This is a genomic window from Streptomyces sp. HUAS TT7, assembly GCF_051550175.1.
Lineage (GTDB): Bacteria > Actinomycetota > Actinomycetes > Streptomycetales > Streptomycetaceae > Streptomyces.
The window spans coordinates 3963248-4074978 of the sequence record NZ_CP196175.1; the positions used below are offsets into that span (position 1 = coordinate 3963248).

Here is a 111731-nt window from a genome sequence, read left to right on the forward strand (position 1 = left end):
TACGCGTGTTTGAGGGGTTGCGGGGCGGGCTAGGTTCCGCAACATGGTCACCGCGCACGCCACCCCCAGGGCCCAGGTACTCGTCGCGTCGAATCGCGGCCCCGTCTCGTACGCGCTGAAGGAGGACGGGTCCCTCGAATCCAGGCGGGGCGGGGGCGGGCTCGTCTCCGGGCTGAGCGCGATCGGCTCCGACGTGGAGTCGGTGTGGGTGTGCGCGGCGCTCGGCGACGGTGACCGCGAGGCGGTGCGGCGCGGCGTGGGTGAGACGGGCGCCCGGATGCTGGACATCGACCCGGCCGTCTTCTCCGACGCGTACAACGGCATCGCGAACTCGGTGCTGTGGTTCGTCCAGCACATGCTGTACCAGACGCCGTTCGAGCCGGTCTTCGACGCGGAGTTCCGGCGGCAGTGGGCGTCGTACGAGGCGTACAACCGCGCCTTCGCCGAGGCGCTGGCGGCGGAGGCGGCGGACGGGGCGCGCGTCCTGGTGCAGGACTACCACCTGGCCCTGGTGCCGGGGATGCTCCGCTCGCTCCGCCCCGATCTGCGCATCGCCCACTTCTCGCACACGCCGTGGGCGCCGGTGGACTACTTCCGGATGCTCCCGGACGACATCGCGCGGCAGTTGCTGCGGGGGATGCTGGGGGCGGACCGGCTGGGGTTCCTCACCTGGCGGTGGGCCTCCGCGTTCGCGGGGTCGGTCTCGGGGGTGCTGGGGGCGGAGGAGGGGGAGGTGGTCGGCTCGCCCGGCGGGGAGGGGCGGGTTTTCTTCCGGCATGGGGCGAGTGGGGAACGCGCTGCCCGCGAGACCGACCTCGCCGTGCATCCGCTCGGCGCGGACGGCGACTTCCTGCGGCGGCGTGCGCACGAGGCCGATGTCGAGGAGCGCATGGCCGCTCTGCGCGAGCAGGTCGGGGAGGGCCGCCGGACCATCGTGCGGGTCGACCGCACCGAGCTGTCCAAGAACATCGTGCGGGGGCTCCTCGCGTACCGGCATCTGCTGGACACGCACCCGGAGTGGCGGGAGCGGGTCGTGCACGTGGCCTTCGCGTATCCCTCTCGGCAGGATCTGGCGGTGTACCGGGAGTACACGGAGGAGGTGGGGCGGGTGGCCGATGAGATCAACTCCGTTTACGCGGTGCCGGGTTGGACTCCTGTCGTCCTTCACGTCCAGGACGACTTCGCCCGGTCGCTCGCCGCGTACCGGCTCGCGGACGTCGCCCTCGTCAACCCCGTCCGGGACGGCATGAACCTCGTCGCCAAGGAGGTTCCGGTGGTGTCCGACTCGGGGTGCGTGCTGGTCCTTTCGCGGGAGGCGGGGGCGGTTGCGGAGCTCGGGGAGGACGCGATTGTCGTGAACCCGTACGACATCACGGGGACGGCTGCCGCGTTGCACGCGGGGCTGAGCATGGCGGAGGGGGAGCGGGCCGAGCGGACCAAGCGGTTGGCCGCGGCGGGGACTGCGGTGCCGCCTCGGCGGTGGTTTTTGGGGCAGTTGGAGGGGTTGGGGGTTGAGGGGGGGTAAGGGGGGCGTTTTCCCACCCACCCCCGGAGGGTCCAAGGGAGGAGCCTCCCGGGGTCTGGGGCGCAGCCCCAGCGCACCCTGCCGGCCCCGGGCAGGGCTACATGTGGGTGGCCAGAGCGGTCAGGAAATTCGTCACCGACTCGGGGCCGGTCAGCAGCAGGTCTGCTCTCTCCGCCAGTTCGGCTATTACCGTGTCCGCCGCCACCAGCAGCCCCGGCATGCCGTCCGAGCGGAGTTTTTCCACGGCGGCGAACGCCGGGAGGTCGCCCAGGTCGTCGCCCGCGTACAGGACCGACTCCGCGCCCACCTCGCGTATGTACGCGGCGAGCGCCACCCCCTTGTCCATGCCGGGGGGCCTCAACTCCAGTACCAGGCGGCCGGGTTCGAGGACCAGGCCGTGGTGGGCGGCCAGGTCGGCGAGGGGCGTGCGGAGGGCCTCGAAGGCGGCCTGCGGGTCCTGGGCCCGGCGGGTGTGGACCGCGACGGCCTGGCCCTTCTCCTCGATCCAGGTGCCGCGCCAGGCGCCGTGCGCGTCGAGAACTCCGGGGAGTTCCGCGCGCGCGGCGGCCACGCCGGGGTGGGGGGCGGGGGTGTGGACGGTGCCGGTGACCGCGTCCCAGCGCTCGGCACCGTAGTGGCCCAGGACCACGAGGTGCTCCAGGCCTGCTACGCCCGCGAAGCCCCCGTACCGGACCGCGACCCCGGCCGGCCGGCCGGTGACGACTGCGACGGATGCGACGTGCGGGGCCAGCGCGGCCAGTGCGGGTACGGCGTCGGGGTGGGCCCGGGCCTGCTCGGGGTCGGCGACGATCTCGGCAAGCGTGCCGTCGAAGTCGATCGCGACGACGGCCCGCTCCGGGCGCGCCAGGATCGCGGCGAGGCCCTCGCGGCCGAGCTGGGTGGCAGGGGTCGGCAGGGGTTGCGGTTGGCTTCCCATGCGGCCGACCCTATCGGGGTCCGGGCGGGTGGGGGCGGGTGCACGTATGGCGCAACGGCGCGTGCGGTCAGCGGCGGTCGCGCTGTTCGTCCCTGGCTCGGCGCAGGCGGTTGACGGTTACGGGGGCGTGGGCGAGGGCGCGGGTGTCGTCCAGGAGGGCGTTGAGGAGCTGGTAGTAGCGCGTGGGTGAGACCCCGAGCTCCTCCCGGATGGCCCGTTCCTTGGCCCCGGGGGTGGGCCAGTCCCGGCCCTCCATCCGAAGCACGGCCCTTGCCCGGTCGTCCAGCTCTTCTGCCATGCGGTCCACGGTAGCCCTGGCGGGGGGGGGGGCGGAGTGCCGGGTGCCGGGTGCCGGGCGGAGTGCGGGTTCGGCGGAGTGCGGGTTCGGCGGGGTGCGCTGGGGCTCCGCCCCAGACCCCGGTTGGCCCCTCCCCGCCCCTTCCCTAGACCCTCCGGGGGTGGGTGGGTTCGGCTCCGGCCGGTGACGGGTGGTGCTTTCGGCTGCAGGCCGTGGGTGGCTGGTCGCGCAGTTCCCCGCGCCCCTAGCAGGGTTGACCTTGGCAAGGTGCATCCCCGGCCCGTCCGGTGATCACGGACACCAGCCCACCCCAGCCTGTCATGGGGGTCCCCCCTGGCCCTTAAGGCCTTGGGGGAGTTTGAGGACGAGCGCCGTTCAGGCGCGAACGGGGTCCGGGGGCAGAGCCCCCGAAGCAGGGGCGCAGGGGACGAAGTCCCCGCAGGGGGTCTGGGGCACAGCCCCAGGGCTCAACCTCTCAATCCCCTGCACGGGGGGGGAGGGCGGGCCAGCGCCCCGGGGGCGCAGGGGGCAGAGCCCCCGCAAAGGGGGTCTGGGGGCGCAGCCCCTAGAAGCCGAACCATCCAACCCCCTGCACGGGCGGGCGGGTGGGCCAACTCCCCGGGGGTCTGGGGCGCAGCCCCAGGAAGCCCGGGCCATTCCACCCCGCGCAACGGGTGGGCGGGTGGGCCCCCAAGCAGCCCAGAACTATTCCGCGTTCTCCGCGTCCATCGCCACCTTCGCGATGTCCTGGAGGACCGCCTTCGGCGAACCCCCCGGCGCCACAGCCGTACCGATCTTCTTCTTCACCGTCTCGCTCACCTTCGGCCACGACGTCTTGCCGACCGGGGGCAGCTCGGACGTCGGCAGGGCGTCCAGGAACGGCTTCAGCTCCTTGTGCTTGGGGTCCACCGCCATCGCCGAGGACGCCGACACCGTGGACGGCAGCAGGTCGTACTGGTCGGCGAACTGCAGGACGTTCTGGTCCGAGAACGTGAAGTCCAGGAACTTGCCGATCTGCGCCCGGTGCCCGCCCTGCTTGAAGCCCATGATCCAGTCGGCGACGCCCATCGACGCCTTGGCCTTGCCGCTCGGCCCGGGCAGCGGCACCATGCCGAACTTGATGCCCTTCTTCTTCGCCTGCTCCATCAGCGAGGGATGGCCGTTGAGCATGCCGACCTCACCCTTCGCGAACGCGTCGAACGCGTCCTGCCGGTTGAGCTTGGCGGGCGCGACCGGGCCGGTCAGCTCGGGCTCGACCAGGTTGGTCTTCAGCCAGTCGAAGGTCTGGACGTTCTCGGGCGAGTCGATGTCGTAGCCGTCGACGGTGTTGGTGTAGCCGCCGTTGCCGCTGAGCATCCACATCATGGTCTCGGCCTGCGACTCCTCGCTGCCGAGCGGCAGCGCGAAGGGGGTCTTCACACCCTTGGACTTGAGCACCTTGGCGTCGGTGGCGAGCTCGGCCCAGGTGTTCGGCGGCCTGATGTGGGCCTGGTCGAACAGCGTCTGGTTGTAGAAGAGCAGTCGCGTGGAGGCCACGAACGGCATGCCGTACTGGACGCGCTTGACGTTGCCCGCGTCCGCCAGCGGCGCCAGGAAGTTGGCCTCGGTGGGGATGGAGAGCAGCTGGTCGACGCTGTAGAGCTTGCCGCTCGCCGCGTAGTCGGAGTACGCGCCGATCTGTGCGATGTCGGGGGCGTTGCCCGCCTTGACCATCTCGGCGACCTTGGCGTCGACGACGTCCCAGGAGAAGATCTGGACGTCGACCTTGATGCCGGGGTTCTTCTTCTCGAACGCGTCGACAACGTTGTGCCAGTACGTCTTCGTACTGCCGCCGCCGGATATGTCGTAGTCGGCCGCCACCAGCTTGAGAGTGACGTCGCCGGAACCGCTCTGCCCGCCGCATCCCGAGAGCACTGCCGTCATGCCGAATGCGGCCACCGCCGCGGTCAAGCCCAAGAAGCGCCTGCGCACGCGCTATCCCACCCTCGTTGTGATCCTGGCGGATCCAGTCGGTCCCCCGTGACGTCCTGTATTTGAGCTGCGATTTTCCCTCATACGGGGGTATGAGGTCTACACCAGTCGCATATCGCTTCCGCAACGCCCGATGCAAGAGTACATTGGGAGACTTTGCGAGCAGAAAGCGCTTTCTACTTCATTCGGCGAGTGGACTAGACCTTTCATGGGTGTTGGCGCGAGACTGTCCCCCGTGAGACACGTCATCGCCCTGGATGTGGGCGGCACCGGGATGAAGGCTGCCCTCGTAGGGGCGCACGGCACGCTCCTCCACGAGGCGCGCAGGCCCACCGGCAGAGAGCGCGGGCCCGACGCCGTGGTCGAGTCGATCCTCGCGTTCGCCGCGGATCTGCGGGCGTACGGCGAGGAGCACTTCGGCGAGAGCGCGGTCGCGGCCGGCGTCGCCGTGCCCGGCATCGTGGACGCCGAGAACGGGATCGCCGCGTACGCCGCCAACCTGGGCTGGCGCGACGTACCCATGCGGCGGCTGCTCAGCGAGCGCCTGCGCGGGGTGCCGGTCGCGCTCGGCCACGACGTGCGCACCGGCGGCCTCGCCGAGGGCCGGATCGGCGCGGGCAAGGGCGCCGACCGCTTCCTGTTCATCCCGCTCGGCACCGGCATCGCGGGTGCCATCGGCATCGACGGCCGGGTCGAGCCGGGCGCGCACGGCTTCGCCGGGGAGATCGGCCACATCGTCGTACGGCCCGGAGGCACCGCCTGCCCCTGCGGCCAGCGCGGCTGCCTGGAGCGCCTCGCCTCGGCCTCCGCGGTGACGCTGGCCTGGGCCGGGGCGAGCGGCGATCCTGACGCGGACGCCGCCGACTGCGCCAAGGCCGTCGAGTCCGGCGACCCCCGCGCGCTCGCCGTCTGGCAGAACGCGGTCGACGCGCTCGCGGACGGTCTGGTCACGGCGCTCACCCTGCTCGACCCCCGCGTGCTGATCATCGGTGGCGGACTCGCCGAAGCCGGGGAAACCTTGTTCGTACCGCTGAGGGCCGCCGTCGAGGAGCGCGTGACGTTCCAGAAGCTGCCCGAGATCGTCCCCGCGGCCCTCGGGGACACCGCCGGCTGCCTGGGCGCGGGCCTGCTCGCCTGGGACCTCGTCGCTGGGACCGCCGACTCCCACCCCCACTCCGACCCCGACTTCAGTGAGGTAACCGCCTGATGGCCGCATCGCTTGTTCTCTCCGGCGCCCGCGTCGTCCTCCCGACCGGGGTCGTCGAGAACGGACGCGTGATCGTCGACGGCACCACGATCGCCGGGGCCGCCCCCGCCGACGCGCCCTCGCTCGACCTCGCGGGCCACTGGGTCGTGCCCGGCTTCGTCGACATGCACAACCACGGCGGCGGCGGCGCCTCCTTCACCAACGGCACGGTCGAGGACGTCCTCAAGGGCGTCCACACCCACCGGCTGCACGGCAGCACCACCGTGGTCGCCTCCACGGTGACCGGCGAGATGGACGTCCTCGCCCAGCGCGCGGGACTCCTCTCCGAGCTGGTCGAGCAGGGCGACCTGGCCGGCATCCACTTCGAGGGCCCGTTCATCTCACCGTGCCGCAAGGGCGCGCACAGCGAGGGCCTGCTTCGCCACCCGGACCCGGCCGAGGTCCGCAAGCTGATGGACGCCGCGCGCGGCACCGCGAAGATGTTCACCCTGGCCACCGAGCTGCCCGGCGGCCTCGACTCCGTACGGCTGCTCGCCGAGCACGGTGTGATCGCGGCGATCGGCCACACCGACGCCTCGTACGAGCAGACCGTCGAGGCGATCGACGCGGGCGCCACCGTCGCGACCCACCTCTTCAACGCGATGCCCCCGCTCGGCCACCGCGAGCCGGGCCCGATCGCGGCCCTTCTGGAGGACGAGCGGATCACCGTCGAGCTCATCAACGACGGTACGCACCTGCACCCCGCGGCCCTCGAACTCGCCTTCCGCCACAAGGGCGCGGGCCGGGTCGCCTTCATCACCGACGCCATGGACGCGGCCGGGTTCGGCGACGGCCTCTACCACCTGGGCCCGCTGGAGGTCGAGGTCAAGGAGGGCGTGGCGCGGCTCGTCGAGGGCGGTTCGATCGCGGGCTCCACGCTCACCCTGGACCGCGCGTTCAAGCGCTCGGTGACGGTCGACGGCATCTCGGTCGAGGACACCGTACGGGCACTTTCGGCCAACCCGGCGCGGCTGCTCGGCCTCGACGACAAGGTGGGCTCGCTTGAGCCCGGCAAGGACGCCGACCTGGTGGTCCTGGACGCCGACTTCGCCGTCAAGGGCGTTCTGCGCAAGGGCGATTGGGTGGTCGAGCCGCAGCTCGGCTGAGTGCCGCCGGCGGTGATATCCGGTACGGCGGCCGGTCCGGGGTCTGGGCCTGCCGCCGTCCGTTTGACATGATCACCCCCGTGATTCTGACCGTCACGCTGAACACCGCACTCGACATCACCTACCGCGTCCCCGCCCTCGTACCGCACGCGAGCCATCGCGTGGAGGAGGTCGCGGAGCGCCCCGGCGGCAAGGGCCTCAACGTCGCCCGGGTGCTCGCCGCGCTCGGGCACGAGGCGGTGGTGACGGGATTCGCGGGCGGCCCGAGCGGCGAGGTGCTGCGTGCGCTGCTCGCCGAGCTCGCGCCCGTCGACGAGCTCGTCCCCATCGCGGGCGCCACCCGCCGCACGATCGCCGTGGTGGACGCGGTGTCGGGCGACACCACCCAGCTCAACGAGCCGGGCCCGCTCGTCTCGCCCGCCGAGTGGGACGCGTTCGTGGCCACGTACGGACGGCTGCTGGACGGTGCCGAAGCGGTGGCGCTGTGCGGGAGCCTGCCGCCCGGGCTGCCGGTCGGGGCGTATGCGCAGCTGGTGCGCCAGGCCCGCACCGCGAAGGTGCCGGTGCTCCTGGACACCAGCGGCGAGGCGCTGCGGCGCGGCATCGCGGCCCGGCCCGACCTGGTCAAGCCCAACGCCGACGAGCTGGCCCGGCTCACCGGTTCGCGCGAGCCGCTGCGGGCGGCCCGGGACGCGCGCCGCCGCGGGGCCCACACGGTGGTCGCCTCGCTCGGCGCGGAGGGCATGCTCGCCGCCTCCCCCGACGGCCTGTGGCAGGCGGCCCCGCCGGCCGCGGTGCGCGGCAATCCGACGGGCGCGGGCGACTCGGCGGTGGCCGGTCTGCTTTCGGGCCTGGTCGAGGGCCTGGACTGGCCGGGCCGTCTGACCCGCGCGGTGGCCCTGTCCGCGGCGACCGTACTGGCGCCCGCGGCGGGCGAGTTCGACGTGGAGGCGTACGAGAAAATGCTCGGCTCGGTGCGCGTGACCGAGCACGCGCACTGAGCCGAGCAGGACTTCTTGCCGAGGTCTGCTAGCCCGGGGTCAGCCAGAACTGGTCGAGGTTGGCGTTGCACTGGTTGCCCTGCTCGCAGGACAGCTTGATCTCGTTGACGCCCTTGTTGAGCTGCACTATGGCGTACGTTTTCTGCCAGCCCTTGGCCCAGTCCCCTGCCGGGGAGCCCGCGAAGTTCTTCATGTTCATCGCGCGGGACTCGGCCTTGCCGTTGATCGTTATCGTCGCGTTCGCGTCCACGCCGGGGATGCCGTACTGCAGGTTCAGCTTGTACTGGCCGGCCTTCGGGACGTTGGGCTTCCAGGTGACCGAGGCGCCCACGTTGTTGAAGTTGCCGACGAACGCGCCGCCCGTTCCCTTGGCGCCCGGCACATTGGTGCCGACCTGCGCCGAGCCGCCGAGGGTCAGCGTCGCGGCATCGTCCTTGGGGAGCTCGGCCGGGGCGGAGGCCGACGCCGACGGGTCGGCGCTCGGCTGCTGCGAAGGCTGGCCGGAAGAGGACTTGCCAGGGTTGGCGGTGTCGTCCTTCTTGTCCTTGTCGCCGCTGTTGCTGGCCAGTGCCACGGCGATGCCTATGACGACGGCCGCGACCACGGCGACCGCGCCGATCAAAAGGCCCTTGGTGTTGGGTCCGCGGCCGCCGCCACCGGTCTGCTGCGGGGGCGGTCCCTGCCGGGGCGGGGCGCCGCCGGGGTAGGTCTCGGGCGCCGCGTACTGGGCGGTCGGCTGCCCGTACTGCTGCTGCGGCGAGGGGCCCTGCTGCTGCGGAGGCCCCTGGTACTGCTGCTGCGGGATCTGTCCGTACTGGCGCTGACCGACCGTGCGCACCTGGTTGTACGACGTCCTGGGGACTCCGGGCTGCTGCTGCCCCACCGTCGGACCCGGGTAGCCGTAGCCGCCACCCGCGCGGGGCGGGTTGGCGCCCGCGGCCTGCCCGTCCTCGTAGAGGTAGCCGAACGGATCGTCGTCCTCGGGGGTGTTCGCGCCGTTGTTGCCGGGCGTCGTCATCCGGGGTCACTCCTCACTGTCCGCCAGCCGTCGCCGACCGGCCGAGCCTACCCCGAACGGACCACTGCCCGGTCTGGCGCCGACCACACGTGATCGTTGTCCGGATTTGGTCATCCCGCCCGGCGGTGGACCTTGGACCGGGAGCGCTTCTCGATGTACATCCGCTGGTCGGCGGAGCGCAGCACCTCTTCGACGGACATTCCGCAGCTGGCCCAGCCGATGCCGAAACTGGCCCCGACGCGGACCGCCCGGCCGTCCACCCGGATGGGCGGGATGATCGCGTTGCGGAGACGTACGGCCAGGTCGGCGGCGTCCTCGGCGCCGAGCCCGTCCGCGAGGACGACGAATTCGTCACCCCCGAGCCGGGCCACGGTGTCGCCGTCGCGCACCCCCGTGGTGAGCCGGCGGGCGACCTCGATGAGGACCGCGTCGCCGGTGTGGTGGCCGAACCTGTCGTTGATCGACTTGAAGCCGTCGAGGTCGCAGAAGAGCACCGCGAGCCCCTTCGTGCCGTCGTCGACCTCACTGTCGGGGGCCACGGTGTGGACGTGGTGGTCGTACGGTCCGCCGCCCGGCAGCGCGTCGAAGTCGAAGCCGTCGGCGCGGAACGCGTGCCCGTGCGCCTCCGGCTCGCCCGCGGCCGGGAGCTGGCCGTAGGCCGCGTCCAGGGTCTCGGCCGCACTCGCCGGGCCGACCGAGTGCGGCCGGGGGCAGAGCCGCGCCGACAGCCTCGCGCGCAGCTCGGCGCTGTTGGGCAGGCCGGTGAGGGCGTCGTGGGAGGCGCGGTGGGCGAGCTGCAGCTCGTGCCGCTTGCGGTCCTCGATGTCCTCGACGTGGGTCAGCAGGAAGCGCGGCCCGTCGGCGGTGTCGGCCACCACGGAGTTGCGCAGCGACACCCACACATACGTGCCGTCGCGCCGCCCGAGCCGCAGCTCGGCCCGGCCGCCCTCGGCGGAGGTGCGCAGGAGTGTCCCTATGTCCTCGGGGTGCACGAGGTCGGCGAAGGAGTAGCGCCGCATGACGGAGGCGGGCCGCCCGAGCAGCCGGCACAGCGCGTCGTTCGTACGGAGCAGCCGCCCGTGCTGGTCGCCGCCCATCTCTGCGATGGCCATGCCGGAGGGCGCGTACTCGAAGGCCTGGCGGAAGCTTTCCTCGCTGGCGCGCAGCGCCTGCTGCTCGCGCTCCAGGCGGACCAGCGCCCGCTGCATGTTTGCGCGGAGCCGGGCGTTGCTGATCGCAATCGCGGACTGCGATGCATACATCTGGAGCGCTTCCCGCCCCCAGGCGCCGGGCTTGCGGCCGTTGCGGGGTTTGTCGACGGAGATGACGCCCAGGAGTTCCTGCGTGCCGCCGGCGGAGTACATCGGGGCGTAGAGCCGGTCCTGCGGATGCCACTCGTCCTCGAACCGCGGGTCGGGGCCCTCCGTGTACCACTGGGGTACGTCGTCCTCCAGGAGCACCCAGCCCTCGGTGTGCGGGATGAAGCGCAGGCCGTCCCAGTCCTCGCCCATCGAAAGGCGGCGCTCCCAGGAGCCGCGGGATCCGACCCGGCCGGTGATCAGGGCTTCCGCGGCGGCGTTGCCGGCGAAGGCGGCGACGACCAGGTCACCGTCGGGGCGTACGAGATTGACGCAGGCCAGCTCGTAGCCGAGTCCCGCGATGACGCCGTCCGCAACGGTCTGCAGCGTGTCCGCGAGGCTGCGGGCCGTATTGAGCTCCCCGACCACCTGGTGCAGCTGCCGCAGGGTCGCAAGACGGACGTAGGGCTCCGACTCGGTCTCCATTGCTCGCTCTCCCCGAGACCTCGACAGCAACTCCTGGCTTCAGATCGACATTCCTTTTGCACTGTCCGCCACTGAATCACAGCGAGCTGCCTAGCCGGTACACAGGGTCAACAAATAGTGCCTTCTGTGACTCAAGTCACAGCAGATGATGGGGGGTTGGCCGTTCTTTCCGTCTTTGCCCCCTACCTTTCCTGAACGCAAACTGAGAACGGACTGGGAACTTCGCCGAACCCGTTGACACGAGGGTGCGGCTCGGCCGCGAGACCTAGGTCCCGGCTGGTCCCCGCGCCCGATGTGGTCCGCGGTGGCAGGAGACTAGCGTTCCGGTTGTGTTGCAGACACCCCTTACCGCCGCCCTTTCCACACTTGCCCCAACGACCCCTCATCCTGTGGGGGTGAGCAATGACGAGTTCCGCGCCGCGATGTCCCGGCTGGCCGCGGGCGTGGTCCTGGTGACCGCGCACGACAGCGACGACGGCCCGCGCGGCGAGGACGTCGGCATGACCGCGACGGCCTTCATGTCGGTCTCCCTCGACCCGCCCCTCGTCCTGGTCTCGCTGCGCAACGGCTCGCGGATGGACGACCTCCTCGCGGAGCAGCCCCTGTGGGCGGTGTCCCTGCTCTCCGAGAGCCAGCGGCACGTCGCGGGCCGGTTCGCGATGAAGGGCCGGATCAGCGACCGCCTCCTGTTCGAGGACATCCCGTACACCAGGGGCGAGGCGAGCGGCGCCCCCCTGGTCGGCGGCGCGCTGGCAACCCTGGAGTGCCGCACCGAACAGCGCGTGGTGGCGGGCGACCACACCCTGGCCATCGGCCGCGTCCTGACGGCGAACCTGCCGAGCGCGGAGGGCGGACCGCTGACGTACTTCCGGGGGCGGTACCGGCAGTTGGGGTGACCCCTCCACTTCGGGTCGGTACGGGCAGTTGGAGCGACTCCCTCCACTTCGGGGCGAACCGGACGTCATGCGTCCGTTCCCCCTTGTGACACGGCTGTCACACAAGCCCCTTTTCCCCCTCATCTCCCCCTACATAAGCTCCCTTTACATACCGGGCACACAGACTTCGCTGCCCGGACACATTCCGCGTACGTCATCCACGTACGCCCATGTCCTGGGGGGGGACCATGCGCAACACCCTTACGTCCGGCCGCGCTCGCCGCATCGCGGCCTGCACGGCGATCGCCGTCGCGGCGGGGACGCTGCTCAGCACTCCGGCGCTGGCCGACACGAAGGGGCCGGGGGCGCCGAAGGCTGCCGCCACCACCAAGGCCAAGCCGCGGTTCGACTGGGACCGGGACGGGCTCGGGGAAATCGTCCGCAACGGCTCGGTCGGCTACCCGAGCAGCTACCTCCTCAGCGACTCGGCCAAGGAATCGGGCCGGCTCGGGCCCTTCCTCGTGGACGCGGACCTCGTCGGCGCCCGGGACCTGGTCACCCCCGGCGACCTGGACGGCAACGGCATGTCGGAGCTCATCACCGTGTCGTCCGACGGCACGCTCAAGCTCTTCGCCAACGTCAACCAGGACCCGTACGCCGCGACTTGGACCAGCACCGGCTGGAACGTCTACAACAAGATCGCCGCGGCGGGTGACCTGACTGGCGACGGCAAGAACGACCTGCTCGCCCGCACGTACGACGGCGACCTCTACCTGTTCCCGGGCACCGGCGACCTGAAGGCGCCGTTCGGTGCGCGGATCAAGGTGCCCGGCAACTGGAGCGACTTCGACCAGATCGTCGGGGTGAGCGACGCCGACGGCGACGGCATCGGCGACGTCTACGCCCGCAACAGGACCGACGACCTCCTCTTCTTCGCCGGAACCGGCAAGGCCGAGCAGCCGTTCAAGCCGGGCGTCGAACTGGGCGCCGGCTGGCACGCGTACAACCAGCTCCTGAGCGCCGACGACCGGGACGGCGACGGCCTCTCCGACCTCCTCGCCCGCAACCTGGACGGCGACCTCTACCTGTACCGCTCCATCGGCGGGGGCCGGTTCGCGGACCCGGTGAAGTACCGGTCCGGCTGGAACGATGCCCAGGTGATCGCAGGTGTCGGCGGGCGAGCCGCCTTCGGCAAGTCGGGCCTCTCCGGGCGCGACGCCAACGGCCGGGTCTCCAGCCGCCGCGCCCTGAACAACGGGCAGTTCTCGGCCCCGTCCGCCGGCGCCCCGGACAAGGACTACATCGGCAGCGCCTTCTCACTCGACGGAACCGGCTTCGACACCTCGCTGCGCCTGACCGGCGGCCACCTCGTCACCTCCGGCTACCAGAGCGGCGGGGACCTCGGTGCCGGCTGGGACACCTACACCTCCATCACCGGTCCCGGCGACCTGAACGGTGACGGCCACGCCGACCTGCTCGCCCGCGACAGGACCGGCGACCTGTGGCTCTACCCGGGCGACGGCTCGGCCAGGAAGTTCGGCGATCGCATCCGGGTCGGTGACGACTGGAAGGCGTACAACAAGATCCTCGGCTCCGGCGACGTCAACGGGGACGGCCGCGCCGATGTGCTGGCCCGCGCCGACGACGGTCACCTCTACCTCTTCCCGGGCACGGGCAACGGCAGCGCCCCGTTCGGCCCGCGCCAAGATCTCGGCGGCGGCTGGAACGGCTACACCATGCTGGCCACCGTCGCAGACGCGAGCGGCGACGGCACCACCGACCTGATCGCGGTCGACGCGTCCGGGCAGGGCTACCGGTACGACGGGCAAGGCGCCTACGGCGGCAAGTTCAAGCCGCGTGCCTCGCTCGGCGGCGGCTGGAACACCTACAACGAGCTGTTCTGACCCGGTTTGGGTGACGCAGGGGCGGCCGGGGCGGGACGGGGTCACCAGTCCCGCCCCGACCGCCCCTTCTTCGTCTGGGCCCGCTGCTTCTTCTCGCGGAGGCGGCGCTCGTTGATGCCGCGCGGGATCTTCGTCGCGCGGCGCGGCTTGGGCGGCGGGGCGGTGGCCTCGGCGAGGAGGGAGGCCAGGCGGACCGCCGCGGTTTCGCGGTTACGCCACTGCGAGCGGTGCTCGGAGGCGCGTACGGAGATGACGCCGCCCACCAGACGGCTCGCGAGCCGGTCCAGCGCGCGGGACTTCCAGACCTCCGGCAGCGCCTCGGTCCTCGCCAGGTCGAAGCGGAGCTCCACCTGGGAGTCGCTGGTGTTGACGTGCTGGCCGCCGGGCCCTGACGACCTGGAGAAACGCCAGATCAGCTCGGCCTCCGGGAGGGAGACGGAGCCGCGGATGAGATAGGGCCCGGACATGACATCCATGGTGACGGGTGCATGGCACCGCGTCACCCGCTTTTCCTCACGCTTCTCTTACGGGCGGCAGCGTCCGCCCCTCTCGTCGGCCTCTTGGCAAAGAAAGCAAAGCGGGATGGAACCTCACGGTCCCCTGCCGACGTTATGGGGGATGACGGTAGCTTCGGGACGGCTCGAAGCCCGCACATCACGAAGAAGGGGACATCCCATGGCTGTAAGCCTGTCCAAGGGCGGCAACATCTCGCTCACCAAGGAGGCCCCGGGCCTGACCGCCGTCACGGTCGGCCTCGGCTGGGACGTCCGTACCACCACCGGCACCGACTTCGACCTCGACGCCTCGGCCATCGCGGTGAACGCGACGGGCAAGGTGTACTCGGACGGCCACTTCGTCTTCTTCAACAACAAGTCGACGCCGGACCAGACCATCGTCCACACCGGTGACAACACCACCGGCCAGGGCGAGGGCGACGACGAGGCGATCAACGTCAACCTGGCGGGCCTGCCGGCCGACGTCGACAAGATCGTCTTCCCGGTCTCCATCTACGACGCCGAGGCCCGCTCCCAGAACTTCGGCCAGGTGCGGAACGCCTACATCCGCATCGTCAACCAGGCCGGCGGCGCCGAGATCGCCCGCTACGACCTGAGCGAGGACGCCGCGACCGAGACCGCGATGGTCTTCGGCGAGCTGTACCGCAACGGCGCCGAGTGGAAGTTCCGCGCCGTGGGCCAGGGCTACGCCTCGGGCCTGGTCGGCATCGCGCAGGACTTCGGCGTGAACGTCTGACGCGCCCGCTGACGCGTGTGAGGTGCCCCCGGCGTTCACGCCGGGGGCACCTTCTCGTTCACCCCCGGAGCCACCTCATACGCATCCGTGGCCTCAACTCCCCCTAGCACGGCTTGAATTAGTCGGTCAGCGGACACCAACGACCCAGATTCGGACACGATCAAGCCAAATATTTGTCGGGTCTCTGTCAAGAAGTAGTCATTAGCTGGCAGTCTCCAACTCGCCCCCACGGAACGAGTGAAGGAGACCACCGAGTGCGAACCACTCTGCGTGCCGCCGCTCTTGCTGCATCCGCCGCCATGGTCGTCGTCGGCGTACAAGCCGGCTCGACCGCCGGCGCCACCGACCGCGCCGCCGGTGCCACCGCCATGGACCTCAGCACCGCTCAGCGTGCCGACGCCCTGCGCACGGCCCAGGAAGCCGCCCCCGCCACTGCCCAGCAACTCGGGCTCGGCGCCAAGGAAAAGCTCGTCGTCCGCGATGTGATCAAGGACGCCGACGGTACGGTCCACACCCGCTACGAGCGCACCCTGGACGGCCTGCCCGTCCTCGGCGGCGACCTCGTCGTGCACACCGCGAAGAACGGCACCCTCAAGGGCGTCGACAAGGCGACCGACGCGAAGATAGCCGTCGCCACCACCACCGCGCTCAAGGCCGCCCCCACCGGCTCGCGCAAGGTCGTCTGGGCCGCGGACGGCAAGCCCGTCCTCGCCTACGAGCGCACCGTCACCGGCACCCAGCCGGACGGCACGCCGAGCCGCCGCGACATCGTCACGGACGCCACCACCGGCGCCCAGCTCTACTCCCACGAGGAGATCGAGACCGGCACGGGCACCAGCGAGTACTCCGGCAAGGTCACGCTCGGCACCACCAAGAGCGGCTCGACCTACAGCCTGACCGACGCCGCGCGCGGCGGTCACAAGACGTACGACCTGAAGGGCGGCAGCTCCGGCACCGGCACGCTCTTCACGAAGTCCACCGACACGTGGGGCGACGGCACGCCGTCCAACCGCGAGACCGCCGCCGTCGACGCCCACTACGGTGCGGCCGAGACCTGGGACTTCTACAAGACCGAGCTCAACCGCAACGGCATCGCGGGCAACGGCAAGGCCGCCTACTCGCGGGTCCACTACGGCAACGCGTACGTCAACGCGTTCTGGGACGACAGCTGCTTCTGCATGACGTACGGCGACGGCGAGGGCAACAAGAAGCCGCTCACCGCGCTGGACGTGGCCGGGCACGAGATGAGCCACGGCCTGACCGCCGCCACCGCCAAGCTGAACTACAGCGGGGAGTCCGGCGGCCTCAACGAGGCGACCAGCGACATGTTCGGGACGTCGGTCGAGTTCTACGCCAACAACGCCTCCGACAAGGGCGACTACCTCATCGGCGAGAAGATCGACATCAACGGCAACGGCACGCCGCTGCGCTACATGGACAAGCCCAGCAAGGACGGCGCGTCGGCCGACTACTGGTCGAGCGGGGTCGGCAACAAGGACGTGCACTACTCGTCCGGCGTCGGCAACCACTTCTTCTACCTGCTGTCCGAGGGCAGCGGCGCGAAGACGATCAACGGCGTGAACTACAACTCGCCGACCGCCGACGGCTCCAAGGTCACCGGGATCGGCCGGGTCAAGGCGTACAAGATCTGGTACAAGGCGCTCTCCACGTACATGACGTCGACCACCAACTACAAGGCCGCGCGCGCCGCGACCCTCAAGGCGGCGGGCGACCTGTACGGCACGACCAGCACCGAGTACAAGACGGTGGCGGCCGCCTGGACCGCCGTCAACGTGAAGTGACCGATGTGAAGTAGCGGATCAACCCACCTGGTTCTACGGGGAGTCGGGCTTCCCGTCCCCGTAGAGCCAGGTGTCCCACACCGCCGAGAGCTTGTGCCCCGCCGCGTCGTCCACGAAGCGGGTGAAATCCTCGGTCGAGGCGTTGGCGTGCCGGTGGGTGCGCACCCAGTCCTGTACGAGCGTGTAGAACTTCTCGTCGCCGACGGCCTCCCGGATCTTGTGGACGACCATGGCGCCGCGCACGTACACCGGCCGCCCGGACACATCGGCGGCGGTCGGCGGCTCGGCCGGCGGGAAGGCCCAGATCTCGTCGCCGTCGCCCTTGGCGTACTCCTCCTCGAACTGCTGCTGCGCGCTCGGCCCGCCGTGGTCCTCGGCCCACAGCCACTCCGAGTACTGCGCGAAGCCCTCGTTCAGCCACATGTCGCGCCACGCGGCCGGGGTGACGGAATCGCCGAACCACTGGTGGGCGAGCTCGTGCACGAGGGTGCTCAGATCGAAGTGGTCCAGCGGTATCACCGGCCGGTTCTGCGTCTCCAGGGCGTAGCCCGAGGCCTTCTCCGGCGCCACGATCACGCCGGTGGACGCGAACGGGTAGGGCCCGAAGTTGTGTTCCTCCCAGGCGATGATGTCCGGGAGTTGAGCGACGACGCCGGCGGTCTGCTTCTTCACACCCGGGTCGACGGCGTTGTAGATCGGGATGCCGGACTTGGTCAGCCCCTTGTCGTCGATCTCGTACGGCCCGATGGCGACGGTCGCGAGATAGGTGGCCATGGGCTCCTTGACCCGCCAACTGAACGCCGTACGCCCGCCCTTGCTGACCTTGGACACCAACTCGCCGTTGGACACGGCCTGTTGACCGTCCGGCACGGTCACCTTGATGTCGTACGTGGCCTTGTCGCTCGGGTGGTTGTTGGACGGGAACCAGGCCATCGAGCCGGTCGGTTCGCCGAGCGCGAGCACGCCCCCGTTCGGCGACTTCAGCCAGCCCTCCTCGGAGCCGTCGAGGTCCGTGATGGTCTTCGGGCTGCCCGAGTAGCGCACGTACGCGGTGAACGTCTCGCCCCGGGTGAGGTCCGTACGGGGGCGCAGCGTCAGCTCGTCGCCGGCCCGGTTGACGGCGGCGGGCTCGTCGTCGACGGTGGCCCCTTCGACGTCCATCCCGGCGAAGTCGAGGGAGAAGGCGCTGAGGTTCTTGGTGGCCCGCGCGACGATCGTGGCCCCGCCCTTGAGGTGCCCGCTCGCCGGGTCGTAGTCGAGGTCCAGGCTGTAGTGCTGGACGTCGTAGCCGTCGCTGCCGAGCTTGGGGAAGAGCGCGTCGCGCGTGCCGGAGGAGCCCGGAGTGCCGGTCACTCCGCCGGTGCAGGAGGTGACGGCGAGGGCGGTGAGCAGTGCGACGGTGGCGAGGCGGGTGCGGCGGGCGTTGCTCGCGCGGTTGGCCCCGCGCCCTGTCGACGCTGCCCGCCTCTCCGGTCGTTTTTCCACGCCTGTGATCCTACGGGCGGTGGCCGCTGCTCACTTGTCGAGGGTGGCGACGCCCGCCCGGGCGAACTTCTCGTCGAGGTCGCCGCTCGGGGCACCGGCCACGCCGATACCCGCGACCGGCGCGCCCTTCGCCTGGACGGGGGCACCGCCCGCGAGGAACAGGGTGCCGGGGATGTCCTTGAGGTTCGGGGCCTGGGCGAGGCGCTTGGCCAGCTCGGAGGTGGGCGCGTTCCAGGAGACGGCGGTGTACGCCTTGCGCACGGCCGACTCGGGCGACTGCGGCCCGGCACCGTCGCCGCGCAGGGTGACGAGGGTGTTGCCGTTGCGGTCGACGACGGCGACGGACACCTTCTGGTTCTCCTTGCCCGCGGCGTCGAGCGCGGCCTGGGCGGCCTTGGTGGCGGCGGCGACGGTGAGGTGGGTGGAGGTGGTGAGGTTGCCGCTGGCGGCGCTGCTGGTGGTGCTCTGCGCGGCCGGGCCCGCGGCACTGGCGGAGACGGCACCGAAGGTTCCGGCGGCGGCGATGGCAAGGGCGGTGGCGCCGAGGGCGAGCCGCTTGGTCCTGGTGTTCTGCGTGCTGTTGAGGTTCATGCTTCGATCCTGGGGGCGGCAGGGGCCGCGTGCGGTCGGCGTTCCGGCTGCCCGCGGAACCCGGACCGGCTGACCTTCCCGTCAGCCGATCGGCTGATGCGAGGGTGACCGGATCGGGTCACGATGAGTGCGGATGAGTACGTATGCGCAGGTGAGGAGGGTGGATGAGCGACGATCCGGCTGACACCGGGGGCGGGGCGGAGGATGGCGGGGAGCCGCTCGGCACCGGGGGCGGGGCGGAGGGGGTTGCCGTGCCGGCCGGTACGGAGGCCGGGGCGGGCCGTGTTGGCGCCCGGACCCGCAGCGGCATCGACGGGGCGCGGGACCCTGTCGCCCCGGCCGGCACCGACGACGGAGCGGCAGGCGCTGATGTGCGGGCGAGTGGCAGTGCCCCCGAGGCGCGGGAAGACATAAACCCACCCGACACCGACCACGGGACGCGGCACACTGACACCCGGACCGACAACAGCGACAACGCCACGGCAAGCGCTGATGTGCGGGCGGGTGGCGGCGCCCCCGGGGCGCGGGGCAGCGTCGACCCGGCCGGCACCGAGCGCTGGCTGCCCGTTGTCATGCATGCCGCGTTCTTTCTGCTGCTCGGGGCCTCGCTCGCGCGGTTTCTGATCCGGCATCCCGGGGAGCCGCGCACGCCCTGGATCATCGCGCTGTCGGCCGCGCTGGCCGTGCTGTACGTGCTCGGCCCGGCGCTGGGTTCGCGGCCGACACCGCGGCGGCTCGCGTGGCTGGGCGGGGTGGTGGCCACCTGGATGGTCCTGGTCGTGCTCGCACCGAGCTTCGCGTGGTGCGCGGTGCCGCTGTTCTACACGGGCCTGCGCACGCTGCGACCGCGCGCGGCGCTGGTGCTCGTCGGGGTGCTTACGGCGTTCGTCGTCACGGCCCAGGTCGAGCTGTCCTCCGACGGCTTCGACCCGAACCTCGTCCTCGCGCCGCCCGCCGTCGCCGCGATCGCGACGGCGGTGTTCGTCCAGATGCAGCGCCAGGCCGACCGGCAGCACCAACTGGCCGACCAGCAGCGGGAGTTGATCGACGACCTCCTGCGCACCCGGCGCGAGCTCGCCGCCACCGAACGCCGCGAGGGCACGCTCGCCGAGCGGCAGCGGCTCTCCATGGAGATCCACGACACCCTCGCGCAGGGCCTGTCCAGCCAGCAGATGCTGCTCCAGGCGGCGGACCGGGTGTGGGCCGCGGACCCGGACGCGGCGCGCCGTCATGTCCGTACGGCGGAATCCATCGCGGAGCGCAACCTCGCGGAGGCACGCCGCTTCGTCCACGACCTGGCCCCGGCGGACCTGGCGGAGGGCGGCGGCCTGGACGAGGCGCTGCGCACGCTGGCGGCGCGGGAGTCGGTGGAGTCGGGATCGGGGCCGGTCGAGGTGCGCTGCCACATCGACGGGGCGCCGAACGCCCCGCTGCCCGACCGCGTCGAGTCCGCCCTGTTGCGCATCGCCCAGGGCGCCCTGGCGAACGTACGCGAGCACGCGGGGGCCACGACGGCGGCGCTGACTCTCACTTATCTGGGCGACCAGGTGGTCCTCGACATCGCGGACGACGGGCGGGGTTTCGGCCCGGGGGCTCTTGATGTGCGGGGGGACTCGGGGGGCGGGGCCGCCCAGGGGCCTGTCGTACGGGTGGACCCCGCCTCCGCCTCCAGCCTCGCCTCCACCCCGGGGGTGGACCCGCCCCCCGGGTCCGGGCCCGCCCCAGCTGCCTCGGCGGACGCCGGCCCCCTTTCTTCGCAGCCCCCCGGCGTACGGGGCTACGGCCTGCCCGCCATGTACGCGCGGGTGCGGCAGCTCGGCGGGAGCCTGACCGTGGAGTCGGCCCCCGGCGAGGGCACCGTCCTGTCCGCCGCGATCCCCCTGGAGCCCCGGCCATGACCGACCCCGTACGGATTCTGCTCTGCGACGACCACGCGGTGGTACGCGCGGGCCTGCTCGCGCTGATCGGCAGCGAGCCGGACATCGAGGTGGCCGGGGAGGCCGGCAGCGGCGAGGAGGCGGTGGCCGCGGCGGCCAAGCTGAAGCCGGACGTGGTGCTGATGGACCTCCAGCTGGGCCCAGGCATCGACGGCGTGGAGGCGACCCGGCGCATCGCGGCGACCGGAGTGCACGTCCTGGTTCTCACCACGTACGACACGGACGCGGACATCACGCGGGCGATCGCGGCGGGAGCGACCGGCTACCTCCTCAAGGCCGAACGCCCCGAGGAGCTCTTCGCCGCGATCCGGGCGGCCGCCGAGGGGCGCACCACGCTGTCCCCGCCGGTGGCCAGCCGCGTCATGAACCAGCTCCGCGGTGCCTCCCGCCCCACCCTCACCCCTCGCGAACTCGACATCCTGGCGCAGTTGGCGAACGGTCTGGGCAACCGGGAGATTGCCCGGGCGCTGTTCATCAGCGAGGCGACGGTGAAGACGCATCTGGGGCGGATCTACGAGAAGCTGGGCGTTGACACGCGGGCGGGGGCGGTTTCTGTGGCCAAGGAGCGGAGGCTCTTGCCGTAGGCCGGGCGGAGTGCGGGTGGCCCCGCCGGGGCCCGGGGTGGCTCCCCGGGCGGGGCGTGCGGCTCCGCCGCGTGGCTCTGGGGGCTGCAACCCCCGGCAGGCTGCACTGGGGCTCCGCCCCAGACCCCGGATGCCCCCACCCCGCCCCTTCCCTAGACCCGCCGGGGGTTGGAAAGGGTGAAGCCGGTTTCCTGGGGCTCCGCCCCAGACCCCGTTCGCGCCTGAAGGGCGCTCGTCCTCAAACGCCGGACAGGCTGAAATGCCCCGGTGCGGGCCAGCACCAATGCAGCTAGGGCGCGGGGCTGTGACATGTGCGGCTCCGCCGCGATGGGGTCCCCCTTGTTCGAGCGAAGCCGAGAACTTGGGGGAGCAAGCAGCTACCCACGGCCCGCGGTCGAAGGAATCTTTAGGGGCGCGGGGAACTGCGCGACCAGCCACGCACGGCTCGCAGCCGAAGGATCACTCAGTCACCCCCTCCGGCGTTTGAGGAGCAGGCCCGGGGCCGGAGCCCCCGAGAAGGTACGGCGGCGAAGCCTCCGGGGGGCAGGGCGCAGCCCAGCACGGACACCCCCCCCGGGTTCAAGGGCGCGCCCCAGCGCAGAGCCCCCGGGTCAGGGCGCAGCCCAGCGCGGACAGCCCGGGGTTCGGGGCGGAGCCCCGTGAGAGGGCTGCGGAAGGGGTGCCCACCCCAGACATGACACCATCGACCCGTGCTCGACATCGGCTACTCCCTATCCCGCCGCTTCCCCGACCCCACCCACATCGACTACAGCCGCGCAGACGTCCACACCCTGCGCCACGACCTGTTCTGCGGAGACGTCTACCTCGCCGACACCAAGGCGGACCGCGAGGTATCCACAGCCTGGGGATGGGTGCCGGTGCTGGACTTCGCGTGGGCGCTGTGCGACACCGTGGAGCGCCTGGACCGCGACCCGCTCGGCTCGCGCGCCGCGCGGCCCCAGTACGCCGAGATCGACTTCACCGAGTCGACGGACCGGATGCTCTTCGAGCGCCGATTCGGCTGGGTGGACGTGGAGGCCGACTGGATGCCCGCCGACGAGGAGCCCCTCACCTTCGCGCACACCGAACTCCGCCGCGAGACAAGGGACTTCCTGCACGACCTGATCGCGGATCTGACCGACATGCACGAGGGCCTCGGCGACAACCCGATCGTCTGGGACCTCCAGGCCCGCTTCCCCAGAATGGCCTGACCGGGGGAATGGCCTGACGGGCCCGGCGGCCAACCGGGCCGGGCGGCGGCGAATCCCCTCGCCCGAACCCCCGCCCTCAGCGGACCCTCACGCCTCCACCCTCACCCCCACCTGCGCCGCGAACGCCGGTGCCAGGTCGAGGAGTTGGGTCGGGCTGATGACCGCGCCCGCGAGTCGTTCCACCCCGCGTGCGATGTCGAGCAGGGTCGCGCCGCGCAGGTCGACGTCCTTCATCCGGGCGCCCGTGAAGTCGGCCCGGCGCAGTTCGCAGCCGCGGAACTCGACGCGCACCAGCGTGGCCCCGCCGAAGTCCGGCTCGGACAGGACGCAGCCGTCGAAGACGACGTCACGCAGCTCGGCCTCGCGCAGGTTCAGGTAGTCGATCTTTCCGCCCTTGATCAGCACGCGTTCGAGCACCGAGCCGTGCAGCTGCACTCCGCCCATCCGGACGTCTCGCACCTCCACGTCACGCAGGCTCGCCCGCGCCAGATCCGTACCGACACCGCGGATTCCCGAAAGCACCGAGTCGATGAAGCGGGCCCCGGTCAGCCGCGTATCGTCCAGGCCGCATCCGTAGATCCCGCAGTCGAGGAAGCGCGCGCTGTGCGCCTGCTGTCCCGCCAGATCGAGGTCCCTGAACTCCAGCCCGTCATAGTCACCCTCCGGCTCCAGCTCACCCGCGCCGAACGGCGCCAGTGGTGGCAGTCGCACCTCCGCCCTGCGGGCACCCGCCGTAGCCGCCGTCTTCTTCGCACTCCGTGCCGCTGCCATGTCCCCATGCTGGACCATGGCACTGACAATCACCCCTGCTCGCGCAGGGGGGAACCCCCAGCTCCGTAAATTCGCAGCCCGGACATGTCACATTCCGGCCCCCCGCCCCGTCCAGTCTCCGTACGCCGTGCGCATCGCGAATGGAGACAGCAATGTCAGCATTGTCGGCAAGGGCAGCGGGGACGAACCGGGACCGCACCGGCCGGATCACCGTCATTGGCGGCGGCTTCGCCGGACTGACCGCCGCGATCACCGCCGCCGAGTCCGGCGCGTCGGTCACCCTGTACGAGGCGCACGGCGGCCTGGGCGGCCGGGCCCGTACGGCCGCCGCCCCGTACCGGACGAACGAGGGTCCGCACGCCCTCTACAGCGGCGGCCCGCACTGGGCCTGGCTCAAGCAGCGCGGACTGCTCGGCCCGGTCGCGTCCGTACGGCCTGCGGAGGCGATACGGTTCCGCTTCCTCCGGCGCGGAACCCTGCACCGAACCCCGCCGCTCGCCCTGCTCCGCCTGGCCCGCAAACGCCCCGAACTGGCCCCGGTGGACGTCGACTTCACGACCTGGGCCACTAAGCACATAGGCAGTCAGGGCGCCCGCGCGACCGCGCACTACATAGCCGTCGCCCTCTTCCACCACGACCCCGGTTCGCTGTCCGCCCGCTTCGTACAGGAGCGCCTGCACCGCGCGGCGGCCCTGCCGCCCGAGGCGCACTACCCGGTCGGCGGCTGGGGCGCGCTCATCGAGCGGATGGCGTCGCGCGCCTGGGACCTGGGCGTACGCATCGAGACGGACGCCCGGGTCGCCGAACTCCCCGGCACCACCGAAGGCCCCGTCGTGGTGGCGACCTCCCTGGACGCAGCCCGCCGCCTCCTCGGCGACTCCAGCCTCACCTGGCCCAGCGGCCGCTCCGTCCTGCTCGACCTGGCGCTGGCCGCCCGCCGGGGCGACCCGTTCGTGGTCTCCGACCTGGACACCCCCGGCTGGCTGGAACGCTTCACCGGCAACGACCCGGGCCTCGCCCCGCCCGGCGAGCACCTGTACCAGGGCCACTTCCCCATCGCCCCGGACGCATCGAAGGCCGCCGGAGTCGAGCACGCGGAACGCCTGCTGGACGCGGGGTTCCCAAGCTGGCGCGACCGCACGGCCTGGCGCCGCGAGGCCGTCGCGACAGGCCGCACGGGCGCGGTCGACCCACCCGGCACAACATGGCGCGACCGCCCCGCAATCGCCCGGGGCCAGAGCGTGTACCTGGCAGGCGACCAGGTGGCGGCCCCGGGAATCCTCTCGGAGGTGGCCTTCAACAGCGCAATGGAGGCGGCGTCTCTGGCACTGAAGGACCTCAGGCTGGCCCGGCTGGACGACCGACGTGCTTGAAACAGATGTCCCGCCATCGGCCGGCCAGGGCCTCGCGGGCAGCCCGGACGCTCGATCAGGAATGCGGGGGCACGAAGCGGGACCGGCCTTCGTCAGATGTCGTACTCGGCTACGCCCCGAGGGCGGTCAACGCCTCATCCGTGAGCCGGTACACCGTCCACTCGTCCTGCGGCCGCGCCCCCAGCGACTCGTAGAACGCGATCGACGGGGTGTTCCAGTTCAGGACCGACCACTCCAGGCGCTCGTACCCCCGCGCCACGCAGATGCGGGCCAGTTCCGTCAGGAGGGCCTTGCCGTGGCCGCCGCCCCTGGCCTCGGGGCGTACGTACAGGTCCTCCAGGTAGATGCCGTGCACCCCGCGCCACGTCGAGAAGTTCAGGAACCAGAGCGAGAAGCCCACCGGCTCGCCCGACTCGTCCTGCGCGATGTGCGCGAACGCGGCCGGGTGCTCGCCGAACAGGGCCTCGCGGAGCTGCTCCTCCGTGGCGCGTGCCTCGTCCAGGCACTTCTCGTACTCGGCCAGCTCCCGGACCATCTGGTGGATCACCGGGATGTCGGAAGGGGTGGCCTTGCGGATCATGGGTGTTGTCATGGGCGTCGTCGTCATGGGCGCAGGGTAGGTCGCCTCCCTGTCGCCCGCTCTGCCATTTCGCCCTGCGGACCTCGATCCCATGGCACGGCCAGTTCGGCAGGCCCCATGCAACGGCCCCATCTCGCAGACCTACGGCAGGACGAAGCCGATCGCCGGGAGGCTCGGGACGCCCAGGAAGCGGGTCGCCGCCAGGACCGGGGAGTTGAGCGCCGCCTGCGGGCGCGTCAGGGCGAAGGACTTCGCCGTCCGCGGCTTCACCCGGTTCTCGGCCGGCAGGGTGTTCGCCGCGCCGGGGAGCTGGACGATGACGGCGCCGGCGGTCACGGAGACCGCGACCCACTCGGCCCGGTCGTTCCGTACGTGGACCCTGACCCTCTTCCGCGGTGGCGGCGGCACGGGTGCCAGAGCGGGGTACGGGTTCCGTGCGGGTGTCTGGGGGTTCAGCGGGAAGCCCGTGAACCGCTGACGGTTGCCCGGGAACCCCGCATCCGGCCGGGGGTTCCGCGGGAACAGCGTCGACGCCTGGGGGTTGCGCGGGAACCTCCCCAGCAGCGGGGGGTCGGGATTCGGGCGCGCCGGCCTCGGGGGGTCGTCGGCGACGGGCGGGAGTTCTTCCACCCGCACCTCCACCCCCGCACACACGACCGGATGGCCGTACTGCACACGGACGGCGAGGCGTGCCCCGGCTGTGGGCGGCCTTCCCGGCGCCGAAGGCAGAATCGGCTTCCCCGCCTTGGCGGGCTGCTCGCCGTACCTCTTGCAGAGGTACAGCACATCGGCGTACGACTTGGTCGGCAGCGTCGTCCCGTACAGCATCTCCTTCTCCAGGATCTGCCGGGCCGCCCCGATCGTCTTCTTCACGTCGGGCAGCGAGGGCACCCACAGCCAGCAGCCGGCGATGGCCACATCCGCCACCGCCTGGCGCTCCGGGGACTTCATGTGCTCGGCGATCCCGAAGGCGTGTACGAACTCGCGGCGGGCGTCCCGGATCAGTTCGCGGCGGTCCCTCTCGCTCCGCCACACATCGGGCAGATCCCGTACGTATCTGCGCCCGGCGGCCATGTACTCCTCGAACTCGCGCCCCGGGATGTCGCGCACCTGCCGGCCGACGAGGTCGACCTTCTGCCCCAACTCGTTGAATTTCCCGCCGAGTTGCTGCAGATCCGACTCCTGCCGGGTCGATGTGGCGACCAGGACGTCCACCACCTGGGTCGCCACCCCGGCCCAGTCCGCGCTGTCCATGGGCCGGCCCTGGATCAGCTGGGCGACGGCCGCCCGTGTCGCAATGAGACCCAGCGCGATCGCCAGATCAATGGCCATGGCCCACCCCCCGAGACAGCCCGACACCCTCAACTCTAGGGATATTTCCGCCAGTTGACCTGTTCGCGTACGAAACCGTCACCTCTGCGGGAGTGATCCCGGACCACCGCACATCAAGCCAGGGCCCGCACGACCCGAATGTCGGTCCTCCCGCCCGCCCCGCCCCCGTGCGTGAATCGGGGCATGAGGCGATTTCCGACCGGCGTACGCGCCATCCGGGGCTACATCCGCAGCGCCCCCGGCACCTACCTCTGGCTGGCGGCGCTCTTCGTCACCACCATCGCCATGCACCACATGTCACCCGAGTTCGAGTCGGAGTTCCTGCGGCAGCGGTCCACCAACATCCACGAGCTGTCGACCAACCCCCGCCGGGTCCTGATCGCGAGCGCCTTCTGGATCGACGGCGGGGGCTGGCTCCCGTACGCCGTGCTCTACTCCGTCTTCCACGCCCAGGCCGAACGCCGGCTCGGCACCCTGCGCTGGCTGACCGTCGCCTTCGGTACGCACGTGGCCGCCACCTTCATCAGCGAGGGCGCCCTGCTGTGGGCGATCCGGCACGACTACGCACCCCACTCGGCCGTCAACACCCTTGATGTGGGCGTGAGTTACGCCCTCGCCGGTGTCGTCGCCGTGCTCGCGTACCGGATCGCGCGGCCCTATCGGTACCTGTACCTCGGCGCGGTTCTCGTCATCTACGGCGCGCCTCTCCTCAGCGGGCGCACCTTCACCGACCTCGGGCACTTCGCATCCGTGCTCATCGGGCTCGCCTGCTACCCGCTCACGCGCGGGCGGGGCGGCGCCCCCTGGAACCCGGCCGACACGCTGCGTTCGGTCGGCCGGGAGATGGGGTTCTCGGGGGCGCGTGCCAAGGACCGCACTGCCTAGGAGATGCCCGCGTCCGCCAGCACCTTCTTGAACGCCTCCTCGTTGAAGATCGCCCGGCCGTCGCCCGCCGGCTTCTTCCCGTCGATCAGGATCACGGGGCTGCTGTTGACGCCCGAGCTCTCGAACGCCCCCTCCGCCGCCTTCACGAAGTCCTTGTACGTGTTCTCCCGTACGGCCTTGTCGAAGGCAGGGCTTCGCAGGCCGGGCACCTTGTCGGCGATCTTCAGGAGGTTGTCGGCGGTGAAGGCGTCGTCCGTCTCCTTCTCCGGCTGGCTCGCGAACACGGCCGCGTGGAACTCCGGGAACTTGCCCTGCTCGACCGAGGCCCGCATCGCGTTCACGGCTCGCTTCGAGCTGTCCCCGCCGAAGTTGGCGTCGAGGAACGAGGCGATCGTGTAGCGGATCTTGACCTTCTTCTCGGCGGCGAGCTTGGCGACCGCCGCCGCTCCGCCGCCCTCGTAGTGCATGCAGAACGGGCAGCGCGGGTCCTCGTACACCGTCACGGTGTGGGGCGCGTTCGGGTCGCCGACGACGATTTCCGCACCCTCGACCTTCGCGGGCAGCTTCGCGAGCGTGGCGGCGTCCGGAGAGGTCTTCGCGGTCAGCTCCGCCTGCGAGGATGCGCCCGAGCCGGAGTCCGAGGAGCAGGCCGCCGCCGACAGGCCGAGGGCCGTGGCCGCCACCACCGCGACGGCGGCACGACGGAAACTGCGAACACCCATGAAGATTCAACCTTTCGGCACAAAACAGAGCAAAAATCCTAACCTTCGACACTAAACACCCCACCGCACCACCCCGGCCGCCAAAGGTCCCGCCCCACGCCGCCATTGGTCCCACGGATTCCGCAACGGGCCTGCCACCTGCGGATTCCGTAGGTTCCACAGGATTGCCCGAGGGTCGTCCGAGGGTGGACAGCCCGATGGGCCCGGTGTACGAACATGCCCATGAGCACGATCAACGGCGGAATCTCCTTCTGGTACGCGACCGACGGCATACCCACGCCCCGCGAGCCGCTGCCCGGCGACGCGACCGCCGACGTGGTGATCGTCGGCGGCGGATACACCGGCCTGTGGACGGCGTACTACCTGAAGAAGGCGGCGCCCTTCCTCAACATCACCGTCCTGGAGTCCCGCTTCTGCGGCTACGGCGCCTCGGGCCGCAACGGCGGCTGGCTGTACAACGGCATCGCAGGCCGCGACCGGTACGCGAAGCTGCACGGCCAGGAGAGCGCGGTACGCCTGCAACAGGCGATGAACGACACGGTGGACGAGGTGGTGCGGATCGCCGGGGAGGAGTCGATCGACGCCGACATCCACCGGGGCGGTGTCCTGGAAGTCGCCTACACACCAGCCCAGTTGGGGCGGCTGAAGGCTTTCCACGCCGCCGAGACCGCCTTCGGCGAGAAGGACCGCATACTGCTCGGGGCGCGCGAGACGGCGGAACGCATCCGGGTCAGCGGGGCGGTCGGGTCCACCTGGACTCCGCACGGGGCGCGCATCCACCCGGTGAAGCTGCTCAAGGGGCTCGCGGCGGCGGTCGAGGCGCTGGGGGTCACGGTGTACGAGTCGACGCCGGTCACCGAGATCCGGCCCGGGCACGCCGTCACCCCGTACGGAACGGTCCGCGCGCCCTACATCCTGCGCTGCACCGAGGGGTTCACGGCCTCGCTCAAGGGGCAGCGGCGGGCCTGGCTGCCCATGAACTCCTCCATGATCGCGACGGAGCCGCTCGGGCCGGAGGTGTGGGAGGCGATCGGCTGGGCGGGGCGCGAGACGCTGGGGGACATGGCGCACGCGTACATGTACGCGCAGCGCACGGCGGACGACCGGATCGCGCTGGGCGGCCGGGGCGTGCCGTACCGCTTCGGCTCGCGGACGGACAACGACGGCCGCACCCAGGCCGCGACGGTGGAGGCGCTACGGGAAATCCTGGTGCGCTTCTTCCCCCAACTGGCCGGGGTGCGCGTGAGCCACGCCTGGTCGGGGGTGCTCGGCGTGCCGCGCGACTGGTGCGCCTCGGTCACGCTCGACCGCACGACGGGGCTCGGCTGGGCGGGCGGCTACGTAGGCTCGGGCGTGGCCACGGCGAACCTGGCGGCACGTACGTTGCGGGATCTGGTGCGGCAGGACTCGGGGCAGGCGGGGGGTACCTCGCTGACGGCTCTGCCGTGGGTGAACCACGAGGTACGACGCTGGGAGCCGGAGCCGCTGCGCTGGCTCGGGGTGCAGGGCATGTACGCGGCTTACCGGGCCGCGGACCGGCGGGAGCTGTCGCGCCACGGTGCCGCGACGGACCGGATCGCGACCCTGGCCGACCGCATCGCAGGCCGCCACTGACCCACCAACCCTGGGCTGCGCCCAGCCCCCTGGACGTCGTGGCTCCGCCTCGTCATTCCGCCACGGCCGGTGGACGGCCGGTCGCGCAGTTCCCCGCGCCCCTAACGGCGTCGACCCCAGCCAGCATCGGCATCTTCAGCCCGTCATGGGGGTCCCCCCTGGCCCTTAAGGCCTTGGGGGAATTTGAGGACGAGCGCCCTTAAGGCGCGATACGGGGTCCGGGGCGGAGCCCCAGGAGTCCAGCTCAGCACACCCACAACCCCCGGAGGCCACGCGGCGGAGCCGCAGAGTGTCACAGCGGGAAGGGGCGGGGTGGGAGACACCCCTCAGGCCACCACCACCCCGTACTCCCCCACCAACTCCCCCAACCCGCCCCGATACCCCTTCCCGCCCGGGACGAAGTCCCAGTCACCCCCCGCCCGCCGCCGGAAGGAACCAAGCACCAGCGCCGTCTCCCCCGGACGCCCGTCCGCGACAGGGAGCCGGTCCAGCTCACGCCCCGCCGCATCCCGCAGGCAGATCGCCGCCGAGGTGAACTCGCCCAGATCCCCGGCGGGGTTCACCTCCGGATCCACCGCGGCCACGAGCACCAGCCGGTCCGCCCCCGGCGGCAGCGCGTCGAAGACCACCCGCACCGCCGCCCGGTCACCCCCCGCACCCGGCACCATCCGTACCGAACTCCCCGGATTCTCCGGGTTGTTGAAGAACACGAAGTGTTCCTCGGCAAGCACCCGAGACCCCCGGCACACCAGCGCGCACACGTCGAGCGAGACCGCCCCGGTCCACGTCATGCCGAGGATGTTGAAGTCCTCGGAAGACGGCTCCGCCGCCGGACGCTGGGCCGGCACGGCCCCCTCCGCAGAAGCCGCAGCGCCCGCCCCGAGCCGCCCCCGCAACCCGTGCTGATGCAGCAGATCCACCAGCTCCGCCCCCGAAACCAGCGTCAGCGGCTTCCCCTCCGCGAAGCCGTACGACCCGGGCCCGAAGCCCGAAGTCGTCACCAGTACGCCCTTGTTGGCGCCGGCCCCCTGAACCGTCCCGTACAGATCGCGCACCGCCGTCGGCGGAACGGTATTGCGGTAGCGCTTGACCTGGACGATGATCCGGCCGCCGCTGATCGGGTCCGGATCGAGCGCCTCGACGTCGACTCCGCCGTCGTTGGAACGCTGGGTGGTGAGCGCCTGCATGCCGCGCGCCCGGAACAGCTCGGCGACCAGGCCCTCGAACTCGATGGGGTCCATCGTGAACAGGTCGGGCTCCTCGCCGCCCCCGTGCGACACCACACCCGTACCGACATCGGCGGGCCGCCGCCCAGGACGTACGGCGGTGCGCTGGTCGGGGCGCGCGGACAACTGGCCGCGCAGCGCCTCCACCAGGCAGTCGACCGCGCTGACCTGCCCGAGGTTCAGCTGCCCGAACGCGGCGCGCGGCACGCTCACGGTCGCGAGGAAGATCTCGGCCCGGCGCCCGGTGGCAGGGTCCACGTCATCGACGAAGCCATTGACCGCGACCGACTCCAGGACGTCGAACTCATCGGCCGCGAACACCTCACGCAGCACGAGCAGCATGCACTGCGCGAGCGCGTCCCGGTACAGCGCCCGCCGCTGGGTGACGGGCCGCGCCGACTCCTTCTCCTGGTCCGAACTCGCCACGTAGCGAACGGACTTGACCTCGGGCACCACCTCGACCCCGGGCAGCTCCCAGTCGAGGACGAGCTGTCGGGCACCCCGGTCGAAGGCGGCCGACACCTGACGCGGGAACCCCTCCGGCCAGGCACCCGACGCGTACAGCGCGGCGGAGAAGTAGTCGACCGCCGCGCCCGGCTCCCCGGCCCGCAGCGCGTCCACGAGCTGGGCGAGCCCCGCGTTGTGCGTGCGCACCTCGGCGAGCTGCTCGGCGGCCCAGGCGTCGTACTGCGCCCGGTACGCGGTGAGCTGCTGCACGCGGTGCGCCTCGGCGGCCTGCGCGGCCTGCCAGTCGTGCTGGTACCTGGCCTGTGCCTCCTGCTGCGCCTGCGCCCGCCGCCCGGCCGTCCAGCCGCCCTGTGCCTGATACCCCGCAGGATCGGGCATGGCCACGGGCTGGGCGAGCTGCCCGGGCTCGAACGGCGCGACCTGCTCGGGCCGGGTCAGCGACGCGACCCGGAACGGCGCCGCGCGGCACCCGTCCGCCAACAGACCGCCCAGAGCGGCGACTTGCTCCTCCAGCTCCTGCGTACGCTGCCGGGCGTCCGCGTCCCGCCCCTGCCGGTACGCCGCCTGCTGCTCCCGCTGCATCCGCGCGAGATCACGCTCGTACGTCCGCTGCTGCCGCTGCTGCTGGACCACCGCCCGCTGCTGCGCCTCCCGCTGGCGCTGCTGCTGCCGCTGCGCCTCGGCCCAGACCCCGACCAGCCCACTGGAACGCCGGCTCATCCGCTGACTGCCTCTCTCCCCACACCCCGACCCCCCAAGTGTCCCGGACCTGGTCGAATCCCCGCACGCCGCACCCACGCCCCCACAGAACCGTGCCGCTCCACCGCGTCGGCGCCCGGCACCGGGGAAGAGGGCGGCACGGTCGACGGCGAAGGCCCCCGGCCAAGATCGGCCGGGGGCCTTCGCCCTACGAGCCCCCTGTCGGGTTCGAACCGACGACCCCCGCTTTACAAGAGCGGTGCTCTGGCCAGCTGAGCTAAGGAGGCAACCCGTGAAGTGTAACCAACGCTCGCGCGGGCGCGGCCGGAAATTTTGTGGGGGCTCAGCTGCTGACAGCGCGCGGATCGCCGGGTAGCGTCCTGACCCAGTCCACTCAGGTGGACTAAACCACTTCTCCCTCTACTCGGATCGTCCGGCACGTTCCTGCCGGTGAAGGGACACATCAGTCATGGCCACTGTCACGTTCGACAAGGCGACCCGGATCTACCCGGGCTCCACCAAGCCCGCGGTCGACGGTCTGGAGATCGAGATCGAGGACGGCGAGTTCCTCGTGCTCGTCGGCCCCTCCGGCTGCGGAAAGTCCACCTCGCTGCGCATGCTCGCGGGCCTGGAGGACGTCAACGGCGGAGCGATCCGCATCGGCGAGCGTGACGTCACGCACCTGCCGCCCAAGGACCGGGACATCGCGATGGTGTTCCAGAACTACGCGCTGTACCCGCACATGACCGTCGCCGACAACATGGGCTTCGCCCTCAAGATCGCCGGCGTGAACAAGGCGGAGATCCGGAAGAAGGTGGAGGAGGCGGCCAAGATCCTCGACCTCACCGAGTACCTGGACCGCAAGCCGAAGGCCCTCTCCGGCGGCCAGCGCCAGCGCGTCGCCATGGGCCGCGCCATCGTCCGCGAGCCGCAGGTCTTCCTCATGGACGAGCCGCTGTCGAACCTCGACGCCAAGCTCCGCGTCTCCACCCGTACGCAGATCGCCTCCCTCCAGCGCCGGCTCGGCATCACCACCGTGTACGTCACGCACGACCAGGTCGAGGCCATGACGATGGGCGACCGCGTCGCCGTCCTCAAGGACGGTCTGCTCCAGCAGATCGACTCGCCGCGCAACATGTACGACCGCCCGGCCAACCTGTTCGTCGCCGGCTTCATCGGCTCGCCCGCCATGAACCTGGTCGAGGTGCCGATCACCGACGGCGGCGTGAAGTTCGGCAACAGCGTGGTGCCGGTCAGCCGCGAGGCGCTGTCCGCCGCCGCCGACAAGGGCGACCGCACGGTCACCGTCGGCGTCCGCCCCGAGCACTTCGACATCGTCGAGCAGAACGGCGGCGCCGCGAAGACGCTCACCAAGGAGTCCGCGGACGCCCCGGCCGGTCTCGCCGTCACCGTCAACGTCGTCGAGGAGCTCGGCGCCGACGGCTATGTGTACGGTTCCGCCGAGGTCGGCGGCGAAGTGAAGGACCTCGTGGTCCGCGTGAACGGCCGCGCCGTCCCGGACAAGGGCACTCAGCTGCACGTCGTCCCGCGTCCGGGTGAGACCCACGTGTTCTCCACTTCGACGGGCGAGCGCCTCACCGACTGAGTACGCTACGAAGGCCCCACCAGGGGGGTCTACGATTTCGGCGGCTCCGCATGCGAGTGCGGGGCCGCAGCCCGTTGTCGACAAATACCCCGGCACACCGGCCATTTCGAATCCCGTTCGTCAACACACGATTCGAAAAGCGGCGTCGAACCATCCCCCGACAGAGTGACTAAATGTCGCCAAATCATCACTCCCCGCTACGCTCGCCTCCGTGACGCACACAGCCCGCCGAATCGGCCGAACTCTCGCCCTCGTCCTGCCCGTCGTCCTCGTGCTCTCCGGGACGCTCGCGGTCACCCGGGTGAACTGGGCCGGCAACGAATCGCAGATCCTGACCGCCTCTTCCGAGAACGTCTCCGTACGCGCCAAGTCCCGTGCCCCGCAGGACGTCCTGCGCGACGCGCTCCTGACCGAGCTCCAGGAGAAGGACCCCGGCACCGCGCTGACCCACCTCCAGCGCGAAGTTGAGCACCGCCCCTCGCTCGCCCAGCACTGCATGTCGATCGCCCGCGCGCTCGGCAGGGCCGCCGTCGAGCACTACGGCCCCGTGAAGGCCCAGTCGTACTCCCGCCCCGTCTGCGACACCTCCTTCGCCTCCGGCGTGGCCCAGGAGCGGTGACGTCCCGCTACGGGGACGCCTATCGTTCACCGCATGACTGCGAGCACAACTGCGACGTTTCCGACGCAGGCCGTGGTCCTGGCGGGCGGCCAGGGCTCACGACTTCGTCCGTACACCGACGACCGCCCCAAGCCGATGGTCGAGATCCCGGGCACCGGGGTCCCGATCATCGGCCATCAGCTCGCCTGGCTGGCCGCCGAGGGCGTCACTGACGCCGTCGTCTCCTGCGGCCACCTCGCCGACGTCCTGAAGGGCTGGCTGGCGAAGGCCGATCTTCCGCTGCGTGTCACCACGGTCGTCGAGGACGAGCCGCTGGGCCGGGGCGGCGGCCTCAAGTACGCGGCGGCCTCCCTGCCGCACCCCGACCGGCCCTGGTACGCCACCAACGGCGACATCTGGACGCGCTTCTCGCTCCGCGAGATGGCCTCCTTCCACGGCGAGCGCGACGCGACCGCCACCCTGGCCCTGGCCCGCCCCCGCATCCCGTGGGGTGCCGTCGAGACCGACGCCTTCGGCCACATCACCGACTTCATCGAGTCGCCGCCCTCGCCGTACCTCATCAACGCGGGCGTGTACGTCTTCTCCGCTGCCTTCACCGCGATGCTGCCGGACATCGGCGACCACGAGCGCACCACGTTCCCCCGGCTCGCCCGGGAGCGCCGCCTGGCCGGGTTCCCGCTGCCCCACGGGGCGTACTGGCGGGCCATCGACACGGCGAAGGACCTCACGGAGGCGGCCAAGGAGCTTGCGACTCAGCAGGGTTGAGCCCTGGTGCGATGCACGCCGAAGGGGGGCCGGAATGTTCCGGCCCCCCTTCGTTTGCCCAATCGGCCCTAGCCCAGCAGCCCCCCAATGGGGTTGTGGTTGCTGCTTGAGCCCGTGGTGCCCGTGCTGCCCGACGACGTCGGGCCCACGCTCGTGGACGGAGGGGTCTGCGGGGTGGTGCGGTGGCGGGACGAGGGCTGGCCGCCGGTGCCGGCGGAGTGGCTCGGCGTGCCGGTGGTGCCCGCCGTGACGGTCTGGTGGGCCTTCGGCTTCTTGGACGGCTTCGCCGACGGGCTCGCCGAAGTCTTGGCCTTGGCCGACGGCTTGGCGCTCATGGAGGGCGTACGCGGCGCGAGCGCGGGACCGGTCTCGCTCGGCAGCGGGGTGCCGGGCAGGTAGTTGGTCGGGTCGTCGTCGGGGCCCGGCACGGTCACCACGGTGGTGGAGCGGACCGCGCCGCCGAGGAGCGCGCCTGTCATCAGCGTGAGGCCGACCACGACGGTCGTCATGACCAGGCCGCGCCGCAGCACCCGCCGCCGCAGTTCCCACAGTTCGGAGCGCGGCCCGAGCTTGCGCCAGGCCTCGCCCGCGAGCCGGGCGTCCAGCGAGTACACCGGGGCGCCCGCGATGATCAGCGGGGACCAGGCGGCGAGGTAGATGATGTCCGGCGCGTCGTAGGCGCGTACGGTCTGCCAGCTCACCGTCACCAGGAGGGCCGCCGACAGCATCGCGCCGAACACGGCCGCCACCCGCTGCCACAGGCCGAGCATCGTCAGTACGCCGACGACGACTTGGAGGAACGCGACGGTCAGGCCCGCACCCACGGGGTGCTGGAGTGCGAAGTCGCGCAGGGGCTCGGCGAGCGCCCAAGGGTGCAGCGAATTCAGCCACTTGACCATCGAGCCGCGTTCGCCGCCGTCGAAGTACACGGGGTCGCACAGCTTGCCCATGCCTGCGTACACGGAGATGAAACCGAGGAAGACGCGCAGCGGGAGCAGCACGACGCCGAGGTTCATCCGGCGGCCCGGGTAATAGGCGTGCCGGACCGGTTCGGCACCGCGCCGCTTGGCGGCCGAGCCGTCGTCCCCGTCGCCGTCGAGCTCGTCGAAGTCCTCGAACTCCTCCGGCGCGTACGGCTGTTGATGACTGTAGGGAGTACGCATCTGCGGGAGCAGTGCGGTCTCGGGGCCGACGCCGGGTCTGGGGATCAGCGGCGTCGACATCGTGTCGTCGACGGTGATGCGCGGGATGACCTGCGTCGAGCCGGAGGCGTAGTGCTCGCCCCCGCCGCCGGCGACGGAGGTGGCGCGGACCGCCTGCAGCAGTCCGCTCGCCCCCGGCGCCGACTTCCCGCTCCACACCACGGGCGCCCTGCGGCGCACCGCGGTGCTCGAAATGAGGGGCTTCGGCAGCGACTTGGGCGCAAGCTGCACCCGGAAGCTCGCGTGGTTGACGATGACCTGCGCAGGGTCGCAGTCCACCTTGACCATGCTCAGGGCAGGCTGGTCGTCGAACCCGGGCCGGGGCGTTCTGGTGTCCACACTCATCTAACCGAGTGATGGGGGTTTAGGACACTGCTTGACGGGCCCGAATCTGTCCGAGACCCGTCAAGATCACCCAGGTCAGGCGCGTCGGCGGGCCGCCTCGTAGAGCACGATGCCCGCCGCCACACCGGCGTTGAGGGACTCGGCGCCGCCCGGCATCGAGATCCGCACGCGGTAGTCGCAGGTCTCGCCGACGAGCCGGCCAAGTCCCTTGCCCTCGCTGCCGATCACGATGACGACGGGGCCGCCGATCTGCTCCAGGTCCTCGACCGTGTGCTCGCCGTCGGCGGCCAGGCCGACGATCGTGAGGCCTTCCTTCTTGTACGCCTCAAGAGCGCGCGTCAGGTTGGTGACACGGGAGACCGGCGTACGGGCCGCGGTGCCCGCCGACGACTTCCACGCGCCCGCCGTCATCCCGGCCGCGCGCCGCTCGGGCACGACCACACCGTGGCCGCCGAAGGCGGAGGTGGAGCGGACGATGGCGCCGAGGTTGCGCGGGTCGGTCACACCGTCCAGGGCGACGATCAGCGGGTCCTCGCCGTTGTCGTACGCGAGCGCGGTGAGGTCCTGCGGGTCCGCGTACTCGTACGGCGGGACCTGGAGGACGAGGCCCTGGTGGTTGAGGCCGTTCGTCATCCGGTCGAGCTCGGCGCGCGGGGCCTCCATCAGGTTGATGTTGCCGCGCTCGCCGGCGAGCTGGAGGGCCTCGCGGACGCGCTCGTCGTTGTCGATGTACTGCTGGACGTAGAGCGTGGTCGCCGGGACGCCGTCGCGCAGCGCCTCGAAGACGGGGTTGCGGCCCACGACCATCTCGGACGTGCCCTTGGCGCCGCCGCGCCGCGGCGCGGGACGGCGGGACGCGGCCTGCTTGGCCTTGGCGGTCGCGATGCGGTTCTTCTTGTGCTTCTTGCGCATCTCGGCGGGCGGCGTGGGGCCCCGGCCTTCCAGACCCTTGCGCCGCTGGCCACCGCTGCCGACCGTAGCGCCCTTCTTGTTGGACGTGCGGCGGTTCCTGCGCTGGCTGTTCCCGGCCATGACCTACCTGTTTCCTCAGTGAATCGGCGATCCACATGCGGATGCAGATCGTGTACGTACGTATATGAAGTGTGCCGCCCGATCGCCCGGGCGGCACATCGCGCATGGGCTCAGCGTGGGCCGAGCGTCCAGCGGGGACCGCTGGGGCTGTCCTCGATGACCAGGCCGGACTGGGTGAGCTGGTCGCGGATCGCGTCGGCGGTCGCCCAGTCCTTGCGGGACCTGGCGGCCTCGCGCTGCTCCAGGACCAGGCGGACCAGGGTGTCGACGGCGCCGTGGAGGTCCTCGCCGCGGTCGCCCTCGCCGGCCCAGTGCGCGTCCAGCGGGTCCAGGCCGAGCACGCCGAGCATGGCGCGGACCTCGGCCAGGCGGGCGGTGGCGGCTTCCTTGTCGTCGGCGGCCAGCGCGCTGTTGCCCTGACGCACTGTGGTGTGGACGATCGCGAGGGCCTGCGGGACGCCCAGGTCGTCGTCCATGGCCTCGGCGAACGCCGGCGGCACCTGGGCGGCGGGCTCGACGACGCCCCCGGCCTTCTCGACGACGCGCTGGATGAAGCCCTCGATCCGCGCGAACGCCGACTCGGCCTCGCGCAGCGCCTCCTCGCTGTACTCGATCATCGACCGGTAGTGCGGGGTGCCCAGGTAGTAGCGCAGCACGATCGGCCGCCAGCGCTGGACCATGTCGGAGACCAGCACCGAGTTGTCGAGCGACTTCGACATCTTCTCGCCGGACATCGTCACCCAGGCGTTGTGCACCCAGTACGAGGCGAAGGCGTCACCGAAGGCCTTGGCCTGGGCGATCTCGTTCTCGTGGTGCGGGAAGATCAGGTCGAGGCCGCCGCCGTGGATGTCGAACGCGCTGCCCAGGTACTTGTGGGCCATCGCCGAGCACTCCAGGTGCCAGCCGGGACGGCCACGCCCCCACGGCGTCTCCCAGTCGGGCTCGCCCGGCTTGGTCGCCTTCCACATCGCGAAGTCCCGCGGGTCCCGCTTGCCCGACACACCCTCGTCGGGCTGGCGCAGGTCGTCGATGTCCTGGTTGGACAGCTGGAGGTAGCCGGGGAAGGAGCGCACGTCGAAGTAGACGCTGCCGTCCGCCTCGTACGCGTGGCCGCGCTCGATCAGACCGCGCATCATCTCGACCATCTCGGTGACATGGCCGGTGGCGCGCGGCTCGTAGGTGGGCGGCAGGCAGCCGAGCGCGGTGTAGCCGTCGTTGAACGCGCGCTCGTTCTCGTACCCGATCGACCACCACGGGCGGCCCTGCTCGCCGGACTTCCTGATGATCTTGTCGTCGATGTCGGTGACGTTGCGGATGAACGTGACGTCATAACCGCGGTACTCGAACCAGCGGCGCATGATGTCGAAGTTCAGCCCCGACCGGATGTGCCCGATGTGCGGGGCCGCCTGAACCGTGGCACCACACAGGTAGATCGAGACACAGCCCTGCGAGAGCGGGACGAAATCACGAATCTGCCGGGCGCTGGTGTCGTACAGGCGAATGGTCACCCCACAAGGGTAGTGGCCCAATACCAGTGCCCCGCGACCCTTCCGGGCCTCGGGGCACACAATTTGGCGACTGTTGGGTGTCGGACCCGCCCGACGATCTTCCGCGGGGTGATCGACCGGCCTTCCGCGAGGAGATCGACTTCTACCGCGCCCGGTACACCAGCGCCGTCGCGATCGCCGCGAGCCCCTCGGCCCGGCCGGTCAGACCGAGCCCGTCCGTGGTGGTGCCGGACACGGAGACGGGCGCCCCGGCGGCGGCCGCGAGCGCCTTCCGGGCCTCGTCACGCCGCTTGCCGATCTTCGGCCGTACGCCGATGACCTGCACCGCGATGTTCCCGATCTCGTACCCCTCGGCGCGCACGATCCGGGCGGCCTCGGCGAGCAGGGTCACGCCCGCGGCGCCGGACCACTCGGGGCGGTCGGTGCCGAAGTGCGCGCCGAGGTCACCGACGCCGGCCGCCGAGAACAGCGCGTCGCACGCGGCGTGGGCGGCGACATCCCCGTCGGAGTGTCCGGCGAGGCCGTACTCCTCGCCCTCCCAGAGCAGCCCGGCGCACCACAGCTCGCGCCCGCGCTCGAAGGCGTGGACGTCGGTGCCGATCCCGACCAAGGGGATAGCAGGGACCTCAGAAGCCATCGTTGGCCCTCCGTCGTGCGAGTACGGCCTCGGCGAGTACGAGGTCGAGCGGCCGGGTGACCTTGAACGCCTCTTCGTGGCCGGGCACCACGACGACGGTCAGGCCGAGCTGCTCGATCATGCCGGCGTCGTCCGTGACGTTCTCGGTGACGCTCTCGTGGGCGCGTACGAGCGTGGCGTGGTCGAATCCCTGCGGCGTCTGCACCGCGCGGAGCCGGGCCCGCTCGGGGGTGGCGACGACCGGCTCGGGCGAGCCGTCGGCGCGCGGCTCGACCTGCTTGACGGTGTCGGCGAGCGGGAGCGCGGGCACGACGGCGGGGGCTCCGTCGCGTACCGCCTCGATGACCGCGTCGACGGTGTCGACGGGAACGAGCGGGCGGGCCGCGTCATGGACCAGTACGACGTCGAAGCCGGGCGGCAGCGCGTCCAGGCCGAGCTTCACGGACTCCTGGCGGCTCTCGCCGCCGGGCACCACGAGGAAGTCGGTGCGGTCCGGCAGGGCGTGCTCGGCGAGGAGGTGCTTGACCTCGGTGGCGCCGTCGGGCGGAGCCACCACGACGACGAGCGAGACGGCGCGGGAGGCGGCCATCGCCCGGACGGCGTGGATGAGCATCGGGGTGCCGTTCAGCGCGCGGAGCGCCTTGGGGGCGCCCGGGCCGAGCCGTACGCCGCGTCCGGCCGCTGGAATCACCGCGGCGGTGCGGAAAGGGCGCGATTCGTCTGACAAGGTTTGTGTCCTCAAACGACATGGGTATGGCCTGGGGGTACCCCCTGCTCCTGGAGCACGGGGAGTGCCGGGCGCGACGCCCTGACCGGCCCTTCCGTGACGACCGGTCAGGCAGGCCGCCCGGGCCCGGCACACGCCGCCCGGGCCCGGCACACAGAGTGCGGGCGCTGGCGGCGAGGGGATACGGATACGAACATGCCGCAGCGCCCGGCGACACAGCAATTGTCACTGCTGGTCAGCGGGCACCGCGGCAATGCCGGGCATTCCGGGGGCGAGCCCCGGAATTGACGGCGTCAGGACGCGAGGACCTCGTCGAGAAGAGCCTCGGCCTTGTCTTCGTTGGTGTTCTCCGCGAGGGCCAGCTCGCTCACCAGGATCTGGCGCGCCTTGGCGAGCATGCGCTTCTCACCTGCGGACAGTCCGCGCTCGCGCTCACGACGCCACAGGTCACGCACCACTTCGGCGACCTTGATGACATCGCCGGAGGCGAGCTTCTCAAGATTTGCCTTGTAGCGACGGGACCAGTTCGTGGGCTCCTCCGCGTACGGCGCGCGCAGCACCTCGAAGACCCGGTCCAGCCCGTCCTGACCAACTACATCGCGAACGCCGACGAACTCCGCATTGTCCGCGGGCACGCGCACAGTCAGGTCGCCCTGGGCGACCTTGAGCACCAAGTAGGTCTTGTCCACGCCTTTGATCTGGCGAGTTTCGATGGCCTCGATCAGCGCGGCCCCGTGATGGGGATAGACCACGGTGTCGCCAACCTTGAACGTCATGTGACAGGTACCCCTTCCGTGGCTATCCAGGGTAACACGGATACGGCTTCTTCTGAATGGCGTTTTCGCAGGTCAGGGCATATCTCGGGGCTTGACAACAGCAACAGGAACGTGCTGCGGAGGGCTTCCGGAAGGCGGTATTCGCAGGTCGGAGCAGCTGCGAAGGGGCTGCGAAACGCGTACGTTACGCGCCCCCGAACGACACCCCTGAAGGCCGAACGTCCCGGTTTGCCGGGTTCCAGACGGTGAACTTCATCTACTCCGTTCGGCGCTCGTTCACCCGTTCGGCCGTGCGGGATTCTTTCCGGAATTGATCAACGAACGGCCCGGTCGGACCACTCCCGGGGATTTTCGGTAAGGAATGTGTGGCGGCCCGGGAAATTGATCACCCGGCATATGTGAACGGCGTACGAAAGACCAAGATCGACGCGTGATCCATCCGAGTTCGGCGGGCCCGTCGGCCCAAGGGGCGGGTCGGGTGCGGGGCGCGTCGGACGGCTCGGTAATCTAGGCCCGCTGACACACCCTTAGCTGGCCCTTAGGCACGTGGCCGGCTGACCCGTAGCCCGTCCGAAGCAGTCCGTCTCGTACGTCCAAGGAGTTGCCGCCGCCGTGAGCCGCAGCCTTCGACGCGGCGCCCTCGCCGCTTCTGCCATCGCGTTCTCGCTCGCCTCCCTCTCCGCCTGCGCCGCGGGCAACGGGGCCCAGACGCTCGGGGTCAAGGCGGACAACGCCTACATCACCGTCGGCGACATCAAGGTCCAGAACGCGACGGTCGTCACCCAGCCGAAGGTCGACGCCGAGGGCCCGGCCGTCGTCGCCGCGACGCTGTTCAACAACGGCACCGACCCGCAGACGCTGGACTCGATCCAGGTCGGCAGCGCCGCCGTCAAGCTCTCCCCGGCCAAGGGCACCGGCCCGATCACCGTCCCGGCGCACGGCTCCGTCGTGCTCGGCGGCAAGGGCAACGCCTCCGCGGTCGTCGCCAACGGCCGCGAGGCCGCCAAGAACGGCGACGCGCAGAAGGTCACCTTCCAGTTCAGCAAGACCGGCAACGTGAGCCTGGACGCCTTCGTGGTCCCGGCCACCAGCTACTTCGAGGGCGTCGGCCCCAGCGAGCTCCCGAAGCCGAAGGAGAGCCCCTCGGGCGAGCCGTCGGCCCCCGCCTCGGGCGCCCCGTCCGGCTCGGCCACGCCGAACACGCCGGGCGGCAGCGGCAAGCCCGCGGGCTCCGGCTCGCCGTCGCACAGCGCGGCGGGTCACTGAAGCACGTAACCGAAGGAGGGCGGGCCCGGATCTGATCCGGGCCCGCCCTCCTTTCATGCCTCTATGCGTCTGTCCGCCTCTGTACGGCTTACGGCTCGAACTTGTAGCCCAGGCCGCGGACCGTCACCAGATAGCGCGGCGCGCCCGGGTCCGGCTCGATCTTGGCGCGCAGGCGCTTGACGTGGACGTCCAGGGTCTTGGTGTCGCCGACGTAGTCAGCGCCCCAGACCCGGTCGATGAGCTGCATCCGGGTCAGGACGCGGCCCGCGTTGCGAAGGAGCATCTCCAGGAGGTCGAACTCCTTCAGCGGGAGGTCGACCTTGCCGCCGGAGACGGTGACCACGTGGCGGTCGACGTCCATGCGGACCGGGCCCGCCTCCAGGGCGGCCGGGGTGACCTCCTCCGGCTCGCCGCGGCGGCGCAGGACGGCCCGGATGCGGGCCACCAGCTCGCGCGAGGAGAACGGCTTGGTGACGTAGTCGTCGGCTCCTATTTCCAGGCCCACGACCTTGTCGATCTCGCTGTCCTTGGCGGTCACCATGATGACCGGGACGTTGGAGCGGCCGCGGAGCTGGCGGCAGACCTCGGTGCCCGGCAGGCCGGGCAGCATCAGGTCGAGCAGGACCAGGTCGGCGCCGTTGCGCTCGAACTCGTCCAGACCGTCGGGCCCGGTGGCCGCCACCGCGACCTCGAAGCCCTCCTTGCGGAGCATGTAGGACAGGGCGTCGCTGAAGGATTCCTCATCCTCGACGACAAGCACTCGGGTCACGGAAGGACCTCCGGGGCAGGAACTATGGCTTGTGATTCAGGCACAGCGGAACTGAAGGTCTCGTACGGGACATCCTCGTCCTCGTCGACCGTGACAGGCCCGCGCCCGGCGGAGGCGCGGTCCCGAACGGCGCCGGCTTCCGGCAGCCGCAGGGTGAAGGTGGAGCCCTGGCCCTCGGAGCTCCACACCGTGACCTCCCCGCCGTGCGAGGCGGCCACGTGCTTGACGATGGCCAGGCCCAGGCCCGTGCCGCCAGTGGCGCGGGAACGGGCCGGGTCCACCCGGTAGAAGCGCTCGAAGACGCGCTCGCGGTCCTTCTCGGAGATGCCGATGCCCTGGTCGGTCACGGCGATCTCGATCAGGTCCCCGCCGGGCGCGGCGATGCGGCGCCCGGCGATGCCGACCCGGGTCCTGGCAGGCGAGTAGTTCACGGCGTTCTCGACCAGGTTGCCCAGGGCCGCGGCGAGCTGGCCGCGGTTGCCCCAGACGTACAGGTCGGCGGTGCCGCCCGCGGCCATGGTGATCTGCTTGGTGGACGCGGGGTGCCGGGAGCGGTCGATGGCCTCGGCGACGAGTTCGTCGACGCGGACGGGCTCGGCGTCCTCCAGCGGGTCGTCGTTCTGGACGCGGGAGAGGTCGATGAGCTCCTGGACCAGGTTGGTGAGCCGGGTCGCCTCGATCTGCATCCGGCCCGCGAAGCGGGTGACCGCCTCGGGGTCGTCCGAGGCGTCCATGACGGCCTCGGAGAGCAGGGAGAGCGCCCCGGTCGGGGTCTTGAGCTCATGGCTGACGTTGGCCACGAAGTCGCGCCGTACGGCCTCGATGCGGCGGGCCTCGGTGAGGTCCTCCACCAGGAGCAGCACGAGCCGGGAGCCGAGCGGGGCGACCCGGGCCGAGACCGCGAGGGCCTCGCCGCGGCCCGTACCGCGCCGGGGCAGGTCGAGCTCGACCTGGCGTATCTCGCCGTCGCGGCGGGTGTCGCGGGCCATGTGCAGCATGGGTTCGACGGCCAGCTTGCCGCCCCTGACCAGGCCGAGCGCGTACGCCGCGGAGCTGGCCTTGACCACCGAGTCGCTCTCGTCGAGGACGACGGCGGAGGAGCGCAGTACGGAAAGGACCGTGTCCACGCCCGGGGGCAGTACGGCGTCGGTGTGCAGGGACGTCCGGGTGGGCCGCGCCTGGTCGCGCTCGCTCCAGCGGAACGCCAGCATGGCGATCACGCCGGTGCACACCCCGGCGATCGCTGCCAATGCGGCGACCGCCGCGTTCACGTCCATGCATCCAGGTTATGCGGCTCCACCGACACCGACCCAGCCAAATGGGTGGCCGCTCGAACGTTCGTCGCCCAGAGTTCACCGAGGTGATGGGGACGGTTCACTTCCTATGGCCGAATCGGACGCGTAGCGGACGGAACGTGGGAGCGTGGGGTTCACAGGCACCCCCGGCCCCCGGAGACGTTGTAGAGAGGGACACCCATGCGGGACGCGTACCACGAGGAACTTGACTCGATCGGCGAGGGCCTGGTCGAAATGGCCCGCCTTGTCGGGTCGGCGATCGGGCGCGCCACGACGGCCATGCTCGACGCCGATCTGAAGCTCGCCGAGAGCGTGATCGCGGCCGACCAGAAGGTCGACGATCTCCAGCACGACCTGGAGGCCCGGGCGATAGCCCTGCTGGCCCGCCAGCAGCCGGTCGCCACCGACCTGCGGATCGTCGTGACCTCCCTGCGCATGAGCGCCGACCTGGAGCGATCGGGCGACCTCGCCCAGCACGTGGCCAAGCTGACCCGCCTTCGCTACCCGGAGCGCGCCGTTCCGCACGACCTGCACGCCACCATCCTGGAGATGGGCCAGCTCGCCCAGCGCCTGATGGCGAAGGCCGCCGAGGTCATCATCACCAAGGACGTCGACCTGGCCCTCCAGCTGGAGCAGGACGACGACGAGATGGACCTGCTGCACCGCACGCTGTTCCAGCACCTGATGGACGACCGCTGGAAGCACGGCATCGAGACCGCGGTGGACGTGACCCTGCTCGGCCGCTACTACGAGCGCTTCGCGGACCACGCCGTGTCGGTCGCCAAGCGTGTGGTCTACCTGGTCACCGGCGAACACGCCGACGAGCTCCAGGCGGCGGCGCCGGTCGAGGGGGCCTGACACCGGAGTGGGCCCAACAGGCTTGCGCGCGTGCGCCGTTGATGCGCCCGCCGGATTGGGCATGCAATGGGTAAAGGCTCCTTGCGTCTGCCTACCCCGGGAGGGACCCATGGCCGATTCGCCCACGTCCGAACCACGCCAGGAAGCACCTGTCACCCCTGTCGAAGTGGTCCGGCTCCCCCTGATCGGCGCGTGCGGCTGCGGCTCGGGCTGCGGCTGCGGCTGCCAGTCGGGCGCGCCCTGCCAGTGCGGCGGCTGATCCCGCCGACGGTGTTGTTCCCAGCATGAGTTCCCAGCACGAGGAGGGGCCCCGCCCGGGTCGGGCGGGGCCCCTCCTTCCTTCATCGCCGTCGCGGGGTCACTTCACGGTGACGGCGACCGTCGGCGAGGTGACCTCGTCGTACTTGATTCGCAGTTCCTGCTTGCCCTTGTCGTTGAGCTTGGCGTCAAGGGAGTAGCTGCTGCCCTGCTTGACCGTGGTGCTGGCCTGCAGGGTCGTCCACTTGCTGCCCTTCTTGTGCTGGAGCACCAGCTTGCTGCCTATGGGCATGCCCTTGGTGCGGCCCGTGAACGTCACCTTGTCGCCGGCCTTCACCGAGGCCGTCGACGCCTTCACGGTGATGGACGCGGCCTGCTTGGACGCGGAAGCGGACGGGCTCGGCTTGGGCTTGGGGCTTGGGGCGGCATGGGCGAAGGTGCCGACCGCGCCGGCGGTAAGCAGGGCAGCGGACAGCGCACCGGCCGCGAACGTCCGGGCGCAGCGGCTGCGCAGGGTGGCTTTCACATTGGACTCCTGTCTTGGCGGACTCCCCCGGATGGCGCACACTCCGTTCACTATTTGTTACGGAATGTCCCTATCGAGGTTATCCACGGACCCGCACGGTCGGCGACCGGAGTCGGACCGCCACCGCGCATGGCCGACCACGGCGCATCACGCGAAACCCCCCGCACCGCGGCAGAGCCGCAGGCGGGGGGCCTCGGGACAACAGGGAAGTACGGGGCTACTTCTTCTTGCCCTGGTTCTTCACGGCCTCGATCGCGGCGGCGGCCGCGTCCGGGTCCAGGTAGGTGCCGCCCGGCTTGACCGGCTTGAAGTCGGCGTCGAGCTCGTACACCAGCGGGATGCCGGTCGGGATGTTCAGGCCCGCGATGTCGGCGTCGGAGATGCCGTCGAGGTGCTTGACCAGCGCGCGCAGCGAGTTGCCGTGGGCGGCGATCAGGACGGTCTTGCCGTCCAGCAGGTCCGGGACGATGCCGTCGTACCAGTACGGCAGCATGCGCGTCACGACGTCCTTGAGGCACTCGGTCTGCGGGCGCAGCTCCGGCGGGATCGTCGCGTAACGGGCGTCGTCGCTCTGCGAGAACTCCGTGCCGTCCTCAAGGGCGGGCGGCGGGGTGTCGTACGAGCGGCGCCACAGCATGAACTGCTCCTCGCCGAACTCGGCGAGCGTCTGCGCCTTGTCCTTGCCCTGGAGCGCGCCGTAGTGGCGCTCGTTCAGGCGCCAGCTGCGGTGCACCGGGATCCAGTGGCGGTCCGCGGACTCCAGCGCGAGCTGGGCGGTGCGGATGGCGCGCTTCTGGAGGGAGGTGTGCAGCACGTCGGGGAGCAGGCCGGCGTCCTTGAGCAGCTCACCGCCGCGCGCCGCCTCCTTCTCGCCCTTCGGCGTGAGGTTGACGTCCACCCACCCGGTGAACAGGTTCTTCTCGTTCCACTCGCTCTCGCCGTGGCGGAGCAGGATCAGCTTGTACGGTGCGTCGGCCATGCGTCCGAGCCTAATCGACGTTACGGGGCCCTCGCGCGCGCACGGGCCCCGCCGGGACTTTGGCCCCGGGGCCGTCTCGATTGACGGACGCCGTCAATTCACTGGCCCCCGGGAACCGGCCACTTGTAACTTGCGGGCATCAGCCGCACCACTTACACGAGTGCCACAGTTCCGGGGGAAGCCGCATGTCCGTCACCAGTCTCAGACGCGCCGCACGAGAAACCGTCTCGGGGCTCCCCCGGGAGTTCTGGTGGCTGTGGACCAGCACCCTGATCAACCGGCTCGGGGCCTTCGTCGCCACTTTCATGGCGCTCTACCTCACCCTGGACCGGGGCTATTCGGCCTCGTACGCGGGACTTGTGGCCTCGCTGCACGGGCTCGGCGGGGTCGTCTCGTCGATCGGCGCGGGCATCATGACCGACCGGCTCGGGCGCCGCCCCACCCTGGTGATCGCCCAGACGTCGACGGCCCTGTCGGTCGCGCTGCTCGGCTTCATGACGGATCCGGTGGCGATCGCGGGAGTCGCGTTCCTCGTCGGCATGGCGAGCAACGCGTCGCGGCCCGCGGTGCAGGCGATGATGGCGGACATCGTGAAGCCGGAGGACCGCGTCCGCGCGTTCTCCCTCAACTACTGGGCGATCAACCTGGGTTTCGCCATCTCGTCGATGACGGCGGGCTTCATCGCGCAGTACAGCTACCTCGCGGGCTTCCTGGGCGAGGCGAGCCTGACGCTGGTGTGCGCGGTCGTGGTCTTCCTCAAGCTGCCGGAGTCGCGCCCGGAGCGGACGGCGGTGGAGAAGGAATCCGAACCGCAGATCGGCATAGGTACGGTCCTGCGGGACGGCCGCTTCATGGGAGTGGTGGGCCTGTCCTTCCTCATCTCCCTGATCTTCCAACAGGGTTACGTGGGCCTGCCGGTGGCGATGGGCACGGACGGCTTCTCCAGCGCGGACTTCGGCCTCGCGATCGCGGTGAACGGCATCCTCATCGTGGCCGTCCAGATCCCCGTCACCCGCTACATCCAGCACCGCGACCCGCGCCGCCTCCTGATCATCTCGGCGCTGCTCGCGGGCTACGGCTTCGGCCTGACGGCGTTCGCGGGCTCGGTAGCGGTGTACGCCCTGACGATCTGCGTCTGGACCCTGGCGGAAATAGTCAACGCCCCCACGCAGACGGGCTTGGTGGTCCGCCTCTCCCCCCTCCACGGCCGGGGCCGCTACCAGGGCATCTACACGATGTCCTGGTCGGTGGCAGCGCTGGTGGCCCCGCTGATGTCGGGCTACGTGATCGACCACTACGGGGCGGAGTGGCTGTGGGGGACGTGCGCGGTGCTGGGGAGTGTGGCGGCGCTGGGGTACTGGGTGTTGATGAGGGGGCTGGCCGAGGAGGCGCCGGGGGCGTCGGCGGGGGCTGGGGATGCGGATGGGGCTCGGGTTGAGGTTCGGGAGGAGTCGGGAGTGTAGGGGTGCGACGAGGCTGCCCCCGCCCCGATGGGGGTCCGGGGGGAGCCTCGCCGCACCGGCAAGCTCAGCCCGCCCCGCCCGTCAGATGCCCGAACGCGTCGAGGTTCCGTGTGGACTCACCCCGCGACACCCTCCACGCGTACTCCCGCCGGATGGCCGACGCGAAGCCCAGCTCCAGCAGCGTGTTGAAGGCGCCGTCCGCCTCCTCCAGGACGACCCCGAGCAACCGGTCGAGCTCCTCCGGTGTGACGGAGGCGAGCGGGACCTTGCCGGCCAGGTACACGTCCCCGAGCCGGTCGACCGCGTAACTCACCCCGTACAGGCGGAGGTTGCGTTCGAGGAGCCAGCGATGGACGGCCGGCTCGTTCTCGTCGGGGTGCCGCACGACGAACGCGTTCACGGAGAGGGCGTGCGCGCCGACCCGCAGCGAGCAGGTGGTGGAGAGTTTGCGCGTGCCCGGCAGGGTCACGACATACGTACCGGGCTCCGGGGACTCCCACGAGAGCTCCGCGTCCTTGAGCGCCGTTTCGATGACCTGCCGCACGTCAGCCATGCGGCGAGCCTACGCGAAGGCCCCGCACCCGACCCGGGGTGGACGCGTCACCCGTGATGCGACCGGACCCGCCGCCGGTGTTCGGCCACCGCCGCCGTGTACACGTCCGCCGTCGCCGACGCCGCCGTCCCCCAGCCGAAGGACTGCGCGTGCCGGGCGGCCGCGCCGCCCATGCGCTGCACCAGCGAGGGGTCCTGGACGAAGCGGCGCAGGGCGGTCGCGTAGTCCTTGGGGTCGTGGCCCTGGACCAGGAACCCCGTCGAGCCGTCCCGTACCGCCACCGGAAGCCCGCCGACCGACGCCGCGACCACCGGCGTGCCGGCCGCCTGCGCCTCTATGGCGACCAGTCCGAACGATTCGCTGTACGAGGGCATGACAAGGACGGACGCCGCCCGGAACCAGTCCACGAGCCGGTCCTGGCCGACCGGTGGTTTGAACCGTACGACGTCACCGATGCCGAGCTTGGCCGCGAGCTTCTGCAGTCCTTCCGGCTTGGCCAGGCCGCTGCCCGAAGGCCCGCCCACGATCGGCACGATCATCCGCGAGCGCAGGGAGGGGTCGCGCTCCAGGAGCTCCGCCGTCGCGCGCAGCAGGATGTCCGGCGCCTTCAGCGGCTGGATACGGCCCGCGAAGACCGGGATGAACGCGTCCCGGGGCAGCCCGAGCCGGTCCCGCGCCGCGGTCCTGCCGTCCGCCGGGCGGAAGCGGTCGAGGTTCACACCGGGGTGGACGACGGCGACCTTGCCGGGGTCGGCCTCGTAGAAGCGGACGAGTTCGTCGGCCTCCTCGGCGGTGTTGGCGATCAGCCGGTCCGCCGCGTTCACGATCTGGGTCTCGCCGATGACACGAGCGGCCGGCTCGGGGGTGTCGCCCTCGGCGAGCGCCGCGTTCTTGACCTTGGCCATGGTGTGCATGGCGTGGACGAGGGGCACCCCCCAGCGTTCGGCGGCGAGCCAGCCGACGTGCCCGGAGAGCCAGTAATGGGAGTGGACCAGGTCGTAGTAGCCGGGCCGGTGGTGCGCCCAGGCCTGCATCACCCCGTGCGTGAAGGCACAGAGCTGGGCCGGCAGCTCCTCCTTGGCGAGGCCCTCGTAGGGCCCCGCGTCGATGTGCCGCACCAGCACCCCGGGCGACATCTCGACGGTCGGCGCGAGGCCGCCCGTGGTGGCCCGGGTGAAGATCTCGACCTCGATGTTGATCGCGGCCAGGCGCTTGGCGAGCTCGACGATGTACACGTTCATGCCGCCCGCGTCGCCCGTCCCCGGCTGGTGCAGCGGGGAGGTGTGGACGCTGAGCATGGCGACCCGGCGCGGCTTGCGGTGGCCGCCGGGCAGCCGGAGCCTGGGCGGGCCCGCCAGGGTGCCGGCGAACCGGGACACGTACTGGCTCACGTCGAGGCCCTCCTCGGCTCGGGGCACTGCCTTCGGACGCGGAGCGGGCATGCGGGCACGCCCCTCCAAAGCCCCGAACACCGGAATCCGCCCTTTCATTTCCACTTTGCCAAAATGTTGCCGGATACGTCGGGCGGAGCCTTCGGGCATCGGCTCGGGCCTGCGGAAACGGCCGGGCGGGAACGGAGGAGACGTCCGGCCGAGCCGTCGGACCGTCCCGGCCGAACCGTCGGACCAACCGGGCCGAACCGCCGCCTACCCTCGTCCTATGGCTCCACCCCCGTCCGCGAAGCGCCCCGTCGGCACCGTCACGCGCGGCACCACCAACCCGAACCGGCTGCGCCGCATGGACCGCTGGATCGCCGACGCGCACGGGGCCGCGCTGCGCCGCGCGACCGCTCCGGTCGCCGTCGACCTCGGATACGGGGCCGCCCCCTGGACCGCCGTGGAACTGCTCCAGCGCCTGCGCACCGCGGCCCCCGCCGTCTCGGTGGTCGGCATCGAGATCGAGCCGGCCCGGGTCGCCGCCGCCAAGCCGTACGAGCGCGAGGGCCTCACCTTCCGCCACGGCGGCTTCGAGGTGCCGCTGGCCGAGCCGCCGATGCTGATCCGCGCGGCGAACGTGCTGCGCCAGTACGACGAGGGCGAGGTGGCCGCCGCCTGGGCCCGGCTGTGCGCGCGGCTCGCGCCGGACGGGCTGCTCGTCGAGGGCACCTGCGACGAGATCGGCCGCCGCCATGTCTGGGTCGCGCTCGACCGCTCGGGCCCCCGCACGGTGACGTTCGCGACCCGGCTCGGCTCCCTTGAGCGCCCCTCCGACCTGGCCGAACGGCTGCCGAAGGCACTGATCCACCGCAATGTGCCGGGCGAGCCGGTGCACGCCTTCCTGCGCGACTTCGACCGGGCGTGGGCGGCGGCCGCCCCGTACGCCTCGCTGGGCGCGCGGCAGCGGTGGATCAAGTCCGTACGGGATCTGTCGGCCGACTGGCCCGTCGCGGACGGCGTACGGCGCTGGCGACAGGGTGAGGTGACGGTCAACTGGGCGGCGCTCGCGCCCAGTTGAGCCCGGCCGTTCCGGTCCGCCCGATCCGGCCGAGGTGACGCCCGGGCCAATTCGGGGCGTTGTTCGCGTCGTCGTACGGGTGAACCCCGGGGCTGGCGGAACGCGTGGAGCCCGGTGTTCGTCAGACGAAAAGGAATGCGGAGAGGGCCGCACGGAAGGACGTGCGGAAGAACGCGCAGGGGGATGTGCCCCGTTCGGTGCCCTTGCGCCTCTGTCGTTTTGGCGGAGGCCGTGGCAGCATCGCGGGCAGTGTGATGTTACTGACGGTAAATCACATGCTGTTTCATCCGGTGTTTCCGGTGTTCCGGTGTGGGGCCGGGGCTGGCTGGAGGGGGAGTTCATAGTGCCGAAGCAGCGCCGTTTGGCGGCCGCGATCGCCTTGGTGTGCGCCTTGACCGCGTTGGCGGTGCCGGGCACGGCGTTCGCCGACCCGGCGCCGACGCCGACGCCGACGCCGTCGACCACGGCGGCGGCCCAGCCCAGGACGCTCGAAGAAGTGGGCAAGCAGATCGACGACCTGTACCGGCAGGCGGCCGCGGCCACCGACGCGTACAACCTCGCCGAGGAGCAGACCAAGCAGCAGTCCGCGCAGATCGTGCAGCTGGCCCAGGAGATCGTGAAGGGCCAGGAGAAGATCAAGCGCCTGAAGGACCAGGCGGGCGCCACCGCGCGGATGCAGTACCGCAACGGCGGCCTTCCGCCCGGCGCGCAGATGATGCTCAGCGGTGACCCGGAGACGTTCCTCAACGGCGCCGACGCGCTGCGCCAGGGCCAGCAGGCCGCCCAGGGCGTGCTCGGCGAACTGAACCGTACGCAGGTCGACTTGGCGGCGTACAGCAAGGACGCCACCGCCCAGTGGAAGAACCTGGAGGCCAACCGGGTCAAGAAGGAAGCCGCGAAGAAGGACATCACCGAGAAGATCGCGGCGGCCGAGAAGCTCCAGGACCAGCTCAAGGAGCAGGAGAAGCAGCGCCTGGCCGAGCTGGAGCGGAAGAAGGAGTTCGACTCCCAGACGGCCTGGCTGAGCACCGGCATACTGAAAGAGATCAACAGCAGCGCGAGCGACCAGGGCAAGAAGGCCGTGAAGTTCGCGACCGACCAGATCGGCAAGCGGTACGTCTGGGGCGCCGCCGGCCCCGACACCTTCGACTGCTCGGGGCTCACTTCGCAGGCCTGGATCGCGGCCGGGCGCGGGATACCGCGCACCTCGCAGGAGCAGTGGGCCCAGCTGCCGCACGTCGCGATCAAGGACATGCGCCCCGGCGACCTCATCATCTACTTCGCCGACGCCACTCATGTCGGGATGTACATCGGCGACGGCGCGATCGTGCACGCCCCCCGGCCCGGCCGGACCGTGACGATCACGGGGGCCGGCTCCATGCCGATCCTGGGCGTCGTACGCCCTGACAAGTAGCGGGCACCGTACGGCCCGCCCTTCTCTTCCGGGTCTTCCGGCAGGCCCCCCCCCGGGCACCCCCGGCCCGTCCGGCCGGGCAGTTCCGGGGGGACCCGGCGGGCAATCGCTTACCGGCGGTACGGGCAATCCGCAACTTCCTGGGGCCCGGACAAATAAGGCATGAGGCATATGCCAACCGGCCCCGGGCGATCAACCGCCGAACGCCATTCCGCCACGCCCGTGGATGACGCTAGGGTCCCGGCTGGTGGGGCGCCGACCGGCGCATCCCCGCGCCCTCGGGGGGAGGGAAGGATTCCGGAACCGACGATGCCCGCATCCCAGCACGCACCCGTACCGCACCAGCGAGCCGCCCCGGAGCCCCAGACGGGCAGCGCCTCCGACGGCCCACTCAACCTGCTGGTCATCGAGGACGACCCGGCGGGCACCTTCACCGTGCACGAGCTCCTCGACGCGGCGGGCACCCGGGTCCGGATCCGCACCGCCCGCAATCTCACCGAGGCCGAGCGGCTGCTCACCGACGACGTCCACTGCATACTCCTGGACCTGGCACTGCCCGGCCGCGACCCGCACGACGAGCTCGCGGCCCTGCGCCATCTGCTCCACCTGGCCCCGCGCCACGCCGTACTGGCCCTCACCCCGTCCACCCACGCGGAGCGGGCGGCGGAGGCGGTCCGGGTCGGCGCGCAGGACTACCTGTTCCGGGACGAGCTGGACGGCAGGCTGCTCAGCCGCGCCATCCGGTACGCGGTGGAGCGCAAGCGCGCGGACACCGCCCAGTACAAGCTGGCCAAGTCGCGGCTGCGCGCCCAGGAGAACGCCCGCTTGGAACGAGGGCTGCTCCCGACCCCGCTGCTCGACGGCTCCGACCTGCGCTTCGCGGCCCGCTACCGCCCCGGCCGCTCCCGGGCGCTGCTCGGCGGCGACTTCTACGACACGGTGCGTACGCCGGACGGAACCGTCCACGCGATGATCGGCGACGTCTGCGGCCACGGCCCCGACGAGGCGGCCCTCGGGGTCGAACTCCGCATCGCCTGGCGGGCGTTGACGCTGGCGGGCCTGTGCGGAGACGAGCTGCTCTCCACGCTTCAGGAGGTCCTGGAGCACGAGCGCGACAGCGAGGAGATCTTCGCGACGCTGTGCACCGTCGACATCGCGCCGGACGGCCGCAGCGCGGGCCTCTGCCTGGCCGGCCACCCCTCACCGCTGATCGCACTCGGCGGCCGGGCCCAGCTGCTCCCGTACGAGAACGGCGGCCCGGCACTCGGCCTGCTGCCGCGCGCCCGCTGGCCGCGTCGGCAGGTCCAACTCGGCCGGGAATGGGGCCTGTTGATGTACACGGACGGCCTGATCGAGGGCCGTACAGGGGAGGGAAGCCAGCGGCTCGGCCAGGACGGCATGGTGGAAATGATCAACGGCCAGCTGGCGTCGGGGCTGCGCGGCGAGTCACTGCTCGAAGCCGCGGTGACCCGGGCCCGCGAGCTCAACGGCGGCGAGCTGACGGACGACGTGGCGGTGGTCCTCCTGGAACGCAAGCGCACGGAGGGCTGACGCGCCGGGGGTCCTTCGGGGCAAGCCGTTCAGGGCCTGTCGAATCGGCTCGGGGGCCAGCGGTTCAGGGGCCACCGGTTCGAGGCCTGCCGGCTCGGGGATTGCCGGGAACTACCGGCCGCCGTTGTAGGGCCCGTACGGACCGTCACTGCTGGAGCCGCCGCCGCGTCGGCCGCCCCGGCCACCGCCGGAGACCTGCCGGATCGCGGGCCGTACGTCCACCATGAACACGATCGAGGCGACGAGCCCGGCGAGCTGCAGGAACAGCACCGGCACGACCAGGTTCACCACGACCGTGATGCCGAGGATGATCAGCCAGAACGGCTTGGTCTGCTTGTCCGCCGCGCGATACGCGTCCTCGCGGGCCACGACGGCGAAGACCAGCGCCACCACGGCGATGACGAGCATCGCGAGATAGAGCAGCGATGTGAGAAGGCTGAATCCCGTGAGCAACATGCCGTGCACCGCCTAGTGAGTCCTGATGGGTACTGCGTCCTGATGAGTGCCGCGCCCCGATGAGTATGGAGAGCGCCTCGCGGCCAAGGTACTAGTACAACGGGGCGGGCCCCCCGAAGGTGCCCGCCCCGCGAACCGCGTAAGCCGTTTATTCGGCGGACTTGGCGGCGGTCTTCTTCGCCGCGGTCTTGCGCGGGGCGGCCTTCTTGGCAGCGGGCTTGTCGGCGGAGTCGGAGTCGGCCGCGGCGGCCTCGCCCTGCGCCGGGGCCTCGTCCTTGGCTTCGTCCTTGGGCTCGACAGCGGTGGCGATCTCGACGATCTCGTCGGCGGCCTCGCCGCGCCACTGCTTGACGACCTCCTGGCCGTGCTCGGCGACCGAGTCGTAGCCCTCGCGCGCCTTGACGGCGTACTCGGCGAGGACGCCGATGCTGCGCAGCGCGAGGTCCTGGGCGTTCTCGCCCAGCTTCTTGAGGTCGCCGTCGAGGGCGCCGAGGAACTCGTTGGCGCGGGTGGTGACGGCGGCCTGGACCTCCTTGACCCGGGTGGCGGCCTTCTCCTGCACGGCCTTCGGGTCGGTGCGGCGCACGGCCTCGATGCGCTCGGGCGCCTCGGTCTGGATCTTCTCGATCAGCGCCGGGACCTTCTTGGCCTGCTGCCCTGCGATGTCCGCCGTGCCGGCGAGGAAGTAGAGGGGGGTGGGGTCGGTGAGGGTCTTGCGCAGGTCATCGGTGATGGCCATGACTGTCCTCCCGGATCAGTGCTCAGTTGCTCGCTTGAGGGTCTTGAGGGGTTTGAGGATGGTCGGCGGCGCTGTCGGTGTCCGGGTCGGCGTCGAGCCCGTTCTCCTTGCGGAAGGACTCGTAGATCTGGAGCAGAACCTGCTTCTGACGCTCGCTGAGCGAGGGGTCGGCGAGAATGACGCTGCGCGTCCCAGCGGCCTCGGGAGACCGCTCGTCGAGAATCCCGGCCTGCACGTACAGCGTCTCGGCGGAGATCCGCAGCGCCTTCGCGAGCTGCTGCAGAATGTCCGCGCTCGGCTTGCGCAGCCCGCGCTCGATCTGACTCAGATACGGATTGGACACCCCGGCGGCATCGGCGAGCTGCCGCAGCGAGAGCTGCGCATTGCGCCGCTGCTCGCGCAGGTACTCCCCGAGATTGCCGACGTTGAGCGATGCCATACCCCGATGGTGCACCGCCCTGCTAACTATTGCAAGCGGACGCTTGCAAAAGTGCGCTGTGCCACGGCCGGTACGGCGCGCGATCGGAACATCAGGGGCGTCGGAACATCAACGGCGCCGGTCGGTCGGCGCTACGTCCGGTTCGCCGCCTGCTTGACGGTCTTGATCACTGGGGCCGTTTCCAGGTGGGTGATGGCCGGGAGTGCGGCGATCCGGGTGGTCAGGTAGCGGTACAGCTCCCGCTGGTTCGCGCACACCACGCTCGCGTACAGGTTGGTCGGGCCGGTCGTGGCGGCGGCGAAGGCGATCTCCGGATGGCCGGCCAGCGCCTGGCCGGTCTCCTCCAGGTGGGCGGGGGCGACCGACAGCCAGAGCAGGGTGCGGGCGTTCACGCCGAACATGCGCAGGTCGACGTCGATGTCGAGGTAGAGCACGCCGTGTGCGCGCAGCTCCGTCATCCGGCGCCGGACCGTCGTCGGTGACCAGCCGGTCGCCGCGGCCAACTGCTCGAACCCGGCCCGGCCGTCGGCGGCGAGCAGGGCGAGGAGCTTGCGGTCGCCGTCGTCGAGCCGCACCGGTCCCTGCCGGTGCGGCACCGGAGGCGGGCGCAGTCGCTCGAACGCCTCCGCGTCCAGCGACCCGAGTTTGCCGGCCAGGTTGTCCGGGCCGCCGTAGAAGGCGTGCAGCACGGAGTGCGCGGTCACGCCCTCCACCCGCGGGGTGCGCGGGAGTTTGGCCAGCAGCAGCGCCTCGCTGTCCGCCGCACTCTCCGTACGGACCACGCAGGTGATCTCGGTGCCACCGGAGTGGAGGCTCACCCAGGACGTGTCGGGACGTCTGGCCAGCGCCTCGGCGACCGGGAGCGACGCTGCGGGCGCACATCGCACCCGCAGGAACCACACGACGGCGCCCAGCACGGTGGAGTCGACCCCGCCGAGCACCCGTACCGCCCCGGCCGACCGCAACCGGGCGTACCGGCGGGCGACGGTGCGATCCGACACGCCGAGAACCTCGGCGATGGTGCTGAACGGAGCTCGGCCGTCGATCTGCAGGGCGTGCACGAGCCGACGGTCCAGCTCGTCGTAGCCGTAGTCGGAGTCGGATTCCACCGGTCCGAGGGTAGCCGGTGTCAACTACCAACAAAATCAGGGCTGTTACTGGCCCGGGCGATGCGGCCGACGGAGCGTTGCTCCTGTCCCGACCGACACAGCCCAAGGAGAGTCCCGTGGACACCGACGTACTCGTCGCCGGCGCCGGCCCGACCGGAATGACGCTGGCCAACGAACTGCTGACGGCGGGGGTGTCGACCGTCCTTGTCGACAAGCTGTCGCGGCGCAGCGACCTGTCCAAGGCAGGCGGCGTGCAGTCCCGCACGCTGGAGGCGCTCGACCAACGAGGCCTGCTAGAACCCCTGTTGGCCACCGGGGACCACCCCGTCACCACGGGCCACTTCGCCGGTATCCCGCTCCACTCCAACCGGCACCACCTGCCCTGGCGGTCCGTGCCGCAGGTGGTCATCGAGGGATTCTTCGAGCAGCACCTCGCCGCGCACGGCCTCCATGCCCGCAGGGACCACGAACTGGTCGGCCTCGCCCAGGACCCCGACGGGGTCACCGCATCCTTCGCCAACGGCACCGCCCTCCGCTCCCGTTACCTCGTCGCCGCGGACGGAGCGCACAGCACCGTACGGTCGCTGCTGCGAGCCGGGTTCCCCGGCCGGCCCGGTACGTTGACGATCGTCGCCGCCGACGTGCGGCTGGGCGGCGCCGATCCGGCCACGTCGCACACCTGGGGCGAGGACGGGCACTGGGCGGCGCTGTTCCCGCTCGGCACCGATCCGCAGGGCAGGCCGCTGCGCCGACTGGTCCTCGGCGGGCCGGGCCGGTCACTGCCGAGGGAGACCCCGGTCACCGAGGCCGAGATCCGTGACGGCCTGAGCACCGTGTTCGGAACGCGGGTACACCTGCTCGAACTGCGCTATGCCCGCCGTATCACCAACGCGTCGCGGCAGGTCGAGCAGTACCGGCACGGGCGGGTGTTCCTGGCGGGCGATGCCGCCCATGTCCACCTTCCGCTGGGCGCGCAGGGCATGAACACCGGGATGCAGGACGCCCTCAACCTCGGCTGGAAGCTCGCCGCCGCCGTGCACGGCTGGGCACCGAAGGACCTGCTCGACACGTATCACGCGGAACGGCATCCGGCCGGGGCCGCCGTATTGCGCAACGTCCGCGCGCAGAGCCTGCTGATGGACTGGGCCGGCACCCGCGATCCGGACGTGCTGGCCGCCCGGGAGATCTTCACGGCCATGGCCCAACTCCCGGACGTCCAGCACCATCTCACCGACCTCATGTCCGGTATGGCCCTCCGCTACCCGATGCCGGGCAGCGAAACCCACCCGCTCGTCGGCCGGCCCGCCCCCGACCTGGACCTCGGCCCGGCCCGGGTCCACGAACTGCTGCGCTCCGGCCACGGCGTCCTGCTGGACCCGTCCGACACGTTCGCCGGCATCGCCGCCCCCTGGTCGGACCGGGTGAGCCGAGCGGGCCAGGGCGCCGACACCGACCCGATGCTCATCCGCCCGGACGGCTACGTGTGCTGGGCCGGCCCGGGCGACCCGGAACCGTCGCTCGCCCACTGGTTCGGCGAGCCCCGCTGACCCGTCGGTTCGTGATCACACAGCCCGGCGCCGGGGGTGATCACACAGTTACGCCTCTTCGCGCTCCTTGCGCGCGAAGAGGTAGGCCTGCGGCACCGCCTCCGTGCCCTCCGGCTCCCGCCGCGCCCGCGTGGTCACCGTGAAGCCCGCCTCCTTCAGGAGGGTCGCGATGTGGTCCGGGGACAGCCGGTTGAAGTCCAGGGACACCTCATGGCCGAACGGGTTCGCCAAGTGCAGTGGTTCCTCGCCCACTTGGAAGCCGAGCAGCAGGTGGCCTCCGGGGGCCAGTACGCGGTGGAATTCCGCCATCACCTCCGGCAGCCGCTCCCCCGGGGTGTGGATGATCGAGTACCAGGCCAGCACCCCCGCCAGCGTCCCGTCCGCCGCGTCGACGTCCGTCAGCGAGCCCACCTCGAAACGCACCCCGGGATGGTCCGCGCGGGCCATCTCCACCATCCGGGGCGACAGGTCGATGCCGTGCACCGCCAGGCCGAGCCCGTGCAGATGGGCCGTCACCCGGCCCGGGCCGCTGCCCAGGTCCGCGACCGGTCCGCCACCCGCCGCGAGGACGAGTTCCGCGAACGCGCCCAGGATCGCCCGGTCCAGCGGCCTGTCCTCCAGCACGGTGCGGAAGCGCTCCGCGTACTCCGTCGCGATGGTGTCGTAGAAGGTGCGTGTCGTGTGCAGGTGGGGGGTGTTCAGGTGAGGGGCGTGCAACTCGCCCCCGGCGGACGTCTCTTGCGTGGTCATGGGCATCTGCGTGGTCATGGACGTCGACCCTAGACCCCGTCGCTCGCTGCCGGGCTCTCCCGGCGCGGGGCCTCGACGGCGGCCGTCGTCACCTCCCGTACGCCCCCGCCCTCGCCGCCGCGCCCGCCGCACCCGCCGCGCGGTCCGCCGCACCCTCGTCCAGCGGATCACCGCTCACCAGGAAGCGGTAGTACAGCGGCGCCGAGACCGCTCGGATCACTTCCGCCGCATCCGTGCCGGGCGGGACCTCGCCTCGTTCCGCGGCCTGCGTGACACAGGGGGCCCACTCCTCGATGCGGGTCGCGTAGAAGCGGTGCAGGGCGCGGGCCGCGCGGGGGTCGCAGGTGGCCGCCGCGATCACCGCCTTGAACAGGGCGCCCTGCCGAGGATCGGTCAGCGTCTTGACGACCAGGCGCGCGTTGGCCAACAGGTCGCCGTCCAGCGAGCCGGTGTCCGTACGGGGCGAGGACTGCTCGGCCATGTCGTCCAGGAGGTCGGCGACCAGGCCCGTCGTCGTGAACCAGCGACGGTAGACCGTGGTCTTGCCGACCTCCGCCCGGCGCGCCACGTCGGCCAGGTCGAGGCCGTCGAAGCCGTGCTCGGCCAGCGCGTCCCCGGCCGCCCGGAGTACGGCCGCCCGGACCCGCGCCGTCCGCCCGCCCGGCCGCACCGTCCCCGGCTCCACGCCCTCCATGGCCACTCCCGTTCCTGGTCCGACGAAGACGGCCCACTTTAAGAGAATCCCAGCACCGTTAACACTCGCTCGCCGGATCCTCCTTGACCTCAAGCCCTGTTGAGGTTGAAGACTCGCCGTACGAACCGCGCACCGGCGCGGACAACGGGTGGGAGCAGTGATCGTCATGCGTGTTGCACAGGTCGGGGAGTTCGGCGGGCCCGAGGTGCTGGTCCCCGCAGAAGCACCGGATCCCGTCGCCGGGGCGGGCGAGGTTCTCGTGGCCGTCGACCACATCGACACCCTCTTCGTGCAGACCCAGATCCGCGCGGGAGCCTTCGGCGAGTTCTTCGACGTCAAGCCCCCTTACGTGCCCGCCGGCGGCGTCTCCGGCACCGTCACCGCCACCGGCCCCGGCGTGGACCCGGCCTGGGTGGGCCGCCGGGTGGCCGCGGCCGGCCAGGCCGACAGCTATGCCGAGCTCATGGCGGTCCCCGCCGCCCACCTCTCCCCCGTCCCGGACGGCGTGGGCCTGCGCGAGGCGGCCTCCCTCGTCCACGACGGGGTGACCGCCCTCGCCCTCCTCGACAACACCGCCCTCAAGCCGGGCGAGACCGTACTGATCACCGGCGCGTCCGGCGGCATGGGCACCCTGCTCGTCCAGCTCGCCCGCGCGCTCGGCGCCACGGTGGTGGGCGTGGCCCGCGGGCCCGAAAAGACCGCGCTGGTACGGGAGTTGGGGGCCGACCAGGTCGTCGACGCGGCCGACTCCGGCTGGCCGGAAGGAGCCCGCGCCGCCCTGGGCGAGCGCGGCGCCGATCTCGTCCTGGACGGCGTCGGCGGCCAACTCGGCCTCGCCGCCTTCCCGTTGGCCGCCGACGGCGGACGCTTCTCCGCGCACGGCGCCCCCTCCGGCACCGGCTTCGCCGCCGTCGATCCGGACGAGGCCCGGCGGCGCGGCATCACCCTGCTCGGCATCGGCGACGTACAGCTGACGCCCGAGCGCCGCACCGCGCTCCTCGACCGGGTGCTCCAGGAGGCGGCGGCCGGCCGGCTGCGGTCCGTGATCGGTGAGGTGTTCCCGCTGGAGCGCGCCGCCGACGCGCACACGGCCATCGAGGGGCGGGGCCTGGTGGGGAAAGTGCTGCTCAAGCCGTGACACCGCCCGCCACGACACGCCGCTGACCTCCCACGGGGGTGGGGGTCAGAACATGTCGGGGCACCAGGGGCGGCGCGCCGTACGGAACAGTGCGTCCATGCGCGCCGCCGCCCCCGCCCGCTCCTCCGCGACCCGGCCGAGCGAGAGCAGCCGCGTCGCCGACTCGTCGCCGAGATACAGGGACGCCAACTCCCTTGCGTCCAGCGTCAGTTCGGCGGTACGGGTCGTGGGCGTGCAGCGTGCGCCCGTCTCGCTCGCCTCCAGGAGGAAGCGGCCCGCCGCCAGGCCCGCGCCGTCCTCGACCTCCAGGACGAGGGCGCCCTCGCCGGCGTACGTGCGCGCCTGAAGAAGCCGTACGACATCGAGCGGGCGCAGCCACAGGAAGTCGCTGTTGGTCACGACACCGGCCGCGCGCGGGTTCGGGAAGAACAGGGGCAGCAGGTCGTCGGGGGCGCGGTAGCCGGTGCGCACCGTGCGGATCCAGTCGATCGAGCACAGGTAGTGCCACAGGGCGCGGTCCGCGTCGGGGGTCAGGCCGATCAGGCCCTTCACCGTCGCCGTGTTCTCGGGCAGCTTGGCGTCGCTCCACTGCTCGTCGGCCGTGTACGCGGCGATCCCGGCGGCCTCGCCTCCGGCCGTGCGGTACACCGCGAAGAACGGCTCGGTCCAGGGGCCGTCCAGGCGGGCCGCGCCGGTGGCGAGGTCCCACCAGCGCCGGCTGCGGCTGACCGCGCCGGGCTGCGCCGCCCGGAACCGTTCGAAGATCTCGGGGCCCACCTTGGCCGCCTCGGCCGGGTCCACCAGGTCGACCCGGCCGCCGTCGGCCGGACCCGACCAGTTCGGGTCGAGGCCGGTGCGCGCCGTGCCGATCTCCCACTCGGTGAGCGAGGTGGCCGGGCCGAACCCGTACCGGCCGTAGATCGGGTACTCGGCGGCGATCAGCGTGGCGGCCACCTCGCCGCGCTCCCTGGCCGCCGACAGCTCGGCCGCCATCATCCGGGTGAGCAGCCCGCGCCTGCGGTGCGTGGGCGAGACGGTGACGCCGCTGACCGCCGTCACGGGCAGCGCGGCGCCGCCGACCGCGGTCAGCTCCTGCGCGAAGGACCGGAACGTCGCCACGCACCGGCCCGCTTCGAAGGCCCCCTGCAGCCGGCTGACATCGGTGTGGGCGAGCCGGCCCCGCGCCTCCTCGTCGCTCACGACGGGCGGGCGCAGAAAGCCCCGATTGACCGCCTTCAGCCAGTCGGTGTACTCGGCTTCGGCGACGGTACGGACCTCGATGTCGGGCTTGGCCGGGGTGCTCATACCAGCCAAGCTAGGCGGCTCCCGTTCAGAATGTCGCCCGAATTTCCCCGACCTCGGCGGCCCCGCCGAACAGCGGCGCGCGGCCGATCCGGTCCACCACCGGGCCGTCCACGCCCAGGAGTTGGAGCGCGCGGGCCAGGATCGGGCCGAGCGAGCGGATCGCGCCGTCGTCGACCTTGAAGGCGAGGGCGCGGCCGTCGGCCAGAGCCACCGCCTGCACGGCCTCGGCGCCCATCTTCGACAGGGTGCCGGGCACCTCGCGCATCAGCCAGGTGTCGGGCCGCCGCGTGCCGGCCACGTACTCGGGGTGGCTGCGCATCGCCTCGGCGACCCGGCCCTCGACCGTGTCCGCCCCGGCCGTCGCGAAGGTGCGGAAGGCGCGTGCGAGGCCGGTCAGGCTGATCGCCATGAGCGGCGCCCCGCAGCCGTCGGTGCCGACCGAGGCGACCTTCTCGCCCGCGGCCGCCTCGACGGAGTCGTGGACCAGCCGCTGGAGCGGATGCGCCGGGTCGAGGTAGCTGCCCAGGTCCCAGCCGTTCAGCTTGCAGGCCGCGAGCATCGCCGCGTGCTTGCCCGAGCAGTTCATGGTGAGCCGCTCACGGACGTGGCCCGCCGCCAGGTACGTCTCGGCCTCGGCCGCATCCAGCGGCAGGTCGGGCGGCGTCTGGAGGTCGTCCGGGGTCAGCCCGTGCTCGGCCAGCATCTTGCGTACGAGATCGAGGTGGAAGCCCTCGCCCGAGTGGCTGGCGGCCGCGATGGCCAGGCGCTCGCCCGACAGGTCGAGGCCGGCCCGCAGCACGGCGGCGGCCTGCATCGGCTTGTTGGACGAGCGGGGGAAGACGGGCGCGGCCGGGTCGCCGAGCGAGAACTCGACGCTGCCGTCGGCCGCCAGTACCACCAGCGAGCCCCGATGATGGCCCTCGACGAATCCGGAGCGTACGACTTCGGCGAGGACCGGGGGTATCGGGGACGTCAGGGCGGTCATGGGGGTGCGGCCTTCCGGGCAGGTGACCTGCCCCGGAGGAGTCGCTTCCGATACGGGCGGGTCAGGTGAGCAGATCGTCTACTTGTGCTTCACCATCACGGTACCTGCGGGCGATCTCGGCACTGCAATCGTCGGCGGTCCGCTGGAGCTGCTGCCGGCGCCGCGAGACCTGCTGCTCGTAGCGGATCAGGCGCCCGGTCGCGGTGTGCAGCTCCTCGTCCGTGCGGGCGGCGAGGTCGGAGAGCTCGACCTCGGCGTCCATTTCGGCGGCGAGGAGGCGGTACTCCTCGCTGCGCGGCGCGGACAGCGTGACGTGGCGGGCGGAGGCGCGGTGCGAGGACGGCGCGTCCGTGAGGATCTCGGCGAGCCGCTCCACCACCGGCGCCTGCGGCCCGGTGCGCCGGGCCAGCTCGGCCCGCAGGATGTCGATCCGGCCGTGCAGCAGCCGCCGTACGTAGCTGAGGTCGGCCTCGTCGCGCTGCGACTGCCGGCGCAGGGTGCGCAGCTCGGCGAGCCGGAGCGCGGCCAGGTCGTGGTCGCGCTGGGGCGGCAGCGTGCCGCCCGCCCGCTGTACGGGCGGTCGCACGGCGGTACGCGGGTTGGTCCGGGTCAGCGATACGGGACCGGGCGACTGCCCGGCGCCTGGTGTGCTCATGCGTCTTTCCGTCCCCTCGACCGGTGCATGGGGTCTCCCCGGGCCCGAAGGACCAAGGGGAAGCACCGCCTGTACGCATCGTGCCACTCCGGGTACGGCACGTGCAGGTGCACTGCACCCGTTCAGCCGCTCGGAAATCGGAGCGACCCGTGGCATAGGTTGGGGCGCATGCGAGCGGTGGTGCAGAGAGTCGACGGCGCGAAGGTCGTCGTGGCCGGCGAGACGGTCGGCGAGATCGCGGGCGAGGGCCTGTGTGTCCTGGTCGGAGTCACCCACGAGGACAATCCGGACAAGGCGGCGCAGCTCGCCCGCAAGCTGTGGTCGGTTCGCATCCTTGAGGGGGAGAAGTCCTGCTCGGACGTGAATGCGCCCTTGCTGGTGATTTCGCAGTTCACTCTCTACGGGGACGCCCGCAAGGGCCGCCGCCCCACGTGGAACGCGGCCGCCCCCGGCGACGTGGCCGAGCCCTTGGTCGACGAGGTGGTGGCCCAGCTGCGGGCCCTTGGCGCACACGTGGAGATGGGCCGCTTCGGCGCGGACATGCGGGTGTCCCTCACCAACCACGGCCCGTTCACGGTCCTGGTAGAGGTCTGAGACCTCCGGCTTCCCGAAGGCCCTACGGCTCGACCACGACCTCCTGGGCCGCCGCCGTGTTGCCCGCGAGCAGCTCCGCGTCCACCGGGACGTTGCGCTTGACCAGGGCCAGCGCGATCGGGCCCAGCTCGTGGTGGCGGGCCGAGGTCGTGATGAAGCCGAGCTGGCGGCCCTCGGCGCCGTCGGCCGCGAGCCTGACCGGCGTACCGGACCCGGGAAGCAGCACCTCGCTGCCGTCCAGGTGCAGGAAGACCAGGCGGCGCGGCGGCTTCCCCAGGTTGTGGACGCGGGCGACCGTCTCCTGGCCCCGGTAGCAGCCCTTCTGCAGGTGGACGGCCGAGCCTATCCAGCCCACCTCGTGCGGGATCGTCCGGTGGTCGGTCTCGAAGCCGAGCCGCGGCCGGTGCGCCTCCACGCGGAGCGCCTCGTACGCCAGGATGCCGACGAGCGGGCCCGCCTCGGCGGCGTACTTCTCCAGGTCCGCGCGCGGCAGGAACAGATCGCGGCCGTACGCCGTCTCGCGTACGACCACGCCGTCCGGCACCTCGGCGATGGAGCCGGCGGGCAGGTGGACGACCGCGAACTCCTCGGTGCGGTCGGCGACTTCGACGCGGTAGAAGAACTTCATCGACTCCAGGTAGGCGATCAGCTCGCCCTCGGTGCCGGGCTCGACGTGGATCCACACCGTCGTGCCGTCGTCGACGAGATACAGGGCGTGCTCGACGTGACCGTTCGCGGAGAGGATGAGCGCCTCGGTGGCCTGCCCGACGGGCAGCTCGCTGACGTGCTGGGTGAGCAGCAGGTGCAGCCAGCTCAGCCGGTCGTCGCCGGTGACGGTGACGACACCGCGGTGCGAGAGGTCGACGAGACCGGTGCCGCCGGCGAGCGCGCGCTGCTCGCGGAACAGGTCGCCGTAGTGCGCCGCGACTCCTTCGTCGCGCCCTTCGGCGGGGACGGCGCCGGGCTGGGACAGCAGGGGGCTCTTCATGTACGCAAGCCTACGACGCGGTACTTGCCGTGTTAGTTGAGTCAGCTCCGCCGACGGGTTTCTTGGCACAGTCCGTGCAGCGCCCGAAGATGGCGAAATGCTTCATGTCCGTCTCGAAGCCGAAGGTGTCCCTGAGCTTCCCGGTGAAGTCACCGGCCACGTCCACATCGGCCTCGATCACCTTGGTGCAGTCGCGGCACACCAGGTGGATGTGGTGGTGGCGGTCGGCCAGGTGGTACGTCGGGGCGCCGTGGCCGAGGTGGGCGTGCGAGACCAGACCCAGCTCCTCCAGGAGCTCCAGGGTCCGGTACACGGTGGAGATGTTCACGCCGCCCGCCGTCTTCCGCACCTGGGTGAGGATGTCGTCGGGCGTCGCGTGTTCGAGTACGTCGACGGCCTCCAGGACGAGCTGTCGCTGGGGGGTCAGCCGGTACCCGCGCCTGCGGAGGTCGCTCTGCCAGTCGGTGGTCACCACGCTCCCAGTGTAGGAGCGAACGCGCTCCGCGGGACGTGGTGCGCGTCGCCTGCGGGCCGGTGGGGGCTGGTCGCGCAGTTCCCCGCGCCCCTTCAGGGCGCGGTACCGCACCGGCTCGCTCAGTTGGACGGGCGGCCTACTTGAAGAAGGCGATTCCGTCGTCCGGGAGGTCGCCGAGGCCACGGGCCATCTCCGCGACCTGTTCCGGCGTGACGACCTTCTTCAGGTGCGCCGACATGTAGGGGCGGAGCTCGACCTCGGGGGTCGCCTTCTCGCCGACCCACATCAGGTCGCTCTTGACGTAGCCGTAGAGCCGCTTGCCACCGGTGTACGGGCCGGAGGCCGCGGTGCGGGCGACGGCGTCGGTGACCAGGTCGATCTGCGGCTTCTGGTGGGCGAGCTCGCCGTACCAGATCTCGACGATGCCCTGGTCGCGGACCATGACGACCTCGACCTTGCGGTCCTTGTCGATGCGCCAGTAGCCCGACTCGGACTCCAGCGGCTTCACCTTGTTGCCCTCGGCGTCCAGGATCCAGGAGTGCGAGACGTACTCCAGGAAGTCACGGCCGTCGTGGGAGAAGGTCACGGACTGCCCGAAGTTCGCCTTCTCGGCACCGGGGAAGTCGGTGACGCCGGCGCCCTCCCACGTACCGAGGAGGAAGACCAGGGGGACCAGGTCGGGGTGGAGGTCGGACGGAATCTCGATCATGAGGCTGCGATCTCTTCGTTGCGGTCGGGGTTAGCGCTGACCCTGGTACAGCTTCTTCACGGTCAGCCCGGCGAAGGCGAGGACGCCGACGCAGACCAGGACAAGGAGGGTGGAGAAAACAGCCTCAAGCACGGGGGGCTCCTCGCATGAGCGGGTGTAGGGGCGGTCAGGGCCGGCCCCCAGCCTAATGGGTGGGGGGCCGGCCCTCCCTGTGAGGTACGCCGCCGGTGGCGCGCCCGTGCGAACCCGGGGGATTGGCCCGGGGCCCCTGACGCGGTGGCAGGGCATGTCTGTGGCCCCACAGCCGCGGGGGGAGGTTGTGGCGCCGCGGATTACAGTTCGGCACATGCCGAACAACAAGCTCGTGATCAAGGTGACCGCCGGCGCCGAGGCGCCCGAGCGGTGTTCGCAGGCCTTCACCGTCGCGGCGGTGGCCGCGGCCAGCGGGGTGGAGGTCTCGCTGTGGCTGACGGGCGAATCGTCCTGGTTCGCCCTGCCGGGCCGGGCCGCGGAGTTCTCGCTCCCCCATGCCGCGCCGCTGCCCGACCTGATCGAGTCGGTCCAGGGCGCGGGCGGGCGGATCACGCTGTGCACGCAGTGCGCGACGCGCCGGGACATCGCGGAGAAGGACGTCCTGAAGGGCGTACGGATCGCGGGCGCGCAGGTCTTCGTGCAGGAGATCATGGGGGACGGCGTGCAGGCGCTCGTGTACTAGGCGGTCAGCAGCTCGTGTACCGGGCCGGCTGGAAGGCCCGGCGAGCGGGTCACTGGCGGGGCTTCTTGCCGTCCAGCTCGTCCCACCACTCGTCCGACTTCGGGTCGCCGGAGGGGTCGTCCCACCAGCGGTCGTCGGGGCCGCGCCGGTTGGCGACCATCGCGGCGACGGGCGGGATCACCATGGCGACCACGCACATGCCCACCGCCACCGGGACCGACCACAGGCGCACGAAACCCCAGGCGGACACGAAGAGCAGGATGCAGCCGCCCATCATCCAGAAATAGCCGCGCCGTCGCCGGGCCAACATAAATCCAGCGTACGACCGCGGAGCCGGACTCGAAACGGCACGGGCCGACCGCGCCCTTGGGCGTACAGGCGGACGGCACGGAGGGCCGCACCCCATTCCAAGGCGTCCAACCCCCGGGGTGCGGCCCTCCGGCCGGTACTGCGGTGTGCCGTCGGTCAGACGGCGATGGCGACCTCGGCGAGGCCACCGGTCTGGGCGACGACCGTACGGTCCGCGCTGCCGCCCGGCACCAGGGCGCGCACGGTCCACGTGCCCTCGGCCGCGTAGAAGCGGAACTGTCCGGTGGCCGAGGTCGGGACCTCGGCGGTGAACTCGCCGGTCGAGTCGAGCAGGCGCACGTAACCGGTGACGGGCTCGCCGTCGCGGGTCACCTGGCCCTGGATGGTGGTCTCACCGGGCTTGATCGTCGAGGCATCGGGCCCGCCGGCCTTCGCTCCACACATGTGGGTCTCCTGAGGGGTTTTACGGATGGGAGGGAGGTCCGGGGGTTACTTGTTGGCGCCGAGCTCGATCGGCACGCCGACGAGGGAGCCGTACTCGGTCCACGAGCCGTCGTAGTTCTTGACGTTGGTCTGGCCGAGCAGCTCGTGCAGCACGAACCAGGTCAGGGCGGAGCGCTCACCGATGCGGCAGTAGGCGATGGTGTCCTTGGCGAGGTCGACCTGCTCGGCCTCGTAGAGGGCCTTGAGCTCGTCGTCCGACTTGAAGGTGCCGTCGTCGTTGGCGTTCTTCGACCACGGGATGTTGCGGGCGGACGGGACGTGGCCCGGGCGCTGCGACTGCTCCTGCGGGAGGTGGGCCGGGGCGAGCAGCTTGCCGGAGAACTCGTCGGGCGAGCGCACGTCGACGAGGTTCTTGGTGCCGATCGCGTTCACGACGTCGTCACGGAAGGCGCGGATCGAGGCGTCCTGCGGCTTGGCCTTGTACTGGGTGGCCGGGCGGCTGGGGACCTGGTCGCCGTCCACGAGGTCGCGGGAGTCGAGCTCCCACTTCTTGCGGCCGCCGTCGAGGAGCTTGACGTCCTGGTGGCCGTAGAGCTTGAAGTACCAGAAGGCGTACGAGGCGAACCAGTTGTTGTTGCCGCCGTAGAGGACGACGGTGGTGTCGTTCCCGATCCCCTTGGCGGAGAGGAGGGCCTCGAACCCTTCCTGGTCGATGAAGTCGCGGCGGACCGGGTCCTGGAGGTCCTTGGTCCAGTCGATCCGGATCGCGTTCTTGATGTGGTTCTTCTCGTACGCCGAGGTGTCCTCGTCGACCTCGACGATGGCGACCTTCGGGTCCTCGATGTGGGCCTCGACCCAGTCGGCGTCTACCAGGACGTCGCTGCGGCTCATGTTGTTTCTCCTCCGGGGCAGTCTGCGGGGGGCGATGCAGGTGTGCGGGTACGCGTCCGGGGCGCGCTACGGGCGGCACGGGGTGGCCCTGATCCGGTCGACCCGATTGCGGTCGCTCTCGGCCAAAGGGCCCGGGGAATGCGGGAGTTGAGCGTCCCGCTCAGAAGGGGCGACAGAGCATGGCGGCGACGCGGCACAGGTCTACTGCCCGCCGCTTCGTGAGGTCCGCCTGTCGCTTCATGCGTCCGATCGTAGGGAGGCAAACCGGGGCGTGTCACCGGCGTGTCACATACTGAGACTCGATCATCCGCATACTGATACACGATCTACCCCGGGACTGCCCCGGCCCCCTCCGGGGTGATGGATCCCGGGGCGGGTTTCTGCCCTACGGACAAGGGTGTCTCACGATGCGGGCGTGGGTGCCGGAGGGGGCTCAAGCCCTGCACGGGCCTGCACCCCAGCCCCCTGGGCTCTCCGCCCCCGGATCCCCGCTCCTCAGACGCCGGAGGGGCTGCATACGGGCGATCGGTCGGCCTCGGGCCGTGGGTGGTTGCTCGCGCAGTTCCCCGCGCCCCTGCGGCACCGGGCTTAGCAGGGAGCGTTCCCTGCCAAGCCCGGTGAGTTCGGACATCAGCCCACCTCCGGCCCGTGTGGTGAGCATGGATGTCCGCCCACATCCAGCCGTCAGGGGATCACGGGCGTCAGCCCATCTCCAGACCGTCAGGCGATCAAGGAGGTCGGCCCAGATCCAGCCTGTTCGGCGATCGCGGACGCCAGCCCACCCCCAGCCCGTCATGGGGGTCCCCCTGGCCCTTAAGGCCTTGGGGGAGTTTGAGGACGAGCGCTCTTCAGGCGCAAACGGGGTCCGGGGGGGCGGAGCCCCCCGACAGGGGCGCAGGGGACGAAGTCCCCGCAGGGGGCCTGGGGCGCAGCCCCAGGGCTCAACCCATCCAACCCCCTGCACGGGCGGGTGGGTGGGCGAACACCCCGGGGGTGCAGGGGGCAGAGCCCTCGCATGAGGTCTGGGGCGGAGCCCCAGGGGCCGGACCATTCCACGCTGAGCAACGGGCGGGTGGGTGGGCAAGCCCCCGGGGTCTGGGGCTCAGCCCCAGGCAAGCCCCCCACCCAAACCCGCCCCGCGTTGGGCGGTGGGCCAGGGTCAGCCCGCCAGGCGGACGTCCGTGCCCTCGCCCGAGAAGCGCAGCCCCGCCTCGGTGGCCGTCACCTTGTTCAGCTTGATGCTCGACGGCATCCCGTCGATCTTCAGGTCGTAGTCGACCGCCTTGCGCAGCCGCTGGTCGAACCCCGGCACCGGCAGCTTCGGCAGCGACTCCGCCCGAAGCTGCACCGACCCCGACCCGTTCAGACTCACCGTGCTGTACGCCGACACCGTCCGCCCCTGGAGCAGCGCCTTGATGGAAGCCGGCAGCGTAACGCCCTGCCCCTCCAGGAGGTCCGTGAGCGGCCCGGTCACCTTGACCTGGCCCTTCGCCGCCCGCTCCGCCCCCGCGTAACCGACCGTCGCCCCCTTGGGCGCGGCCTTCGACAGGTCGGCGTACGAGATCTGCGCCGCCCCCTCGGCCCGCCCCGCCACCGCCGACGAGAACGAGCTGTCGATCTTCACCGCGTACAGCTCGGCCGTGACCTCGGTGACGTTGACCGAGTGGCCCCCCGCCGTGGCGGTGACCCCGGACAGCGAGACGTCGACCTCGTCGAGCTCCTTGCCGAGCACCTGGGTCAGGAAGGGGAAGCCCTTGATGTCGACGTCGGGGGTCGAGCCGAGCCGCTGGCTGCTCTTGATCTTGTCGGCCGTCTTGGACTCGGCGATGTTCACCGCGATGCGGTCCGCCGCGACGAAGATGCCGCCCAGAACGATCGCGATGATCAAAAGTATTCGCAGTGCGCGCATTGCGTACGTCCCCCACCAGTCGGCCACCAGTCGGCCATCGACCCTTTGATCAGAAACTCCGGATGATCGATCCTCCTGTTCGTGACCAATCCTCCGGAATGACGATCTCGACCCTAACCGCGGTTCCCTACGCCACGGCCCGCCCGATGAGATACAGCACAGGAACGGCCGCGGTGAGCGGCAGGGCCACGCCCGCCGTCATGTGCACGAACCGGGACGGGTAGTCGTACGAGGCGACCCGCAGGCCGATCAGCGCGCAGCCCCCGGCCGCGAGGCCGAGCAGCGCGCCGCCCCCGCCGATGCCGGTCAGACCGCCCACCGCGATCCCCACGCCTGCCGCCGCGAGCAGCGCGACCACCACGGAGGCGGCCGACGGCAGCGGCAGCGCCCGCGCGAGGGCCGCGACGGCCACGGCGGCCGCACCGACGGACACCGCGTGCGGCGGCGCCGCGAGGTACCCGCCGGCCAGGATCGCGAGCGCCGCCGAGGCGACCGTCGCCATCAGGCCGTACATCCGCTCGTCGGGGTCGGCGTGCGAGCGCAGCTGGAGTACGAGCGTGAGCAGCACCCACACCCCGAGCGTGCCCAGGATCGCGGCCGGCGCGTGCTCACGGCCGAGCGCGAGCAGGGCGACGTCGGCGACGAGCCCGCCCGCGAAGGCGAGCGCGATGCCCTGCCGGGCCGGCCACATCCCGTTCAGCCGGAACCAGCCCGCCGCCGTCACCGCCTGGAGCGCGACGAGCGGCACGGCCAGCGCGTACGGGCCCACGGGCGCCGCGACCGCGAGCAGCAGGCCCAGTACGGCGGTGAGCGCGGCGGGCTGCATCCCCGGCGCGATGATCGGCGAACGCCCCTCCGCGCGGGCCCGCTGGGCGTCGGTGATCCGCGCGTTGCCGACGGTCGTCGGCGAGTTGTACGCCGGTCCCCCGCCGGAAGCGGAAGCCGGAGCCGGGGCCGAAGCGTGAGCGGGGCCGGGAACAGGAACGGAAACGTGCGTGGGGGCCGCGGCCGGCTCGTACACCGGTGCCGGGGCGGGCCCGGACGTCATCGGCACCTCGGGCGGCAGTGGCACGGACGTCGTCCCCGCACCGTTCTGCGCCGCGTTCTGCGGCGGCAGGTACGCCGTGTCCGCCGCGTAGGACGTCTCCGGCGCGCCCTCCTGCCAGGGCTGCCCGGGCGTGGGCTGTGCGTGACGCCCATGGCGAGGCGCGGGCTCCGCCGGCTGCTGTGCGGGCCCGGGCGGGATCGTGGGCTGGTACTGGGTGTCCCAGGTCTGCCCCTCCCAGGTCTGCGTGTACTGCTGCTGATCCTGGTACGGCTCGTACGGGAACGGCGCCTGTGGCTGCACGGGCTGCCCGTACTGGTCGTACTGGGGCTGCTGTTGATACGGGTACTGCTCGCTCATGACGTGGGGGTCACCCTCCTGCGAACGGCGGGAGCACCTCGACCGTGCCGCCCTCGGCAAGGCGTACGGTCTCATGGTTCCGCTTCCCGACGGGGTCACCGTCGACCAGGAAGGAACACCGCTGAAGTACGCGCGTGAGCTCTCCGGGGTGCCGTTCGCGCACCGCGTCGAGGGCCTCGGCCAGCGTCCCGGCGGCGTACGGCTCCTCGCCGACACCGGCGGCGGACTTGGCCGCGGCCCAGAAGCGGATGGTTCCCGCTGCCATGGTGAGGCTCCTTTCGTCGCCCTCCATGATGGGCTACGCGGCGGGCCGCGCGGCCGTCAGCCAGCCCGCGATCCGCCCGAGCAGCTCCTCGCCGGCCGCGTTCTCGGCGTGCCCCATGCCCGGCTCCAGCCACAACTGCGCAGGTCCGGCGGCCGCCAGCATGCGCGGGTGATCCACCGGGAAGTACGGGTCGCGGTCACCGTGCACGACGAGCAGCGGGGTCGGCGCGATCAGCGGGACCGCCTCGACGGGCGAGAGCGGCACCGGGTCCCAGTCCTCGGAGTGGATCCGGGTCGCGAAGCCGAGGCGGCCCACGAGGCGCCCGGCGGGCCGGGTGACGAGCCAGTGCACCCGCCGCATCGGGGCCGTCCCCCGGTAGTACCACCGGGCGGGCGCGCTGACCGCCGCCACTGCTTCTGTGCGCCCCCGTGCTCCCCCTTGGTGGGCCGCCGCGTGCCGCAGCACCACGGAGCCCCCCATCGAGAAGCCGACGGTCACCACCCGTTCGTACCCGAGTGATCTCGCCCACTCGACGGCCGCCGCCAGATCGAGCACCTCGCGGTCGCCGACGGTCGAACGCCCGCCGGACTTCCCGTGCCCCCGGAACGAGAAAGTGATCACGGCCGCGTACTGCGCGAACACCCCCGCGGCCCTTCGTACGGCGGGCCGGTCGGCCGATCCGGTGAACCCGTGCGCGACCACGATCGCGGTGTCGCAGGCGCCCTTCACCCAGGGTTCGTAAACCGCCTCGATACGGACACCGTCGGACGTACACAGAGTTGCGCGCCGAGGTCCAGGAGTGATCGAGGAAACAGCTGAAGTGTGAAATCGACCCTCTGCCCCGGCATTCATGTGGGCTATTCTCCTTGGCAGAGGATCCGGGCAACGCAGCCCCCGGGTCCTTTTGTGTTTCCCGGTCGTTGTTACGGACGGGTGAACAAACGCTCACACCAAGGGTCGGCGGGTTAGGCCCTTGAAGCACCACCAAAGTACGAAGCAGTGCCGCAACGCCCCCGAGCTCCTGAGGAGCAGGGGGAACCCCCTCCGCAGGGACCGAGGAGGAACCGACGTTATGGGCGAGCGAACCGTGCACGATACGAAGACGACCTTGGCAGGGACGACCCGGGCAGGTGAGGCGCGATGAGCTCCTTGCTGCTCCTGACCAATGCCCTTCAGCCGTCGACGGAGGTGCTCCCCGCTCTCGGCCTGCTTCTGCACAGTGTGCGGGTGGCCCCCGCCGAGGGCCCGGCCCTCGTCGACACCCCTGGTGCCGACGTCATCCTGATCGACGGCCGCCGCGACCTGCCGCACGTGCGGTCGCTGTGCCAGCTCCTTCGCTCCACGGGCCCCGGCTGCCCGCTGATCCTGGTCGTCACCGAGGGCGGTCTGGCCGCCGTCACCGCCGACTGGGGCATCGACGACGTCCTGCTCGACACCGCCGGTCCCGCCGAGGTCGAGGCCCGGCTGCGGCTCGCCACCGGCCGGGCGCAGGCCACCTCCGACGACTCTCCCATGGAGATCCGCAACGGCGACCTCTCGGTCGACGAGGCGACGTACAGCGCGAAGCTGAAGGGGCGGGTCCTGGACCTGACCTTCAAGGAGTTCGAGCTGCTCAAGTACCTCGCCCAGCACCCGGGCCGGGTGTTCACGCGCGCCCAGCTGCTCCAGGAGGTCTGGGGCTACGACTACTTCGGCGGCACCCGTACGGTCGACGTCCACGTACGGCGGCTGCGGGCCAAGCTCGGCCCCGAGCACGAGTCGCTGATCGGCACCGTCCGCAACGTCGGCTACCGCTTCGTGACGCCCGAGAAGCCCGAGCGCACCGCCGAGGACGCCAAGGCGAAGGCGGTCGTCGACGCGGCCACCGCCGAGACGAAGGAAGCCGCGGCCCGCTCCCAGAAGCGGTAGATCACGTTCCTCGGCGGGGTAACCCGAACGGCAGATCACGCATGGGGTACGACCTGCGATATGCCCTGCCCAGAGGCGGGTCACCCCGCGTAGACTGCCGCGCGTGGCCAAGGTGACGCGGGACGACGTGGCACGACTTGCGGGTACTTCGACCGCCGTCGTCAGTTACGTCATCAACAACGGACCCCGGCCGGTCGCCCCGGCCACGCGCGAGCGTGTCCTCGCCGCGATCAAGGAGCTGGGGTACCGGCCGGACCGGGTCGCCCAGGCGATGGCGTCGCGGCGCACCGACCTCATAGGAATGATCGTCCCGGACGCGCGTCAGCCGTTCTTCGCGGAGATGGCGCACGCCGTCGAGCAGGCCGCCTCCGAGCGCGGAAAAATGGTCCTGGTCGGCAACTCCGACTACATCGACGACCGCGAGGTGCACTACCTGCGGGCCTTCCTCGGCATGCGGGTCGCGGGGCTCATCCTGGTCAGCCAGGGCCCCAGCGAGCGGGCCGCGGCCGAGATCGACGCCTGGGACGCCCGCGTGGTGCTGCTGCACGAGCGGCCCGAGGCGATCGACGACGTCGCGGTCGTCACGGACGACATCGGCGGCGCCCAGCTCGCCACCCGCCACCTGCTCGAACACGGTCATGAGTACGTCGCCTGCCTCGGCGGCATCGAGTCGACCCCGGCCGTCGGCGACCCGGTGGCCGACCACGTCGAGGGCTGGCGCCGGGCCATGCTGGAGTCCGGCCGCTCCCTCGAAGGCCGCCTCTTCCAGGCCCCGTACAACCGGTACGACGCCTACAAGGTGGCCCTGGAGATCCTCGCCGGGCCCGAGCGGCCGCCGGCCATCTTCTGCGCGACCGACGACCAGGCGATCGGCGTCCTGCGGGCCGCCCGCGAGCTGCGCATCGACGTGCCGGGGGAGCTCGCCGTGGCGGGCTTCGACGACGTCAAGGAAGCGGCCCTCACCGATCCGCCGCTGACCACGATCGCCTCCGACCGGCCGGCGATGGCGCGGGCCGCCGTCGACCTGGTCCTGGACGACGGGCTGCGGGTGGCGGGCTCGCGCCGGGAGCGCCTGAAGCAGTTCCCCTCGCGGCTCGTCGTACGCCGTTCCTGCGGCTGCGGATAGGCTGCGCCGCAGACCGGGAGGCGTTGCCCCAACCTCCTGCCCGTTGCGCGGAGTTGAAGAAGTACTCCCTTCCGGGCCGCGCCCCGGCCCCCTCTGCCGCGCGACCCCCGACGACGCTGAACCCCACGCCTTTATTTCGGGCAAACGCGGTTCTGCCGGGCTTCTTACGCGGTCCTCAGACTGCTCTCATGAACGCGTCCGATCGTCATAGACATGACCGAGAGCCCCCGCCACAGCGGCGAGTACCCCGAGCAGCAGCCGAATCACTCTGACGAGTCCTGGCAGCGAGCCAAGGACGACGCGCGGCGAGAGGCCGAGGCCTACGCGGCTGCCTATCCCCCGCCGCCCCCGTACCAGCCGACCACTCCGGTGGCCACCGGCCCCGGCACCACGGTGTGGCCGGGCAACGCGGCCGCCCACCCCGAGCCCGGCCCCGCCGGGTTCCACGGCGGCGGCAACGGCGGCGGGACCGCGCACCTCGCCGGTGGCGAGGCAGGCGCCCCCGGGCCCCGGCGTGCCAAGCGTCCGGTCGGGCTCCTCGCGGCCGTGGCCATCATCGCGGCGGCCATAGGCGGCGGCACCGCGAGCCTCGTCGAGCACTACGTCGGCAACGACAGCTCCACCGTCAGCTCCGGGGTCAGCGGCACCAACGCCTCCAACAGCACCAACGGCACGGTCGCGGGCGTCGCCAAGGCCGCCATGCCGAGCATCGTCGAGATCAACGCGACGTCCGGCTCGGGCGCGTCGACCGGCGCGGGCGTGATCATCACCGCCAACGGCGAGATCATCACCAACAATCACGTCATCGCGGGCTCGACCTCGATCAAGGTGAAGCTCAGCAACGGCAAGACGTACACCGCGAAGGTCGTCGGCACCGACCCCGACAAGGACCTCGCGCTGATCAAGCTGGACGGGGCGAGCGGCCTCAAGCCTGCCAGCCTCGGCGACTCCAGCAAGATCGCGGTCGGCGACCAGGTCGTCGCCATCGGCTCCCCCGAGGGCCTCACCGGCACGGTCACCTCCGGCATCGTCTCCGCCCTCGACCGCGATGTCACCGTCGCCAAGGAGCAGGGCAACCAGGGTCAAGGGCAGGGCCGGGGGCGCGGGAACGGCGGCTGGCCGTTCGAGTTCGGCGGGCAGCAGTTCAACGGCGACACCGGCTCCTCGAAGACCACGTACAAGGCGCTCCAGACCGACGCCTCGCTCAACCCGGGCAACTCCGGCGGCGCGCTCATCGACATGAACGGCAACATCATCGGCATCAACTCCGCGATGTACTCGCCGAGTTCGAGTGCCGCGAGCGGTTCGTCGGCCGGCAGTGTCGGGCTCGGTTTCGCCATCCCGATCAACACCGTCAAGTCCGACCTCGCGAGCCTGCGCGGCGGCGGCAGCGGCGGCGCCGACACCGGCGGCAGCAACAACCAGGGCAGCGACAGCTCCGGCAGCGGCTTCGGCGGCAGCTACTGATCCGCCACTGATCCGCGCGGGGCGCGAGCCGCCCCGCGCAGCACCGTCCGCATGCGAGGCTGATGTCACCGAGCCGCAAGACGCAGAAGAAGGAACCCGCTCATGAGCCCCGCCGAGGACGACCCGCAGCGCATCCTGATCGTCGACGACGAGCCCGCCGTCCGCGAGGCGCTGCAGCGCAGTCTCGCCTTCGAGGGATACGGCACCGAGGTCGCCGTCGACGGCCTCGACGCCCTCGCGAAGGCGGAAGCGTACCGGCCCGAGCTGATCGTCCTGGACATCCAGATGCCGCGGATGGACGGGCTCACCGCGGCCCGCCGCCTTCGCGCGGCCGGCTCCACCACGCCGATCCTGATGCTGACCGCGCGCGACACGGTCGGCGACCGCGTCACCGGGCTCGACGCGGGCGCCGACGACTACCTGGTCAAGCCCTTCGAGCTCGACGAACTCTTCGCCCGCATCCGGGCGTTGCTGCGCCGCAGCTCGTACGCGGTCGACGCGGGGGCGGCCGGGCAGGACGCCGGGAACGTCCTCACCTTCGCGGACCTGAGGATGGACCTCTCCACCCGCGAGGTCACCCGCGGCACCCGGGTGGTGGAGCTGACCCGCACCGAGTTCACCCTCCTGGAGATGTTCCTGGCCCACCCGCGCCAGGTGCTGACCCGCGAGCAGATCCTCAAGGCGGTCTGGGGCTTCGACTTCGAGCCGTCGTCCAACTCCCTCGACGTGTACGTCATGTACCTGCGCCGCAAGACGGAGGCGGGCGGCGAGCCGCGCCTCGTGCACACGGTGCGGGGCGTGGGGTACGCGCTCCGGCCGGGCGGCGCGGAGTGAACCGTCTGCTCGGCCGGTACCGCGCGATGCCGCTGCGGTCCCGGCTCGCGATGCTGGTGGCCGTCGCGGTCGCGGTCGCGGTCGCGGGGCTCGCCGTGGCGTGCTGGTTCTTCACCCGCGGGGTGCTGACCAGCCAGCTGGACGCCCGGCTGAGCGCCGAAAGCCGAAGCAGCGCCAGCACCGACTACGCCTTCCAGCTGATCCAGAACTGCCGCAGTGTGACCCCCCGTCCCATCCTGCTTCCCGGCAACACACCTCTCACCCAGGTCGTGTACGCCGACGGCTCGGTGTGCGCCAACCCGAAGTCCGCCCAACTGCCCGTGCAGCACTCGGACATTCAGGTGGCCAAAGGCTTCCGAAACGACGCCATGCACACCACGACCGACAGCTCCGGTGTGGAACGCCGTGTGTTCACCCAGTACGCCAACGTGCAGAGCGGTCTCGCCCAGGAGCACATCGCCGTCTCCATCGCGGTGCCGATGGCAGAGGTGACCAAGCCGCTCAACCAGCTGGCGCTCGTCCTTCTGAGCCTCGCCGGCATCGGCGTCATCGGCGCCGGAGCCGCCGGCCTCTGGGTCGCGCGGACCGGCCTGCGCCCCGTGGACAAGCTGACCGGGGCCGTGGAGCACGTGGCCCGCACCGAGGACTTGACCGTACGCATCCCGGTCGAGGGCGAGGACGAGATCGCGCGCCTGTCCCGCTCGTTCAACGCGATGACCGCCGCGCTCGCCTCCTCCCGGGACCGGCAGGCGCAGCTCATCGCGGACGCCGGGCACGAGCTGCGTACGCCGCTCACCTCGCTGCGTACGAACATCGAACTGCTCGCCCGGAGCGAGGAGACCGGGCGGGCCATTCCGCCCGCCGACCGCAAGGCGCTGATGGCGTCGGTGACGGCACAGATGTCCGAACTGGCCTCGCTCATCGGGGACTTGCAGGAGCTGTCGCGTCCGGACGCGGTCCGGGAGGGCCCGCTGGAGGTGGTCGGCCTGCACGACATCACCCGGGTCGCGCTGGACCGGGCGCGGCTGCGCGGCCCCGAGCTGACCATCACTGCGGACCTCGCGCCCTGGTACGTGCGGGCCGAGCCGGCGGCGTTGCAGCGGGCGGTGGTGAATGTGCTGGACAACGCGGTGAAGTTCAGTCCGCCGCGGGGGACGGTCACGGTGGCACTGGACCGGGGTGTCCTGACGGTCCGCGACCAGGGTCCCGGCATCCCGGCCGAGGATCTCCCCCACGTCTTCGAACGCTTCTGGCGCTCCCCTTCGGCGCGGGCGCTGCCCGGCTCGGGGCTGGGGCTGTCGATCGTGGCCCGTACGGTGCAGCACGCGGGCGGCGAGGTCACGCTGTCCGCGGCCCCGTCCGGCGGCACCCTGGCAACGATCACCCTGCCGGGCGCCCCGACCCCGCCCCCGGACACCCCCTGACCAGCAAACCCCCCTGAGGCTCCGCCCCAGACCCCGTTCGCGCCTGAAGGGCGCTCGTCCTCAAACGCCGGACAGGCTAAAGATGCCGGTGCTGCCAGGGTCGATCCTGCTAGGGGCGCGGGGAACTGCGCGACCAGCCCCCACCGGCTCGCGGCCGAAACCCCAGCACGGAGTGCCGAAAGAGCACGAGGGGCGGCGGGGCCGCAAAGCCCCGCCGCCCCTCGACTCGCCGCAGCCGACGGCTACTTCACCACCGTGATCCGCCCCGGAACCGGCGGAGCCATCGGCGCGGACGCCGAAGAGTTCGCAGCCAGGTACGCGTCGAAGACGTCAAGGTCGGACGCCCCGACCAGCTTGTTCGTGCCCACCAGCGCCGGGAACCCGTCACCCCCACCCGCCAGGAACTCGTTCATCGCGACCCGGTAGGTCTTCGCGGGGTCGATCGCGACCCCGTTCAGCTTGATCGTATCGACCACGACCCGCGCCGCTCCCGACTTCGTCATGTCCAGCGTGTACGTCAGGCCCTTCGAGATCTGGAGGATCTTCGGGTCGGCCGCGTTCGGCCCGCTGACCTGCTGCTGGAGCGCGGTGATCAGCTTCGCGCCGGTCAGGTCGACCACGTTCATCATGTTCGTGAACGGCTGGACCGTGAACGCCTCGCCGTACGTCACGACCCCGTCGCCCTCGCTGCCGGAGGCCTTGTAGACCAGGTCCGACCTGATCCCGCCCGGGTTCATGAGGGCTATCTGCGCGCCGCCCTTGTCGGGTGCGGACAGACCCGACAACTGCGCGTCCGCGATCAGGTCGCCCAGCGGCTTCTCGGGGGCCTCGGAGCCGCGGCCGTTGATGTCGGCGGAGATGTAACCCTGCGGCCGGTTGGCGATTGGGGCCGCCAACCTGCCCCAGCGGGCGATCAGTTGGGTCATGTCGGGAGCCTTCGCCTGGTCCCGGCTGACTATGTGGTTCGCCGACTTCGGGGAGTGCTGAGACTTCACCGCCGTACGCACGATGTCGTTCGTACGCCGGTCGTACGTCAGCGTCGTGTCCGTGTACAGCTTGCCGAACGAGGCCGCCGAGGTGACCATGCGCGGGTTGCCCGCCGGGTCCGGGATGGTGCAGACGTACGCCTGGTGGGTGTGGCCGGTGATCAGCGCGTCCACCTTGGGCGTGATGCCTTTGGCTATGTCGACGATGGGGCCGGAGATCCCGCTGCCGGGGCCCTGGCTGTCGCAGCTGTCGTTGTACGCGTTGGTGGACGGCATGCCGCCCTCGTGGATCAGCGCGACGATGGACTTGACGCCCTGGCGGTCCAGTTCCTTGGCGTACTTGTTGATCGTCTCGATCTCGTCGGCGAACTTGAGGCTTTTGACGCCAGCCGCGGTGACGACGTTCGGGGTGCCCTTCAGGGTCACGCCGATGAAGCCGATCTTGACGCCGTTCTTCTGCCACACCGTGTACGGCTTGAGGATCGGCTTGCCGGTCTTCTCGCTGGTCACGTTGGCCGCGAGGTAGGGGAAGTCCGCGCCGCGGAACTTCTTGCCCTTCTCGTAGCAGCCCTCGGTGGGGTGGCAGCCGCCGTTCTGCATGCGGGCGAGCTCGGTGGCGCCCTCGTCGAACTCGTGGTTGCCGACGGCCGTGACGTCCAGCTTGAGCTTGTTGAGCGCCTCGATGGTCGGCTCGTCGTGGAAGAGCCCGGAGAGCAGCGGGCTCGCGCCGATCATGTCGCCGCCGGCCGCGGTGATCGAGTACGGGTGGCCCTGGCGCGCGGTGCGCAGCGAGGTGGCCAGGTACTCCATGCCGCCGGCCGGCACGGACTTGGTGGTCCCGTCCGCCTGACGCTCCGTCACCGCGCCCGCGGAGCCGGCCGGGGGCTCCAGGTTGCCGTGCAGGTCGTTGAAGGAGAGCAGCTGTACGTCGACGGTGCGGTCCGGCTTCGGGTGGTGCCCGTGGTCGTGCGCGTCGGCGGGCATCGCGGCGACGAGCGCTCCGACGGTGGCAAGTCCGGCGGCCCCCGCCCACATTCGTGTGGCGGCACGCTTCATGTGGGGTTTCGCTGGCATGTGTTCTTGGAGTCCCCTGTGAGTTTCCGGTAAGTCCCGGCGCAGCCTAGGGTCAACGCGCGTAGCGCAACAGGGGGTGGCGGGTTACGAGCTGGTTGCCGTTGATCACGTACGGGGCGGAGGGGGATCCGGGCCGCTCGCGCGAAGGCGACCGGGAGATGCCCCGGAGGCGGCCCGAACCGCGACCCGACCGGCGGCAGATCACCTCACCCGACCCCGTCCGCGAGGCCCCCCGCCGTACCCTCGTAGACATGACAGACGCAGCCGCCCCCACCCCGTCCTCCCGCGAGATCCAGACGCTCGACGAGCTCGGTCACTCGCAGGCGCAGGCAGTCCTCGACCTCATCGCCGACGCCGCCCGCAGCGACGGGCAGCAGGCCGTCTCCGAGCAGGGGCGGCTCCAGTTGCGCGGGGGCCGGCGCGAGGGAGTGCGGCATTTTCTGCTGACCGTGGGCGATGTGCTCGCCGGGTACGCCCAGCTGGAGGACACCGACCCGGTCGAGGCGCCCGCCGCCGAGCTCGTCGTGCACCCCGCGCACCGCGGCCACGGGCACGGCCGGGCGCTGGGCAGCGCGCTGCTCGGCGCGACCGGCAAGCGGCTGCGGGTGTGGGCGCACGGCGGCCACTCGGCGGCCCGCCACCTCGCCCAGGTGCTCGGCCTGACCCTGTTCCGCGAACTGCGCCAGCTGCGGCGCCCGTTGAGCCCCCTCGACATCGCCGAGCCCGTCTGGCCCGAGGGCGTCACCGTGCGCACCTTCACGCCGGGCGAGGACGACGCGGCCTGGCTCGCGGTGAACGCGGCCGCCTTCGCGCACCACCCCGAGCAGGGCTCCCTCACCCAGCGCGACCTCGACGACCGCAAGGCCGAGCCCTGGTTCGACCCCAAGGGCTTCTTCCTCGCGGAGCGCGCCGGCGAGATCGTCGGGTTCCACTGGACGAAGGTGCACGCCGAGGAGCGGCTCGGCGAGGTGTACGTCGTCGGGATCCGGCCGGACGCCCAGGGCGGCGGCCTCGGCAAGGCGCTGACGGCGACGGGGCTGCGCCACCTGGCGGCCGAGGGCCTGCCCACCGCGATGCTGTACGTCGACGCCGACAACACGGCGGCGGTCACGGTCTACGAGCGCCTCGGCTTCACCACCCACGAGGTGGACCTGATGTACCGCGCGGAGTCCTGACCTCCCGCCCCCTTGCCCGGACGGGCCGGCCGCCGCATTCTGGTGGCCGCGCCCCGCGGACCGGCCCCCTGGGCGACGCCCGGGGGCCGGGGTTCGCTTGCCCGCACGTCATGTCCTCGTAACCAGCCATTCAGACACGCTTGCGACGCTCGCGTAATGAAGCCGCCGGCGCCCGCCACCCGGAACGGAACAGTTCCCCCCACGAGATCCCCCCGGGCACTCACTCCCGCCCTCTCCGACGCGCTGGACACCCTCGGCGCGCGGAACAATGGGGACATGAGCCAGCAGCCCAGCGCCGAGGTCCCGCTCCAGCCCGCCCAGCCGTCCGTCGGCTCCATAGCCGCGCACCGGCCGCACACGCTCGCGGCCGCCGTCTCCGACCTGGAGCCGGACATCGATGCCGACCTGGACGGCTACGAGGACGAGAGCGAGGGCGACGAGCTCCCCTCGGGCCGCTTCCTGGACCGCGAACGCAGCTGGCTCGCGTTCAACGAGCGCGTCCTGGAGCTCGCCGAGGACCCGGCGACCCCGCTCCTCGAACGGGCGAACTTCCTGGCGATCTTCGCCTCGAACCTGGACGAGTTCTTCATGGTCCGGGTCGCCGGACTCAAGCGCCGCATCGCCACCGGCGTCGCCACCCGCTCCGCCTCCGGACTCCAGCCGCGCGAGGTCCTCGACCTGATCTGGACCCGCTCGCGCGAGCTCATGGCCCGGCACGCCGCCTGCTACCAGCAGGACGTCGCCCCGGCGCTGGCCGACGAGGGCATCCACCTGATCCGCTGGCCGGAGCTCACCGAGAAGGAGCAGGCCCGCCTCTTCACCCTGTTCCGCCAGCAGATCTTCCCGGTCCTCACCCCGCTGGCCGTCGACCCCGCGCACCCCTTCCCGTACATCTCGGGGCTCTCGCTCAACCTCGCCGTGGTGGTGCGCAACCCGGTCTCGGGCCACCGCCACTTCGCGCGCGTGAAGGTGCCGCCGCTGCTCTCCCGCTTCCTGGAGGCCTCGCCGCAGCGCTACGTGCCTCTTGAGGACGTCATCGCGGCGCACCTGGAGGAGCTGTTCCCCGGCATGGAAGTGCTCGCGCACCACATGTTCCGGGTGACGCGGAACGAGGACCTCGAAGTCGAGGAGGACGACGCCGAGAACCTGCTCCAGGCCCTGGAGAAGGAGCTCATGCGGCGCCGCTTCGGCCCGCCGGTGCGCCTGGAGGTCGAGGAGTCCATCGACCCGTACGTACTCGACCTGCTCGTACGGGAGTTGAAGATCTCGGACGCCGAGGTCTACCCGCTGCCGGGCCCGCTCGACCTGACCGGCCTGTTCGGGATCTCCGCGCTCGACCGGCCGGAGCTGAAGTTCCCCAAGTTCGTCGCGGGCACCCACCGCGATCTCGCCGAGGTCGAATCCGCCTCCGCGCCCGACATCTTCGCCGCCCTGCGCGAACGCGACGTGCTCCTGCACCACCCGTACGACTCGTTCTCCACCTCGGTGCAGGCCTTCCTGGAGCAGGCCGCCTCCGACCCGGACGTGCTGGCCATCAAGCAGACCCTGTACCGGACTTCGGGCGACTCGCCGATCGTGGACGCGCTGATAGACGCGGCCGAGTCGGGCAAGCAGGTGCTCGTCCTCGTCGAGATCAAGGCGCGCTTCGACGAGCAGGCCAACATCAAGTGGGCGCGCAAGCTGGAGGAGTCCGGCTGCCACGTCGTGTACGGGCTCGTCGGCCTCAAGACGCACTGCAAGCTCTCCCTCGTGGTGCGCCAGGAGGGCGAGACGCTGCGCCGCTACAGCCACGTCGGGACCGGCAACTACCACCCGAAGACGGCCCGCCTCTACGAGGACCTGGGGCTGCTCACCGCCGACCCGCAGGTCGGCGCGGACCTCTCGGACCTCTTCAACCGGCTGTCCGGGTACTCCCGCCGCGAGACCTACCGGCGTCTGCTCGTCGCCCCCAAGTCCCTTCGGGACGGCCTGATTTCGCGGATCAACAAGGAGATCGCCCACCAGCACGCCGGGCGGCCCGCCTACGTCCGCATCAAGGTCAACTCGATGGTCGACGAGGCCGTGATCGACGCCTGCTACCGGGCCTCCCAGGCCGGTGTGCCCGTCGACATCTGGGTGCGCGGCATCTGCGCGATACGGCCGGGCGTGACCGGGCTCTCGGAGAACATCCGGGTCCGCTCGATCCTCGGCCGCTTCCTGGAGCACTCGCGGGTCTTCGCCTTCGGGAACGGCGGCGAGCCCGAAGTCTGGTTCGGCAGCGCCGACATGATGCACCGCAACCTCGACCGACGGATCGAGGCACTGGTCCGGGTCGCCGACCCGGCCCACCGCGCGGCCCTGAGCCGGCTCCTGGAGACCGGGATGTCGGACACCACGTCGTCCTGGCACCTGGGCGCCGACGGGAACTGGAACCGGCACTCGACCGATGCCGAGGGACAGCCGCTGCGGAACGTACAGGAGATGCTGATAGACGCCCGGAGGCGCCGGCGTGCAACGCCCTGAGAACATCGCCGGACAGGAGCTGGCGGGCGAGATCCTTGCCCCCTACCTCCACGCGCAGGCGGGGGAATTCCTGCGCAGCCTCCGCCTCCACCGCGAGGCGGGGCCCGACAACCACTCCACCGAGGAGGCTGCCCGCGCCCTGCGCGCGGCGGCCCGCCGCATCAGCGGCACCCTGCACACCTTCCGCCCGCTGCTCGACCCGGAGTGGGCCGACCGGCTGCGGGCCGAACTCGCCTGGCTGTCGGGCACGTTGGCGGGCGAGCACTCCTGCTCGGCCCGGCTCACCCGGCTCCTGGACGCGCTGCACCGGCTCTCCGGTCCCGGGGTGCCGGCGCCGCGCGGTGACGCGGGCACCCTCACGGTGGGCGCCGCCCGGGCCGGCGCGCTCCTGGAGCGGCAGCTGACCCTGGCCCGCACCCGGGCCCACTCGGCGGCGCTCCAGGCGCTCGGCTCGTCCCGCTTCCACGCGGTGGCGGACGCGGTCGCGCTGCTGGCCAGCGAGGTGCCACTGGCGTCGGCGGCCGCCGCCCACGCCTGCGAGGTGCTCGCGCCCGCGGCCCTGGACGCCGAGGACCGGCTGGAGCGGGCGGTGGCCGCGCTGCCGCTCGCCCGGGCCGCCCATCCGTACAACGCGGAGGCCCTGGTCCAGGAGAGCGAGTCGCAGGACAGCCCCTGGCACCAGGTGCGCCTGCTGCTCCGGCTGCACCGGTACGCCCAGGAAGTGCTGCACCACGGGCTCGGCGACGCGGCTCCGTGCGAGCGGCTGCTCGCGGCGGGGCGGGCGCTCGACCGGCACCGGGACGCCGCCGAGGCCGCGTCGGCGGCATCCGCCGCGGCCCGCACGCCCCGGATCGCGCCGACCACCGCGTACGCCCTCGGCGTGCTCCACGCCGACCAGCGGCACGACGTGGAGGCGGCCCGCTTCGCCTTCCAGCGGATCTGGCAGCCGGTGGCGGTGACAGCGGCACCGTCGGCGACCACGGCCGCACCATGAGCACCGCCCCCGACGGAACCGTCCTCGCCGCGGGGTGCGTGCTGTGGCGCCGCTCCCCGTGGGGGGACGGCGGGGTAGAGGTCTGCCTCGTCCACCGCCCGAAGTACGACGACTGGTCGCATCCCAAGGGCAAGCTGAAGCGGGGCGAGGCGGCGCTGGCGGGTGCGCTGCGCGAGGTGCTTGAGGAGACCGGGTACCAGTGCACGCCGGGTGCCGCGCTGCCCACCGTCCATTACACGGACGGCCAGGGCCGCCCCAAGCGGGTCGAGTACTGGGCCGCCGAGGCGAGCGAGGGCCGGTTCACCGCGAACTCCGAGGTCGACCGGCTGCTCTGGCTGCCCCCGGCGGCCGCCCACCACCGCCTCACCCAGCCCCGCGACCGCCAGCTGGTCCTCGCGCTGCTCGACGCGCTGCATTCCGCCTGACCCCGGGGCCTGACCCCGGGATTCCGCCCGAAACGCACCCTGAACAGGAGCGTGCCCCGGGCGCAGAATCGGTTCCGTACGCCAGCTGAACACGAACCGGTAACGGTCGGCACCGCACTGCCCGCCATGGTTCACCTTCCGTTAACTCTCCCCCGCCGACCGCTTCACCTGTTCTGCCTAATTTCGGCCTTACACGGTGCACGGCACCCCGCCCTCACCGCCCATCCACGCACGCCGCCGTACAACGAACGGAAACCGGCGGCTCCCGGAAGGAACACCCGAAAGTGAAGCTTCAGCGCAAGAACCGGCTCCGCGCCACCGCCCTCGGCGTCATCGCCGTGTCCAGCGCCCTGGCCCTCACGGCGTGCGGCAGCGACAACAACAGCGGTGGCGGGACCACGGGCGGGACCGGCGGCACGGCCTCCGGGGCCGCCTCCAACGTGAAGTGCGACGGCGCCAAGGGCCAGCTCCTGGCCTCGGGCTCGTCCGCGCAGAAGAACGCCATGGACCTCTGGGTCAAGAACTACATGGCGGCCTGCAAGGACGCGCAGATCAACTACAAGTCCTCCTCCTCCGGTGAGGGCATCGTGGCCTTCACCCAGGGCACGGTCGCCTTCGCCGGCTCCGACTCGCCGCTCAACGCGCAGCAGGTCGAGGACTCCAAGAAGGTCTGCACCGGCGGCCAGGGCATCAACCTCCCGATGGTCGGCGGCCCGATCGCGATCGGCTTCCACGTCGAGGGCGTCGACAGCCTCGTCCTGGACGCCTCGTCCCTCGCCAAGATCTTCAGCGGCAAGATCACCAAGTGGAACGACGAGGCCATCGCCAAGCTGAACCCGGGCGCCAAGCTCCCGGACCTGGCGATCCAGGCCTTCCACCGCTCCGAGGACTCCGGCACCACCGAGAACCTCACCAAGTACCTCAGCGCCACGGCGAAGGCCGACTGGACGTACGCGCCCGCCAAGAAGTGGGCCGCCCCCGGTGGCCAGGCCGCCTCCGGCTCCGCCGGCGTCGCCGCCCAGGTCAAGCAGACCAACGGCGCCATCGGCTACTTCGAGCTCTCCTACGCCTCCTCCCAGTCGATCAAGACCGTCGACATCAACACCGGCGCCTCCGCCCCGGTCAAGGCCAGCTCCGCGAACGCCTCCACCGCCATCGCCGCCGCGAAGATCGCCGGCACCGGCAAGGACCTGGCGCTGAAGCTGGACTACGCGACCAAGGCCGACAACGCCTACCCGATCGTCCTCGTGACGTACGAGGTCGCCTGCGACAAGGGCAACAAGGCCGCCACCCTCCCCGCGGTCAAGTCCTTCCTCTCCTACGCCGCCAGCGCCGACGGGCAGAAGCTGCTCACCGACGCCAGCTACGCGCCGATCCCGTCCGAGATCAACGCCAAGGTCGTCGCGACCATCAACTCCCTCCAGTAGAACGACAGTTGAGCCGCCGGGCCGAAGACCCGGCGGCTCGCGTGGGGCGGGGACCCCGATCCGGTCCCCGCCGCACACCATCCGGTGCACCGCCGCCAGGGGGCCCGTCCGGTCCCCGCCCACAGACCGGAAAGATCATGGCTTCTTCCATAGCAACGGACACACCTCCGCCACCCGCTCCCGCCCCGGCAGCGCGCCGCAAGCAGTCCACCGGCCGCGCGGGCGACAAGATCTTCCTCGGGCTCTCCCGGGGCTCGGGCATCTTCCTGCTCGTCGTCATGGCGGCCATCGCCATCTTCCTGAGCATCCGGGCCGGCATCGCGATCTCGGAGGACCAGGGCAACTTCCTGACCACCTTCGACTGGAACCCGGCCGGCAGCCCGCCGGTGTTCGGCATCGCGGTCCTGCTCTTCGGCACCGTCGTCAGCTCGGTCATCGCGATGGCCATCGCGGTCCCGATCGCCGTCGGCATCGCCCTGTTCATCTCGCACTACGCGCCGCGCAAGCTGGCCGCACCCCTCGCGTACGTCGTCGATCTGCTCGCCGCCGTGCCGTCGATCGTCTACGGCATCTGGGGCGCCCTGTTCCTGGTGCCCTACCTCGGCGGCCTCAACGACTGGCTCGACTCGTACCTGGGCTGGACCGTCCTCTTCGAGAAGACCGAGGTCGGCGTCGCCCGCTCCATCTTCACCGTCGGCATCCTGCTCGCGATCATGATCCTGCCGATCGTGACCAGCGTCAGCCGCGAGGTCTTCCTCCAGGTCCCGCGCATGAACGAGGAGGCCGCCCTGGCCCTCGGCGCGACCCGCTGGGAAGTCATCCGCCTCTCGGTGCTGCCCTTCGGCCGCTCGGGCGTGATCTCCGCCTCGATGCTGGGCCTGGGCCGCGCGCTCGGCGAGACGATGGCCGTCGCCACGGTCCTCTCCCCCAGCTACGTCCTCTCGCTGCACCTGCTCAACCCGGGCGGCGGCACCTTCGCGCAGAACATCGCCGCGAAGTTCGACGAGGCCAACCAGCTCGGCCGCGACGCGCTGATCGCCTCCGGCCTGGTCCTCTTCGTCCTCACCCTGCTGGTCAACGGCGGCGCCCGCATGATCATCGCCCGCCGCAAGGAGTACTCGGGGGCCAACGCATGATCCCGGCACTCTCCCCCGACCTCCACCCCGCAGGGAGCCCCGCATGAGCGCTGTGCCTCCCCGGGGGACAACCCCCGAACCCCCGGCCGCAGCCCACCGGGGCCGACCCCGCCGAGACCTCCACCCCGAAGGGAGCCCCGCATGAGCCACATAGCCGTTCAGGACGCCCGGCCGGCCGCCCCGGCCCCCGGCAGGGGAAGCCTCAGCCACCGCTCCCTGCCCCGCTGGGCCGGAGCCGGCTTCGCGGTCGCCGCGATCGCCCTCGCCATCGGCATCGGCCTCGCCTTCGGCCTGCAGAGCAAGGTCCAGTGGGGCCTGATCGCGGCCCTGCTGTTCGTCCTCATCTCGTACGCGGTCACCTCGGCCGTCGAGAACAAGCGGCAGGCCAAGGACCGGGTGGCGACCTCCCTGGTCTGGGTCTGCTTCATCCTCGCCGTGATCCCGCTGTTCTCCCTCCTGTGGACGACGATCAGCCGCGGCACCAAGGTCCTCAACGGATACTTCCTGACCCACTCGATGGCCGGCGTCCCCGCCTTCGAGCAGGGCGGCGGCATCTACCACGCGCTGATCGGCACCCTGGAGCAGATCGGCATCGCCACCCTGATCTCCGCGCCGCTCGGCCTGCTGACCGCGGTCTACCTGGTGGAGTACGGCAAGGGCGCGCTCGCCAAGGCCGTGACCTTCTTCGTCGACGTCATGACGGGCATCCCGTCGATCGTCGCGGGTCTGTTCATCCTGACCCTGATGCTGATGTTCGACCTGCAGCCCTCGGGCTTCATGGGCTCGCTCGCCCTCTCGATCCTGATGATGCCGGTCGTGGTCCGCTCCACGGAGGAGATGCTCAAGCTCGTCCCGAACGAGCTGCGCGAGGCCTCCCTCGCCCTCGGCGTGCCGAAGTGGCGCACCATCCTGAAGGTGGTCATCCCGACCGCGATCGGCGGCATCACCACGGGCTTCATGCTCGCGATCGCCCGCATCGCCGGCGAGACCGCCCCGATCATGCTGCTCGTCTTCGGCAACCAGCTGATCAACACGAACCCCTTCGACGGTGCTCAGTCCTCGCTCCCCTTCTACATCTGGGAGCAGTACCGGGTCGGCAGCGACGCGTCGTACGACCGCGCGTGGGCGGCCGCCCTGGTCCTGATCGCCTTCGTCATGATCCTGAACCTGGTGGCTCGCGGCATCGCCCGCTGGAAGGCCCCGAAGACCGGTCGCTGACGCGCGGCCATACAGCGACTGATCTCCCCCTACAGAAGCAGTGAGTAAGTGACATGGCCAAGCGAATCGACGTATCGGGCCTCTCCGCCTACTACGGCGCCCACAAGGCGATCGACGACATCTCGATGACGGTCGAGCCGCGCTCGGTGACGGCCTTCATCGGCCCGTCCGGCTGCGGCAAGTCCACGTTCCTGCGCACCCTGAACCGCATGCACGAGGTCACCCCCGGTGGCCGCGTCGAGGGCAAGGTGCTCCTGGACGACGAGAACCTGTACGGCTCCGCGGTCGACCCGGTGGCGGTCCGCCGTACGGTCGGCATGGTGTTCCAGCGCCCGAACCCGTTCCCGACGATGTCGATCTTCGACAACGTGGCGGCGGGCCTGCGCCTGAACGGCAAGTTCAAGAAGAGCGAACTGGCCGACGTGGTGGAGAAGTCCCTCAAGGGCGCGAACCTCTGGAACGAGGTCAAGGACCGCCTGAACAAGCCGGGTTCGGGCCTGTCGGGCGGCCAGCAGCAACGCCTGTGCATCGCGCGTGCGATCGCGGTGGAACCGGACGTTCTGCTCATGGACGAGCCGTGCTCGGCCCTGGACCCGATCTCCACCCTCGCGATCGAGGACCTGATCGGGGAGCTGAAGGGACGCTTCACGATCGTGATCGTGACCCACAACATGCAGCAGGCGGCGCGCGTCTCGGACCGTACGGCGTTCTTCAACCTCGCGGCGGTCGGTCAGCCGGGCAAGCTGATCGAGATCGACGAGACGGAGCGGATCTTCTCCAACCCGTCCGTGCAGGCCACGGAGGACTACATCTCGGGCCGCTTCGGCTAGGCCCGCCCCAGAGCGTCTGCGGTGCTGCATGGCGGTGCCACCGCAAGACGAAGGGCCCGCCCCGGCAACCCCGGGGCGGGCCCATTTACGTACGGCTCCGCGCGCGACAGCCCTGGTCCCCCTGGGCTCCGCCCCAGACCTCGTTCGCGCCTTAAAGGCGCTCGTCCTCAAACTCCCCCAAGGCCTTAAGGGCCAGGGGGACCCCCATGACAGGCTGGGTATGCCCGCAGGGGCACCCTGCCGAGGTCGGCCCTGCTAGGGGCGCGGGGAACTGCACGACCAGCCACGAACCGACGCGCAGCCGAAAACCGTGCGCACGCAAAGCCCCTCCGGCGTTTGAGGAGCGGAGGCCCGGCGGGGCAGACCCCCCGGGGCCTACCCGAAGAAGAGCCGCACCACCAGATAGCTCAGCGCAGCGACCCCCGCCGCGGCCGGCATCGTGATGAACCAGCCGAGGATGATGTTCTTCGCGACCCCCCACCGCACCGCGTTGACCCGCTTGGTCGCCCCCACACCCATGATCGCCGAGGTGATCACATGCGTCGTGGAGATCGGCGCGTGGAACAGGAACGCGGACCCGAACATGATCGAGGCGCCCGTGGTCTCCGCGGCGAACCCCTGCGGCGGATCCAGCTCGATGATCTTCCGCCCCAGCGTCCGCATGATCCGCCAGCCACCCGCGTACGTACCGAGCGACAGCATCGCCGCGCAAGCGATCTTGACCCAGATCGGGATCTCGTCGCCCGCGGACTGGACGTCGGCGATGGTCAGCGCCATCACCACGACACCCATGGTCTTCTGCGCGTCCTGGAGGCCGTGGCCGAGCGCCATGCCGGCCGCCGAGACGGTCTGCGCGATACGGAAGCCGCGCTTGGCCTTGTGCGGGTTCGCCTTGCGGAAGATCCACAGGATCACGCACATCACGAGGTAGCCGGCGAGCAGGCCGACCACCGGCGAGACGAACATCGGGATGACGATCTTGTCGAGCACCCCGGACCAGTACACGGTGGTCCCGCCCGCGAGCGCCGCCCCGACCATGCCGCCGAACAGGGCGTGCGAGGAGGACGAGGGAAGCCCGAAGTACCAGGTGACCAGGTTCCAGATGATCGCGCCGACCAGCGCCGCGAACAGGATCCCCATCCCCTTGTTGCCCTCGGGCGTGGAGATGAGCCCCTCGCTCACGGTCTTGGCGACGCCGCTGCCGAGGAAGGCACCGGCGAGGTTCATGACGGCGGCCATCGCGAGCGCGGCCCGCGGCGTCAGTGCCCGCGTGGACACCGACGTGGCGATGGCGTTCGCCGAGTCGTGAAAGCCGTTCGTATACGTGAATCCGAGCGCGACCCCAATGGTCACGATCAACGCAAAGGTGTCCATGACTGGGTCAGGACTCCTTGACGGCGATGGTCTCCACCGTGTTCGCCACGTGCTCGAACGCGTCCGCCGCCTCTTCGAGCACGTCCACGATCTGCTTCAGCTTCAGCACCTCGATGGCGTCGTACTTGCCGTTGAAGAGGTGGGCGAGCAGCTTGCGGTGGATCTGGTCGGCCTGGTTCTCCAGACGGTTGACCTCGATCCAGTACTCGGTCAGATTGGACATCGTCCGCAGGTTCGGCATGGCCTCGGCGGTCAGCACGGCCGCCCGGTTGAGCACCTCGATCTGCTGCTCGACGCCCTTGGGCAGTTCCTCGATGTTGTAGAGGACGACCAGGTCGACGGCCTCCTCCATGAAGTCCATGATGTCGTCGAGGCACGAGGCGAGGTTGTAGATGTCCTCGCGGTCGAACGGCGTGATGAAGGAGGAGTTCAGCTGGTGGAAGATCGCGTGGGTGGCATCGTCCCCCGCGTGCTCCGCTGCCCGCATGCGCTCCGCGATCTCGGCCCGGGACGCGGAATCCGCTCCGAGCAGTTCCATGAGGAGCTTCGAGCCCGTGACGATGTTGTCCGCGGATGCGGAGAACATGTCGTAGAAGCTCGTCTCCCTGGGGGTCAGACGAAAGCGCACGTGGGGTCCTCGGAGTGCTTGGGATTCGGTCAGGCTGATGCTAGGCGCATCATCCGGCCACGGCTAACCGGCGTTCTTCAGTGTCGCCCATCAGGCACAGTGATCAGCACGGGCCCCCGGCGGGGATCCGGAAATTCGTTACCATATACCCATGAGGGGTATGAAACCCCTTGCCGCACACGGCAGGCCACCAGGCACATGGCAGACAACGGGAGGACGCGATGACGACCACCGAGGCAGCCGGCCCCCCGGTCGAGGCCCCTGTGACCGATCACGACCACGGCGTGCACGGCTACCACAAGCAGAAGGACGAGCACCTCAAGCGGCTGCGCCGGATCGAGGGCCAGATCCGCGGTCTGCAGCGAATGGTCGACGAGGACGTCTACTGCATCGACATACTCACCCAGGTCTCCGCGTCCACGAAGGCCCTGCAGTCCTTCGCGCTCCAGCTCCTGGAGGAGCACCTGCGGCACTGCGTGGCGGACGCGGCGGTGAAGGGCGGCGACGAGATCGACGCCAAGGTCGAGGAAGCCACCAAGGCCATCGCCCGCATGATGCGGACGTGACGCGGCAGGCGCCCGTACGAAGAGGGGGCGCGGCGGGAACGGACCGGCCGCGCCCTGTACCACCCCGATGAGGAAAAGAACTAGTTGTGTTCCGGGGGCGGGCCGGTCCGCCCCACGTTCAGCACCTCGTCGATGAGGTCCGGGCTGAGCCGGTCCCCCTCCGCGGCGGACGCCGCGATCATCAGTTCACCGCACAGCTCGATCTCGACGAGGGCCACGTGGTCCTGGACGGTCGCACCGCGAAGCGCAGCCACGCACATCACCTCTTCCTCGACCTCTTCCCGCTCTTCTCGCCATCGTCGGCTTCCTAGCGTAGGGAGAGGGACACGGACCGCGCATGGCACGGACGGACCATTTCCGCCACCACAGGCCCACCTGAGGGGGCCATCTCTGGCTGATTACGGCTGGATCTTCCCGTCGAAGATGTCCCGGGCATCCGGCAGCCGTACGCTCACGGCCGCCCCGAACGCGTACAGCAGCGTCGTCGAGGCGACCGCCACGGGCCGGCCCTGGTTGACGTAGCTGAACTGCTGGCGCAGCTTGCACAGCCGCCCCGCTCCGTCGAGGTACGCGTCGAACGGCACCGTCGTCCTGGAGAACCCTTTCGCCACCTTCGCGGGCAGTACGGCACTTCCCCGGTAGTGCCGCACCTTCACCCCGGCGAGTTCCTCTTCCCCGACGTACGTCACGCCCTGCGCGCCGCGCAGCAGCTCGGCCGCCGTGTACGGGTCGGTGACGCCGCCCGTGACGAGGTTGCCGTCGGCGAGCGTGGCGGTGTCGACCCGCACCCACTTGTCGGCGGGCACCCCGGCCCCCCGGTTCTTCATGTAGAGCGCGCCGGGCGCGAGGAGCTCGGTGATCGGCCGGCGGCCGTCCTCCCCCGCGGCGTCCCCGGGCAGCACCACCGTCAACTGCCCGGTTCTGCGCTGGAAGTCGTACGTTCCCTGGCCTCGGATCGCGACCCGGGTGCCCCCGGTGGCCATCTCCATGGAGGTGGTGGCCTTCGAACTGCCCGCCGCCACAAGGCGGTCGGCCGCGGTACGCACCATGGCCGCCGGGTCGGCGGTGCCCCCGCTCGCGACCTCCGCGCTGTTCCCGCCGCCACACCCGGCCGCGCTCGCGATCACCCCGCCCACCAGCGCCGCGACCACAATCGCACCCGCTCGTCCGGCTCCGTGCCGTTGCACCACCATCGCCGCCAAACCCCCAACGCCCACTGGCCTAGCCCGTACTCCTAACGACTCCGATACGGCCCCCGTCACGCCCGCAGTACGGTGGTGAGGTGCCCCACCAGACCACCATCACGGAACGCGGCAGCTTCGCGATCGCCCGCTGCTCCTGCGGCTGGACGGGCCCGGCCCGCCGCAGCCGCGACAGAGCCAGGACGGACGCCCAGACCCACAACCCGCCGCTCACCATCCCCTCCGGCAACTGACCAGCCCCCGCCGCGGATGCGCGACCAGTTCACCGCGGTCCGTCATCGCCTTGTTTGCGCAGTTCCCCGCGCCCCTAACAGCGTTGCCCTTGGCAGGGTGCCCACGCAGGCATCCCCAGCCCGTCCGGCGAATTACCGACATCAGCCCACCCCAGCCTGTCATGGGGTCCCCCCTGGCCCTTAAGGCCTTGGGGGAGTTTGAGGACGAGCGCCCTTAAGGCGCGATACGGGGTCTGGGGCGGAGCCCCAGGGAACGACCACCTGGCCTCAGCGGAACCATTCACCCCCGGAGGGTCTAGGGAAGGGGCGGGGTGGGGAATGAGCAAGCCCAGTGCCCCACACGCCCCCGGGAGCCCCGAATGCGCCGCCGCGCCCTCCTCACCACAGCCGCAACCGCGTTCACCGCCTCCGCCTGCCACGGCCCCGCGACGCACCCCAAGCCCACCCCGTCCCGCACGACGCCGCCCAGCACATCCCCACCCCCGCCCTCGGCCCCGGCGGACTGGACCGCCCTCGCCCGCTCCCTGGAGGGCAAACTCGTCCGCCCCGCCGACGCCGACTACGCAGCCGCCCGCCAGCTCTACAACACCCGCTACGACACCCAGCAGCCCGACGCCGTGGCGTACGTCGCCCACGAGGCGGACGTACAGGAATGCCTCGCCTACGCCCGGGCCCACCGCACCCCGGTCTCCGTCCGCAGCGGAGGCCACGACTACGCCGGGTGGTCATCGGGCACGGGCCGCCTGGTCATCGACGTGTCACGGCTGAACGGCGTGGCGGCCGACGGCACGATCGGCGCGGGCGCGCGGCTGATCGACGTCTACACCGACCTCGCCAGGACCGGCCGCGCGATTCCCGGCGGCTCGTGCCCCACCGTCGCCGTCTCGGGCCTGACGCTGGGCGGCGGGCACGGCGTGACGGCCCGCGCGTACGGGCTGACCTGCGACAGCCTGACCTCCGTCCGCCTCGTCACCGCTGATGGCCGAAAACTGACGGCGAGCGGGAAGGAGAACCCGGATCTGTTCTGGGCCCTGCGCGGCGCGGGCAACGGCAACTTCGGCGTGGTCACCGGCTTCACCTTCCGTACGCACCAGGCCCCCCAGACTGTGACCGCGTATCTGACCTGGCCCTGGCGGCAGGCGCAGGCGGTGGTCGAGGCGTGGCAGGGGTGGGGCCCGGAGCAGGCGGACGAGATCTGGTCCGCCGCACACCTGGCGAGCGCGGCCGGCGGCGGCGACCCGACGATCAACATCGCCGCGTTCTCCATCGGTTCGTACGGCGATCTCCAGAACGCCCTGGACCGCCTCGCCGACCGCGCGGGCGCCCCCGCGGCCTCGGTGTCGCTGCGCCGCACCGGCTTCCAGGACGCGATGCTGCTGTACGCGGGCTGCTCCACCTTCAGCCAGGCCCAGTGCCATCTGCCCGGCCAGACCCCGGGCCGCAATCCCCAGGGAGTGCTCCAGCGCGAGACGTACGCCGCGAAGTCCGACTTCTACACCAAGGCGCTCCCTCAGCCGGGAGTACGTCAACTCCTCACCGGCGCCGAGGAGTTCACCCGCATCGCGGCCGCCGACAACGGGGGCGCCGGCACCATCGTGCTGACCGCGCTCGGCGGCGCCATCAACCGGGTCGCCCCGGACGCGACCGCCTTCGTGCACCGCACCTCGCGGGTGCTCGCCCAGTACATCGGCTCATGGCAGGCGGGCACCCCGGGCGCGACCCAGCAGTCCTGGCTGACCCGCACGTACGGCGCGATGCGCCCGTACGCGTCCGGCGCGGCGTACCAGAACTATCCGGACCCGCAGCTCACCGACTGGCGCACGGCCTACTACGGCTCGGCCGCGCCGCGCCTGGCTCAACTGAAGAAGCAGTACGACCCGACCAGGCTGTTCGACTTCCCCCAGGCGCTCTGACGGAGCGCCGGCTCAGGCGGCGAGGTCGCGCTCCTCGGACCCCGGGTACTCGACCGCGCCGCCGGCCGCGGCCGGAACCACGGTCAGCGCCTTGCGCGAGTGCACCAGGCGGCCGAGCCGCGGCGAGCGGGCGACGGCCGCTACGACCGGGGTGAGCAGCATCTGGGCGAGCGGGGCCAGCAGCAGCGCGACGGCGGTGCCGAGCGCGAAGCCGCCCACGACGTCGGTCGGGTAGTGCACGCCCATGTAGACCCGGCAGAACCCTTCGAGCAGGGCGAGGCCGAGCGCGATGAGGCCGAACTTCCGGTTGGCGACGAAGAGCCCGGCACCGATGGCCATGGCGAGGGTGGCGTGGTCGCTCACGAACGAGAAGTCGCTCTTGCCGTCGACCAGCACGTCCAGGCCCTTGTGGTCGAGGAAGGGCCTCGGGCGTTCCACGAAGCCGCGGATGGGCATGTTGACCAGGACTGCGATCCCGGCGGCCAGCGGCGCCCACACGATCCCGGCCACGGACGCGACCGCCGACTGCCGGTCCTCCCCGCGCCGCACGCTCCACCAGCACCACAGCACGACCAGCACGAGGCCGAGCAGAATCCCGTACTCCCCGACGAACGCCATCGCGCGATCAAGCCAGGACGGGGCGTCCTTGGCGAGCCCGTTGATGTCGTAGAGCAGGCTGACATCGGGATTCGCTCCGTCGAATGCGAGTCCAGCCATGCTGCGGCCCCTTGCCTTGTTCCGTCTTGCTACCAACCCCCGTGGTCAGTACGTACATCAGTCACTGTCCAGGGAACGCCCTGTTCGCCCGCCGCGTTCCACTCTCCACTGAATGATCACGTCGACGTTATCGAAGAGTGACTCATCGTCGCAGCTCAGGGCCTTGGCTTCACGGAGAGTTCCAGCCACCGGGGGAGCTTGTTCAGGCCGCCGGCTTGAAGCTCGGCAGGGCCGCGGCGCCGTCCTTGGTGACCCGGGTCGCGCCGAAGTAGTCGGGCGCGTCGACCTTGTCGAACCGGATGACGGCGCCGGTGTAAGGGGCGTTGATCATGTACCCGCCGCCGACGTACAGCCCCACGTGATGGATGGCCCGCGAATTGCTGAGGTCGGTCGAGAAGAACACGAGGTCCCCGGGGAGCAGCTCGTTCCGGCCGGGGTGCGGGCCGGCGTTGTACTGGTCGTTGGCGACGCGCGGCAGCGTGATCCCCACGCTCTGGTAAGCGGCCTGAGTAAGCCCCGAACAGTCGAACCGCCCCCCTTGCTCGGGCGTCCCCTCCCCACCCCAGAGGTAGGGCGTCCCGAGCTTCTGCTGCGCGTAGTAAATGGCCCCGGCAGCCTGCTGCGAGGGCTGCACCCGCCCGACGGGGGCGGCGAAGCTCTTCTCCAGGGAGCGGATGGTTTTTACGTAGCCCTGGGTCTCGCTGTACGGCGGAACGCCCCCGTACTTGATGACGGCGTACGCACCAGCGTTGTAGGCGGCGAGCATGTTGCTGCTCTGATCGCCCGGCACACTCTTGACGTCCTTGGACAGTTCGCAGTCGTACGAAGCCGCCGAGGGAATGGCATCGGCCGGATCCCAGATGTTGGCCTTCCCGTCCCCGTTCGCGTCGATGCCGTGCGTGGCCCAGGTGCCGGGGATGAACTGCGCGATGCCCAAAGCGTTGGCCGGGCTCTTGGCGTTGGGGTCCCAGCCACTTTCTTGGTAGAGCTGGGCGGCGAGCATCGCGGGGTTGAGGGCAGGGCAGAGGTTGCCCCACTTCTGCACGAGCGGCGAATACATGGCCGGAACAGCACCCTTGGCCAGCCCGACCGCCCCGACACCGCTCGAAGCAAGACCCGCGGCCGCCGAGTACGTGCCCACGACGAGCAGCGCAATGAAGCTCAGGCACACCCCGAACCCGATCCCACCGACCACCCAGACTTTTCGCACCCCTCAACCCTCCCCCATAGGTGCCCGGTTCACCGGCTATTTCACGCGAAAGCCCGAACACGCGATGCTGGCGTAGTCCGTTGGACTGCTCTTGACGTGGTAGAAGACGACGGTCCAGTTACCAGGATCGTTGCGAACCGGGATCGGCTGGTAGGTCTTGCCGCCGACATGCTGCTCGAAGTCGTCCGGGTAGGTCAGGTCGATGAACTTCCCGGACTGCCACTTGGAGTAGATGTCCACCGGCTTGCTGGTGTAGCCCACGCCCTTGTTCTCCATCAACAGGCCGTCGAACGGCTTGCCCGTGCTTGTATCGATCTCGTGCGCGGGCTTCACCCCGACCGCGATGTAGTAGGGCTCGGGCTGCTGGTGTTGGAGTTCGGCGTACTTGATCCGCATCGAGATCTTCGCCTTGCCCGCGACATCGGGCCGACTCTCATCGGCTGCGTCGTTCACAGCGGTCTGGAACTCGCCCGGCATATTGCTTTCCCCGCCCACGGTGCGGCAGTCCCCGATCCCGTGGGACGCCGCCCCGGGGTCCTTGGACAGCGTCCAGTAGTCCCGCGAGACGCGGTTGTTCTCGATGTACTCCGGGGGTTTCTGAGAGCCGGCGCCCTTCGACGGCTGGCCGGAAGGTGCCGGTGTGCCCTGCGCCGAGGGGGATTTGGCCTTCGCGTCCGCCCCGCCCCCGTCCTGCTGCGTCTTCCACACCACAACCCCCACCGTCGCCCCCAGCACAACCGCCACCGCGACCGTCACCAGCCACGGCGTGCGCCGGGAGCGGGCTGGGGAGGGGGCCGTCGTGCCCTGGGGGGCCAGCGTCGGTATGTAGTCGGGGTGCGCCGGCGGCTGGGTCGGGACGTAGCCCGGGCCCATCGTGGGCAGTTCGTGCGGGGCCCGCAGCGCGGTCGCCGGGACCTCCTCGGCGAGGCTCACGAGCGACTGGTAGTACGGGTCCTCGACCAGCGCGGAGCCCACTGCGCAGCGTGCGATGACCTCGGCGGGCGAGGGCCGCTCAGCCGCGACCTTGGCCGCGCACGCCCGGATCAGCGCCGCGAGCCCGGGCTCGACCCCGGCCAGGTCGATCTCCTCGTGCACCGCCCGGTACGACACCGCGTCCATCGGCCCGGCGCCGAACGGCGGCCGCCCCGTCGCCGCGAAGGCGATCGTCGCCCCGAGGGCGAACACGTCTGCAGCGGCGCCGACTTGATTGCTCATCAGCACCTCGGGCGCGGTGAACCCCGGCGTGCCAGGCGCCAGCCCCGTCACCGTGAGCGCCGTATCCCCCGCCCCCTTCGCGATCCCGAAGTCGATCAACTGCGGCCCCTGGGGCGACAGGATGACGTTCTGGGGCTTCAGGTCGCGGTGGGTGACCCCGTACCCGTGGACGCTCGCCAGGCCCTCCGCGAGGGCCGCGAACAGCCGGCGGCACGTGTCCGCGGGGAACGCGCCCCGCTCACGCACCGCGTGGGAGAGCGTCGGCCCGGCGACGTACTCGGTCGCCAGCCAGTACGGCGGCGCGGACAGCGACGCGTCGATGAGGTTCGCGGTGTACGCGCTGCGCACCGCCCGCACGGTCTCCGCCTCGCGCCGGAAGCGGGTCAGGGCCTCGGGGTGACCGGTGATCTCGTCCTTGATCACCTTGATCGCGACGAGCCGCCCGCCGGGCGAGCGCCCGAGGTAGACCATCCCCATCCCGCCCGCCCCGAGGCGTGCGAGCAATGCGTACGTACCGATCCGGTCCGGATCCTGCAGAGGTCTGAGTGCGTCCACCGGCCAACCCTGTCATGTGACCGTCCGCGGTCAAATGCCGGGTGCCCAGGTCGTGATCAAGGAAGTATGCAGGCGCACGTGACGGGCCGATTCGTCGTCTGAGCCGGCGTCTGAGCGGGCGCCTGGGACTGAGGCTGTGTCTGATTCGGGGGCAACGCATCACTTGCCGCCGCTGGTTGGGGACTGGCGGCAGTCGAGGCAGCGGCCGGCTTGGGGTCGCCCGCCGCCTCCGCGAGCTTGTACAGCGACTTGGTGTGCTGGCCGAAGACGATGCTGTACGAGACGTCGGGGTCGTCGCCGCCGAACTCGTACCCGCCGATCACCCCCGCGACCGCCCCGCCCTCGACGACCCACGGGCTGCCGCTGGTGCCGCCCGTGAAGTCGGGGCAGTCGATGCGCTGCTGGGTGTCGCCGTACGCGACGGACGTGTTCGTGCAGACCTGCGGGACCTCGATGTCGCCCGGGTAGCCGGTGATGGTCACGGACTGCCCGGTCGCGCGGCCGGCGAACAGCGGGGCGGCGCCCACCGCGTCCTCGATCTTCTTGCCGCCGTCCGTGCCGGGCCCGAGCACCGCGAAGGCGACGTCGCTGTCCTGGTCGCCGTCCTCGTTCCAGCTGTCGTCCGCGTACACCGACTCCACCGGCCAACTCCCGTACGGGGCCGAACCGTCCCGGTAGGCCGGCACGAACACCGCCTTGCCGCCCTCCGATTCGTCCGGGGGCAGGCAGTGCGCGGCGGTGACGATGAGGTCGTGGCCGGAGCTGTGGACGACCGACGCGGTGCAGTAGTGCCCGCCGTCGAGGTCCCCCTTGAATATCGCGCCCACCCGGGCGTTGGCCGTCGTGGCCGGCGCCGCCTCGGTCAGGTTCTTCACCGCCGCGTCGTGGTCCCCGTACGTCGGTATGACCAGGAGCACCGCCACGGCCGACAGCGCGCCGAACTTTCCGCGCACGGTGGTCGCGGACTTCATCCCGGAGATGCCAGTGCGCTTCATACGGTGCGTCTCCTGGTGGTCGGCGGGCCTGCTTGCGGACTGCGGAACACTGTGACTCTTGCGGGCTCGGCTGAGAACGACCATGAACCTTTTCTGAGAAGTTTCTATGAACCGGTCCGAACCCGTCCATCGCCCGCGCACCTGCGCCGACGCCCGCCGACTCGACAAGCGGCCCAAAGGTGAAACAACGACAGCCATTGCCGGGAGTTACCCTGCGTGATACACAGAGTGACCATACGTGTTTTCGTGGACCCCGGTTCATCGCAGGTCAGGGCGGTGCGACCGGCACTGCCGTGCGGCGTCGCGTAAAGAGAGGCGCCAAGGCGTCCTACTACGGCGGTTTCATCAGCGAAGATAGAGCCTGACCCATGCCGTGGGGCAGGGGCTTCGAACTACCCGACAGGGGCGGTGAGTTACATGTACCTGGCAGCCGGAAAAGGCGACATCACCACCATCATCGGCGGAATCGCCCCCAACTGGGGGCCGTTCGGGACGCTCGGCAACGAGGCCCGCATCATGGTGGAGGTGGTGATGGCGGTCGCCATCCTCCTCTGCCTCGGCATCGCGGTATGGGGCGCGGCCAAACAGAGGATCGGAGCGACGGCGCTGCGCGACACCTTCAGCGCCGAACAGGGCAAGGGCCTGATCGTGGCCGGCCTGACCGGAGTCTTCATCATCGGCTCGCTGGGCACGCTCTTCACCATCGTGTACGGAATGGCCGTCTGACCCCGGGTCAACCGGTTAACTCCCCTCTCCGTCCCCCTCACACCACCCGTCCGTCGTGCCCACCGGCAGAGGTTGCGTCTCCCTGATGTCGAGTCACCACACCGCGCCCGCGCGGGAACCAGCACGGCTACCGTCGTACTACGCGGAACCGCACACGGTCGAGGGGGCGCAGGCATGAGTTTCGACGACGAGCCGGGCCACGGCGGGGGCGATCCCGGCCCCGCCGACGACCGCTTCAGCACGCTCGGCGGCACCCGCCAGACCCGCACCCGCCTGCCCGAAGGCACCGGCGACATCTACGGCGGCGCCCGCCGCCCCCCGCGCAACAACCGCTCCCTGGTGATGGTCGTGGGCGTCGTGGTCCTGCTGGTCGCCGCGATCGCCTTCGCGAACCGGGGCGGCGATTCCGGCTCGACGTCGGACGCGGGGAACGCGAAGAAGCCGGACGCGCAGTCGACGGCGGCGACAGGCACGAAGCCGGTGGACGGCAAGCAGGCCGGAATCGCGTCCGGCTTTCCGCAGACGGAGCAAGGGGCGCAGTCGGCGGCCACGAACTACGCGGTGGTGCTGGGCTCCACTGGAATGTTCAACAGGGACGGTCGGCACCAGATCGTCGACACCGTGTACACGGCCGACGCCGCAGCCAAGCTGAAGGGCCCTCAAGACGCCGCCTACTCAGCCGACTTCTTGAAGAGAATGGGACTGGACGCCGACGGCCGAACGCCCCCCGGCAACACGTTCGTCTCCCGCACCATCCCCGTAGGCACCAAGGTGCAGGAGTACCGCGCGGACAGCGCGAAGGTCGCCGTTTGGTACACCGGCCTCATCGGAATGTCCGGACCCGGCTCGACCGACCCGGTACGTACGACGTGGAAGACATGGACCTTCAGCCTCCAGTGGTCCGGCAGCGACTGGAAGATCACCGATGACAGCCAGATCGACGGCCCGGCGCCCGTCCCTGGGGACATGGCAGCTTCCAGCGCCGACGCCATCAGCAAGGCAGTCGAGGAGTACGGAGGCTTCACCTATGCCCGGTAAGCCGCCCCGCCGCGCCTTCTCGATCGCTGCCGCGTTCACGGCAGTCCAGACGGCCGCCGTGCTGCTCGCGAGCAGGGCGTATGCCGCGCCCTCCCCAACGCCGACGCCAAACGGGTCGCCGAGTGGCAGTCCGAGCCCGAACCCCAGCAACGACCCCTGTGACCTTCTGATCGGTCCGGCCAAGCAGTACTGCACCAGCGGGGCTTCCAAGGGCAGCAGCACACCGCCCACCGACCCGAACCAGGCCGCCGACCCCCTGACCTCCCTGGCCAAGGGCTGTGCCGACGCCGCCGCCTGGATCGTGGGCAAGCTCTCCGACGCCGTGAAGAACACGGCCACCGTGGACTTCACCAACGGCAACTTCCGCACCCAGTACGCCGTCGTCTTCGCCGCCGCCACCTTCCTCACCCTCGTCCTGTGGCTCCTGGCCGTGGCCAAGCGCGCGATTCGCGGGGTGCCGCTGTCGACGGCGATCTCGGAAGCCGTCGGCTTCCTGTGGCTGACCGTGCTCGCCTCCGCGTTCACCCCGCTGATCCTCTACACCGTCGTATCGGCGACGGACGCCGTGACAGAGGCCATCGCGGCCGCGACCGGAAACCAGTCGGACGTGTTCTTCGGCTCGTTCTCGGCCGCGCTCAAGAAGGGCACGGACATCGGCGGCGGCCCGATCATGCTGATCGTCGTCGCCCTGGTCTCGATCCTCGCCGCGGGCGTCCTGTTCCTCGAACTGGTCATCCGGGCCGCCCTGTTGTACGTCGGCGCCCTGCTCGGCACCGTCGTGTACGCGGGGCTCGTCGACAAGAACATGTGGGGCCACGTGCGCCGCTGGGCGGGCATCATGATCGCCGTGATCATGGTGAAACCGGTCATCGTGATCGTGCTCGGGCTCGCCGGAGCGCTCTCCTCCGGCAAGGGCCCCGACTCGTTCTCGGCCGTCGTCTCGGGCCTGGCGATCATCCTGCTGGCGATCTTCGCCTCGGCGATGATCTACCGCTTCGTTCCCGGCTTCGGCGACGAGATCGCCTCGGCCCGTACGAACCGCAAGCAGGCCACCGACGGCTCGCAGGCCGCCGCCCTCATCTCCTCGCCCGCCGCTCTCGTCTCGCAGGGCATCAAGACCCACAGCGGCCGGGGCAACCAGGGGGGCGGCGCCGCCCAGGCCCGCCCCGCCAACCCCATGTCCGGCGGCGTGGCCGCCCACAGCAGCCGGGGCTCCGGCGGCGGAGTCGGCGGCGGAACTGTCCCCTCCGCCGCACCTTCGCCACTCAGCGGCTCCGCGCCGACGTCCGGCACGCCGCATACCCGTAACAAGAACACTGGAGGTGGAGGGCGTTGACGACCCAGCCCCAACCGGTCGCGCCCCGCCGTACGTATCTGATCGGCCACGCCCGGCCGTCGGCCGTCGTCGGCAAGAACCGCGAGACCGGCGAGATCGTACTGATCATCGGCGGCGCGTTCCTCGGCATGATGTGCGGGCTCCTGGTCCCCGTCCTGTCCCTGCGGATCGTGCTCCTGATGGGCTTCCCGTTCCTGGCGCTCGCCGCTGTGTACCTCCCGTACAAGCACCGCACGTTCTACAAGTGGTTTGAAATCAACCGCAGTTACAAGCGCTCGCTGCGGCGCGGCACCGCCTACCGTTCGGGCGCGGCCGAGGCGGGCGTGGGGCTCGACGGGCGCGAGGTCGAGGTCGGGCCGCCGCCCGGCATCGGCCACATAAGCTGGCTCGCGGCCCCCTTCGGCCCCGACGAGATCGCCGTCCTGCTGCACGCGGACCGGCGTACGGTCACCGCCGCGATCGAGATCGAGGGCCCGGGCGTCGGCCTGCGCGACAGCGAGGACCAGGAGGCCCTGGTCGACCGCTTCGGCACACTGCTCAAGCATGTCGCCAACGGCGACGGCTTTGTGACGAGGCTTCAGATGCTGGCCCGCACCCTGCCGGCCGACCCCGACGCGCACGCCAAGGACGTCGCCCAGCGCGGCGACACCAAGTCCCCCGACTGGCTCCAGGAGTCCTACGAGCAGCTCCAGTCGATGGTGTCCACCTCCAGCGAGCAGCACCGCGCCTACCTCGTCGCGTGCATGCAGTACAGCCGCGAGCTCGCCGCCGAGGCCCACGCGATGGCCCGCGCCGCCACCCCGCACGGCCGCAAGCTGGACCGCGACGCCGGCCTCGCGGTCGTCATGGCGCGTGAACTGACCGACATCTGCGCCCGGTTGGCTGAGGCCGACATCCGCGTACGCCAGCCGCTCGGCCAGAGCCGGCTCGCCTCGCTCGTGCACTCCATGTACGACCCGGACCACCCCATCGACCACATCCAGGCCATGACCAAGCGCAACGCCTGGCCGGCCGAGCTCGACGCCGTGGAGCCCACGTACCTCCAGGCCAAGACCCGCGAGTCCTCGACGCGGGCGCCCTGGTGCCATGCCACGGCGTGGGTGAAGGAGTGGCCGATGACCCCGGTCGGCGTCAACTTCCTGGCCCCGCTGCTCGTCCACACCCCGGACGTGATCCGTACGGTCGCCGTCTGCATGGACCTCGAACCGACCGAAGTTGCGATTGAGCGAATGCTCACGGAAAAGACCAACGACGAGGCGGAGGCGTCCCGCGCGGCCAAGATGAACCGCACCGTCGACCCCCGCGACATCGCCGCCCACGGCCGCCTCGACCAGCGCGGCGAGGACCTCGCGAGCGGCGCCGCGGGCGTCAACCTGGTCGGCTACATCACGGTGTCCTCGCGTTCCCCGGAGGCGCTGGCCCGCGACAAGCGGACCATCAGAGCCTCCGCCGGCAAGTCGTACCTGAAGCTGGAGTGGTGCGACCGCGAGCACCACCGGGCCTTCGTCAACACCTTGCCGTTCGCGACCGGAATCCGCCGCTAGTTGAGAGGCAGTACCCGCCATGCGAGATCCGCTGTCTCTCGTCACCGACGCCTTCACTGCCCTCCTCTTCGGCAAGGTGGAGACCACCCGGCTGCCCGTCCGCACCTCCACGGGCCAGGCCCAGGCCGTCTACCTGCCGACCGCGGCTCCCGGCCTCGGCGACTCCGGCGTGATCATCGGGCGCGAGGTGTACAGCGGCAAGGGCTACATCTACGACCCCTTCCAGCTGTACGGACAGCAGCTCCCGGCTCCGCACTGGCTGGTGCTCGGCGAGTCCGGCAACGGCAAGTCGGCCCTTGAGAAGACGTACGTACTGAGGCAGTTGAGGTTCCGCGACCGTCAGGTCGTCGTGCTCGACGCGCAGGGCGAGGACGGCGTCGGCGAGTGGAACCTCATCGCGCGCGAGCTGGGGATAACTCCCATCCGGCTCGACCCGATGACCGCGATGGACGGCGGCATCCGGCTCAACCCGCTGGACCCGGCGATCACGACGACGGGCCAGCTCGCGCTCCTTCGAACGATCATCGAAGTTGCGATGGGACACGGCCTGGACGAACGATCGGGTTTCGCTCTCAAGGTGGCGCACGCATACGTGAACACCACGATCACGGACCGCCAGCCGGTCCTGACCGACATCGTCGAGCAACTCCGCCACCCCGAGCCCGAGTCGGCCGAGGCGATGAACGTCGACATAGATGACGTACGGGCCTGGGGCCTGGACGTCGCCCTGGTCCTCGACCGCCTGGTGGACGGCGACCTGCGCGGCATGTTCGACGGCCCGACGACGGTGGGCATCGACCTGGATGCCCCACTGATCGTCTTCGACCTTTCGCACATCGATCGAAATTCGATCGCGATGCCGATCCTGATGGCGATCGTCGGTGTCTGGCTGGAGCACACCTGGATCCGCCCCGACCGGAAGAAGCGCATCTTCCTGGTCGAGGAGGCGTGGCACATCATCAACAGCCCGTTCGTGGCCCAACTCTTCCAGCGCCTGCTGAAGTTCGGCCGCCGCCTGGGCCTGTCGTTCGTGGCGGTGGTCCACCACCTGAGCGACGTGGTGGACGGAGCCGCGGCAAGGGAAGCGGCAGCGATCCTGAAGATGGCCTCGACCCGCACCATCTACGCGCAGAAGGCGGACGAGGCAAGGGCAACGGGCAGGGTATTGGGCCTGCCCCGCTGGGCAGTGGAAATCATCCCGACCCTCACCCCGGGCATCGCGGTATGGGACGTAAACGGCAACGTCCAGGTCGTAAAACACCTGATCACCGAACGTGAACGCCCCTTGGTCTTCACGGACCGCGCGATGACGGAATCGGCGGCAACGGACGACATCCTGGCCTCGGAGCTGGACTCCCAGCTCGAATCGGAAGCAGAACGCCGGGCAGCACTGGTGGAGCAACACCTGTCCGCCGAGGGCACGGTGGCGTGAGGTGAGCGGAGCGGGCACCCCGAGAGGCGACCAGCGCGGCATCCCGGACGGACTCCTGGTGGGCCTGCTGGCCTTCCTCCTGGGCCTGACGGTCCTGGTATGGACAGCCACGGGCCTGGGGGGCCTCTTCACCCACGGAGCCTGGCCCCCCGCCGTATCGTTCACCCACAGCCCCATGGCCCTGCGCTCCCTGGCCACGTCCCCCCACGACCTACCAGCCGCCTGGCCGGACACCCCGCCGAACTCCCTCTCGGGCTACGGCCTGTTCTGGGGCCTGCTGATCGGCGAGCTGATGATCCTCGTCGTCCTGACGATCTTCGTGCTGGGAACGTTTACGCGGTGGCGGGCGGTCAGGGCGAGATCGAGGGCCGTCGCCGCATCCGCCCCGGCCGTGGCCACACCCCCGGAGTCCCCCCACGCTGTGGGCAGTCGTTCCGCAGGGCGATCGGGGTCTCCCCTGGCCGAGCGGAGCCGAGACCTTGAGGAAGGGTGGGCACCGCGAACCCCGCCCGCCGGAACCCCGGACATCGCCCCCGACCCCGCTGATCCGGTCGCACCCCACCCCGCACAACCCTCCGGCCCCGGGTACGAACAGCCGACCCGGCCCACCCCGGTGGAACACGTCCCCACCCCTCGGGTGGAACAGCAACCCCGCCTACTCTTCGGCCCCCCAGAAACAAGAAGACCCAGAGCCCTACAGGCAATCCAAGACGCCGAGGGCGCAGCCCTGATCGTCACGTCGGACCCCACCCTGTGGGCAGAGACAAAGGACGCCCGAGCCAAGCTCGGTCCCGTACACGTCTACGACCCGACCCACCGCTGCGACACCCCCGCCAGACTCCACTGGTCCCCCACAGCCGGCTGCGAAGACCCAGAGGTCGCCGCCGCAAGGGCAACAGCACTGCTCGCCCCCGTACGCCCCCAGGCCCGCGTGGACGCCGCCATGGCGGACACCGCGGAGACCCTCCTGCGCTGCTGGCTGCACGCCGCCGCCCTGGAGAGCCGCGACGGCAAGGCGACGAAGCAGCTGCACCTGCACCGCTGGGCCCAGGGAACAGCGATCCAGGACGCCGTACGCATCCTCCGCACGCACCCCAAGGCGCAGAGCGGCGGCGCAGGACTCCTGGAGTCCGCCCTCACCGCCTACCCCGAACGCCGGGAAATCGCCCAGGAGTTGACGGCCCGAGCCCTCGCCTGTCTCTCTTCGATCCACATCCGCGACGCCTGCACACCAAACCGAGCAGATTCGCTCGCCCTGGAATCATTTGTGAACGAGGGGGGCACCCTTTATGTGGTGGGTGAAGCCATCGAGAACCCCCGGTCCCATCCCGCCGCGATGCCCCTGCTCACGGCACTCGCCTCAGACGTGGTCGAGCGCGGCCGCCGCATGGCCGAACGGTCATCTGACGGTCGCCTCGACCCACCAATGACGCTCGTCCTGGACGACGTCGCGGCCGTGGCTCCGCTTCCCCGGCTTCCGGAGCTGCTGTCGACCGGTCAGGACCAGGGCATGCCGCCCCTGGTCCTGCTCCGCTCCCCCGAACAGGCGCGAGCCCGCTGGACCGAAGCACTGACGTAATCGCAGAGCCGCAAGGAATGCAGGAGCAAGGGATGCGGGAGTACGGCTACGGCCGCACAACCTCCATCTCGATGTCGTGGCAGCCGTCGCCGGACAGCAGCGCGGTGACCCTGGTCGGTACGAAGCCGATCTTCCGGTAGAAGCCCTGGGCACATGCATTGTTCTCGTGCACGAAGAGCCGAACCCGGTTCACCCGCGGTTCCTCCAGCGACCAGGCCCATTCCATCGCGGAATGAACCGATACTGGCGGAACGCGAAAAAGCCCCGCACCGTGATCCGTGTATACGGACCTGGTGCGGGGCTTTCCCCACAATTTGTTCGGCGGCGTCCTACTCTCCCACAGGGTCCCCCCTGCAGTACCATCGGCGCTGAAAGGCTTAGCTTCCGGGTTCGGAATGTAACCGGGCGTTTCCCTAACGCTATGACCACCGAAACACTATGAAGTTGAACACCGGAACCCACCGAAACCAGGGGTTCTCACGGCTGTTCATTGCTTCAGAACAAACACAGTGGACGCGAGCAACTGAGGACAAGCCCTCGGCCTATTAGTACCAGTCAGCTCCACCCGTTACCGGGCTTCCACATCTGGCCTATCAACCCAGTCGTCTACTGGGAGCCTTACCCCATCAAGTGGGTGGGAACACTCATCTCGAAGCAGGCTTCCCGCTTAGATGCTTTCAGCGGTTATCCTTTCCGAACGTAGCCAACCAGCCATGCCCTTGGCAGGACAACTGGCACACCAGAGGTTCGTCCGTCCCGGTCCTCTCGTACTAGGGACAGCCCTTCTCAATATTCCTGCGCGCGCAGCGGATAGGGACCGAACTGTCTCACGACGTTCTAAACCCAGCTCGCGTACCGCTTTAATGGGCGAACAGCCCAACCCTTGGGACCGACTCCAGCCCCAGGATGCGACGAGCCGACATCGAGGTGCCAAACCATCCCGTCGATATGGACTCTTGGGGAAGATCAGCCTGTTATCCCCGGGGTACCTTTTATCCGTTGAGCGACGGCGCTTCCACAAGCCACCGCCGGATCACTAGTCCCGACTTTCGTCCCTGCTCGACCCGTCGGTCTCACAGTCAAGCTCCCTTGTGCACTTACACTCAACACCTGATTGCCAACCAGGCTGAGGGAACCTTTGGGCGCCTCCGTTACTCTTTAGGAGGCAACCGCCCCAGTTAAACTACCCATCAGACACTGTCCCTGATCCGGATCACGGACCGAGGTTAGACATCCAGCACGACCAGAGTGGTATTTCAACGACGACTCCACCATGACTGGCGTCACGGCTTCACAGTCTCCCACCTATCCTACACAAGCCGAACCGAACACCAATATCAAACTGTAGTAAAGGTCCCGGGGTCTTTCCGTCCTGCTGCGCGAAACGAGCATCTTTACTCGTAGTGCAATTTCACCGGGCCTATGGTTGAGACAGTCGAGAAGTCGTTACGCCATTCGTGCAGGTCGGAACTTACCCGACAAGGAATTTCGCTACCTTAGGATGGTTATAGTTACCACCGCCGTTTACTGGCGCTTAAGTTCTCAGCTTCGCCACACCGAAATGTGACTAACCGGTCCCCTTAACGTTCCAGCACCGGGCAGGCGTCAGTCCGTATACATCG

At 70.7% G+C, this 111731-nt stretch carries 104 protein-coding genes, 1 tRNA gene and 2 rRNA genes (1 of these 107 cut by a window edge); 49 read left to right on the forward strand and 58 right to left on the reverse strand.

Annotated elements, in window-relative coordinates; genetic code table 11:
* Nucleotides 1-43: 43 nt before the first annotated feature.
* Nucleotides 44-1525, forward strand: coding sequence for an alpha,alpha-trehalose-phosphate synthase (UDP-forming) (locus tag ACSHXC_RS17840; protein WP_438292534.1), 1482 nt, complete (start codon nucleotides 44-46; stop codon nucleotides 1523-1525).
* A gap of 97 nt (nucleotides 1526-1622) precedes the next feature.
* Here the strand turns inward: ACSHXC_RS17840 and otsB are convergent, their stop codons facing one another.
* The 3 genes from otsB to ACSHXC_RS17855 all read right to left on the reverse strand — a co-directional run bounded on the left by otsB (nucleotide 1623) and on the right by ACSHXC_RS17855 (nucleotide 4683).
* Entirely contained in the window at nucleotides 1623-2462 is an 840-nt protein-coding gene (gene otsB, locus ACSHXC_RS17845; protein WP_438292535.1) for a trehalose-phosphatase, read from the reverse strand.
* Nucleotides 2463-2529: 67 nt separating this feature from the next.
* On the reverse strand, nucleotides 2530-2760 hold the full coding sequence (locus tag ACSHXC_RS17850) for a DUF3263 domain-containing protein (RefSeq protein ID WP_438292536.1): 231 nt from the start codon (nucleotides 2758-2760) through the stop codon (nucleotides 2530-2532).
* A 705-nt stretch (nucleotides 2761-3465) separates the two neighbouring features.
* Nucleotides 3466-4683: an extracellular solute-binding protein gene (locus ACSHXC_RS17855; RefSeq protein ID WP_438296652.1), complete on the reverse strand. Its 1218-nt coding sequence runs from the start codon at nucleotides 4681-4683 to the stop codon at nucleotides 3466-3468.
* A gap of 283 nt (nucleotides 4684-4966) precedes the next feature.
* Between ACSHXC_RS17855 and ACSHXC_RS17860 the strand changes: the two genes are divergently transcribed.
* The 3 genes from ACSHXC_RS17860 (at nucleotide 4967) to ACSHXC_RS17870 (ending at nucleotide 8084) form a co-directional block, all read left to right on the forward strand.
* Nucleotides 4967-5938, forward strand: coding sequence for an ROK family protein (locus ACSHXC_RS17860; protein WP_438292537.1), 972 nt, complete (start codon nucleotides 4967-4969; stop codon nucleotides 5936-5938).
* Nucleotides 5938-7083 carry an N-acetylglucosamine-6-phosphate deacetylase gene (gene nagA, locus ACSHXC_RS17865; RefSeq protein ID WP_438292538.1) on the forward strand — a complete coding sequence of 382 codons (1146 nt, stop codon included), beginning with the start codon at nucleotides 5938-5940 and terminating at the stop codon, nucleotides 7081-7083. Before ACSHXC_RS17860 ends, nagA begins: the two co-directional genes overlap by 1 nt.
* 80 nt (nucleotides 7084-7163) lie before the next feature.
* A complete protein-coding gene (locus ACSHXC_RS17870; RefSeq protein WP_438292539.1) occupies nucleotides 7164-8084 on the forward strand; it encodes a 1-phosphofructokinase family hexose kinase in 921 nt (306 codons plus the stop codon).
* Between the two features lie 28 nt (nucleotides 8085-8112).
* Here the strand turns inward: ACSHXC_RS17870 and ACSHXC_RS17875 are convergent, their stop codons facing one another.
* Complete coding sequence (locus ACSHXC_RS17875; RefSeq protein ID WP_438292540.1) at nucleotides 8113-9102, reverse strand: CBM35 domain-containing protein; 990 nt, start codon at nucleotides 9100-9102, stop codon at nucleotides 8113-8115.
* Between the two features lie 110 nt (nucleotides 9103-9212).
* On the reverse strand, nucleotides 9213-10886 hold the full coding sequence (gene cdgB / locus ACSHXC_RS17880; RefSeq protein WP_438292541.1) for a diguanylate cyclase CdgB: 1674 nt from the start codon (nucleotides 10884-10886) through the stop codon (nucleotides 9213-9215).
* A 329-nt stretch (nucleotides 10887-11215) separates the two neighbouring features.
* On the opposite strand from cdgB, the gene ACSHXC_RS17885 reads away from it, so the two are divergent.
* Both ACSHXC_RS17885 and ACSHXC_RS17890 read left to right on the forward strand, forming a co-directional pair.
* On the forward strand, nucleotides 11216-11782 hold the full coding sequence (locus ACSHXC_RS17885) for a flavin reductase family protein (protein WP_438292542.1): 567 nt from the start codon (nucleotides 11216-11218) through the stop codon (nucleotides 11780-11782).
* A gap of 227 nt (nucleotides 11783-12009) precedes the next feature.
* Entirely contained in the window at nucleotides 12010-13665 is a 1656-nt protein-coding gene (locus ACSHXC_RS17890; protein ID WP_438292543.1) for an FG-GAP repeat domain-containing protein, read from the forward strand.
* Nucleotides 13666-13706: 41 nt separating this feature from the next.
* Here ACSHXC_RS17890 and arfB read toward each other — a convergent pair whose 3' ends face one another.
* Nucleotides 13707-14141 carry an alternative ribosome rescue aminoacyl-tRNA hydrolase ArfB gene (gene arfB / locus ACSHXC_RS17895; protein ID WP_189965344.1) on the reverse strand — a complete coding sequence of 145 codons (435 nt, stop codon included), beginning with the start codon at nucleotides 14139-14141 and terminating at the stop codon, nucleotides 13707-13709.
* Nucleotides 14142-14340: 199 nt separating this feature from the next.
* Here arfB and ACSHXC_RS17900 point away from each other — a divergent pair, with 199 nt between their 5' ends.
* Nucleotides 14341-14916 (forward strand): TerD family protein, encoded by a 576-nt coding sequence (locus ACSHXC_RS17900; RefSeq protein ID WP_438292544.1) that lies wholly within the window; start codon nucleotides 14341-14343, stop codon nucleotides 14914-14916.
* Nucleotides 14917-15215: 299 nt separating this feature from the next.
* Entirely contained in the window at nucleotides 15216-16718 is a 1503-nt protein-coding gene (locus ACSHXC_RS17905; RefSeq protein WP_438296655.1) for a M4 family metallopeptidase, read from the forward strand.
* A gap of 33 nt (nucleotides 16719-16751) precedes the next feature.
* On the opposite strand, the gene ACSHXC_RS17910 is transcribed toward ACSHXC_RS17905, so the two are convergent.
* Complete coding sequence (locus ACSHXC_RS17910; RefSeq protein ID WP_438292545.1) at nucleotides 16752-18203, reverse strand: M1 family metallopeptidase; 1452 nt, start codon at nucleotides 18201-18203, stop codon at nucleotides 16752-16754.
* A gap of 30 nt (nucleotides 18204-18233) precedes the next feature.
* On the reverse strand, nucleotides 18234-18794 hold the full coding sequence (locus tag ACSHXC_RS17915; protein ID WP_438292546.1) for a GlcG/HbpS family heme-binding protein: 561 nt from the start codon (nucleotides 18792-18794) through the stop codon (nucleotides 18234-18236).
* A gap of 494 nt (nucleotides 18795-19288) precedes the next feature.
* On the opposite strand from ACSHXC_RS17915, the gene ACSHXC_RS17920 reads away from it, so the two are divergent.
* The 3 genes from ACSHXC_RS17920 (at nucleotide 19289) to ACSHXC_RS17930 (ending at nucleotide 22526) form a co-directional block, all read left to right on the forward strand.
* Nucleotides 19289-20692 (forward strand): sensor histidine kinase, encoded by a 1404-nt coding sequence (locus tag ACSHXC_RS17920; RefSeq protein ID WP_438296656.1) that lies wholly within the window; start codon nucleotides 19289-19291, stop codon nucleotides 20690-20692.
* Nucleotides 20689-21315 (forward strand): response regulator, encoded by a 627-nt coding sequence (locus tag ACSHXC_RS17925; protein WP_438292547.1) that lies wholly within the window; start codon nucleotides 20689-20691, stop codon nucleotides 21313-21315. Before ACSHXC_RS17920 ends, ACSHXC_RS17925 begins: the two co-directional genes overlap by 4 nt.
* Before the next feature lie 710 nt (nucleotides 21316-22025).
* Nucleotides 22026-22526 carry a hypothetical protein gene (locus ACSHXC_RS17930; protein ID WP_438292548.1) on the forward strand — a complete coding sequence of 167 codons (501 nt, stop codon included), beginning with the start codon at nucleotides 22026-22028 and terminating at the stop codon, nucleotides 22524-22526.
* 87 nt (nucleotides 22527-22613) lie between these two features.
* Here ACSHXC_RS17930 and ACSHXC_RS17935 read toward each other — a convergent pair whose 3' ends face one another.
* Complete coding sequence (locus ACSHXC_RS17935) at nucleotides 22614-23297, reverse strand: pentapeptide repeat-containing protein (protein WP_438292549.1); 684 nt, start codon at nucleotides 23295-23297, stop codon at nucleotides 22614-22616.
* Between the two features lie 152 nt (nucleotides 23298-23449).
* On the opposite strand from ACSHXC_RS17935, the gene ACSHXC_RS17940 reads away from it, so the two are divergent.
* Complete coding sequence (locus ACSHXC_RS17940; RefSeq protein WP_438292550.1) at nucleotides 23450-24670, forward strand: NAD(P)-binding protein; 1221 nt, start codon at nucleotides 23450-23452, stop codon at nucleotides 24668-24670.
* A gap of 109 nt (nucleotides 24671-24779) precedes the next feature.
* Here ACSHXC_RS17940 and ACSHXC_RS17945 read toward each other — a convergent pair whose 3' ends face one another.
* Both ACSHXC_RS17945 and ACSHXC_RS17950 read right to left on the reverse strand, forming a co-directional pair.
* A complete protein-coding gene (locus ACSHXC_RS17945; RefSeq protein WP_438296658.1) occupies nucleotides 24780-25250 on the reverse strand; it encodes an N-acetyltransferase family protein in 471 nt (156 codons plus the stop codon).
* 141 nt (nucleotides 25251-25391) lie between these two features.
* On the reverse strand, nucleotides 25392-26582 hold the full coding sequence (locus ACSHXC_RS17950; protein ID WP_438292551.1) for a hypothetical protein: 1191 nt from the start codon (nucleotides 26580-26582) through the stop codon (nucleotides 25392-25394).
* Between the two features lie 183 nt (nucleotides 26583-26765).
* On the opposite strand from ACSHXC_RS17950, the gene ACSHXC_RS17955 reads away from it, so the two are divergent.
* Entirely contained in the window at nucleotides 26766-27467 is a 702-nt protein-coding gene (locus ACSHXC_RS17955) for a rhomboid-like protein (protein ID WP_438292552.1), read from the forward strand.
* Here ACSHXC_RS17955 and ACSHXC_RS17960 read toward each other — a convergent pair.
* Nucleotides 27464-28189, reverse strand: coding sequence for a DsbA family protein (locus ACSHXC_RS17960; RefSeq protein ID WP_438292553.1), 726 nt, complete (start codon nucleotides 28187-28189; stop codon nucleotides 27464-27466). The two genes, ACSHXC_RS17955 and ACSHXC_RS17960, sit on opposite strands and share 4 nt — an antisense overlap.
* A gap of 222 nt (nucleotides 28190-28411) precedes the next feature.
* On the opposite strand from ACSHXC_RS17960, the gene ACSHXC_RS17965 reads away from it, so the two are divergent.
* Nucleotides 28412-29803, forward strand: coding sequence for an NAD(P)/FAD-dependent oxidoreductase (locus ACSHXC_RS17965; protein WP_438292554.1), 1392 nt, complete (start codon nucleotides 28412-28414; stop codon nucleotides 29801-29803).
* Nucleotides 29804-30129: 326 nt separating this feature from the next.
* On the opposite strand, the gene ACSHXC_RS17970 is transcribed toward ACSHXC_RS17965, so the two are convergent.
* Nucleotides 30130-32217 (reverse strand): restriction endonuclease, encoded by a 2088-nt coding sequence (locus ACSHXC_RS17970; protein WP_438292555.1) that lies wholly within the window; start codon nucleotides 32215-32217, stop codon nucleotides 30130-30132.
* Nucleotides 32218-32409: 192 nt separating this feature from the next.
* A tRNA-Thr gene (locus tag ACSHXC_RS17975) sits at nucleotides 32410-32483 on the reverse strand.
* 182 nt (nucleotides 32484-32665) lie between these two features.
* Between ACSHXC_RS17975 and ACSHXC_RS17980 the strand changes: the two genes are divergently transcribed.
* The 3 genes from ACSHXC_RS17980 (at nucleotide 32666) to ACSHXC_RS17990 (ending at nucleotide 35186) form a co-directional block, all read left to right on the forward strand.
* Nucleotides 32666-33802 carry an ABC transporter ATP-binding protein gene (locus ACSHXC_RS17980; protein ID WP_189965084.1) on the forward strand — a complete coding sequence of 379 codons (1137 nt, stop codon included), beginning with the start codon at nucleotides 32666-32668 and terminating at the stop codon, nucleotides 33800-33802.
* A 211-nt stretch (nucleotides 33803-34013) separates the two neighbouring features.
* Entirely contained in the window at nucleotides 34014-34421 is a 408-nt protein-coding gene (locus ACSHXC_RS17985) for a hypothetical protein (protein WP_053728175.1), read from the forward strand.
* A gap of 33 nt (nucleotides 34422-34454) precedes the next feature.
* Entirely contained in the window at nucleotides 34455-35186 is a 732-nt protein-coding gene (locus ACSHXC_RS17990; protein WP_438292556.1) for a nucleotidyltransferase family protein, read from the forward strand.
* 68 nt (nucleotides 35187-35254) lie between these two features.
* Here the strand turns inward: ACSHXC_RS17990 and ACSHXC_RS17995 are convergent, their stop codons facing one another.
* From ACSHXC_RS17995 to ACSHXC_RS18020, 6 genes are all read right to left on the reverse strand, one after another.
* A complete protein-coding gene (locus ACSHXC_RS17995; protein WP_438292557.1) occupies nucleotides 35255-36733 on the reverse strand; it encodes a DoxX family membrane protein in 1479 nt (492 codons plus the stop codon).
* 75 nt (nucleotides 36734-36808) lie between these two features.
* Nucleotides 36809-37765 carry a 23S rRNA (guanosine(2251)-2'-O)-methyltransferase RlmB gene (rlmB, locus tag ACSHXC_RS18000; protein WP_438292558.1) on the reverse strand — a complete coding sequence of 319 codons (957 nt, stop codon included), beginning with the start codon at nucleotides 37763-37765 and terminating at the stop codon, nucleotides 36809-36811.
* Between the two features lie 110 nt (nucleotides 37766-37875).
* Nucleotides 37876-39273, reverse strand: a complete 1398-nt coding sequence (cysS, locus tag ACSHXC_RS18005; protein WP_438292559.1) for a cysteine--tRNA ligase — start codon at nucleotides 39271-39273, stop codon at nucleotides 37876-37878.
* A 142-nt stretch (nucleotides 39274-39415) separates the two neighbouring features.
* The gene (ispF, locus tag ACSHXC_RS18010) at nucleotides 39416-39910 is read right to left on the reverse strand and encodes a 2-C-methyl-D-erythritol 2,4-cyclodiphosphate synthase (RefSeq protein ID WP_438292560.1); all 495 of its coding nucleotides are present in this window, start codon (nucleotides 39908-39910) and stop codon (nucleotides 39416-39418) included.
* Nucleotides 39900-40637, reverse strand: a complete 738-nt coding sequence (gene ispD / locus ACSHXC_RS18015; protein WP_438292561.1) for a 2-C-methyl-D-erythritol 4-phosphate cytidylyltransferase — start codon at nucleotides 40635-40637, stop codon at nucleotides 39900-39902. The genes ispF and ispD overlap by 11 nt, the downstream gene beginning before the upstream one ends.
* Before the next feature lie 293 nt (nucleotides 40638-40930).
* On the reverse strand, nucleotides 40931-41413 hold the full coding sequence (locus ACSHXC_RS18020) for a CarD family transcriptional regulator (RefSeq protein WP_003953493.1): 483 nt from the start codon (nucleotides 41411-41413) through the stop codon (nucleotides 40931-40933).
* A 612-nt stretch (nucleotides 41414-42025) separates the two neighbouring features.
* On the opposite strand from ACSHXC_RS18020, the gene ACSHXC_RS18025 reads away from it, so the two are divergent.
* Nucleotides 42026-42679, forward strand: a complete 654-nt coding sequence (locus ACSHXC_RS18025; RefSeq protein WP_438292562.1) for a DUF461 domain-containing protein — start codon at nucleotides 42026-42028, stop codon at nucleotides 42677-42679.
* 88 nt (nucleotides 42680-42767) lie between these two features.
* Here ACSHXC_RS18025 and ACSHXC_RS18030 read toward each other — a convergent pair whose 3' ends face one another.
* Both ACSHXC_RS18030 and ACSHXC_RS18035 read right to left on the reverse strand, forming a co-directional pair.
* Nucleotides 42768-43448, reverse strand: a complete 681-nt coding sequence (locus tag ACSHXC_RS18030; protein ID WP_017242433.1) for a response regulator transcription factor — start codon at nucleotides 43446-43448, stop codon at nucleotides 42768-42770.
* Nucleotides 43445-44725 (reverse strand): sensor histidine kinase, encoded by a 1281-nt coding sequence (locus tag ACSHXC_RS18035; protein ID WP_053728183.1) that lies wholly within the window; start codon nucleotides 44723-44725, stop codon nucleotides 43445-43447. Before ACSHXC_RS18035 ends, ACSHXC_RS18030 begins: the two co-directional genes overlap by 4 nt.
* A gap of 198 nt (nucleotides 44726-44923) precedes the next feature.
* Here ACSHXC_RS18035 and phoU point away from each other — a divergent pair, with 198 nt between their 5' ends.
* Nucleotides 44924-45601, forward strand: a complete 678-nt coding sequence (phoU, locus tag ACSHXC_RS18040; protein WP_438292563.1) for a phosphate signaling complex protein PhoU — start codon at nucleotides 44924-44926, stop codon at nucleotides 45599-45601.
* A 358-nt stretch (nucleotides 45602-45959) separates the two neighbouring features.
* On the opposite strand, the gene ACSHXC_RS18045 is transcribed toward phoU, so the two are convergent.
* Together ACSHXC_RS18045 and ACSHXC_RS18050 are read right to left on the reverse strand one after the other, a co-directional pair.
* Nucleotides 45960-46385: a hypothetical protein gene (locus ACSHXC_RS18045; protein WP_438292564.1), complete on the reverse strand. Its 426-nt coding sequence runs from the start codon at nucleotides 46383-46385 to the stop codon at nucleotides 45960-45962.
* 217 nt (nucleotides 46386-46602) lie between these two features.
* On the reverse strand, nucleotides 46603-47364 hold the full coding sequence (locus ACSHXC_RS18050; protein WP_438292565.1) for a phosphoglyceromutase: 762 nt from the start codon (nucleotides 47362-47364) through the stop codon (nucleotides 46603-46605).
* Nucleotides 47365-47549: 185 nt separating this feature from the next.
* Between ACSHXC_RS18050 and ACSHXC_RS18055 the strand changes: the two genes are divergently transcribed.
* Complete coding sequence (locus ACSHXC_RS18055; RefSeq protein WP_438292566.1) at nucleotides 47550-48827, forward strand: MDR family MFS transporter; 1278 nt, start codon at nucleotides 47550-47552, stop codon at nucleotides 48825-48827.
* A 64-nt stretch (nucleotides 48828-48891) separates the two neighbouring features.
* Here ACSHXC_RS18055 and ACSHXC_RS18060 read toward each other — a convergent pair whose 3' ends face one another.
* Both ACSHXC_RS18060 and mshA read right to left on the reverse strand, forming a co-directional pair.
* A complete protein-coding gene (locus tag ACSHXC_RS18060; protein ID WP_438292567.1) occupies nucleotides 48892-49380 on the reverse strand; it encodes a YbjN domain-containing protein in 489 nt (162 codons plus the stop codon).
* Between the two features lie 47 nt (nucleotides 49381-49427).
* Nucleotides 49428-50771: a D-inositol-3-phosphate glycosyltransferase gene (gene mshA / locus ACSHXC_RS18065; RefSeq protein ID WP_438296660.1), complete on the reverse strand. Its 1344-nt coding sequence runs from the start codon at nucleotides 50769-50771 to the stop codon at nucleotides 49428-49430.
* Nucleotides 50772-51039: 268 nt separating this feature from the next.
* On the opposite strand from mshA, the gene ACSHXC_RS18070 reads away from it, so the two are divergent.
* From ACSHXC_RS18070 to ACSHXC_RS18080, 3 genes are all read left to right on the forward strand, one after another.
* Nucleotides 51040-51834, forward strand: a complete 795-nt coding sequence (locus ACSHXC_RS18070) for a class I SAM-dependent methyltransferase (protein WP_438292568.1) — start codon at nucleotides 51040-51042, stop codon at nucleotides 51832-51834.
* A 343-nt stretch (nucleotides 51835-52177) separates the two neighbouring features.
* Entirely contained in the window at nucleotides 52178-53248 is a 1071-nt protein-coding gene (locus ACSHXC_RS18075) for an NlpC/P60 family protein (protein ID WP_438292569.1), read from the forward strand.
* 171 nt (nucleotides 53249-53419) lie between these two features.
* Nucleotides 53420-54799 carry a PP2C family protein-serine/threonine phosphatase gene (locus ACSHXC_RS18080; protein WP_438296662.1) on the forward strand — a complete coding sequence of 460 codons (1380 nt, stop codon included), beginning with the start codon at nucleotides 53420-53422 and terminating at the stop codon, nucleotides 54797-54799.
* Nucleotides 54800-54910: 111 nt separating this feature from the next.
* Here the strand turns inward: ACSHXC_RS18080 and ACSHXC_RS18085 are convergent, their stop codons facing one another.
* From ACSHXC_RS18085 to ACSHXC_RS18100, 4 genes are all read right to left on the reverse strand, one after another.
* Entirely contained in the window at nucleotides 54911-55255 is a 345-nt protein-coding gene (locus ACSHXC_RS18085) for a DUF2516 family protein (protein ID WP_344372340.1), read from the reverse strand.
* Nucleotides 55256-55403: 148 nt separating this feature from the next.
* The gene (locus tag ACSHXC_RS18090; RefSeq protein ID WP_438292570.1) at nucleotides 55404-55994 is read right to left on the reverse strand and encodes a hypothetical protein; all 591 of its coding nucleotides are present in this window, start codon (nucleotides 55992-55994) and stop codon (nucleotides 55404-55406) included.
* Nucleotides 55995-56016: 22 nt separating this feature from the next.
* Nucleotides 56017-56433 (reverse strand): helix-turn-helix domain-containing protein, encoded by a 417-nt coding sequence (locus ACSHXC_RS18095; RefSeq protein ID WP_438292571.1) that lies wholly within the window; start codon nucleotides 56431-56433, stop codon nucleotides 56017-56019.
* Nucleotides 56434-56564: 131 nt separating this feature from the next.
* Nucleotides 56565-57542 (reverse strand): Lrp/AsnC family transcriptional regulator, encoded by a 978-nt coding sequence (locus ACSHXC_RS18100; protein ID WP_438292572.1) that lies wholly within the window; start codon nucleotides 57540-57542, stop codon nucleotides 56565-56567.
* A gap of 116 nt (nucleotides 57543-57658) precedes the next feature.
* Between ACSHXC_RS18100 and ACSHXC_RS18105 the strand changes: the two genes are divergently transcribed.
* Nucleotides 57659-59089 carry an FAD-dependent monooxygenase gene (locus ACSHXC_RS18105; protein WP_438292573.1) on the forward strand — a complete coding sequence of 477 codons (1431 nt, stop codon included), beginning with the start codon at nucleotides 57659-57661 and terminating at the stop codon, nucleotides 59087-59089.
* A gap of 48 nt (nucleotides 59090-59137) precedes the next feature.
* Here ACSHXC_RS18105 and ACSHXC_RS18110 read toward each other — a convergent pair whose 3' ends face one another.
* Both ACSHXC_RS18110 and ACSHXC_RS18115 read right to left on the reverse strand, forming a co-directional pair.
* Nucleotides 59138-59857, reverse strand: coding sequence for a class I SAM-dependent DNA methyltransferase (locus tag ACSHXC_RS18110; RefSeq protein WP_438292574.1), 720 nt, complete (start codon nucleotides 59855-59857; stop codon nucleotides 59138-59140).
* Nucleotides 59858-59927: 70 nt separating this feature from the next.
* Nucleotides 59928-60533 carry a TetR/AcrR family transcriptional regulator gene (locus ACSHXC_RS18115; RefSeq protein WP_438292575.1) on the reverse strand — a complete coding sequence of 202 codons (606 nt, stop codon included), beginning with the start codon at nucleotides 60531-60533 and terminating at the stop codon, nucleotides 59928-59930.
* A 166-nt stretch (nucleotides 60534-60699) separates the two neighbouring features.
* Here ACSHXC_RS18115 and ACSHXC_RS18120 point away from each other — a divergent pair, with 166 nt between their 5' ends.
* The gene (locus tag ACSHXC_RS18120) at nucleotides 60700-61671 is read left to right on the forward strand and encodes a zinc-binding dehydrogenase (protein ID WP_438292576.1); all 972 of its coding nucleotides are present in this window, start codon (nucleotides 60700-60702) and stop codon (nucleotides 61669-61671) included.
* A 45-nt stretch (nucleotides 61672-61716) separates the two neighbouring features.
* Here the strand turns inward: ACSHXC_RS18120 and ACSHXC_RS18125 are convergent, their stop codons facing one another.
* The 3 genes from ACSHXC_RS18125 to ACSHXC_RS18135 all read right to left on the reverse strand — a co-directional run bounded on the left by ACSHXC_RS18125 (nucleotide 61717) and on the right by ACSHXC_RS18135 (nucleotide 64616).
* A complete protein-coding gene (locus tag ACSHXC_RS18125; protein WP_438292577.1) occupies nucleotides 61717-62976 on the reverse strand; it encodes a GNAT family N-acetyltransferase in 1260 nt (419 codons plus the stop codon).
* A 25-nt stretch (nucleotides 62977-63001) separates the two neighbouring features.
* Nucleotides 63002-63961 carry an asparaginase gene (locus tag ACSHXC_RS18130; RefSeq protein WP_438292578.1) on the reverse strand — a complete coding sequence of 320 codons (960 nt, stop codon included), beginning with the start codon at nucleotides 63959-63961 and terminating at the stop codon, nucleotides 63002-63004.
* A 61-nt stretch (nucleotides 63962-64022) separates the two neighbouring features.
* Entirely contained in the window at nucleotides 64023-64616 is a 594-nt protein-coding gene (locus tag ACSHXC_RS18135) for an RsiG family protein (RefSeq protein WP_398880341.1), read from the reverse strand.
* Nucleotides 64617-64784: 168 nt separating this feature from the next.
* On the opposite strand from ACSHXC_RS18135, the gene dtd reads away from it, so the two are divergent.
* Nucleotides 64785-65210, forward strand: coding sequence for a D-aminoacyl-tRNA deacylase (dtd, locus tag ACSHXC_RS18140; RefSeq protein ID WP_438292579.1), 426 nt, complete (start codon nucleotides 64785-64787; stop codon nucleotides 65208-65210).
* 22 nt (nucleotides 65211-65232) lie between these two features.
* Here dtd and ygfZ read toward each other — a convergent pair whose 3' ends face one another.
* The 3 genes from ygfZ to ACSHXC_RS18155 form a co-directional block, all read right to left on the reverse strand.
* Complete coding sequence (gene ygfZ, locus ACSHXC_RS18145) at nucleotides 65233-66198, reverse strand: CAF17-like 4Fe-4S cluster assembly/insertion protein YgfZ (RefSeq protein ID WP_438292580.1); 966 nt, start codon at nucleotides 66196-66198, stop codon at nucleotides 65233-65235.
* A 10-nt stretch (nucleotides 66199-66208) separates the two neighbouring features.
* Nucleotides 66209-66673 carry a Fur family transcriptional regulator gene (locus ACSHXC_RS18150; RefSeq protein ID WP_438292581.1) on the reverse strand — a complete coding sequence of 155 codons (465 nt, stop codon included), beginning with the start codon at nucleotides 66671-66673 and terminating at the stop codon, nucleotides 66209-66211.
* A 136-nt stretch (nucleotides 66674-66809) separates the two neighbouring features.
* Nucleotides 66810-67382 (reverse strand): FABP family protein, encoded by a 573-nt coding sequence (locus ACSHXC_RS18155; protein WP_386031870.1) that lies wholly within the window; start codon nucleotides 67380-67382, stop codon nucleotides 66810-66812.
* A 346-nt stretch (nucleotides 67383-67728) separates the two neighbouring features.
* Between ACSHXC_RS18155 and ACSHXC_RS18160 the strand changes: the two genes are divergently transcribed.
* Nucleotides 67729-68097, forward strand: coding sequence for a DsrE family protein (locus ACSHXC_RS18160; protein ID WP_438292582.1), 369 nt, complete (start codon nucleotides 67729-67731; stop codon nucleotides 68095-68097).
* Nucleotides 68098-68146: 49 nt separating this feature from the next.
* On the opposite strand, the gene ACSHXC_RS18165 is transcribed toward ACSHXC_RS18160, so the two are convergent.
* The 8 genes from ACSHXC_RS18165 to ACSHXC_RS18200 all read right to left on the reverse strand — a co-directional run bounded on the left by ACSHXC_RS18165 (nucleotide 68147) and on the right by ACSHXC_RS18200 (nucleotide 74172).
* The gene (locus ACSHXC_RS18165) at nucleotides 68147-68407 is read right to left on the reverse strand and encodes a DUF3099 domain-containing protein (protein ID WP_438292583.1); all 261 of its coding nucleotides are present in this window, start codon (nucleotides 68405-68407) and stop codon (nucleotides 68147-68149) included.
* A 155-nt stretch (nucleotides 68408-68562) separates the two neighbouring features.
* Nucleotides 68563-68850: a DUF1416 domain-containing protein gene (locus ACSHXC_RS18170; protein ID WP_030362227.1), complete on the reverse strand. Its 288-nt coding sequence runs from the start codon at nucleotides 68848-68850 to the stop codon at nucleotides 68563-68565.
* Nucleotides 68851-68895: 45 nt separating this feature from the next.
* A complete protein-coding gene (locus ACSHXC_RS18175; RefSeq protein WP_399492039.1) occupies nucleotides 68896-69741 on the reverse strand; it encodes a sulfurtransferase in 846 nt (281 codons plus the stop codon).
* 160 nt (nucleotides 69742-69901) lie between these two features.
* Nucleotides 69902-69982, reverse strand: coding sequence for an Ms5788A family Cys-rich leader peptide (locus ACSHXC_RS18180; protein ID WP_350751515.1), 81 nt, complete (start codon nucleotides 69980-69982; stop codon nucleotides 69902-69904).
* 918 nt (nucleotides 69983-70900) lie between these two features.
* Nucleotides 70901-71650 (reverse strand): LmeA family phospholipid-binding protein, encoded by a 750-nt coding sequence (locus ACSHXC_RS18185; RefSeq protein WP_438292584.1) that lies wholly within the window; start codon nucleotides 71648-71650, stop codon nucleotides 70901-70903.
* 127 nt (nucleotides 71651-71777) lie between these two features.
* Nucleotides 71778-73055: a hypothetical protein gene (locus tag ACSHXC_RS18190; RefSeq protein ID WP_438292585.1), complete on the reverse strand. Its 1278-nt coding sequence runs from the start codon at nucleotides 73053-73055 to the stop codon at nucleotides 71778-71780.
* Between the two features lie 10 nt (nucleotides 73056-73065).
* The gene (locus tag ACSHXC_RS18195; RefSeq protein ID WP_053729010.1) at nucleotides 73066-73320 is read right to left on the reverse strand and encodes a MoaD/ThiS family protein; all 255 of its coding nucleotides are present in this window, start codon (nucleotides 73318-73320) and stop codon (nucleotides 73066-73068) included.
* A gap of 33 nt (nucleotides 73321-73353) precedes the next feature.
* On the reverse strand, nucleotides 73354-74172 hold the full coding sequence (locus tag ACSHXC_RS18200) for an alpha/beta hydrolase (protein ID WP_438292586.1): 819 nt from the start codon (nucleotides 74170-74172) through the stop codon (nucleotides 73354-73356).
* Between the two features lie 288 nt (nucleotides 74173-74460).
* Between ACSHXC_RS18200 and ACSHXC_RS18205 the strand changes: the two genes are divergently transcribed.
* The 5 genes from ACSHXC_RS18205 to ACSHXC_RS18225 all read left to right on the forward strand — a co-directional run bounded on the left by ACSHXC_RS18205 (nucleotide 74461) and on the right by ACSHXC_RS18225 (nucleotide 80079).
* Nucleotides 74461-75228 carry a response regulator transcription factor gene (locus ACSHXC_RS18205; protein ID WP_438292587.1) on the forward strand — a complete coding sequence of 256 codons (768 nt, stop codon included), beginning with the start codon at nucleotides 74461-74463 and terminating at the stop codon, nucleotides 75226-75228.
* Between the two features lie 103 nt (nucleotides 75229-75331).
* Complete coding sequence (locus tag ACSHXC_RS18210) at nucleotides 75332-76354, forward strand: LacI family DNA-binding transcriptional regulator (RefSeq protein ID WP_386000496.1); 1023 nt, start codon at nucleotides 75332-75334, stop codon at nucleotides 76352-76354.
* A 213-nt stretch (nucleotides 76355-76567) separates the two neighbouring features.
* On the forward strand, nucleotides 76568-77821 hold the full coding sequence (locus tag ACSHXC_RS18215; RefSeq protein ID WP_438292588.1) for a S1C family serine protease: 1254 nt from the start codon (nucleotides 76568-76570) through the stop codon (nucleotides 77819-77821).
* Nucleotides 77822-77923: 102 nt separating this feature from the next.
* Complete coding sequence (locus tag ACSHXC_RS18220; RefSeq protein ID WP_344372264.1) at nucleotides 77924-78655, forward strand: response regulator transcription factor; 732 nt, start codon at nucleotides 77924-77926, stop codon at nucleotides 78653-78655.
* A 26-nt stretch (nucleotides 78656-78681) separates the two neighbouring features.
* Complete coding sequence (locus ACSHXC_RS18225; RefSeq protein ID WP_438296664.1) at nucleotides 78682-80079, forward strand: sensor histidine kinase; 1398 nt, start codon at nucleotides 78682-78684, stop codon at nucleotides 80077-80079.
* A 242-nt stretch (nucleotides 80080-80321) separates the two neighbouring features.
* Here the strand turns inward: ACSHXC_RS18225 and ACSHXC_RS18230 are convergent, their stop codons facing one another.
* Nucleotides 80322-82139, reverse strand: coding sequence for a bifunctional metallophosphatase/5'-nucleotidase (locus ACSHXC_RS18230; protein ID WP_438292589.1), 1818 nt, complete (start codon nucleotides 82137-82139; stop codon nucleotides 80322-80324).
* A gap of 251 nt (nucleotides 82140-82390) precedes the next feature.
* On the opposite strand from ACSHXC_RS18230, the gene mshD reads away from it, so the two are divergent.
* The 8 genes from mshD to pstB all read left to right on the forward strand — a co-directional run bounded on the left by mshD (nucleotide 82391) and on the right by pstB (nucleotide 91846).
* Nucleotides 82391-83314, forward strand: a complete 924-nt coding sequence (mshD, locus tag ACSHXC_RS18235) for a mycothiol synthase (protein WP_438292590.1) — start codon at nucleotides 82391-82393, stop codon at nucleotides 83312-83314.
* A 276-nt stretch (nucleotides 83315-83590) separates the two neighbouring features.
* Nucleotides 83591-85816 (forward strand): RNA degradosome polyphosphate kinase, encoded by a 2226-nt coding sequence (locus ACSHXC_RS18240; protein WP_438292591.1) that lies wholly within the window; start codon nucleotides 83591-83593, stop codon nucleotides 85814-85816.
* The gene (locus ACSHXC_RS18245) at nucleotides 85803-86810 is read left to right on the forward strand and encodes a CHAD domain-containing protein (RefSeq protein WP_438292592.1); all 1008 of its coding nucleotides are present in this window, start codon (nucleotides 85803-85805) and stop codon (nucleotides 86808-86810) included. The genes ACSHXC_RS18240 and ACSHXC_RS18245 overlap by 14 nt, the downstream gene beginning before the upstream one ends.
* Nucleotides 86807-87235, forward strand: coding sequence for an NUDIX hydrolase (locus ACSHXC_RS18250; RefSeq protein WP_438292593.1), 429 nt, complete (start codon nucleotides 86807-86809; stop codon nucleotides 87233-87235). Before ACSHXC_RS18245 ends, ACSHXC_RS18250 begins: the two co-directional genes overlap by 4 nt.
* A 284-nt stretch (nucleotides 87236-87519) precedes the next feature.
* Nucleotides 87520-88662, forward strand: coding sequence for a phosphate ABC transporter substrate-binding protein PstS (pstS, locus tag ACSHXC_RS18255; protein ID WP_438292594.1), 1143 nt, complete (start codon nucleotides 87520-87522; stop codon nucleotides 88660-88662).
* A 137-nt stretch (nucleotides 88663-88799) separates the two neighbouring features.
* Nucleotides 88800-89798: a phosphate ABC transporter permease subunit PstC gene (gene pstC / locus ACSHXC_RS18260; protein ID WP_438292595.1), complete on the forward strand. Its 999-nt coding sequence runs from the start codon at nucleotides 88800-88802 to the stop codon at nucleotides 89796-89798.
* 141 nt (nucleotides 89799-89939) lie between these two features.
* On the forward strand, nucleotides 89940-91016 hold the full coding sequence (pstA, locus tag ACSHXC_RS18265; RefSeq protein ID WP_438292596.1) for a phosphate ABC transporter permease PstA: 1077 nt from the start codon (nucleotides 89940-89942) through the stop codon (nucleotides 91014-91016).
* Between the two features lie 53 nt (nucleotides 91017-91069).
* Nucleotides 91070-91846 (forward strand): phosphate ABC transporter ATP-binding protein PstB, encoded by a 777-nt coding sequence (pstB, locus tag ACSHXC_RS18270; protein WP_189964994.1) that lies wholly within the window; start codon nucleotides 91070-91072, stop codon nucleotides 91844-91846.
* 375 nt (nucleotides 91847-92221) lie between these two features.
* Here the strand turns inward: pstB and ACSHXC_RS18275 are convergent, their stop codons facing one another.
* Nucleotides 92222-93220: an anion permease gene (locus tag ACSHXC_RS18275; RefSeq protein WP_438292597.1), complete on the reverse strand. Its 999-nt coding sequence runs from the start codon at nucleotides 93218-93220 to the stop codon at nucleotides 92222-92224.
* Nucleotides 93221-93227: 7 nt separating this feature from the next.
* Entirely contained in the window at nucleotides 93228-93848 is a 621-nt protein-coding gene (locus ACSHXC_RS18280; RefSeq protein WP_344372237.1) for a DUF47 domain-containing protein, read from the reverse strand.
* Nucleotides 93849-94069: 221 nt separating this feature from the next.
* On the opposite strand from ACSHXC_RS18280, the gene ACSHXC_RS18285 reads away from it, so the two are divergent.
* Entirely contained in the window at nucleotides 94070-94414 is a 345-nt protein-coding gene (locus ACSHXC_RS18285; protein ID WP_438292598.1) for a metal-sensitive transcriptional regulator, read from the forward strand.
* An 80-nt stretch (nucleotides 94415-94494) separates the two neighbouring features.
* On the opposite strand, the gene ACSHXC_RS18290 is transcribed toward ACSHXC_RS18285, so the two are convergent.
* Nucleotides 94495-94674, reverse strand: coding sequence for a hypothetical protein (locus tag ACSHXC_RS18290; RefSeq protein ID WP_438292599.1), 180 nt, complete (start codon nucleotides 94672-94674; stop codon nucleotides 94495-94497).
* A 138-nt stretch (nucleotides 94675-94812) separates the two neighbouring features.
* Complete coding sequence (locus ACSHXC_RS18295) at nucleotides 94813-95607, reverse strand: hypothetical protein (RefSeq protein ID WP_438292600.1); 795 nt, start codon at nucleotides 95605-95607, stop codon at nucleotides 94813-94815.
* Between the two features lie 53 nt (nucleotides 95608-95660).
* Between ACSHXC_RS18295 and ACSHXC_RS18300 the strand changes: the two genes are divergently transcribed.
* Together ACSHXC_RS18300 and ACSHXC_RS18305 are read left to right on the forward strand one after the other, a co-directional pair.
* The gene (locus ACSHXC_RS18300) at nucleotides 95661-95849 is read left to right on the forward strand and encodes a hypothetical protein (RefSeq protein ID WP_438296665.1); all 189 of its coding nucleotides are present in this window, start codon (nucleotides 95661-95663) and stop codon (nucleotides 95847-95849) included.
* Nucleotides 95850-96208: 359 nt separating this feature from the next.
* Nucleotides 96209-97762 (forward strand): FAD-binding oxidoreductase, encoded by a 1554-nt coding sequence (locus ACSHXC_RS18305; RefSeq protein ID WP_438292601.1) that lies wholly within the window; start codon nucleotides 96209-96211, stop codon nucleotides 97760-97762.
* A 12-nt stretch (nucleotides 97763-97774) separates the two neighbouring features.
* Here ACSHXC_RS18305 and ACSHXC_RS18310 read toward each other — a convergent pair whose 3' ends face one another.
* The 4 genes from ACSHXC_RS18310 to ACSHXC_RS18325 form a co-directional block, all read right to left on the reverse strand.
* The gene (locus tag ACSHXC_RS18310; RefSeq protein ID WP_438292602.1) at nucleotides 97775-98479 is read right to left on the reverse strand and encodes a phosphatase PAP2 family protein; all 705 of its coding nucleotides are present in this window, start codon (nucleotides 98477-98479) and stop codon (nucleotides 97775-97777) included.
* Between the two features lie 202 nt (nucleotides 98480-98681).
* Nucleotides 98682-99689, reverse strand: a complete 1008-nt coding sequence (locus ACSHXC_RS18315) for an NlpC/P60 family protein (RefSeq protein ID WP_438292603.1) — start codon at nucleotides 99687-99689, stop codon at nucleotides 98682-98684.
* Between the two features lie 36 nt (nucleotides 99690-99725).
* Nucleotides 99726-101459 (reverse strand): serine/threonine protein kinase, encoded by a 1734-nt coding sequence (locus tag ACSHXC_RS18320; protein WP_438292604.1) that lies wholly within the window; start codon nucleotides 101457-101459, stop codon nucleotides 99726-99728.
* Between the two features lie 56 nt (nucleotides 101460-101515).
* Nucleotides 101516-102454, reverse strand: coding sequence for a trypsin-like serine peptidase (locus ACSHXC_RS18325; RefSeq protein WP_438292605.1), 939 nt, complete (start codon nucleotides 102452-102454; stop codon nucleotides 101516-101518).
* 417 nt (nucleotides 102455-102871) lie between these two features.
* Here ACSHXC_RS18325 and ACSHXC_RS18330 point away from each other — a divergent pair, with 417 nt between their 5' ends.
* The 6 genes from ACSHXC_RS18330 (at nucleotide 102872) to ACSHXC_RS18355 (ending at nucleotide 110109) form a co-directional block, all read left to right on the forward strand.
* Entirely contained in the window at nucleotides 102872-103180 is a 309-nt protein-coding gene (locus ACSHXC_RS18330; RefSeq protein WP_053729027.1) for a hypothetical protein, read from the forward strand.
* A 174-nt stretch (nucleotides 103181-103354) separates the two neighbouring features.
* Nucleotides 103355-104218: a hypothetical protein gene (locus ACSHXC_RS18335; RefSeq protein ID WP_438292606.1), complete on the forward strand. Its 864-nt coding sequence runs from the start codon at nucleotides 103355-103357 to the stop codon at nucleotides 104216-104218.
* Nucleotides 104208-105554: a hypothetical protein gene (locus ACSHXC_RS18340; protein ID WP_438292607.1), complete on the forward strand. Its 1347-nt coding sequence runs from the start codon at nucleotides 104208-104210 to the stop codon at nucleotides 105552-105554. The genes ACSHXC_RS18335 and ACSHXC_RS18340 overlap by 11 nt, the downstream gene beginning before the upstream one ends.
* Nucleotides 105551-107098 (forward strand): SCO6880 family protein, encoded by a 1548-nt coding sequence (locus ACSHXC_RS18345; RefSeq protein WP_438292608.1) that lies wholly within the window; start codon nucleotides 105551-105553, stop codon nucleotides 107096-107098. The genes ACSHXC_RS18340 and ACSHXC_RS18345 overlap by 4 nt, the downstream gene beginning before the upstream one ends.
* A 19-nt stretch (nucleotides 107099-107117) precedes the next feature.
* A complete protein-coding gene (locus ACSHXC_RS18350; protein ID WP_438292609.1) occupies nucleotides 107118-108530 on the forward strand; it encodes an ATP-binding protein in 1413 nt (470 codons plus the stop codon).
* Between the two features lies 1 nt (nucleotide 108531).
* Nucleotides 108532-110109, forward strand: a complete 1578-nt coding sequence (locus tag ACSHXC_RS18355; protein WP_438292610.1) for a type IV secretory system conjugative DNA transfer family protein — start codon at nucleotides 108532-108534, stop codon at nucleotides 110107-110109.
* 46 nt (nucleotides 110110-110155) lie between these two features.
* Here the strand turns inward: ACSHXC_RS18355 and ACSHXC_RS18360 are convergent, their stop codons facing one another.
* The 3 genes from ACSHXC_RS18360 to ACSHXC_RS18370 form a co-directional block, all read right to left on the reverse strand.
* Nucleotides 110156-110302 (reverse strand): hypothetical protein, encoded by a 147-nt coding sequence (locus ACSHXC_RS18360; RefSeq protein WP_438292611.1) that lies wholly within the window; start codon nucleotides 110300-110302, stop codon nucleotides 110156-110158.
* Between the two features lie 123 nt (nucleotides 110303-110425).
* Nucleotides 110426-110542: ribosomal RNA gene (rrf, locus tag ACSHXC_RS18365) — 5S ribosomal RNA — on the reverse strand.
* A gap of 92 nt (nucleotides 110543-110634) precedes the next feature.
* A 23S ribosomal RNA gene (locus tag ACSHXC_RS18370) occupies nucleotides 110635-111731 on the reverse strand; it runs 2024 nt beyond the window's last position.

What these genes read in the sequence shown, in the direction of transcription:
- ACSHXC_RS17840 (WP_438292534.1), top strand. Translation starts at nt 44, where the DNA reads ATGGTCACCGCGCACGCCACCCCCAGGGCCCAGGTACTCGTCGCGTCG.
- otsB (WP_438292535.1), bottom strand. Translation starts at nt 2,462, where the DNA reads ATGGGAAGCCAACCGCAACCCCTGCCGACCCCTGCCACCCAGCTCGGC.
- ACSHXC_RS17850 (WP_438292536.1), bottom strand. Translation starts at nt 2,760, where the DNA reads ATGGCAGAAGAGCTGGACGACCGGGCAAGGGCCGTGCTTCGGATGGAG.
- ACSHXC_RS17855 (WP_438296652.1), bottom strand. Translation starts at nt 4,683, where the DNA reads ATGACGGCAGTGCTCTCGGGATGCGGCGGGCAGAGCGGTTCCGGCGAC.
- nagA (WP_438292538.1), top strand. Translation starts at nt 5,938, where the DNA reads ATGGCCGCATCGCTTGTTCTCTCCGGCGCCCGCGTCGTCCTCCCGACC.
- ACSHXC_RS17875 (WP_438292540.1), bottom strand. Translation starts at nt 9,102, where the DNA reads ATGACGACGCCCGGCAACAACGGCGCGAACACCCCCGAGGACGACGAT.
- cdgB (WP_438292541.1), bottom strand. Translation starts at nt 10,886, where the DNA reads ATGGAGACCGAGTCGGAGCCCTACGTCCGTCTTGCGACCCTGCGGCAG.
- ACSHXC_RS17890 (WP_438292543.1), top strand. Translation starts at nt 12,010, where the DNA reads ATGCGCAACACCCTTACGTCCGGCCGCGCTCGCCGCATCGCGGCCTGC.
- arfB (WP_189965344.1), bottom strand. Translation starts at nt 14,141, where the DNA reads ATGGATGTCATGTCCGGGCCCTATCTCATCCGCGGCTCCGTCTCCCTC.
- ACSHXC_RS17900 (WP_438292544.1), top strand. Translation starts at nt 14,341, where the DNA reads ATGGCTGTAAGCCTGTCCAAGGGCGGCAACATCTCGCTCACCAAGGAG.
- ACSHXC_RS17905 (WP_438296655.1), top strand. Translation starts at nt 15,216, where the DNA reads ATGGTCGTCGTCGGCGTACAAGCCGGCTCGACCGCCGGCGCCACCGAC.
- ACSHXC_RS17915 (WP_438292546.1), bottom strand. Translation starts at nt 18,794, where the DNA reads ATGAACCTCAACAGCACGCAGAACACCAGGACCAAGCGGCTCGCCCTC.
- ACSHXC_RS17925 (WP_438292547.1), top strand. Translation starts at nt 20,689, where the DNA reads ATGACCGACCCCGTACGGATTCTGCTCTGCGACGACCACGCGGTGGTA.
- ACSHXC_RS17935 (WP_438292549.1), bottom strand. Translation starts at nt 23,297, where the DNA reads ATGGCAGCGGCACGGAGTGCGAAGAAGACGGCGGCTACGGCGGGTGCC.
- ACSHXC_RS17940 (WP_438292550.1), top strand. Translation starts at nt 23,450, where the DNA reads ATGTCAGCATTGTCGGCAAGGGCAGCGGGGACGAACCGGGACCGCACC.
- ACSHXC_RS17945 (WP_438296658.1), bottom strand. Translation starts at nt 25,250, where the DNA reads ATGATCCGCAAGGCCACCCCTTCCGACATCCCGGTGATCCACCAGATG.
- ACSHXC_RS17950 (WP_438292551.1), bottom strand. Translation starts at nt 26,582, where the DNA reads ATGGCCATTGATCTGGCGATCGCGCTGGGTCTCATTGCGACACGGGCG.
- ACSHXC_RS17955 (WP_438292552.1), top strand. Translation starts at nt 26,766, where the DNA reads ATGAGGCGATTTCCGACCGGCGTACGCGCCATCCGGGGCTACATCCGC.
- ACSHXC_RS17960 (WP_438292553.1), bottom strand. Translation starts at nt 28,189, where the DNA reads ATGGGTGTTCGCAGTTTCCGTCGTGCCGCCGTCGCGGTGGTGGCGGCC.
- ACSHXC_RS17965 (WP_438292554.1), top strand. Translation starts at nt 28,412, where the DNA reads ATGAGCACGATCAACGGCGGAATCTCCTTCTGGTACGCGACCGACGGC.
- ACSHXC_RS17970 (WP_438292555.1), bottom strand. Translation starts at nt 32,217, where the DNA reads ATGAGCCGGCGTTCCAGTGGGCTGGTCGGGGTCTGGGCCGAGGCGCAG.
- ACSHXC_RS17980 (WP_189965084.1), top strand. Translation starts at nt 32,666, where the DNA reads ATGGCCACTGTCACGTTCGACAAGGCGACCCGGATCTACCCGGGCTCC.
- ACSHXC_RS17990 (WP_438292556.1), top strand. Translation starts at nt 34,455, where the DNA reads ATGACTGCGAGCACAACTGCGACGTTTCCGACGCAGGCCGTGGTCCTG.
- ACSHXC_RS17995 (WP_438292557.1), bottom strand. Translation starts at nt 36,733, where the DNA reads ATGAGTGTGGACACCAGAACGCCCCGGCCCGGGTTCGACGACCAGCCT.
- rlmB (WP_438292558.1), bottom strand. Translation starts at nt 37,765, where the DNA reads ATGGCCGGGAACAGCCAGCGCAGGAACCGCCGCACGTCCAACAAGAAG.
- ispF (WP_438292560.1), bottom strand. Translation starts at nt 39,910, where the DNA reads ATGGCTTCTGAGGTCCCTGCTATCCCCTTGGTCGGGATCGGCACCGAC.
- ACSHXC_RS18020 (WP_003953493.1), bottom strand. Translation starts at nt 41,413, where the DNA reads ATGACGTTCAAGGTTGGCGACACCGTGGTCTATCCCCATCACGGGGCC.
- ACSHXC_RS18035 (WP_053728183.1), bottom strand. Translation starts at nt 44,725, where the DNA reads ATGGACGTGAACGCGGCGGTCGCCGCATTGGCAGCGATCGCCGGGGTG.
- phoU (WP_438292563.1), top strand. Translation starts at nt 44,924, where the DNA reads ATGCGGGACGCGTACCACGAGGAACTTGACTCGATCGGCGAGGGCCTG.
- ACSHXC_RS18050 (WP_438292565.1), bottom strand. Translation starts at nt 47,364, where the DNA reads ATGGCCGACGCACCGTACAAGCTGATCCTGCTCCGCCACGGCGAGAGC.
- ACSHXC_RS18055 (WP_438292566.1), top strand. Translation starts at nt 47,550, where the DNA reads ATGTCCGTCACCAGTCTCAGACGCGCCGCACGAGAAACCGTCTCGGGG.
- ACSHXC_RS18060 (WP_438292567.1), bottom strand. Translation starts at nt 49,380, where the DNA reads ATGGCTGACGTGCGGCAGGTCATCGAAACGGCGCTCAAGGACGCGGAG.
- ACSHXC_RS18070 (WP_438292568.1), top strand. Translation starts at nt 51,040, where the DNA reads ATGGCTCCACCCCCGTCCGCGAAGCGCCCCGTCGGCACCGTCACGCGC.
- ACSHXC_RS18080 (WP_438296662.1), top strand. Translation starts at nt 53,420, where the DNA reads ATGCCAACCGGCCCCGGGCGATCAACCGCCGAACGCCATTCCGCCACG.
- ACSHXC_RS18085 (WP_344372340.1), bottom strand. Translation starts at nt 55,255, where the DNA reads ATGTTGCTCACGGGATTCAGCCTTCTCACATCGCTGCTCTATCTCGCG.
- ACSHXC_RS18090 (WP_438292570.1), bottom strand. Translation starts at nt 55,994, where the DNA reads ATGGCCATCACCGATGACCTGCGCAAGACCCTCACCGACCCCACCCCC.
- ACSHXC_RS18095 (WP_438292571.1), bottom strand. Translation starts at nt 56,433, where the DNA reads ATGGCATCGCTCAACGTCGGCAATCTCGGGGAGTACCTGCGCGAGCAG.
- ACSHXC_RS18110 (WP_438292574.1), bottom strand. Translation starts at nt 59,857, where the DNA reads ATGACCACGCAGATGCCCATGACCACGCAAGAGACGTCCGCCGGGGGC.
- ACSHXC_RS18115 (WP_438292575.1), bottom strand. Translation starts at nt 60,533, where the DNA reads ATGGAGGGCGTGGAGCCGGGGACGGTGCGGCCGGGCGGGCGGACGGCG.
- ACSHXC_RS18120 (WP_438292576.1), top strand. Translation starts at nt 60,700, where the DNA reads ATGCGTGTTGCACAGGTCGGGGAGTTCGGCGGGCCCGAGGTGCTGGTC.
- ACSHXC_RS18125 (WP_438292577.1), bottom strand. Translation starts at nt 62,976, where the DNA reads ATGAGCACCCCGGCCAAGCCCGACATCGAGGTCCGTACCGTCGCCGAA.
- ACSHXC_RS18130 (WP_438292578.1), bottom strand. Translation starts at nt 63,961, where the DNA reads ATGACCGCCCTGACGTCCCCGATACCCCCGGTCCTCGCCGAAGTCGTA.
- ACSHXC_RS18135 (WP_398880341.1), bottom strand. Translation starts at nt 64,616, where the DNA reads ATGAGCACACCAGGCGCCGGGCAGTCGCCCGGTCCCGTATCGCTGACC.
- dtd (WP_438292579.1), top strand. Translation starts at nt 64,785, where the DNA reads ATGCGAGCGGTGGTGCAGAGAGTCGACGGCGCGAAGGTCGTCGTGGCC.
- ygfZ (WP_438292580.1), bottom strand. Translation starts at nt 66,198, where the DNA reads ATGAAGAGCCCCCTGCTGTCCCAGCCCGGCGCCGTCCCCGCCGAAGGG.
- ACSHXC_RS18155 (WP_386031870.1), bottom strand. Translation starts at nt 67,382, where the DNA reads ATGATCGAGATTCCGTCCGACCTCCACCCCGACCTGGTCCCCCTGGTC.
- ACSHXC_RS18160 (WP_438292582.1), top strand. Translation starts at nt 67,729, where the DNA reads ATGCCGAACAACAAGCTCGTGATCAAGGTGACCGCCGGCGCCGAGGCG.
- ACSHXC_RS18165 (WP_438292583.1), bottom strand. Translation starts at nt 68,407, where the DNA reads ATGTTGGCCCGGCGACGGCGCGGCTATTTCTGGATGATGGGCGGCTGC.
- ACSHXC_RS18170 (WP_030362227.1), bottom strand. Translation starts at nt 68,850, where the DNA reads ATGTGTGGAGCGAAGGCCGGCGGGCCCGATGCCTCGACGATCAAGCCC.
- ACSHXC_RS18175 (WP_399492039.1), bottom strand. Translation starts at nt 69,741, where the DNA reads ATGAGCCGCAGCGACGTCCTGGTAGACGCCGACTGGGTCGAGGCCCAC.
- ACSHXC_RS18180 (WP_350751515.1), bottom strand. Translation starts at nt 69,982, where the DNA reads ATGAAGCGACAGGCGGACCTCACGAAGCGGCGGGCAGTAGACCTGTGC.
- ACSHXC_RS18185 (WP_438292584.1), bottom strand. Translation starts at nt 71,650, where the DNA reads ATGCGCGCACTGCGAATACTTTTGATCATCGCGATCGTTCTGGGCGGC.
- ACSHXC_RS18190 (WP_438292585.1), bottom strand. Translation starts at nt 73,055, where the DNA reads ATGAGCGAGCAGTACCCGTATCAACAGCAGCCCCAGTACGACCAGTAC.
- ACSHXC_RS18195 (WP_053729010.1), bottom strand. Translation starts at nt 73,320, where the DNA reads ATGGCAGCGGGAACCATCCGCTTCTGGGCCGCGGCCAAGTCCGCCGCC.
- ACSHXC_RS18200 (WP_438292586.1), bottom strand. Translation starts at nt 74,172, where the DNA reads ATGAATGCCGGGGCAGAGGGTCGATTTCACACTTCAGCTGTTTCCTCG.
- ACSHXC_RS18205 (WP_438292587.1), top strand. Translation starts at nt 74,461, where the DNA reads ATGAGCTCCTTGCTGCTCCTGACCAATGCCCTTCAGCCGTCGACGGAG.
- ACSHXC_RS18215 (WP_438292588.1), top strand. Translation starts at nt 76,568, where the DNA reads ATGACCGAGAGCCCCCGCCACAGCGGCGAGTACCCCGAGCAGCAGCCG.
- ACSHXC_RS18220 (WP_344372264.1), top strand. Translation starts at nt 77,924, where the DNA reads ATGAGCCCCGCCGAGGACGACCCGCAGCGCATCCTGATCGTCGACGAC.
- ACSHXC_RS18225 (WP_438296664.1), top strand. Translation starts at nt 78,682, where the DNA reads ATGCCGCTGCGGTCCCGGCTCGCGATGCTGGTGGCCGTCGCGGTCGCG.
- ACSHXC_RS18230 (WP_438292589.1), bottom strand. Translation starts at nt 82,139, where the DNA reads ATGCCAGCGAAACCCCACATGAAGCGTGCCGCCACACGAATGTGGGCG.
- mshD (WP_438292590.1), top strand. Translation starts at nt 82,391, where the DNA reads ATGACAGACGCAGCCGCCCCCACCCCGTCCTCCCGCGAGATCCAGACG.
- ACSHXC_RS18240 (WP_438292591.1), top strand. Translation starts at nt 83,591, where the DNA reads ATGAGCCAGCAGCCCAGCGCCGAGGTCCCGCTCCAGCCCGCCCAGCCG.
- ACSHXC_RS18250 (WP_438292593.1), top strand. Translation starts at nt 86,807, where the DNA reads ATGAGCACCGCCCCCGACGGAACCGTCCTCGCCGCGGGGTGCGTGCTG.
- pstC (WP_438292595.1), top strand. Translation starts at nt 88,800, where the DNA reads ATGGCTTCTTCCATAGCAACGGACACACCTCCGCCACCCGCTCCCGCC.
- pstA (WP_438292596.1), top strand. Translation starts at nt 89,940, where the DNA reads ATGAGCCACATAGCCGTTCAGGACGCCCGGCCGGCCGCCCCGGCCCCC.
- pstB (WP_189964994.1), top strand. Translation starts at nt 91,070, where the DNA reads ATGGCCAAGCGAATCGACGTATCGGGCCTCTCCGCCTACTACGGCGCC.
- ACSHXC_RS18275 (WP_438292597.1), bottom strand. Translation starts at nt 93,220, where the DNA reads ATGGACACCTTTGCGTTGATCGTGACCATTGGGGTCGCGCTCGGATTC.
- ACSHXC_RS18285 (WP_438292598.1), top strand. Translation starts at nt 94,070, where the DNA reads ATGACGACCACCGAGGCAGCCGGCCCCCCGGTCGAGGCCCCTGTGACC.
- ACSHXC_RS18290 (WP_438292599.1), bottom strand. Translation starts at nt 94,674, where the DNA reads ATGTGCGTGGCTGCGCTTCGCGGTGCGACCGTCCAGGACCACGTGGCC.
- ACSHXC_RS18295 (WP_438292600.1), bottom strand. Translation starts at nt 95,607, where the DNA reads ATGGTGGTGCAACGGCACGGAGCCGGACGAGCGGGTGCGATTGTGGTC.
- ACSHXC_RS18305 (WP_438292601.1), top strand. Translation starts at nt 96,209, where the DNA reads ATGCGCCGCCGCGCCCTCCTCACCACAGCCGCAACCGCGTTCACCGCC.
- ACSHXC_RS18310 (WP_438292602.1), bottom strand. Translation starts at nt 98,479, where the DNA reads ATGGCTGGACTCGCATTCGACGGAGCGAATCCCGATGTCAGCCTGCTC.
- ACSHXC_RS18325 (WP_438292605.1), bottom strand. Translation starts at nt 102,454, where the DNA reads ATGAAGCGCACTGGCATCTCCGGGATGAAGTCCGCGACCACCGTGCGC.
- ACSHXC_RS18330 (WP_053729027.1), top strand. Translation starts at nt 102,872, where the DNA reads ATGTACCTGGCAGCCGGAAAAGGCGACATCACCACCATCATCGGCGGA.
- ACSHXC_RS18335 (WP_438292606.1), top strand. Translation starts at nt 103,355, where the DNA reads ATGAGTTTCGACGACGAGCCGGGCCACGGCGGGGGCGATCCCGGCCCC.
- ACSHXC_RS18340 (WP_438292607.1), top strand. Translation starts at nt 104,208, where the DNA reads ATGCCCGGTAAGCCGCCCCGCCGCGCCTTCTCGATCGCTGCCGCGTTC.
- ACSHXC_RS18350 (WP_438292609.1), top strand. Translation starts at nt 107,118, where the DNA reads ATGCGAGATCCGCTGTCTCTCGTCACCGACGCCTTCACTGCCCTCCTC.